The 115,343-nt window shown below is 60.3% G+C and carries 94 protein-coding genes, 1 tRNA gene and 2 pseudogenes (1 of these 97 cut by a window edge); 49 read left to right on the top strand and 48 right to left on the bottom strand.

Features of this window, described 5'->3' with window-relative positions; genetic code table 11:
• The 4 genes in view from M1E04_RS20370 to M1E04_RS20355 are tightly spaced (at most 28 nt apart) and all read left to right on the top strand, a layout consistent with a single transcriptional unit that may run on beyond the window.
• On the top strand, positions 1-318 hold the 3' end of the coding sequence (locus M1E04_RS20370) for an ABC transporter permease (RefSeq protein WP_065990221.1). Its footprint begins 396 nt before the window's first position; 318 of the gene's 714 nt are visible here — the last part of the coding sequence; its start codon lies off the left edge, out of view; the stop codon is at positions 316-318.
• A 28-nt stretch (positions 319-346) separates the two neighbouring features.
• Complete coding sequence (locus M1E04_RS20365; protein WP_456291936.1) at positions 347-1,315, top strand: glycine betaine ABC transporter substrate-binding protein; 969 nt, start codon at positions 347-349, stop codon at positions 1,313-1,315.
• Positions 1,312-1,965 carry an ABC transporter permease gene (locus M1E04_RS20360; protein WP_065990219.1) on the top strand — a complete coding sequence of 218 codons (654 nt, stop codon included), beginning with the start codon at positions 1,312-1,314 and terminating at the stop codon, positions 1,963-1,965. The genes M1E04_RS20365 and M1E04_RS20360 overlap by 4 nt, the downstream gene beginning before the upstream one ends.
• Positions 1,966-1,976: 11 nt before the next feature.
• Positions 1,977-3,146, top strand: a complete 1,170-nt coding sequence (locus tag M1E04_RS20355) for an osmoprotectant ABC transporter ATP-binding protein OsmV (protein WP_065990273.1) — start codon at positions 1,977-1,979, stop codon at positions 3,144-3,146.
• A 61-nt stretch (positions 3,147-3,207) separates the two neighbouring features.
• Here M1E04_RS20355 and M1E04_RS20350 read toward each other — a convergent pair whose 3' ends face one another.
• From M1E04_RS20350 to M1E04_RS20335, 4 genes are all read right to left on the bottom strand, one after another.
• Positions 3,208-4,125, bottom strand: coding sequence for a hypothetical protein (locus M1E04_RS20350; protein ID WP_296310091.1), 918 nt, complete (start codon positions 4,123-4,125; stop codon positions 3,208-3,210).
• Between the two features lie 83 nt (positions 4,126-4,208).
• Positions 4,209-5,543, bottom strand: a complete 1,335-nt coding sequence (locus M1E04_RS20345) for an N-acetylmuramoyl-L-alanine amidase (protein WP_296310089.1) — start codon at positions 5,541-5,543, stop codon at positions 4,209-4,211.
• 3 nt (positions 5,544-5,546) lie between these two features.
• Positions 5,547-6,035, bottom strand: a complete 489-nt coding sequence (locus M1E04_RS20340) for a PAAR domain-containing protein (protein WP_296310087.1) — start codon at positions 6,033-6,035, stop codon at positions 5,547-5,549.
• A 222-nt stretch (positions 6,036-6,257) separates the two neighbouring features.
• On the bottom strand, positions 6,258-7,466 hold the full coding sequence (locus tag M1E04_RS20335; RefSeq protein ID WP_456291935.1) for a DUF3472 domain-containing protein: 1,209 nt from the start codon (positions 7,464-7,466) through the stop codon (positions 6,258-6,260).
• A gap of 483 nt (positions 7,467-7,949) precedes the next feature.
• Between M1E04_RS20335 and M1E04_RS20330 the strand changes: the two genes are divergently transcribed.
• Positions 7,950-9,113 (top strand): type III PLP-dependent enzyme, encoded by a 1,164-nt coding sequence (locus M1E04_RS20330; protein ID WP_065990209.1) that lies wholly within the window; start codon positions 7,950-7,952, stop codon positions 9,111-9,113.
• Positions 9,114-9,161: 48 nt separating this feature from the next.
• On the opposite strand, the gene M1E04_RS20325 is transcribed toward M1E04_RS20330, so the two are convergent.
• From M1E04_RS20325 to M1E04_RS20305, 5 genes are all read right to left on the bottom strand, one after another.
• On the bottom strand, positions 9,162-9,989 hold the full coding sequence (locus M1E04_RS20325; protein WP_456291934.1) for a hypothetical protein: 828 nt from the start codon (positions 9,987-9,989) through the stop codon (positions 9,162-9,164).
• Positions 9,990-10,056: 67 nt separating this feature from the next.
• Positions 10,057-11,052, bottom strand: a complete 996-nt coding sequence (locus M1E04_RS20320; protein WP_456291933.1) for an alpha-xenorhabdolysin family binary toxin subunit B — start codon at positions 11,050-11,052, stop codon at positions 10,057-10,059.
• A 23-nt stretch (positions 11,053-11,075) separates the two neighbouring features.
• Positions 11,076-12,314, bottom strand: coding sequence for an alpha-xenorhabdolysin family binary toxin subunit A (locus tag M1E04_RS20315; protein ID WP_456291932.1), 1,239 nt, complete (start codon positions 12,312-12,314; stop codon positions 11,076-11,078).
• Positions 12,315-12,537: 223 nt separating this feature from the next.
• Positions 12,538-13,344, bottom strand: coding sequence for a tetratricopeptide repeat protein (locus tag M1E04_RS20310; protein ID WP_456291931.1), 807 nt, complete (start codon positions 13,342-13,344; stop codon positions 12,538-12,540).
• 3 nt (positions 13,345-13,347) lie between these two features.
• Positions 13,348-14,028, bottom strand: coding sequence for a Fe2+-dependent dioxygenase (locus M1E04_RS20305; protein ID WP_192132428.1), 681 nt, complete (start codon positions 14,026-14,028; stop codon positions 13,348-13,350).
• Positions 14,029-14,223: 195 nt separating this feature from the next.
• Between M1E04_RS20305 and M1E04_RS20300 the strand changes: the two genes are divergently transcribed.
• Both M1E04_RS20300 and M1E04_RS20295 read left to right on the top strand, forming a co-directional pair.
• Entirely contained in the window at positions 14,224-16,473 is a 2,250-nt protein-coding gene (locus M1E04_RS20300) for a TonB-dependent receptor (protein ID WP_456291930.1), read from the top strand.
• A gap of 259 nt (positions 16,474-16,732) precedes the next feature.
• Positions 16,733-19,285: a PepSY domain-containing protein gene (locus tag M1E04_RS20295; protein ID WP_456293219.1), complete on the top strand. Its 2,553-nt coding sequence runs from the start codon at positions 16,733-16,735 to the stop codon at positions 19,283-19,285.
• A gap of 838 nt (positions 19,286-20,123) precedes the next feature.
• On the opposite strand, the gene M1E04_RS20290 is transcribed toward M1E04_RS20295, so the two are convergent.
• The 11 genes from M1E04_RS20290 to M1E04_RS20240 all read right to left on the bottom strand — a co-directional run bounded on the left by M1E04_RS20290 (position 20,124) and on the right by M1E04_RS20240 (position 36,027).
• Positions 20,124-21,098 carry a peptide ABC transporter ATP-binding protein gene (locus M1E04_RS20290; protein WP_456291929.1) on the bottom strand — a complete coding sequence of 325 codons (975 nt, stop codon included), beginning with the start codon at positions 21,096-21,098 and terminating at the stop codon, positions 20,124-20,126.
• Positions 21,098-22,066, bottom strand: a complete 969-nt coding sequence (locus M1E04_RS20285) for an ABC transporter ATP-binding protein (protein ID WP_065990186.1) — start codon at positions 22,064-22,066, stop codon at positions 21,098-21,100. The genes M1E04_RS20290 and M1E04_RS20285 overlap by 1 nt, the downstream gene beginning before the upstream one ends.
• A 10-nt stretch (positions 22,067-22,076) precedes the next feature.
• Complete coding sequence (locus M1E04_RS20280; RefSeq protein ID WP_065990185.1) at positions 22,077-22,988, bottom strand: ABC transporter permease subunit; 912 nt, start codon at positions 22,986-22,988, stop codon at positions 22,077-22,079.
• A gap of 11 nt (positions 22,989-22,999) precedes the next feature.
• Entirely contained in the window at positions 23,000-24,010 is a 1,011-nt protein-coding gene (locus tag M1E04_RS20275) for an ABC transporter permease subunit (protein WP_065990182.1), read from the bottom strand.
• Between the two features lie 64 nt (positions 24,011-24,074).
• Entirely contained in the window at positions 24,075-25,682 is a 1,608-nt protein-coding gene (locus M1E04_RS20270) for an ABC transporter substrate-binding protein (RefSeq protein WP_192132420.1), read from the bottom strand.
• Between the two features lie 95 nt (positions 25,683-25,777).
• Positions 25,778-27,157 (bottom strand): OprD family porin, encoded by a 1,380-nt coding sequence (locus M1E04_RS20265; RefSeq protein WP_065990179.1) that lies wholly within the window; start codon positions 27,155-27,157, stop codon positions 25,778-25,780.
• A 158-nt stretch (positions 27,158-27,315) separates the two neighbouring features.
• Complete coding sequence (locus M1E04_RS20260; RefSeq protein ID WP_065990177.1) at positions 27,316-28,917, bottom strand: ABC transporter substrate-binding protein; 1,602 nt, start codon at positions 28,915-28,917, stop codon at positions 27,316-27,318.
• Positions 28,918-29,268: 351 nt separating this feature from the next.
• Complete coding sequence (locus tag M1E04_RS20255) at positions 29,269-30,897, bottom strand: ABC transporter substrate-binding protein (protein WP_065990175.1); 1,629 nt, start codon at positions 30,895-30,897, stop codon at positions 29,269-29,271.
• Positions 30,898-31,180: 283 nt separating this feature from the next.
• Positions 31,181-32,779, bottom strand: a complete 1,599-nt coding sequence (locus M1E04_RS20250; protein WP_456291928.1) for an ABC transporter substrate-binding protein — start codon at positions 32,777-32,779, stop codon at positions 31,181-31,183.
• Between the two features lie 112 nt (positions 32,780-32,891).
• Complete coding sequence (locus tag M1E04_RS20245; RefSeq protein WP_456291927.1) at positions 32,892-35,060, bottom strand: HET-C-related protein; 2,169 nt, start codon at positions 35,058-35,060, stop codon at positions 32,892-32,894.
• A gap of 250 nt (positions 35,061-35,310) precedes the next feature.
• A complete protein-coding gene (locus M1E04_RS20240) occupies positions 35,311-36,027 on the bottom strand; it encodes an SIMPL domain-containing protein (protein ID WP_192132412.1) in 717 nt (238 codons plus the stop codon).
• A 207-nt stretch (positions 36,028-36,234) separates the two neighbouring features.
• Between M1E04_RS20240 and M1E04_RS20235 the strand changes: the two genes are divergently transcribed.
• From M1E04_RS20235 to M1E04_RS20220, 4 genes are all read left to right on the top strand, one after another.
• Entirely contained in the window at positions 36,235-37,491 is a 1,257-nt protein-coding gene (locus M1E04_RS20235) for an ATP-binding protein (protein WP_346625629.1), read from the top strand.
• On the top strand, positions 37,488-38,048 hold the full coding sequence (locus tag M1E04_RS20230) for a response regulator transcription factor (RefSeq protein ID WP_065990162.1): 561 nt from the start codon (positions 37,488-37,490) through the stop codon (positions 38,046-38,048). The genes M1E04_RS20235 and M1E04_RS20230 overlap by 4 nt, the downstream gene beginning before the upstream one ends.
• Positions 38,049-38,148: 100 nt before the next feature.
• Positions 38,149-39,885, top strand: coding sequence for an ABC transporter ATP-binding protein/permease (locus M1E04_RS20225; protein WP_369318834.1), 1,737 nt, complete (start codon positions 38,149-38,151; stop codon positions 39,883-39,885).
• A gap of 120 nt (positions 39,886-40,005) precedes the next feature.
• Positions 40,006-40,755, top strand: coding sequence for a FadR/GntR family transcriptional regulator (locus M1E04_RS20220; protein ID WP_456293218.1), 750 nt, complete (start codon positions 40,006-40,008; stop codon positions 40,753-40,755).
• 361 nt (positions 40,756-41,116) lie between these two features.
• Here M1E04_RS20220 and M1E04_RS20215 read toward each other — a convergent pair.
• A pseudogene (locus M1E04_RS20215) lies at positions 41,117-41,647 on the bottom strand (DUF2778 domain-containing protein).
• Between the two features lie 26 nt (positions 41,648-41,673).
• The gene (locus tag M1E04_RS20210) at positions 41,674-42,174 is read right to left on the bottom strand and encodes an Hcp family type VI secretion system effector (protein WP_456291926.1); all 501 of its coding nucleotides are present in this window, start codon (positions 42,172-42,174) and stop codon (positions 41,674-41,676) included.
• A gap of 540 nt (positions 42,175-42,714) precedes the next feature.
• On the opposite strand from M1E04_RS20210, the gene kdgD reads away from it, so the two are divergent.
• The 3 genes from kdgD (at position 42,715) to garD (ending at position 46,739) form a co-directional block, all read left to right on the top strand.
• A complete protein-coding gene (gene kdgD / locus M1E04_RS20205) occupies positions 42,715-43,626 on the top strand; it encodes a 5-dehydro-4-deoxyglucarate dehydratase (RefSeq protein ID WP_192132402.1) in 912 nt (303 codons plus the stop codon).
• Positions 43,627-43,802: 176 nt separating this feature from the next.
• Complete coding sequence (locus M1E04_RS20200; protein ID WP_192132400.1) at positions 43,803-45,173, top strand: MFS transporter; 1,371 nt, start codon at positions 43,803-43,805, stop codon at positions 45,171-45,173.
• A gap of 12 nt (positions 45,174-45,185) precedes the next feature.
• On the top strand, positions 45,186-46,739 hold the full coding sequence (garD, locus tag M1E04_RS20195) for a galactarate dehydratase (protein ID WP_192132398.1): 1,554 nt from the start codon (positions 45,186-45,188) through the stop codon (positions 46,737-46,739).
• Positions 46,740-46,812: 73 nt separating this feature from the next.
• Here garD and M1E04_RS20190 read toward each other — a convergent pair whose 3' ends face one another.
• From M1E04_RS20190 to cra, 3 genes are all read right to left on the bottom strand, one after another.
• On the bottom strand, positions 46,813-47,262 hold the full coding sequence (locus tag M1E04_RS20190; protein WP_192132396.1) for a low affinity iron permease family protein: 450 nt from the start codon (positions 47,260-47,262) through the stop codon (positions 46,813-46,815).
• Between the two features lie 93 nt (positions 47,263-47,355).
• Positions 47,356-48,135, bottom strand: coding sequence for a TatD family hydrolase (locus tag M1E04_RS20185; protein ID WP_456291925.1), 780 nt, complete (start codon positions 48,133-48,135; stop codon positions 47,356-47,358).
• A 5-nt stretch (positions 48,136-48,140) separates the two neighbouring features.
• The gene (gene cra, locus M1E04_RS20180) at positions 48,141-49,136 is read right to left on the bottom strand and encodes a catabolite repressor/activator (RefSeq protein ID WP_456291924.1); all 996 of its coding nucleotides are present in this window, start codon (positions 49,134-49,136) and stop codon (positions 48,141-48,143) included.
• A 352-nt stretch (positions 49,137-49,488) separates the two neighbouring features.
• Between cra and ptsP the strand changes: the two genes are divergently transcribed.
• The 5 genes from ptsP to M1E04_RS20155 all read left to right on the top strand — a co-directional run bounded on the left by ptsP (position 49,489) and on the right by M1E04_RS20155 (position 58,182).
• Positions 49,489-52,350 carry a phosphoenolpyruvate--protein phosphotransferase gene (ptsP, locus tag M1E04_RS20175; protein ID WP_456291923.1) on the top strand — a complete coding sequence of 954 codons (2,862 nt, stop codon included), beginning with the start codon at positions 49,489-49,491 and terminating at the stop codon, positions 52,348-52,350.
• The gene (pfkB, locus tag M1E04_RS20170) at positions 52,350-53,288 is read left to right on the top strand and encodes a 1-phosphofructokinase (RefSeq protein WP_065990129.1); all 939 of its coding nucleotides are present in this window, start codon (positions 52,350-52,352) and stop codon (positions 53,286-53,288) included. The genes ptsP and pfkB overlap by 1 nt, the downstream gene beginning before the upstream one ends.
• A 16-nt stretch (positions 53,289-53,304) precedes the next feature.
• The gene (locus M1E04_RS20165) at positions 53,305-55,035 is read left to right on the top strand and encodes a PTS fructose-like transporter subunit IIB (protein WP_065990127.1); all 1,731 of its coding nucleotides are present in this window, start codon (positions 53,305-53,307) and stop codon (positions 55,033-55,035) included.
• 517 nt (positions 55,036-55,552) lie between these two features.
• Positions 55,553-57,115: an alkaline phosphatase D family protein gene (locus M1E04_RS20160; RefSeq protein WP_456291922.1), complete on the top strand. Its 1,563-nt coding sequence runs from the start codon at positions 55,553-55,555 to the stop codon at positions 57,113-57,115.
• A 125-nt stretch (positions 57,116-57,240) separates the two neighbouring features.
• Positions 57,241-58,182 carry an AEC family transporter gene (locus tag M1E04_RS20155; RefSeq protein WP_133776254.1) on the top strand — a complete coding sequence of 314 codons (942 nt, stop codon included), beginning with the start codon at positions 57,241-57,243 and terminating at the stop codon, positions 58,180-58,182.
• Between the two features lie 21 nt (positions 58,183-58,203).
• Here M1E04_RS20155 and M1E04_RS20150 read toward each other — a convergent pair whose 3' ends face one another.
• The 5 genes from M1E04_RS20150 to gatC form a co-directional block, all read right to left on the bottom strand.
• On the bottom strand, positions 58,204-59,256 hold the full coding sequence (locus M1E04_RS20150; RefSeq protein WP_065990122.1) for a calcium/sodium antiporter: 1,053 nt from the start codon (positions 59,254-59,256) through the stop codon (positions 58,204-58,206).
• A gap of 45 nt (positions 59,257-59,301) precedes the next feature.
• Positions 59,302-59,676, bottom strand: a complete 375-nt coding sequence (locus tag M1E04_RS20145) for a septal ring lytic transglycosylase RlpA family protein (protein WP_065990120.1) — start codon at positions 59,674-59,676, stop codon at positions 59,302-59,304.
• Between the two features lie 73 nt (positions 59,677-59,749).
• Entirely contained in the window at positions 59,750-61,195 is a 1,446-nt protein-coding gene (gatB, locus tag M1E04_RS20140) for an Asp-tRNA(Asn)/Glu-tRNA(Gln) amidotransferase subunit GatB (RefSeq protein ID WP_065990118.1), read from the bottom strand.
• A gap of 11 nt (positions 61,196-61,206) precedes the next feature.
• On the bottom strand, positions 61,207-62,658 hold the full coding sequence (gatA, locus tag M1E04_RS20135) for an Asp-tRNA(Asn)/Glu-tRNA(Gln) amidotransferase subunit GatA (RefSeq protein WP_296306815.1): 1,452 nt from the start codon (positions 62,656-62,658) through the stop codon (positions 61,207-61,209).
• Positions 62,659-62,673: 15 nt separating this feature from the next.
• The gene (gene gatC, locus M1E04_RS20130; RefSeq protein WP_065990114.1) at positions 62,674-62,961 is read right to left on the bottom strand and encodes an Asp-tRNA(Asn)/Glu-tRNA(Gln) amidotransferase subunit GatC; all 288 of its coding nucleotides are present in this window, start codon (positions 62,959-62,961) and stop codon (positions 62,674-62,676) included.
• Positions 62,962-63,168: 207 nt separating this feature from the next.
• On the opposite strand from gatC, the gene mreB reads away from it, so the two are divergent.
• The 8 genes from mreB (at position 63,169) to tldD (ending at position 75,347) form a co-directional block, all read left to right on the top strand.
• Positions 63,169-64,206: a rod shape-determining protein MreB gene (gene mreB / locus M1E04_RS20125; RefSeq protein WP_020292894.1), complete on the top strand. Its 1,038-nt coding sequence runs from the start codon at positions 63,169-63,171 to the stop codon at positions 64,204-64,206.
• Positions 64,207-64,440: 234 nt separating this feature from the next.
• On the top strand, positions 64,441-65,583 hold the full coding sequence (gene mreC / locus M1E04_RS20120) for a rod shape-determining protein MreC (RefSeq protein ID WP_197985961.1): 1,143 nt from the start codon (positions 64,441-64,443) through the stop codon (positions 65,581-65,583).
• On the top strand, positions 65,583-66,074 hold the full coding sequence (gene mreD / locus M1E04_RS20115; RefSeq protein WP_065990112.1) for a rod shape-determining protein MreD: 492 nt from the start codon (positions 65,583-65,585) through the stop codon (positions 66,072-66,074). Before mreC ends, mreD begins: the two co-directional genes overlap by 1 nt.
• A 436-nt stretch (positions 66,075-66,510) precedes the next feature.
• Positions 66,511-67,122 carry a Maf family protein gene (locus M1E04_RS20110; protein ID WP_456291921.1) on the top strand — a complete coding sequence of 204 codons (612 nt, stop codon included), beginning with the start codon at positions 66,511-66,513 and terminating at the stop codon, positions 67,120-67,122.
• Positions 67,119-68,576: a ribonuclease G gene (rng, locus tag M1E04_RS20105; RefSeq protein WP_037012596.1), complete on the top strand. Its 1,458-nt coding sequence runs from the start codon at positions 67,119-67,121 to the stop codon at positions 68,574-68,576. The genes M1E04_RS20110 and rng overlap by 4 nt, the downstream gene beginning before the upstream one ends.
• Positions 68,577-68,766: 190 nt before the next feature.
• Positions 68,767-72,582, top strand: a complete 3,816-nt coding sequence (locus M1E04_RS20100; protein WP_456291920.1) for a YhdP family protein — start codon at positions 68,767-68,769, stop codon at positions 72,580-72,582.
• Between the two features lie 468 nt (positions 72,583-73,050).
• Positions 73,051-73,902, top strand: a complete 852-nt coding sequence (locus M1E04_RS20095) for a carbon-nitrogen hydrolase family protein (RefSeq protein ID WP_456291919.1) — start codon at positions 73,051-73,053, stop codon at positions 73,900-73,902.
• A gap of 2 nt (positions 73,903-73,904) precedes the next feature.
• A complete protein-coding gene (tldD, locus tag M1E04_RS20090; protein WP_456291918.1) occupies positions 73,905-75,347 on the top strand; it encodes a metalloprotease TldD in 1,443 nt (480 codons plus the stop codon).
• A 49-nt stretch (positions 75,348-75,396) separates the two neighbouring features.
• On the opposite strand, the gene yjgA is transcribed toward tldD, so the two are convergent.
• A complete protein-coding gene (gene yjgA / locus M1E04_RS20085; RefSeq protein ID WP_456291917.1) occupies positions 75,397-75,918 on the bottom strand; it encodes a ribosome biogenesis factor YjgA in 522 nt (173 codons plus the stop codon).
• A 93-nt stretch (positions 75,919-76,011) separates the two neighbouring features.
• On the opposite strand from yjgA, the gene pmbA reads away from it, so the two are divergent.
• From pmbA to M1E04_RS20060, 5 genes and pseudogenes are all read left to right on the top strand, one after another.
• Entirely contained in the window at positions 76,012-77,358 is a 1,347-nt protein-coding gene (pmbA, locus tag M1E04_RS20080; protein ID WP_192132376.1) for a metalloprotease PmbA, read from the top strand.
• A 166-nt stretch (positions 77,359-77,524) separates the two neighbouring features.
• Entirely contained in the window at positions 77,525-77,956 is a 432-nt protein-coding gene (locus M1E04_RS20075) for a FagA protein (protein WP_244160381.1), read from the top strand.
• An 11-nt stretch (positions 77,957-77,967) separates the two neighbouring features.
• A pseudogene (locus M1E04_RS20070) lies at positions 77,968-78,429 on the top strand (hypothetical protein).
• A 1-nt stretch (position 78,430) separates the two neighbouring features.
• Complete coding sequence (locus M1E04_RS20065) at positions 78,431-79,042, top strand: superoxide dismutase (protein ID WP_456291916.1); 612 nt, start codon at positions 78,431-78,433, stop codon at positions 79,040-79,042.
• A gap of 28 nt (positions 79,043-79,070) precedes the next feature.
• Positions 79,071-79,958, top strand: coding sequence for a ZIP family metal transporter (locus M1E04_RS20060; RefSeq protein WP_456291915.1), 888 nt, complete (start codon positions 79,071-79,073; stop codon positions 79,956-79,958).
• 12 nt (positions 79,959-79,970) lie between these two features.
• Here the strand turns inward: M1E04_RS20060 and M1E04_RS20055 are convergent, their stop codons facing one another.
• Complete coding sequence (locus tag M1E04_RS20055; RefSeq protein ID WP_369318848.1) at positions 79,971-80,405, bottom strand: DUF1810 domain-containing protein; 435 nt, start codon at positions 80,403-80,405, stop codon at positions 79,971-79,973.
• Between the two features lie 153 nt (positions 80,406-80,558).
• On the opposite strand from M1E04_RS20055, the gene M1E04_RS20050 reads away from it, so the two are divergent.
• Positions 80,559-80,900, top strand: a complete 342-nt coding sequence (locus tag M1E04_RS20050; RefSeq protein WP_065990097.1) for a zinc ribbon domain-containing protein YjdM — start codon at positions 80,559-80,561, stop codon at positions 80,898-80,900.
• A 210-nt stretch (positions 80,901-81,110) separates the two neighbouring features.
• Here M1E04_RS20050 and M1E04_RS20045 read toward each other — a convergent pair whose 3' ends face one another.
• Genes M1E04_RS20045 through M1E04_RS20030 form a run of 4 tightly spaced genes read right to left on the bottom strand, consistent with a single transcriptional unit; the run spans position 81,111 to position 87,497 of the window.
• Positions 81,111-82,475 carry a heavy metal sensor histidine kinase gene (locus M1E04_RS20045; protein WP_456291914.1) on the bottom strand — a complete coding sequence of 455 codons (1,365 nt, stop codon included), beginning with the start codon at positions 82,473-82,475 and terminating at the stop codon, positions 81,111-81,113.
• The gene (locus tag M1E04_RS20040) at positions 82,465-83,142 is read right to left on the bottom strand and encodes a heavy metal response regulator transcription factor (protein WP_065990091.1); all 678 of its coding nucleotides are present in this window, start codon (positions 83,140-83,142) and stop codon (positions 82,465-82,467) included. Before M1E04_RS20040 ends, M1E04_RS20045 begins: the two co-directional genes overlap by 11 nt.
• 54 nt (positions 83,143-83,196) lie before the next feature.
• A complete protein-coding gene (locus M1E04_RS20035) occupies positions 83,197-86,340 on the bottom strand; it encodes a multidrug efflux RND transporter permease subunit (RefSeq protein ID WP_456291913.1) in 3,144 nt (1,047 codons plus the stop codon).
• Positions 86,337-87,497 carry an efflux RND transporter periplasmic adaptor subunit gene (locus M1E04_RS20030; protein WP_456291912.1) on the bottom strand — a complete coding sequence of 387 codons (1,161 nt, stop codon included), beginning with the start codon at positions 87,495-87,497 and terminating at the stop codon, positions 86,337-86,339. The genes M1E04_RS20035 and M1E04_RS20030 overlap by 4 nt, the downstream gene beginning before the upstream one ends.
• Before the next feature lie 301 nt (positions 87,498-87,798).
• On the opposite strand from M1E04_RS20030, the gene M1E04_RS20025 reads away from it, so the two are divergent.
• The 7 genes from M1E04_RS20025 (at position 87,799) to M1E04_RS19995 (ending at position 94,697) form a co-directional block, all read left to right on the top strand.
• The gene (locus M1E04_RS20025) at positions 87,799-88,128 is read left to right on the top strand and encodes a hypothetical protein (protein WP_456291911.1); all 330 of its coding nucleotides are present in this window, start codon (positions 87,799-87,801) and stop codon (positions 88,126-88,128) included.
• 338 nt (positions 88,129-88,466) lie between these two features.
• Complete coding sequence (locus M1E04_RS20020; protein ID WP_456291910.1) at positions 88,467-89,051, top strand: fimbrial protein; 585 nt, start codon at positions 88,467-88,469, stop codon at positions 89,049-89,051.
• A gap of 72 nt (positions 89,052-89,123) precedes the next feature.
• Entirely contained in the window at positions 89,124-89,867 is a 744-nt protein-coding gene (locus M1E04_RS20015; protein WP_192132361.1) for a fimbrial biogenesis chaperone, read from the top strand.
• Positions 89,868-90,067: 200 nt separating this feature from the next.
• On the top strand, positions 90,068-92,581 hold the full coding sequence (locus tag M1E04_RS20010; RefSeq protein WP_456293217.1) for a fimbria/pilus outer membrane usher protein: 2,514 nt from the start codon (positions 90,068-90,070) through the stop codon (positions 92,579-92,581).
• Positions 92,572-93,351 carry a fimbrial biogenesis chaperone gene (locus M1E04_RS20005; protein WP_456291909.1) on the top strand — a complete coding sequence of 260 codons (780 nt, stop codon included), beginning with the start codon at positions 92,572-92,574 and terminating at the stop codon, positions 93,349-93,351. The genes M1E04_RS20010 and M1E04_RS20005 overlap by 10 nt, the downstream gene beginning before the upstream one ends.
• Position 93,352: 1 nt before the next feature.
• The gene (locus M1E04_RS20000) at positions 93,353-94,345 is read left to right on the top strand and encodes a fimbrial protein (RefSeq protein WP_192132357.1); all 993 of its coding nucleotides are present in this window, start codon (positions 93,353-93,355) and stop codon (positions 94,343-94,345) included.
• A gap of 109 nt (positions 94,346-94,454) precedes the next feature.
• Positions 94,455-94,697: a hypothetical protein gene (locus M1E04_RS19995; protein ID WP_192132355.1), complete on the top strand. Its 243-nt coding sequence runs from the start codon at positions 94,455-94,457 to the stop codon at positions 94,695-94,697.
• A gap of 86 nt (positions 94,698-94,783) precedes the next feature.
• On the opposite strand, the gene M1E04_RS19990 is transcribed toward M1E04_RS19995, so the two are convergent.
• From M1E04_RS19990 to M1E04_RS19980, 3 genes are read right to left on the bottom strand one after another with little or no spacing between them, the layout of a single operon-like run.
• Positions 94,784-95,110: a hypothetical protein gene (locus M1E04_RS19990; protein WP_192132353.1), complete on the bottom strand. Its 327-nt coding sequence runs from the start codon at positions 95,108-95,110 to the stop codon at positions 94,784-94,786.
• Positions 95,111-95,158: 48 nt separating this feature from the next.
• Positions 95,159-95,620, bottom strand: a complete 462-nt coding sequence (locus tag M1E04_RS19985; RefSeq protein ID WP_192132351.1) for a GNAT family N-acetyltransferase — start codon at positions 95,618-95,620, stop codon at positions 95,159-95,161.
• A 41-nt stretch (positions 95,621-95,661) separates the two neighbouring features.
• Positions 95,662-96,558 (bottom strand): chemotaxis protein, encoded by an 897-nt coding sequence (locus M1E04_RS19980; protein ID WP_065990071.1) that lies wholly within the window; start codon positions 96,556-96,558, stop codon positions 95,662-95,664.
• A 287-nt stretch (positions 96,559-96,845) separates the two neighbouring features.
• Between M1E04_RS19980 and hmpA the strand changes: the two genes are divergently transcribed.
• From hmpA to cyoE, 7 genes are all read left to right on the top strand, one after another.
• Positions 96,846-98,027, top strand: a complete 1,182-nt coding sequence (hmpA, locus tag M1E04_RS19975) for an NO-inducible flavohemoprotein (protein WP_192132349.1) — start codon at positions 96,846-96,848, stop codon at positions 98,025-98,027.
• Positions 98,028-98,360: 333 nt separating this feature from the next.
• Positions 98,361-98,870, top strand: a complete 510-nt coding sequence (locus M1E04_RS19970) for a disulfide bond formation protein B (protein WP_065990066.1) — start codon at positions 98,361-98,363, stop codon at positions 98,868-98,870.
• 470 nt (positions 98,871-99,340) lie between these two features.
• Positions 99,341-100,276 (top strand): ubiquinol oxidase subunit II, encoded by a 936-nt coding sequence (gene cyoA, locus M1E04_RS19965; protein WP_074886395.1) that lies wholly within the window; start codon positions 99,341-99,343, stop codon positions 100,274-100,276.
• Between the two features lie 3 nt (positions 100,277-100,279).
• Positions 100,280-102,298, top strand: a complete 2,019-nt coding sequence (cyoB, locus tag M1E04_RS19960; RefSeq protein WP_065990059.1) for a cytochrome o ubiquinol oxidase subunit I — start codon at positions 100,280-100,282, stop codon at positions 102,296-102,298.
• A gap of 3 nt (positions 102,299-102,301) precedes the next feature.
• Positions 102,302-102,934, top strand: a complete 633-nt coding sequence (locus M1E04_RS19955) for a cytochrome o ubiquinol oxidase subunit III (protein WP_192132347.1) — start codon at positions 102,302-102,304, stop codon at positions 102,932-102,934.
• Complete coding sequence (gene cyoD / locus M1E04_RS19950) at positions 102,935-103,282, top strand: cytochrome o ubiquinol oxidase subunit IV (protein WP_065990055.1); 348 nt, start codon at positions 102,935-102,937, stop codon at positions 103,280-103,282.
• A 10-nt stretch (positions 103,283-103,292) separates the two neighbouring features.
• Complete coding sequence (gene cyoE / locus M1E04_RS19945) at positions 103,293-104,183, top strand: heme o synthase (RefSeq protein WP_192132344.1); 891 nt, start codon at positions 103,293-103,295, stop codon at positions 104,181-104,183.
• A 77-nt stretch (positions 104,184-104,260) separates the two neighbouring features.
• On the opposite strand, the gene M1E04_RS19940 is transcribed toward cyoE, so the two are convergent.
• The 9 genes from M1E04_RS19940 to M1E04_RS19900 form a co-directional block, all read right to left on the bottom strand.
• Positions 104,261-105,247 carry an ATPase gene (locus M1E04_RS19940; protein WP_456291908.1) on the bottom strand — a complete coding sequence of 329 codons (987 nt, stop codon included), beginning with the start codon at positions 105,245-105,247 and terminating at the stop codon, positions 104,261-104,263.
• 46 nt (positions 105,248-105,293) lie between these two features.
• A complete protein-coding gene (locus M1E04_RS19935; protein WP_456291907.1) occupies positions 105,294-106,079 on the bottom strand; it encodes a transporter substrate-binding domain-containing protein in 786 nt (261 codons plus the stop codon).
• Positions 106,080-106,146: 67 nt separating this feature from the next.
• The gene (locus tag M1E04_RS19930; protein WP_065990051.1) at positions 106,147-106,770 is read right to left on the bottom strand and encodes a DedA family protein; all 624 of its coding nucleotides are present in this window, start codon (positions 106,768-106,770) and stop codon (positions 106,147-106,149) included.
• A gap of 376 nt (positions 106,771-107,146) precedes the next feature.
• Complete coding sequence (locus M1E04_RS19925; protein WP_369318888.1) at positions 107,147-107,449, bottom strand: chorismate mutase; 303 nt, start codon at positions 107,447-107,449, stop codon at positions 107,147-107,149.
• 2 nt (positions 107,450-107,451) lie between these two features.
• The gene (locus M1E04_RS19920) at positions 107,452-108,291 is read right to left on the bottom strand and encodes a hypothetical protein (protein WP_369318858.1); all 840 of its coding nucleotides are present in this window, start codon (positions 108,289-108,291) and stop codon (positions 107,452-107,454) included.
• A 371-nt stretch (positions 108,292-108,662) separates the two neighbouring features.
• The gene (locus M1E04_RS19915; protein ID WP_410927843.1) at positions 108,663-109,499 is read right to left on the bottom strand and encodes a hypothetical protein; all 837 of its coding nucleotides are present in this window, start codon (positions 109,497-109,499) and stop codon (positions 108,663-108,665) included.
• A gap of 1 nt (position 109,500) precedes the next feature.
• Complete coding sequence (locus tag M1E04_RS19910; protein ID WP_296308323.1) at positions 109,501-111,123, bottom strand: hypothetical protein; 1,623 nt, start codon at positions 111,121-111,123, stop codon at positions 109,501-109,503.
• 24 nt (positions 111,124-111,147) lie between these two features.
• Complete coding sequence (locus tag M1E04_RS19905; RefSeq protein ID WP_369318861.1) at positions 111,148-112,596, bottom strand: OmpA family protein; 1,449 nt, start codon at positions 112,594-112,596, stop codon at positions 111,148-111,150.
• 340 nt (positions 112,597-112,936) lie between these two features.
• Positions 112,937-113,021, bottom strand: a tRNA-Leu gene (locus M1E04_RS19900).
• A 108-nt stretch (positions 113,022-113,129) separates the two neighbouring features.
• Between M1E04_RS19900 and queA the strand changes: the two genes are divergently transcribed.
• Positions 113,130-114,209 (top strand): tRNA preQ1(34) S-adenosylmethionine ribosyltransferase-isomerase QueA, encoded by a 1,080-nt coding sequence (gene queA, locus M1E04_RS19895; protein WP_065990039.1) that lies wholly within the window; start codon positions 113,130-113,132, stop codon positions 114,207-114,209.
• A gap of 14 nt (positions 114,210-114,223) precedes the next feature.
• Complete coding sequence (gene tgt / locus M1E04_RS19890; RefSeq protein WP_167355804.1) at positions 114,224-115,339, top strand: tRNA guanosine(34) transglycosylase Tgt; 1,116 nt, start codon at positions 114,224-114,226, stop codon at positions 115,337-115,339.
• The last annotated feature ends 4 nt before the right edge of the window (positions 115,340-115,343 follow it).

Genomic DNA, 115,343 nt, shown 5'->3' with positions numbered 1-115,343 from the left:
CAGGGTTCTCTCAAAGAAGCCGCCCGCGGCATCGGCATGACACCGCGCCAGGTGCTGTGGCGTGTCGAGTTGCCCAATGCCGTGCCGATCATCATCGGCGGTGTGCGCGTGGCCCTGGCGATCAACGTCGGGACGGCGCCACTGGCGTTCCTCATTGGCGCGAACAGCCTGGGCAGCCTCATTTTCCCCGGCATCGCCCTGAACAATCAGCCACAACTGGTGCTGGGCGCCGCGTGTACCGCGTTGCTCGCATTGTTGCTCGATGGCGCCGTGACCCTGGCAAGCCGTCTCTGGCTGGAACGCGGCCTGGCTCGATAAGTCGAGCCCCGCTGAGAAAGGAATTGGTATGAAGAAGTTATGCACATTAATCATGGGCGTCGGGATGTTGCTGTCCGGTTTCGTCCAGGCCGCGGATGCACCGGCCGAAATACCCGTGCTGCGCATCGGCGCGCGGGTGTTCACCGAGCAGACCATGCTGGCCGAACTGACCGCGCAGTACCTGCGCGACAAGGGCTATCAGGTGCAGATCACCGGCGGCCTTGGCAGTAACCTGGCGCGCAGTGCCCAGGAAAGCGGCCAGCTGGATCTGCTGTGGGAATACACCGGCGTGTCGCTGGTTGCCTACAACCATGTTGATGAGAAGCTCGACAGCGGGCAGACCTATCAGCGCGTCAAGGAGCTGGACGCCAAGAAGGGGCTGGTCTGGCTGTCCCCCTCCAAGTTCAACAACACCTACGCGCTGGCGCTGCCGGACAAAATTGCGCAGCAGTATCCGCAGGTCAACAACATGTCCGACCTGACCACGGTGCTCAAGGCTGAGGCCGATAAAGGCCACATCGTTGCGCTGGACACCGAGTTCGCCAACCGTTCCGACGGTCTGGTGGGCATGGTCAAGCATTACGGCATGAACCTGGGCCGTGAAAACACCCGTCAGATGGACGCCGGCCTGGTCTACACCGCGCTGCGCAACGGGCAGGTTTTTGCGGGCCTCGTCTACACCACCGACGGCCGTTTGAACGCGTTCAAGCTCAAGGTGCTGGCGGACGACAAGCACTACTTCCCGGACTACACCGCGGCGCCGGTCATCCGCAAAGAGTACCTGGACAAGCACCCGCAGCTGGCCGACTTGCTCAAGCCGCTGGCCGCGCTGCTGGATAACCAGACCATGCGCACGCTGAACGCGCGCATCGACGTCGACCATGAAAGTCCTACCGTGGTGGCGGCTGAATTCCTGCGCGAGCATCCGATCAATCCTTCCGCCGACAGCGTGCCTGTCCCTCCGGCGCCGGCGGCAAAACAGGAGGAGAAACCATGAGTTTCCTCAGCGCTTTCTCCCATCTGGACTGGAATCAGGTCATGCACCTGACCCTGCAACACATCACCCTCGTCGGCATCGCGGTGACGCTGGCGATCGTCGTCGGTGTGCCGCTGGGCGTGTTGATGACGCGCTTCCCGACCCTCGCCGGGCCGTTGCAGGCCAGCGCCACCGTGCTGCTGACCATCCCGTCGATTGCCCTGTTCGGCTTGCTCTTGCCGTTCTATTCGAAGTTCGGTCAGGGCCTTGGCCCGATGCCGGCGATCACCGCCGTGTTTCTCTACTCGCTGCTTCCGATCATGCGCAACACCTACCTGGCGCTGACCGGCGTCGAGCCCGGCATTCGTGAAGCCGCCAAGGGCATCGGCATGACTTTCGGCCAGCGCCTGCGCATGGTTGAACTGCCGATCGCCGTGCCGGTGATTCTCGCTGGCGTACGCACTGCCGTGGTCATGAACATCGGCGTCATGACCATCGCCGCCACCATTGGCGCCGGCGGCTTGGGTGTACTTATTCTTGCTTCTATCAGCCGCAGCGATATGTCGATGCTGATCGTCGGCGCCGTACTGGTCAGCATTCTGGCCATCTTCGCCGACCTGCTTCTGCAATGGCTGCAACGCTCGCTGACTCCAAAAGGACTCCTGAAATGATCGCCAAACAAATGATTGAACTGCAGAACCTCACCAAGACTTTCCAGAGCAACGGCAAGGAAGTGAAGGCCGTCGATTCAGTGAGCCTGACCGTCAATGAAGGCGAGATCTGCGTGTTCCTGGGCCCGTCGGGTTGCGGCAAAAGTACGACGCTGAAAATGATCAACCGGCTGATCATGCCGACCTCCGGCAAGGTGCTGATCAATGGCGAGGACACCACCGGTCTGGACGAAGTCACCCTGCGCCGCAACATCGGCTACGTGATTCAGCAGATCGGCCTGTTCCCCAACATGACCATCGAAGAAAACATCGTGGTCGTGCCCAAGCTCCTGGGTTGGGACAAGCAGAAATGCCACGACCGCGCCCGCGAACTGATGAGCATGATCAAGCTGGAACCCAAGCAGTACCTGCATCGCTACCCCCGCGAGTTGTCGGGTGGTCAGCAACAGCGGATCGGCGTGATTCGTGCGCTGGCTGCAGACGCGCCCCTGCTGCTGATGGACGAGCCGTTCGGTGCGGTCGACCCGATCAACCGCGAGATGATCCAGAACGAGTTTTTCGAGATGCAGCGCGCGCTGAACAAGACCGTGATCATGGTCAGCCACGACATCGACGAAGCCATCAAGCTGGGCGACAAGATCGCTATCTTCCGCGCCGGCAAGCTGCTGCAGATCGACCATCCGGACACGCTGCTGGCGCACCCGGCGGATGATTTCGTCAGCAACTTCGTCGGCCAGGACAGCACGCTCAAGCGCCTGCTGCTGGTCAAAGCCGAGGACGCGGCGGACAACGCGCCGTCCGTGAGCCCGGAAACCCCGGTCGCCGATGCGCTGGAAATCATGGACGAAAACGACCGCCGCTACGTGGTCGTCACCGATGCCGAAAACAAGGCCATGGGTTACGTCCGCCGCCGCGACCTGCACCGCCAGGCCGGCACGTGCGAGCAATACCTGCGCCCGTTCAACGCCACCGCTGCCTACGACGAACACCTGCGCATCCTGCTGTCGCGCATGTACGAGTTCAATCGCTCGTGGCTGCCGGTGCTGGATGCCGAAAACGTGTTCCTGGGTGAAGTGACGCAGGAATCCATCGCGGCTTACCTGAGTTCCGGCCAGTCCCGCGGGATGAAGACCAGCATCGTTTCGCCGGCCGAGTTGGCGGAGCAGGCTGCGTTGAGTTGAGGTGAATGGCCTGGGTGCTTTTGGTGCCCGGGCCTTTTTTGACGGTGGTGCCGCTGACTCGTCACCGCTGACATGTCAGGTTGCTCTTGGTCTGCACGAACGACATGAGGACCACGCCCAGGGCGTTCCCTAAAATCGTGATGACCATGAGAGAGTCAACGGACTGTTGGAAAAACGCTAGCTGTGCGATCAGTGTGTAAAGGGCGGTTCCAGCAAAACCCACCGTCAGGATAGGCCGGCTGATTGTTCTTATAGACAGCACAAGTGCTGATTGCATCAAGATCAGGAAGAGCACTGTCAGCGCCGCCAACTGAGGCGCCTCAGAAACGATGGTCGCGAGGGCGCCATCCAGCAATCCGATCGTTGTGCACACTAGAAACGCGAACAGTGATCGACGGACCTGTATCTTGTGAAAAGATTGGCCGAGATCGTTGAGTCGCTTACTTAGGAGTGCGATGAAGTAAAGCGAAATACCGCACGCTATTGAAAAAGTCGCGCCTATTTCCAGCTCGTAATCATCATGTAGGCCTGCGCCTTGTATGACTGAGCTATATGAAGTTGACAGCACCCAAACTGTGCCCAATGCAAGCATAGAGCCGACTATGCCCAGCCTCCCCAGCTTTTGTACGTCCGTCAACGCCATGATGAGCGCGCTGACGGCTAGGGCGATGGCGGCAAACGCGGCTGGGTTTAGATTTAACAAGGCGGTATAGCCGCTGGTCCAGCAGGTAAACGTAAACAGGGTGATCCAGAGGTAAGGCTTGATCAGTCTTTTTGAAGATACAGCAGTGAGTGGCGGAGAGCGGGTAAACAGGAGCAGGGGTAACGCTATGATGATAGATGCCAGCGATGCGACGCTGGCAAGGACGACGGGTTCCAGGTCCACGTTTTGCTTGTAAGTGATGTAGTTCATCATCATGGCATTGCTGAATACAAATAGGATTAGCGTGGTAAGGCCTAGTGGTTTGGGTTGGGTCATAAGCGAGTCAATGTGCCGTAAATGTGAGGTTCGGTTGTATGTGTTTTTTGGTTTTGAGTGAGCTCTGATAGAAGGCGATATTTTTATTCTCGTAGTGGTCTGTGTAGGCCGGTGGTGGCGCGTACCACGTTAACGAAACCCATCCCAATGTTTCCTGGGCAGATTTTTGCTTCTTTGGTGTCTTGGCGAGGAAACTCCCTATGGCCGCCAAAGAAATTGATCGAGAATACGCTTTTTAGTGCGGTGATCAGGTTTATAGTTGCGCTCTTTTGAGGGGTGGGGAGTTCGTTGGCAGTGCTGAGCCCCATATGATTCAACGTGATTCGGGCCTTTGCAATGAAATCAGTCCCTTCCTCCTCGGTCGTCAAGTTGTTCAACAAGACTATGCCGATGGCATTCGAGTTATAGAGAATTAGATGCTCGCCTTTGAAGCGAATGTCCCTTCCTTCATAAATGATGCCCGCGCAATCAATTGCAAAGTGGTAACTGAAGTCGTCAAATATCTTGCCTTGTTGCTTCGCCTGAGTGTCCAGCATTTGCTCACTCCCCACACCACACGAATAACTCCTCCCTGCATGATGAAGCGCAATCATTGTGTAATCCCAGTCGCGAACCAAAGGTTTTTTAGGCGGCTTCGCGTGCCACTCCGACCGCTCAACAAACCCGTGGCCCAACTCCCGCACTTTCCTAATAATCGCCTCTCGCGTCGCGGCCCGATCATTCACGGTGACCACCATGGGCTTGGGCGTTTCCCCGTGGATCAACGTCTCGACACGCGTCGTACTGGTCACCACCCGGGTGTTCATCCCTGCAAGCTCCTTCAACTCGCGTACGGGCGAGCGGAACATGACGTGGAGGGAAACGACGGAGTCTGCTGAAGAACCCTCAATGCGGGCCAGTCCATAGTTGTCGGTGGTACCTGACTTTTGCTGACCATCCACCGCCGCCGTGAATGTCCGGTTCGCGAGCGGCTGCCCCGTTTCGCTGTCGCGGATGACGAACGTACGGGCGAAGATGTTCCCCGGCGCCGTAGTGGTGTGTGGATAAACAGAAGACGAGGTGTTCGACATGGGCATAGCAGGATGTGGCGCCGCAGCGGCGTCCGCTGCCGCTCGACTGGCTCCCGCACGCCCTGACCGCGGAGCAATCAATCGATTCGCGCCCGGCGGACACGCGCACAACACGAGCGCGTCATGCCCGGCGGTCGGTATGCCATCCCACGTGAAGCTGTCTTCCCCTTCGACAATTTCGCCCACTTGCCCACACACGCCGCAAGGGCTGGTCTTGTCGCCGAGCCGCAATGCCATGCGGCCATCTTCCAGCGAAGTTTGAACAAGGCTGGCGTGGCAGATGGCGCCGGTGGTGGTTAGGTCGCCGTCGAGGCCTTGCTCCCGGCCGTTGATATCGAAGATTGTCATGCTTCAATTCTCCACGTCGGGCAGAAAGTCATCCGGCCAGGCGACATCCTTGCGCTGGAGCAGAAGAAGAGAACCCTGCGGCGTGTTGATGATCTCGTCGCCGTTGCTCAAGCGGCTGCCCACCAGCGCCATTTGGCTGTTCGCCTTTCCTGCACCAGTGACGACCTGTGCCTCAGTGCCGTCGGGGTAAACGGCGCAGTCACCGACGCGAGCACCCGCAACCTCACGGCCGTCCGCCAGTCTGAACTCCACCCCAAGGGTGCCTCTCACGATCACACCACCATTGCGGGTGTGGCCGCCTTCCGCCGCCACCCGGAAAATGCCGGTGCAGGGGTGGGCTTGCTTGTAGGCCTCACTCTCTCTCACCTGAGCCAGCGCCGCCGGACTGAACGTGGCGAGAGCCTCTTCCGAAACAGGGGGTCGATCCAGACCACGCAGGTACTCGTAAGTGACGTCATTGTTGTACAGCGGGGAATAGGCAGTCTTTTGCATGACTTTGATCCTTGGTCGGGTTGATTCATCGCCTCGCACAGTTCGTGCGAGGCGAATGGACGCCAACCCTAGTGATCGGGATCAGTGGGATACGTGTGGGAAAGAGATTGGCAGGGTAGGGCATTTCGGGTGACTGAGTAGCCGACGTCTGACGGACACGTGGCTTTCGTGGCGAATCCCTGACAGGGCGCTGCGGGTGGCAACGTCCTGTCATGCAGCGGACTACCGCGTGTTCATAAAACGACGCGCACATTTGCGCACCCATGCTTGCACTCTGCGCCACAGGCTGCGGGAACGCCTCACCGGTGCTGAGACCCGGAATGTGGTTTCGGCCGGAAGAGAGCTCTGGTTGAAGATGTCGGTGACAGTGAGTGTCACCTCGTAATCTCCGGCAGCGAACACCGCCGTGCTAAAAATGGACGATCGTTTTTGAGGAAGCGCTTCGGCATCGAACGCCACGAGCACATCTCCCGGGAGAGAGCGGATTTCTATTGAGTAGCTCAACTGCGGTGGCGTCGACTCGTCATTCTTCCAGGCCACGATCACTGCTTCGGTACCCACTTGCGGTACGACGGATACGGATAAGATGGCTGCCGTCAACATCGCCGGTTTCGGCTTAGGATCAAACTGGTTGGGCTCCAACTGGATCGTGCTGTGGGTATTGCCATAGCTGCCACCGGCAATAAGCATGATGTTGGCGTCGCCAACGTTATCGCCGTCACCCACCAGCATGGCATTCCAGGTGTCAGGGTCGCCTCCGGCAGTTGCCACGTAATGAGACGGTTTTTGCCACGAACCGTCTTTGCTCATCCGGAAGTGCTGGCCGTAATAACCGTGGTAGCCCAGCGCGTCGCCGTTGAAACGTTCCAGAAATCCCGTGCAGGTAGTCCCTGAAATGGGGATATCAGGGCCGGGAACGGAAGCGGACATATAGTGCGTCCATTTCGCATCGGCGTAGGCGTACATGAACATGCCCATGCGCGTCACCGACTCGCCGGGAATGAACCAACGTCTGATCACGATGGCGTACCACTGATCCAGGCGCCATGGCATCGGGTGAGAGGTGTGCAGGCCAGTCCCCTCGCCGCCGAAATGCCCTGAATACAGGCCTTCAATCCCATAATCCAGGCGGACCTCGGCTTCAGCCGGATCGGAGGCGAGGTCCCAGATCGAACAGATATTGTTGTAAGTAAAAATCTGGCCCCCCACCAGGTTATCGTTTTGGTGCTGGATGCCTGCGTATCCCCCGCGCTCACCAAAATAGAAATTACAGCCTGACCAGTAAATATGGATGTTGTCCCCGGCTGTGGGCACGTACTGCTCTACGTATAGCAGTTCGGCCTCATTTTTCGAGAACCAGGAGGTTATCGACGGACCGGAAGTCGGTACATCGGCTCGTTCAGTCGGGTGGTTGATCGGCGGTGTTTTCATGGGGCGCATCCTCTCGTCATGAGGCACCAGTGTTGAGCATTTGCGGTCGTTTGAAACCTGTCAGAAATGACAGTGGACGACAGATGGCAGGGAGGGGCGTCGAGCGGTCGGGAGCACCCAGGCACCGTGTTTTTTTCGGAAAGGTGAACATCACCCTGTCACATCGGTCGGTTACTACGGGTTGATTGAACGCGCGTGGATTCCCGTCTGGCAAAAACGGGCAGAAACGCGACATTTTTAGTTGATCTCCGGCCCCTCAGGTCCTACAGTTCGCGCCGAACGTCCATGCTGGAAACGATCCATCCGGCTCAAGTACTGACGACGAGACAGCAAGGCCAACCGTGGTGTATCACCGGATGGCCTTTTTGCTTTCGGCCGAGCAGCCTTGGGAAGTAGGCGAACCAAAGTGGGGATACGGAGGACGTTCACGAGCCGCGCGCTCACACCCATTGTTTTTTACCGTTTGCCAACAGGAGTCCCCGCATGTCGATCCAGGTCGAAGACTATTTCGAGAAAAGCACCTTCGAGAAAATGAAGGCGTTTGCCGACAAGCAAGAAACCCCGTTCGTGGTCATCGACACCGCGATGATCAGCAAGGCCTACGACGACCTGCGTGCAGGCTTCGAATTTGCGACAGTTTATTACGCGGTCAAAGCCAACCCTGCGGTCGAGATCATCGACCTGCTGAAGGAAAAAGGCTCGAGTTTCGACATCGCCTCGATCTACGAGCTGGATAAAGTGATGGATCGCGGCGTTGGCCCGGATCGCATCAGCTACGGCAACACCATCAAGAAATCCAAAGACATTCGCTACTTCTACGAGAAGGGCGTGCGTCTGTTCTCCACCGACTCCGAAGCCGACCTGCGCAACATCGCCAAGGCTGCGCCGGGCTCGAAAGTCTACGTGCGTATTCTCACCGAAGGCTCGACCACGGCTGACTGGCCTCTTTCACGCAAGTTCGGTTGCCAGACCGACATGGCGATGGACCTTTTGATCCTCGCCCGTGAACTCGGCCTGGTGCCTTACGGCATCTCGTTCCACGTCGGTTCGCAGCAGCGTGACATCAGCGTCTGGGACGCTGCGATCGCCAAAGTGAAAGTGATCTTCGAGCGTCTGAAAGAAGAAGACGGCATCGTGCTCAAGCTGATCAACATGGGCGGCGGCTTCCCGGCCAACTACATCACCCGCACCAACAGCCTGGAAACCTACGCTGAAGAAATCATTCGCTACCTGAAAGAAGACTTCGGTGATGACCTGCCGGAAATCATCCTGGAGCCGGGCCGTTCGTTGATCGCCAACGCCGGTATTCTGGTCAGCGAAGTGGTGCTGGTGTCGCGTAAATCCCGCACTGCCGTCGAGCGTTGGGTGTACACGGATGTGGGCAAGTTCTCCGGCCTGATCGAAACCATGGACGAAGCCATCAAGTTCCCGATCTGGACCGAAAAGAAAGGCGAAGTGGAAGAAGTGGTTATCGCTGGCCCAACCTGCGACAGCGCCGACATCATGTACGAGAACTACAAGTACGGGTTGCCGCTGAACCTGGCCATCGGTGACCGCCTGTACTGGCTGTCCACCGGTGCCTACACCACCAGCTACAGCGCTGTAGAGTTCAACGGCTTTCCGCCGCTGAAGTCTTACTACGTGTAAGCGCTGCCGTTCATAAAGAAACCCGCGAGCGATCGCGGGTTTTTTGTTTCACTGCCTTGTGTGGCTGATCAGTTTTTCAGCCAACTCAAGACGAGGCATCGCTGATTCAATCATCTCCCCAAACCGCTCAATCGAAATCGACGTGAACAGGTCTTTGAAGTCACTCAACGAGCCGGACAGAAAACTCGCCAGATTTGCATACCCCTCACCCAGGTCCCTCGTGGCGTCGGCAATTTGCGCATGCAGATTCTTCGTGTCATTGATCATCGCCCTGACCCCGACAATTCTGCCGTCGGAACCCATGGGGTCGAGCTTCCGATTTTTAGCGTATGCGTTGATGGCTCCCTGCATAAAGTCCACCAGTCGCGGCAAAACAAGCGATGAACGCGAATACAGATCTTTGGCCGTAAAAGCAGCGCGATCGTATTTGATCCACAGATCAAAAACCTGCTGCTTCACTTGCATGGCGAAAGGGTAGCCTGCTGTCGGACTCAGTATTTTCAGGCGTCCGTTCAACTCGAAGGGCGGTTGAGATAGATCCAGTGTCGAGAGCAATTTTTCGCGTTCAGAGCGGGTTAGCGCATCAACGACACGGAAATAGTCCGAACTGAAGCGCTCAAGATCGGCCACCAGATCCGACTGTTCGTAAAAGATCCTGTAGGGCCACTCCAGTATCTCGGGCCAGTATCGAAGCTGTGCCTGTACTTGAATGTGCAGGTGTTCAAGTGCTGGCTGGTGAAGGCGGATGAACGCCTGATCCGACGCCAGGCCAAGATCTGCCTTGATTCGTTCAGTGGTCTCGAATGCCTGATGCAAGGTAATGCGGTAGCGATTGAGCGCATCGAAATGGGCCCACTTAAACAGAGGTGCTGACATATCGACATCCTTGTCCTGTGCAGGCCGTGACGGCGTCCTTGCCGTCACGGCTGTGAATAGTAAGCTTTCAGCGGATGGTTTTCAGGTAATCAATCAGCGATGGCGCGATGGAGACGAAACGGTCCTCATAACCTGCCTGGTCACCCAGTTTAAGATGGTCGAAGAATGCAGTAATCCCCTGATTGAACTTTGCGTATTCAGCTCGGGCATTGAAAAAGCTCTGATACAGGGCATGAACGCTGTCGATCAACGTGATTTTAGCGGCGGTCATCTTCAGGTCGGCCGCTCGCTGATCGTGGCCGGGTTTAAGCGCTTCGATTTGCTTGATCAGGCGTTCGCGCTGATCGTACATGGTGAGATAGTTGAGCGCTTTGCTGATGTCTTCCAGGGTCTTTTTCATGTGCTCGACAGCGAGCCTGATGAGCTCTGCTTCGGGAGCCGCCATGCCGACTGCGGAGATGTTTTCCACACTGAGCACGGTGTCCTTGGCGATGTCTGCAAAGTTGCGTTTCTCAAGCACCGCCATTGCATCGCTCAAGACCTTTCGTGAAACCTCCAGCGCCTCGATTTTTTCTTCGGAGGCGATCTGCGCCAGATTCAATTGCGCCAGCTCGGCGTCCAGCTCGCTTTTATATTTGCCGGTGAGTGCCGGGTTGAATGCCACATCTGAAAGCGATTTGAAGCGTTGCTGTGCGTCCTTCTCGGCAGCGTTTATCCCTCGCTTGAGGATACTGATCGCATGCGCTCGGAAGTAGGCGTTATCTTCCAGGTCATCGTCAGAGGCTGTTTCCGTGATCGCGCCGCGCAGGGCATTGAGCTTCTTGAGTCCTTGAGAGGCGCTCACTTCCATCTTGAGTGCCGCCTCATCCAGTGCTCGCCGGGCTTGAGTGAGCGAGCCATACAGTCCTGCCGCTTTTACATGAATCGACGGCAGATAGCGTGTTTGATCGAACGAAAAATTGGCGACGGCAGTGAGGTCGAGCATTTGCTGAATGCAGACGTTGACCACGCCCATGTCAGGCGATACGGCGTTTACATCGGTATTGAAACGAAGGATATTCATTGGAAAAACCTTAAGAGTATTGATTAACGATTTTTTTTGATTTCTGCATCGGCTTCGGCGAAGACGGCATACAGTTCGTCCGCCTCGTCTTTAATCAGCGCCCATGGCTCGATGACCTGTTCGAAGTGGTAGGCCAGGAAGCGAACTTTCAATGCGTCGTTAATGCGTTTTGACTCTTCTTGAGAAGTTTTGATGTACAGATAAAGTTTGTTCCAGACGGTGACGAGGTTTTGGGTTGCCACATCAGCCTGAAGCGTCAGCAATTCGAGGTCCTGCATATCGCCTTTAACGTCGTTAAGGCGCCGAAGGACTGTGCTTTTGGTGCCCATCTCGGTGTTTTTAACATGGCGCTCTTTTTTAAGAGCGTTTCTTTCCTGTCGGACGTTTTCTGCCTCTACACCAAAGTAGATGGCCATGCCCAAACCAATCACATTCAGTTTGGACGCAGCGCTTAGCGAATCATTGACCATCTGTTTGTAGCTGGCGCTCTTCTCGTCGATTTGTTTATCGAGGTCTTCAATTTCTTTTTGAAGCCGGACCACATCACCTTTGAAGTTGTTATTGTCGATGGCGACCAGGCGAAGCGAGATTTCGGGCCGAACCGTGTTGGACAGTTCCCGAGAAAATGCGTCCAGATCCGCTTTCAAGCGATTGCTGCGCTTCTCCTCAGTATTGACGCGCATCAGTACCCGCTCCAGGATGTAGCTGACGCTTTTAACCGCTTCTTTGTCATCGTCGTCCAGTGTGATGTCCGGAAGCGCGGGGCCCATCTCCTGTTCGACCCGCTTGAGGTCTTCGAGCGTGATAATTCCCAGATCTTTCAGTACTTTCGACGCAGAGACAGTGTCCAGCTCCCGAACCACGCGTGCCCCCGTCGAGGTCATGAAGTTCGCGAAGAGTTTGAGCTCGCTGCTGATCAGTTTGATTCGCTGGCGCAGACCGTCCCATTTACTGGCATGGACCTTGATAATGTTGAACGTTTTGGTGAAGTCGCTGACTGCCAGCCCACGGCCTGGAGGGTTTTGCTGATGATAGCCAAGATAAACACTGACGGCTTCTGCGGTAGTCGGTAAGTGCAGGCCTTTTTGTTCATAGCGATACAGATCAATGATCTGCTCTTTGGTCAGGATAAGACCCGTGGTGCGCACACTGTCGTCGCCTTGTCCAAGGGAGGCGTCAATAAGCGCCCTTGGTGCCAGCGCTGCTTCTTCGGCGGCCTTGTTAGTTGAGGTGTTGAAGGCATTGTTCAATGCATGATTCATGAAAGAGTCCTTTCTTTAATAGTGGCGCCATCCTGGTGCCGGTTACGGAGTTTCTATCACTGCCTTTATGACAGTGGCCTGAGACTAGTGGGCGCTTGAGTCTTATGTCAAAGCATCCATGCCTTCAGCTGTTGTAGGAGAACTTACAGGCAGAACTCACCACGGCTTGCGCCCCGCTAATTCGGGGGAATGCCGTTAAATTCAAACCTGTGTCAGAACGTGTTTATGCAGCCGTTTTGGCGTTTTTGAGAAAGTGAGACAGGGCTGCTTTATCTTCAGCATTGCCAATGGCCGATGCTTTGGTGAAGTAGTCGATGGCCAGGCTTTTAATCTCTGGATGGGGTGACGACAACAGCGTCTGGCGACTGACCCGCAGAAAGTTGAGGTTGCCATTGCGCAAAGCCGTTCCAAACCAGTACAGCGATTGTTGAATGTCTCCTTGATCAGCCAGAACGGCCGCATGACTGAACTGACCGCGAAAATCGCCGGCCTCTGCCGAGCGTCGGTACCAGTGGTGCGCGGCGGGCAGATCCTGCTCGCAGCTCACGCCTTCTTCCAGATAGCGGCCGAGCATGTTCATTGATTTGGCATGACCCATGTGTGCGCCCTTGCGGTAGCAGGCCAGTGCGCGTGCCTGATCCTTGTTGACGCCCCGACCAGTGGCCAGCAGATTGCCGTAGTTATAGAAGCCCCAGTCGAGGTCGGCCTGCGCTGCCAGTCGATAGCACTCGGCGGCCTTCGCCGCATCTGGCTCGCAACCCCAGCCATGTTCGTGGCAGCGACCGAGCATGTTATGGGCCATCGCATGGCCGTTGCGTGCGGCGATCTGGAACCACGTCATCGCCAGCGATGGGTCCTGCTCGATGCCGGCGCCGTCGAGCAGGATCTGCCCGAGCAGCGCCTGGGCGTCGACGATGTTGGCCTGCGCGGCGCTGAGAATCGCCCGTGCGGCACTCGCCGGACTTTCTTCCAGCATGGCGCGCAGCTGGTCGCCATCGAGCACCTCTTTACGTCGCAGATTCCAGCTCATCACTCAGACCTCGACCCACTGCCGCAGCAGGTTGTGATAGGTGCCGGTGAGCTGAAGCAGCGAGGGGTGATCAGGCACGTCGCGGCTGAGTTGCTGGATGGCCGCGTCCATGTCGAACAGCAGCGTGCGGTGGCCATCGTCCCGCACCAGGCTCTGGGTCCAGAAGAACGAGGCGTAACGCGCGCCCCGTGTGACGGCGTTGACCTTGTGCAGACTGCTGGCCGGATAAAGCAGCAGATCACCCGCCGGCAGCTTGACCTGACGGGTGCCGAAGGTGTCCTGAATCACCAGTTCGCCGCCGTCGTAATCGTCGGGATCGCTGAAAAACAGCGTCGATGACAAATCCGTGCGCACGCGTTCGGCGCTGCCCTTGGCCTGACGCACGGCGTTGTCGATGTGCAAATCGAAACTGCCGCCGCCGGTGTAGCAATTCACCAATGGCGGGAAGACCTTGTGGGGCAGGGCAGCGGACATGAACAGTGGGTTCTGCCACAAGCGCTCAAGCATCGCCGCGCCAATCTCTACGGCAAGTGGATGACCTTCCGGCAGTTGCAGGTTGTGCTTGGCTTTCGCCGATTGGTGCCCGGCGGTGATCTTGCCGTCGGCCCATTCGGTGTCTTCCAGCGCCTGTCGGATGCGAAGCACCTCCTCGGGTGAAAACAGACCGGGGATATGTAGGAGCATGAATCGCGACCTGCGTGAAGAATAAGGCGGCGGATGATAGTGATTCTTATTGGTCGTGTAAAACGTCGCCCGCGCGCGTGAATGGGTCGATGTGAAAATTGGGTAATGGGAAAGTGTAAAGAATGTAAGTTTTCTGCGAATGCGAAGCAGTCTCAACTATATTCCGCCGCCTTATTGTTTCCTTGGGGAAGGAAAATGTCGCGCCAAGCACAACCGGTTACCGCCCACTCGCAGCGCTCCATCGTCGGCGCCGTCAGCGTCGCCCTTGCTGCGATGTCCGCCGCCCATGTGGCGCAGGCTGCGGAGCCTTCATCGGATGCCCTGAATCTCGGGGCCACCAACATTGACGGCGAGCGGGCCGACACGGCTTACAAGACCGAAGAATCGGCCTCGAAAAAGTACACCGCGCCCCTGCGCGAGACGCCAAAGAGCGTCACGGTGATCCCGCAGCAAGTCATCCGCGACACCGCGGCCACGAGCCTGACTGACGCCTTGCGCACCACCCCCGGCATCACCTTTGGTGCGGGCGAGGGCGGTAACCCGAATGCGGATCGCCCGATCATTCGTGGCTTCAACGCGGAGAGTGACGTGTTCGTCGACGGCATGCGCGATGTCGCGGCGCAAAGCCGGGAGATTTTCAACGTCGAATCGGTCGAGGTCAGCAAGGGCCCGGGCTCGGCGTTCACCGGCGCAGGCTCCACGGGTGGCAGCCTGAACCTCGTCACCAAAGGCGCTCATCTGGGCGATGCCTTCAACGGCGGCTACACCTTCGGCTCGGACCAGACCCAGCGCTACACCCTCGACGTCAACAAGCAAATGACCGACACGTCCGCCTTCCGCCTGAACCTCATGAAGCATGATTCCAACGTCGCCGGCCGCAACGATGTCGACAACAGCCGCTGGGGCGTTGCGCCTTCGTTCGCGTTCGGTCTGGGCACGGACACGCGGGTCAAGGTCGATTACTACCACCTGTCCACCGACGACATGCCCGACTACGGCATTCCGCTGACCAACACCCCCGGCCGCAGCAAGTACGTGGTCGACAAGCCGTCCCACGTCAACGAAAACAACTTTTACGGCCTGACCGACCGCGACTACCGCAAGAGCGTCAACGACAGCGGCACGATCCGCCTCGAACATGACCTCAACGACAACCTGACGATCTCCAACAGCTTCCGCATGTCGCGCTCGACCCTGGACTACATCGTCACCAACCCGGACGACAGCCGCGGCAACGTCGCCAGGGGACTGGTCTCGCGCTCGGCGAAGAGCCGCAACTCCACCTCCAGCGGCTTCGTCAACCAGACCGACCTGCAAGCGAAATTCGACACCGGCTTCATTCAGCACAGTCTGGTGACCGGTCTCGAATTTTCCTATCAGGACACCCACAACCGCGGCTACAACGTGCTCAGTGCCAGCGGCGGGACCATCGGCTCGACCTGTAACGCTGCGCTGCTGGCGTCGGGCGACTGCACCAGCCTGTCCAACTCGTCGCCGAAAGACGACTGGAACGGCACCATCACCGACAGCCGCGCGTTCACCGATACCGACACCAAAACCAGTGCCGCCTATGTCTTCGACACGTTGAAATTCAACGAACAGTGGTCGTTGAACCTGGGCCTGCGCTATGACGATTACGACGTGCGCTCCAGCGGTTACAGCACTGGCGGCCGCGGCTCGGTGGCGGGCAGCTTCAAGCGCGAGAACACCAGCCAGCTGTGGAATTACCAGGTCGGCGTGACCTACAAGCCGCTGCCGAACGGCAGCATCTACGCGGCGTGGTCGACGTCCAGCAATCCGTCGGGTGAGACCAGCGGCAATGGCGGCCTGGAAATCGCGGCGAACAACGCCAACCTCGATCCGGAAAAGAACCGCAACTACGAGCTGGGCACCAAGTGGGATTTCTTCGACGACAATTTGTCGCTGACGGCTGCGCTGTTCCGCACCGAGAAGACCAACGCGCGGGTGACCGATCCTGACAACGCGACGTTTCAGGTGCTGGACGGCGAGCAGCGTGTCGACGGTCTGGAGCTGACCTACAGCGGCAACATTACCGGCAAATGGAAAGTCTACGGCGGTTACACCTACATGGAGAGCGAGATCGTCAGCGCAACCAGCAAGGCGGACGAGGGCAATCACATGCCGAGCACGCCGCGCAACAGCTTCAATTTCTGGTCGACCTACGAACTGATGCCGAAGCTGACCGTGGGCGGCGGCGCGACCTTCGTCGATTCGCGTTTCGGCAACGAAGCCAACTCGGTGGAAGTGCCGTCCTACTGGCGCTACGACGCCATGGCCACGTACGCGCTGACCAAGAACGTTGACTTGCAGCTGAACGTGCAGAACCTGACCGACAAGCGTTATTACGATCAGGTCTTCACCACCCACTACGCCCACATGGCCGCCGGACGTACCGCGCTGATGAGTGCCAGCTTCCACTTCTGATCCGGATTCGGACACGTCACTTGTGGGAGCGAGCTTGCTCGCGAATGCTTACTTTCAGTCTTCAGAGAAAGTGGCTGAATGTACCGGCCTCTTCGTGAGCAAGCTCACTCCCACAAGTTTTGCGCTGGCCAGGCGAGCGCGGGGTGTCAGGGCAAGACCGCTCCCACTGGTTCTGCATCAAGAATCAGCCACAGATGAGAATGTATGCCGTTTGTGCGCATAATGCGCGCCGTAGCGGGTGAGTGAGGGGTCGAGGGTGTTGAAGAAAGTCCTGTTTCAAGTGCACTGGTTCTTCGGGATCACGGCCGGTCTTGTGCTTGCCCTGATGGGGATCACGGGCGCGCTGTACTCCTTCGAAGACGAAATCGTCGACGCGCTCAACCCTGACGTGTTGTTCGTGCAGCCCCAGGGTCGCCAACTGTCACTGGCGGAAATGGTCAGCAAGGTTGAAGCCCAGGGCAAAGACAAGGTAGCGATGTTCCGCATCGATGTCGGCGGCGACAGGATCGCCCAGGTCTGGTTCACACCGCCGCCCGGCCAGCGCCGCGGCGAGATGCACAACTTCAATCCCTACACCGGCGCGTTCACCGAGGATGCCGTCGGTCAGGACTTCTTCGGGTTCATCCTCAACCTGCACCGATTCCTGGCTGCAGGGGAATACGGCAAGCAAGTCACCGCAGCCTGCACGTTGATCCTCATTTTCTTCTGCCTCTCCGGGCTCTATCTGCGCTGGCCGCGCAAGCCGCTGAACTGGCGCGTCTGGCTGACCATGGACTGGGCGAAGAAGGGACGCAGTTTCAACTGGGACCTGCATTCGGTGTTCGGCACCTGGTGCCTGGTCATCTATCTGCTGCTGGCGATCACCGGGCTGATGTGGTCCTACGACTGGTTCAGCAACGGCATGACCAAGCTGATTGGCGATCCTCCCGTGGCGGGCGAGCAGCGCCGCGGCACAGGGGCGCGTCCAGTCCCTGCTGCGAAAGAGGCGCCCAAGGAAATCGCGGCCTCGGCGCCGGACTATGACGCCATCTGGCAGACCATCCAGAGCGCCGCCGGCCCGGATCTCAAGGCCTACAACCTGCGCATGCCCCAGGCACCGGGCCAGATGGCCACGGTGTTTTACCTCCTTAAAACCGCGCCGCACGCCCGTGCCTTGAACCAGATCAGCCTCGATCCGGCCGATGGCACGCTCAAGGCGGTGTCGCGCTATTCCGAGAAAGGCCTCGGTTCTCAGTTGTTGATCAGCAACTATGCGCTGCACACCGGCAGCTACTTCGGCCTGATCGGACGCATCGTTGTGACCGTTGCCGCGTTGTTGATGCCGCTGTTCTTCATCACCGGCTGGTTGCTCTACCTGGACCGCCGACGCAAGAAGCGCGACATTCGCAACGCTCGCGGTGAAGTGTCGACGACGACGGGCGAGCAGGGCGCGGCCTGGTTGATCGGCTTTGCCAGCCAGAGCGGGTTCGCCGAGCAACTCGCCTGGCAGACGGCCGGCCAGCTGCAAACCGCAGGTGTGCCGGTGAAGGTGCAGCGTCTGGGCGACATCACCGAGCAGGACCTCTATCAGAGCCGCAATGCGCTGTTCGTCGTGAGTACCTTCGGCGACGGCGAGGCGCCCGACAGCGCCCGCGGATTTGAGCGCAAGGTGCTGGGTCGGCCGCTGGCGCTGGACAATCTCAACTACGCGGTGCTTGGGCTGGGCGATCGTCAGTATCAGCAGTTCTGCGGGTTCGCTCAGCGGCTGCATGGCTGGCTGGCGGAGCGCGGCGGACGCACGCTGTTCGCACCGGTGGAAGTGGACAGCGGCGACGGTGCGGCGCTGCAACACTGGCAACAGCAACTGGGCCAGTTGACCGGCTCGACGCCGACGACCGTCTGGCAAGCGGCGGAGTATCACAACTGGAGGCTGGTGGCCCGGGAATGGCTGAACCCCGGAAGCGTGGGTTCGAAAGTGTTCTTGCTCGGCCTGACAGCCGATTCGACAACCCTCTGGGAGGCCGGCGATCTGGTGGAGGTATTACCGCGCAACCCGGCCTCTGCGGTCGAGCAGTTCCTGTCCGGTCTGGGCATTCCTGCTGATACGCAGGTCACTGTCGATGGCTTGAGCGAGACCCTCGGCCAAGCCTTGTGCTCGCGGCAATTACCGGTGAATCGCAGCCATCTGGTGGGCTTGCACGCGCAGGCGTTGATCGACGCGCTGATTCCGCTGGCGATGCGCGAGTATTCAATCGCGTCGATTCCCGAGGACGGTGTATTGCAGCTGATCGTGCGTCAGGAACTGCACCCCGATGGCCGCCTCGGGCTGTGTTCGGGCTGGCTGACCGAGCATGCTGCGGTGGGCGGCGCGATCAGTCTGCGGGTGCGTCGGAACAGTGGTTTCCACCTGCCGGCCGAATCGGCACCGATGATCTTGATCGGTAACGGCACCGGACTGGCGGGCCTGCGCAGCTTGCTCAAGGCGCGCGTCGCGTCGGGTGAGCAGCGCAACTGGCTGCTGTTTGGCGAGCGCCACGCTGCCCATGATTTCCACTGCGCGGATGAGCTAAAGGGCTGGCTGGCGAGTGGGGAACTGGCGCGTCTGGACCTAGCGTTTTCCCGGGATCAGGCTGAGAAGATATACGTGCAGGATCGCTTGCGGGAGGCCGCTGATGAGCTGCGTCGCTGGCTGAATGAAGGCGCTGTGATTTACATCTGCGGCAGCCTGGAAGGCATGGCTGCTGGCGTGGATGCGACGCTGAATGCGTTGCTGGGTGAGGACGCGGTGCGGGATTTGATCGAGCAGGGTCGTTATCGGCGGGATGTTTACTAACTCGACTACACAGGCAGTATCGCGTTCTAAGGGTGCTCAATCGGAATGGTTTGGGCGCCGGTAAGAGAGAGTTGAGTTATAGCGATTGGCAATAACCTCTACTTCCATTCGATATGCCTGGAACAGATGCAAAGAGCAATTGAAATATTTATGTCAATATTTTCTGTTCAGTCCGTGAGGGAAGTAAGAACGCAAAGCGATGCATGTCCCCGCGAAAGCGCATGCACGATTAATCGATGTTAAAGATATGTAGTTACGGTGGTATCGTCTTCTGAGGTTTTAGTTATCGCGATTGGCGATAAGTAGTATCTTTAAACTTCCTATCGATATGATTCTTTAATTGCCCCGTTGTGGTGCGGCTGCTTTACTCTTAATAAGAGCCTGCAGGGCTCCGCTCGAAATTAATGATTGATAGGGAGATAGTCATGATTAGGTTAACCAGTTTCATTAAACCAATGGCGGCGGTGGGGATTGCTTTCTCAATTGTTTCATCGGTCAGTGCAGCGCATGACCAGGAGTGCAGTTGGGCGTGGGATGCCAGCAGCGCTCGTCACAGTTGTTCGACCACCCAATGGATTCAAAAGTCCGGTACCGGTTGCTGGATTGTGGCTCAGTGCGGGGGCGGAAATACGTATAACGATGCAGGAGAGGTGAATGGGCCTGGCGGGACCTCATTCATGGGATCTCATGAGCAGGTTAGAGCTTTGAATAACTGTCGTGGTACGCTAAAAGTCGGCAGCTGCTGAAGCCAGTTGGCAAAATACTCGGCAAGTAAGAATGAAACAGCAGCAAAAAGGCCGCTGCGCTCACACGCAACGGCCTTGTTCTTACTCAACCATCACGCCACAAACTGTTCCGCGTAATGGCAGGCAACCTGCCGGTTGTCGACCCAGCGCAGTTCCGGCGCTTCGGCGGCGCAGCGCTCTGTCGCGTACGGGCAGCGCTTGTGAAACGCGCAGCCGGACGGCGGGTTCAGCGGGTTAGGCAATTCGCCGACGATTTTGATCTTCGGCTTCGACGGGTCCGGGTGGATCGTCGGGGTCGCCGACAGCAGCGCCTGGGTGTACGGGTGCAGAGGGCGGTTGTAGATCTCATCCTTGGGACCCATCTCGGCCGGGCGACCGAGGTACATCACCAGCACGGTGTCGGCGACGTGACGCACCACCGCCAGGTTGTGGGAGATGAACACGTAGCCGGTGTTGAACTCTTGTTGCAGGTCCATGAACAGGTTCAGCACCTGAGCCTGAATCGACACGTCGAGCGCGGAAGTCGGTTCGTCCGCCACCAGCACTTTAGGCTGCAGCATCATCGCCCGCGCCAGTGCGATACGTTGACGCTGACCGCCGGAGAACATGTGCGGGTAGCGCTGATAGTGCTCGGGACGCAGACCGACCTGAGCCATCATCGCCTGCACTTTCTCGCGACGTTCGGCGGCGGAAAGGCGGGTGTTGATCAGCAGGGGCTCGCCCAGTTGATCGCCGACCTTCTGCCGCGGATTGAGCGACGCATACGGGCTCTGAAACACCATCTGTACGTCTTTGCGCAGCTGTTTGCGTTGTGCCTTGGTCGCGCCGGTGACTTCCTGACCGGCGATTTTCAGCGATCCCGAAGAAGGCTCTTCGATCAGCGTCAGCGCGCGGGCCAGCGTCGACTTGCCGCAGCCGGACTCACCGACCACCGCCAGGGTCTTGCCAGCTTCGAGTTCGAACGACACGCCATTGAGCGCGCGCACGGTTGCATGGGGCTTGAACAGCCCACGGGACACATCGTAGTGACGAGTAAGGTCACGAGCGGTCAGTACGATTTCGCTCATCACGCCACCTCCTGATTCAGCGGAAAGAAGCAACGCGCCAGGCTATGGGCTTTCGGGTCGAGGCCCGGGCGTTGCTGGCGGCATTTGTCCTGGACGTAAGGGCAGCGCGGCGACAGCAGGCAACCACTTGGGCGGTCGTAGCGACCCGGAACGATGCCCGGCAGCGTCGACAGGCGCGCGGCGCCCATGCTGTGCTCGGGAATCGCCGCCAGCAGTGCTTCGCTGTACGGGTGCGCCGGGACGTCAAACAGCCCCGGCACCTGACCCACTTCCACGGCTTGGCCGGCATACATCACGCAGACCCGCTGAGCGGTTTCAGCCACCACGGCAAGGTCGTGGGTGATGAGCACCAGCGCCATGTCCTGCTCTTTTTGCAGGGCCAGCAGCAGGTCCATGATCTGCGCCTGAATGGTCACGTCCAATGCCGTGGTCGGCTCGTCGGCGATCAGCAGCTTCGGCTCGCCGGCGATGGCCATGGCGATCGCAACACGCTGGCTCATGCCGCCCGAGAGTTGATGCGGGTAGGCGTCCAGACGCTGTGCGGCGCCCGGAATCTCTACTTTCTGCAACAGCTCAAGCGCGCGCTGGTGGGCCGCGCGTCCGGACAGACCCAAGTGCTGCTTGAGCACTTCCTTGATCTGGAAGCCCACGGTGTAGCTCGGGTTCAGCGCGGTCATCGGGTCCTGAAAGACCATCGACATGTCTTTGCCGACGATCTTGCGACGCTGGCGCGCATTGAGCGTGAGCATGTCCTTGCCGTCGAAGACCAGGGCGTCGGCGGTGACGATGCCGGGGTGCTCGATCAGGCCCATGAGCGCCATCATGGTCACGGATTTACCCGAACCCGATTCGCCCACGATCGCCAGCACTTCGCCCTTGTCGACGGCCAGATCCAGGCCGTCGACGACCGGGGTGGCCGTGGCGTCGCCGAAGCGCACGTTGAGGTTCTTGATGTTTAAAAGAGACATTCGGACGTCCTCAGGCGGCGTTCTTGAGTTTCGGGTCCAGCGCATCGCGCAGACCGTCGCCCATCAGGTTGATTGCCAGCACGCTGAGCAAAATGGTCAGACCCGGGAGGCTCACCACCCACCAGGCGCGTTCGATGTAGTCGCGGGCCGAAGCGAGCATGGTGCCCCACTCAGGCGTCGGCGGTTGTACACCCAGACCCAGGAAGCCCAGCGCCGCAGCGTCGAGGATCGCCGAGGAGAAACTCAAGGTGGCCTGAACGATCAGCGGCGCCATGCAGTTGGGCAGCACGGTGATGAACATCAGGCGCGGTAGCGTTGCGCCGGCCAGACGCGCGGCGGTCACGTAGTCACGGTTCAGTTCGCCCATAACGGCTGCACGGGTCAGACGCACGTAGGACGGCAGGGAAACGATGGCGATGGCGATGACGGTGTTGATCAGGCCAGGGCCGAGGATCGCGACGATGGCCACCGCCAGCAGCAGCGACGGCAGCGCCAGCATGATATCCATCAGACGCATGATGGTCGGGCCGAGGATTTTCGGGAAGAAACCGGCCAGCAGGCCCATGAGGATGCCCGGAATCAGCGACATCACCACCGACGACAAACCGATCAGCAGCGACAGGCGCGAACCCTGAATCAGACGCGACAGCAGGTCGCGGCCCAGTTCATCGGTGCCCAGCAGAAACTGCCATTGGCCGCCTTCAAGCCAGACCGGCGGGGTCAGCAGGAAATCGCGGTATTGCTCGCTCGGGTCATGGGGGGCAACCCACGGCGCGAACAGGGCGCAGAACACGATCACCAGCATGAACGCCAGGCCCGCGACGGCGCCTTTGTTCTTGGAGAAGTGCTGCCAGAACTCTTTGTAGACGGACGGGTAGAGCAGGCTTTGATCGACTGCTGCTACGGGAGTAGGTGTGCTCATAAAAAGGGATCTCAGCGCTGATGACGAATGCGTGGGTTGGCAAAGCCGTAGAGGATGTCCACCACGAAGTTGACCAGAATCACCAGGCAGGCGATTAGCAGGATGCCGTTTTGCACGACAGGGTAGTCACGGGCGCCAATGGCCTCGATCAGCCACTTGCCGATACCCGGCCAGGAGAAGATCGTTTCGGTCAGAACCGCACCGGCCAGCAGCGTGCCCACCTGCAGACCAAACACCGTCAGCACCGGGATCAGCGCGTTGCGCAGGCCGTGAACGAACACCACGCGAGCCGGCGACAGGCCCTTGGCGCGGGCGGTGCGCACGTAGTCTTCACGCAGGACTTCGAGCATCGAGGAGCGCGTCATCCGGGCGATGACCGCCAACGGGATGGTACCCAGCACGATGGCCGGCAGAATCAGGTGACGCAGGGCGTCCATGAACGAACCTTCTTCATCGCTGAGCAGAGTGTCGATCAGCATGAAGCCGGTTTTGGGGGGAATGTCGTAGAGCAGGTCGATACGTCCCGATACCGGGGTCCAGCCCAGGGATACCGAGAAAAACATGATGAGGATCAGGCCCCACCAGAAGATCGGCATCGAGTACCCCGCCAGGGAGATGCCCATGACCCCATGGTCGAACAGGGATCCTCGCTTCAATGCCGCAATCACACCGGCCAGCAGCCCGAGAATGCCTGCGAAGATCAGCGCCGCAATCGACAGTTCCAGGGTTGCCGGGAACAGCGAAGTGAATTCGGACCACACGCTTGTGCGCGTACGCAGCGATTCGCCCAGGTCGCCATGGGCGAGCTTACCGACGTAATCGATGTATTGCGCATAAAGGGGTTTGTTCAGGCCAAGACGTTCCATGGCTTGGGCGTGCATTTCCGGATCGACCCGGCGTTCACCCATCATGACTTCGACAGGGTCGCCCGGAATCAGGCGAATCAGGGCGAAGGTCAGCAAGGTGATGCCGAAGAAGGTGGGTATGAGCAACCCCACTCGGCGAGCGATAAAACTAAACATCTTCTCGTGTACCTCATCAGGTACCGGCGGGTCTCTGGGTAGCAGAGCCCGCCGGATTCTTCTTCTACTTCACTTGGGTGGTAGCGAAGTTATTAGTGGTGAGAGGGCTGATGTGGTAACCCTCCACGTTGTTGCGCATTGCAGTGAACACCTTGGTGTGGGCCATGCTGATCCACGGCAGGTCCTGATTGAAGATCACTTGAGCCTGCTCGTAGAGCGAAGCGCGTTCGGCCGGGTCGGTCTTTTCCCGAGCCTGATCGATCAAGGTCTGGAACTTCTGATTACACCAGCGCGAGTAGTTTTCGCCGTTCTTGGCGGCCTCGCAACTGAGCAGTGGAGTCAGGAAGTTATCAGGGTCGCCATTGTCACCTGACCAGCCGGCCGACACCATGTCGTGTTCGCCGTTTTTGGCACGTTTGAGCATTTCGCCCCATTCCATGACGCGTATATCTAACTTAATGCCGACTTTGGCCAGGTCGGACTGCATCATTTGTGCGCCCATGGCCGGATTAGGGTTGGTCGGACCGCCGCCGTTGCGCGTGAACAGGGTCAGCACGGTGCCTTCCGGAACGCCGGCTTCCTTGAGCAGGGCGCGCGCCTTGTCCAGATCGTGGGCAGGGTTTTTCAAGTCTTTGTTGTAACCCAGCAGCGTGTCCGGATACGGGTTCACGGCGACGGTGGCATTGTCCTTGCCAAACAAAGCTTTGACGTAGGCCTCTTTATCAAACGCAAGCTCGATGGCTTTACGCACGCGCACGTCGCTCATGTACTTGTGCGTGGTGTTCATGGCGATGTACGCGGTGGTCATCGAGTTCAGCTCATCGACCTTGAGGTTCGGATCTTTCTTGATGTTCGGAATGTCGTCCGGCTTCGGGTACAACGCAACCTGACACTCGTTGGCCCTGAGCTTCTGCAGGCGCACGTTGTTGTCGGTAGCGATGGCGAAGATCAGGGTGTCAGCCGGCGGCTTGCCACGGAAATACTCCGGGTTGGCCTTGAAGCGGACCTGAGCGTCCTTGGCATAACGCTGGAAAATAAACGGACCGGTGCCGATGGGCTGGCTGTTGAGGTTGCCGGTCTTGTTGGCCTTGAGTAACTGATCGGCGTATTCCGCCGAGTACACCGAGGCAAAGGCCATGGCGACGTCAGCCAGGAACGGTGATTCGCGGCGTGTCAGGGTGAACTTGACGGTGCTGTCGTCGACTTTCTCGACGCTCTTCAGCAGCTCTTTGAAACCCATGCTCTCGAAGTACGGGTAACCGACCTCCGACTGTTTGTGCCAAGGGTGGTTGGGGTCCAGTTGACGCTGGAAGCTCCAGACCACGTCATCGGCGTTCATGTCGCGGGTCGGTTTGAAGTATTCGGTGGTGTGAAACTTGACGCCCTTGCGCAGGTGGAACGTGTAGGTCAGGCCGTCATCGCTGATCTCCCACGTGTCGGCCAATGCCGGAACGATTTCCGTGGTGCCTGGCTTGAAATCCACCAGACGGTTGTAAATGGTTTCCGCCGAAGCATCGGCGGTCACGGCGGTGGTGTAGAGCGCCGTGTCGAAACCTTCCGGGCTGGCTTCGGTGCAGACCACCAGAGGCTTGGCCGATACGCCGACCGCAACGCTGAATACCGCCAGTGCGATCGCGCTGCGCAATGTTGCGAGTTTGAATGTCGATTTCAAGTAACGCACTCCGCAAGTGATGAAGCCATTAGTGAGTCGGTATCGGGCCACGAAGTTCGGTAAACCGCACCTTGAGGCCCGATCGATCGTGCTGATTACATAATGTTGAATGGAATGGTGGTCACCAGACGGAATTCGTTGATGTTGCCGTCGGCCTGGTTGGCGCTCGCGCGGTGAGTGGTGTAGGTCGCACGCATCGTGGAGGCCTTCAGCGGGCCGGACTGCAGGGTGTACGACGAGCCGACACCGTATTCGTAGTGATTTTCGCCGTCCATGCCGCGGACATCGTAAGCGGTGCCTTTGTAATGGGTGCCGTCGATGTCGAAACCGCGCGCTTGATAGATGTTGAATTTCAGACCCGGCACGCCGTAGTCAGCCATGTTCAGCAGGTAGCTCAGCTGCACCGACTTCTCGTTCGGGCCGTTGAAGTCCGACAGCAGGGAGTTGGCCAGGAAGATCGCGTTGGTGTCGTGGACGTAGTCGAAGTAGGTGTCGCCTTCGACTTCCTGGTACGCGACGCTGAAACTGTGCGCCTTGTGAGTGGCGGTCAACGACAGGCTGTACGTGTCGTTGTCGATCTCGCCCATCTTCTTCTGACCGGAATCCTTGGTCTTGTAGTAGTTCAGGTTGGTGCTCAGGCCCAGTACATCGGGGTCACCCAGTTCGTGGGTGAAGGCGAAGTAGTACTGATGCCAGAAGTCTTCGACGTTGGACGCGTAGAAGCTGGTGGTCAGGCTTTTGAAGGGTTTGTAATCAACGCCCGCCATGTCAACGCGATCGGCGGTGGCGGTGTTGTTGGTGTACTCGGAACGGAACTTGGTCAGGCTCTGCTCGGTGCGTGGCGATACGCGGTCGAAGCTGCCGGCCTGGATCGAGATGTTGTTGAACTCTTCACTCAGCACGCTCACCCCTTCGAAGCTCGAAGGCAGCGCACGGTTGCCGATGTAAGCCAGCACCGGGGTGTTCATCGACTGACGGCCGGCGGTCAGGGTCGTGTTGGAGACGCGCGCCTTGATATTGCCCAGGCCCAACTTGCTCCACTGCCCAACAGGGTCACCATTGTTTTCGGTCAGCGTACGGTTGGCGCCGCCCATCAGGTCGTCTTTGTCACGGTCCAGCGCGACGGCGTTGTAGACCGCCATTTGCGTGGCGAAGCCGACAGTGCCCTGGGTGAAGCCCGAGCTGTAATCAACGATGGTGCCCTGAACCCAGTTGATCCGGCGCGGGTCACTGTCGACCACAACGCCGTTCTCGCTGCGGCGGAACTCGCCGCCACGGCGCAGCAGTTCGTTGGCGTACCAGTTCTTGGTCGAACCGGTCAGTTTCGAGTCTTCCAGAAAGCCCTTTGCTTCGCCCTGGAGGTTGGTGGTGGCCAGTGTGGTCGGAACGAATTCCTGACTGGTCGGCTCTGCCTGGGCCGCGACGCTGATGGCGAGGACGGATAAGGCGAATACAGCGGTGCTGGCTTTTTTCACGTTCTGAAGCTCCCGATTGCTGCTTTTTTAGAGGCGGGCTTTTTATGGTGTAGCCCGCTCGGTGGTGCGGCCCCATGGGCCATTTTCTTGCCTATCCGGCGAAACGCGGATAAAGCAATGCCAAAGGGCGTGGTTGCGCCCCCAGGCATGTTTTTGAATCAGTCGGCGATGCTGACGCCCGAGAAGTTGTTGCGGTTGAACGGGCTCACCAGGAAACCTTGCACTTCCTTGCGCATCGGCTGAATCACCGTCGAGTGGGCAATCGGCGTAATGGGCACCTGTTCTTTCAGGTAATGCTGAGCTTGTTTGTACAGCGCGATCCGCTGGTCTTTGTTGGTGTTCGAGACGGCGGCCTTGACCAGGGCGTCGTATTTCTCGTCGCACCACATCGAGTAATTATTGCCGCCGATGGACGCGCAGCTGTAGAGCGTGCCCATCCAGTTGTCCGGATCGCCGTTGTCGCCGGTCCAGCCGATCAGCGAAATGTCATGCTCGCCGTTCTTGCTGCGCTTGAGGTATTCGCCCCACTCGTAACTGACGATGGTCGCCTTGATGCCCACCTTGGCCCAGTCGGCCTGGAGCATCTGTGCCATCAGCTTGGCGTTGGGGTTGTAAGGGCGCTGGACCGGCATCGCCCAGAGGGTCAGTTCGGTGCCTTCCTTGACGCCGGCGGCGCGCAGCAACTCGCGGGCTTTTTCCGGGTTGTAGGGCGCGTCCTTGACCGTGTCGTCGTAGGACCACTGGGTCGGTGGCATGGCGTTCTGGGCCAGTTGCCCGGCGCCCTGGTACACCGCCTCGATGATCGCTTTCTTATCCACCGCCATGTCCAGCGCCTGGCGAACCTGCAAGTTGTCCAGCGGGGCATGGCGGACGTTGTAGGTAATGTATCCGAGGTTGAACCCAGGCTTTTCGATGACCCTCAGGTTCTTGTCCTCTTTGATCGATTCAACGTCCGCCGGGCGTGGATTCAAAGTGACCTGACACTCGTTCTTTTTGAGTTTTTGAACCCGCACCGACGCATCTGTATTGATCGCAAAGATCAACTGATCAATCTTGACCCGACTCGGGTCCCAAAACTGTTTGTTTTTCACGTAGCGAATTTGCGAATCTTTTTGATAGCGCTGAAACACAAACGGGCCGGTGCCAATGGGCGCCTGGTTAATGTCGCGCACATCACCCGAAGCCATCAGTTTGTCAGCGTATTCAGCAGACAGAATGGACGCAAAGTTCATCGAAACATTCTGGATGAATGCCGCATCAACGTTGTTGAGCGTGAACACCACGGTCATCGGGTCGGTCTTTTCCACCGACTTGATGTTTTTGTCCAGGCCCATGCTGGTGAAGAACGGGAACTCCGTCGGATAGGCCACGCGGAATGGATGGTCCTTGTGCAGCATGCGATTGAAGGTGAACAGCACGTCGTCGGCATTGAAATCGCGCGTGGGCGTGAAGAGTTTGTTGCTGTGGAACTTGACCCCTTCGCGCAGATGGAACGTGTAGGTCAGGTTGTCAGGGGAGATGTCCCAGCTCGTTGCGAGAGCAGGTACCACGGTGGTCTCACCGCGTGCGAACTCGGCTAACCGGTTGTAGATCGGCTCAGCGGCATCATTGTCAGTGCCCGAGGTGTACTGACCGATATCAAACCCGGCCGGGCTGCCTTCCGAACAGAAGACCAGGCTTTTGCTGGCGGCCTGAACAACGGGCGTCATAGCCAGGAGGCCAGCGGCAATAAGTGACGGCATAACGATAGTTGGACGCATGATATTCCTTATCGTGAGAGGCGCATTAAATGGCAATGCCTGCGCAATCCATGGCAATCGTTTGCGCAAATGGAGAGTCAACACCTGATACATCTCACTGTTCAAGATAGACAACGGACTGTATTTGCGGCTTGTCAGAAGGTATGTCTCTGGCGCCCCACAGTCCATAGTTACGCGTGCTTCAAAGTTTGTAGGAAAAGTGCTTATCGTAAGTAGGCAGGGGCTGTCGGATAGGCGCTAACCGCCAATCGCTACGCATCTAACGATAGTCAATTTCATTTAACGATCGAGCACATAACAACGCGATCGCGTCGCCCTGGGGCAACGCGACCGAGTGGTCATCTGGACGTATTACTTGCCGCTGACGCTGACGCCGTAGAACGAGTTCAGACCGAACGGGCTGATCTTGAAGTCCTGAACTTCCTTGCGCATCGGCTGATAAACAGTCGAGTGGGCAATGGGGGTCATAGGCACGGCATCTTTGAGCAGATGTTGAGCCTGCTTGTACAGCTCGGTGCGTTTGGCCTGATCGGTGGTTTCCTTGGCCTGATGGATCAAGGTATCGAACGGCTTGTCACACCATTTGGCGAAGTTGTTGCCGTTGAGGGCGTCACAGCCAAACAGAGTACCCAGCCAGTTGTCCGGGTCACCGTTGTCGCCGCTCCAGCCAATCAGCATGGCGCCGTTTTCGCCGGCCTTGGCGCGCTTGATGTACTCGCCCCACTCGTAGGACACGATCTTGGCGTTGATGCCGATCTTCTTCCAGTCGTTCTGGAGCATCTCGGCCATCAGCTTGGCGTTCGGGTTGTAAGGACGCTGAACCGGCATCGCCCAGAGGGTGATTTCGGTGCCTTCCTTCACGCCCGCCTGCTTGAGCAGGTCCTTGGCCTTGGCGACATCAAACGGTGCATCTTTGATCGTGGTGTCGTAGGACCATTGGGTCGGCGGCATGGCGTTGGTGGCCAGTTGGCCTGCGCCCTGATACACCGCGTCAATGATCGCTTTCTTGTCGACGGCCATGTCCAGCGCCTGACGTACTTTCAGGTCAGCCAGCGGGTTCGGCTTGTCTTCGCCCTTGATCTTCGGCATCACGTTGTAGGCGATGTAGCCCAGGTTGAAGCCGGCCTGATCAGGCATCTTCAGCGCGGGGTCAGCCTTCAGCGGAGCGAGGTCAGCCGGACGTGGGTAGGCGGTGATCTGGCATTCGCCTTTCTTCAGCTTCTGCGCACGAACCGAGGCGTCAGTGGTGATGGCGAAAATCAGGTTGTCGACTTTGACGTCTTCAGGCTTCCAGTAGTCCTTGTTCCCGGTGAAGCGGATGTTGGAGTCTTTCTGGTAGCTCTTGAACACGAACGGGCCAGTGCCGATCGGCTTCTGGTTGATGTCTTCCGGTTTGCCTTGTTTGAGCAACTGCGCGGCGTATTCAGCGGACTGAATGGAGGCGAAGCTCATCGCCAGGTTCTGGATGAACGCAGCGTCGACGGTGCCGAGGGTCATTTTGACGGTGTGATCGTCGACCTTCTCGATCTTGGTGATGTTGGTGTCCATCGCCATGTCGGTGAAGTACGGGAATTCGGTCGGGTACGCCTTACGGAACGGGTCGTCCTTGTTGATCATGCGGTTGAACGTGAACAGCACGTCATCGGCATTGAAGGTACGCGTCGGTTTGAAGTACGGCGTGGTGTGGAATTTCACACCTTCACGCAGGTGGAAGGTGTAGGTCAGGCCATCCGGGGCAACGTCCCAGCTGGTGGCGAGGCCTGGAATGACAGCGGTGCCGCCACGTTCGAACTGGCTCAAACGGTTGAAAACGGTCTCGGCCGAAGCATCGAAGTCGGTACCGGTGGTGTATTGACCTGGATCGAAACCAGCAGGGCTGCCTTCGGAGCAGAACACCAGACTCGATGCTGCATGGGCGAAGGGAGCGCTGGCGATCAAACCTGCGCCGAGAAGAAACGGAATGACCGCTTTTTTGAGCATGGTGGCCTCAGTTGTTGTCATTTTTTGATTGAGGGTACGGCCTTTTGAGCCTGTCCCACGGATACTTATGCAGGCGCCATACCCAAAGCAAGATGTTGGCGCCAGCGAGGTGACAAACAGTGGCACGAACGTACACGAATGTCGCATAAGTGTAATTTCTGACGCTCTTGAACGTTTGCGTGTCGCATATCGATATCTTTGCAGCACCAAAAGGGTGCATCGCAACGTGGCGATTGCACCCGCTTCGGTCATCAAGTGTCACTTCGCTGTTGGTTTGTCCTGATTATTTGGTCAGGCTGACGCCGTAGAAGGGGGTCAGGCCAAACGGGCTGAGTTTGAAATCCTGAACCTCGTTGCGCATCGGCTGAAACACTTTGGAATTGGCGATCGGGGTGATCGGCACGTCCTTTTTCAGGATGTTCTGCGCCTGCTGGTACAGCTTGATGCGCTCATCGCGGTTGCTGGTCAGCTTGGCCTGGGTCACCAGTTTGTCGTAGCTGGGGTTGCACCATTTGGCGTAGTTGCTGCCCTTCACCGCGCCACAGCTGTACAGCACGCCGAGCCAGTTGTCGGGATCGCCATTGTCACCGGTCCAGCCGTAGATCATCACGTCATGCTCGCCCGCCTTGGCGCGCTTGATGTACTCGCCCCATTCATAGCTGACGATGTTGGTCTTGATGCCGATCTTCGCCCAGTCCGACTGAATCATCTGCGCCGACATGCGCGCGTTCGGGTTGGACGCGCGCTGCACGGTCATCGCCCACAGGTTGATCTGCGTGCCCGGTGCAACGCCCGCCTCCTTGAGCAGCTGCTTCGCTTTTGTCGGATCGTGGGGCGCGTCCTTGATGTTCGGATCAAAGCTCCACTGCGCCGGTGGCAGAGCGTTCTGTGCCAACTGCCCGGCGCCCTGGTACACCGCCTTGATGATGGCCCGCTTGTCGATGGCCATGTCCAGCGCCTGACGCACCTTCAGCTGATCGAGCGGGGGATGGGTCACGTTGTACGCCAGAAAGCCCAGGTTGAAACCGGCCTGGCTCAGCACCTTGAGGTTCGGGTCCTTCTGCGCCTCTTCGATGTCCTGCGGGCGCGGATACCCGCTGATCTGGCATTCGCCGGTCTTGAGTTTCTGCAGGCGGGTGGCGGCGTCGGTATTGATCGAGAAGATCAGGTTGTCGAGCTTCACGTCCTCCGGCTTCCAGTATTCCGTGTTGCCGACGTAACGGATCTGCGCGTCTTTCTGATAGCGCTTGAACACGAACGGCCCTGTACCGATCGGCTTCAGGTTGATGTCGCCAGCCTTGCCCTGCTTGATCAGTTGTGCCGCATATTCAGCCGATTGAATCGAGGCGAAGCTCATTGCCAGATTCTGGATGAACGCGGCATCGATGTTGTTCAGCTTGAAGCGGACGGTCTGATCGTCGACCTTTTCGACCTGCTTGATGGTGGTGTTCATGCCCATGTCAGTGAAGTACGGCGACTCGGACGGGTACGCCTTGCGGAACGGGTCATCCGGGTTCAGCAGGCGGTTGAAGGTGAACAGCACGTCATCGGCGTTGAAGTCGCGGGTCGGTTTGAAATAGTCCGTGGTGTGGAATTTCACGCCAGGCCGCAAGTGAAAGGTGTAGGTCAAGCCGTCGTCGGACACGTCCCATTGGGTTGCCAGGCCAGGCTCGACGTCTGTGCCGCCGCGCTTGAACTGGGTCAGGCGATTGAAGACGGTCTCTGCTGACGCATCGAACTCGGTGCCGCTGGTGTACTGGCTGGGATCGAAACCGGCAGGGCTGGCTTCCGAGCAATACACGAGGGTGCTGGCCGCCTGGACCGAAGGAACGCAAAGTGCCATGGCCGCTGCCAGGAGCAGGGGTTTGAAGGATGTGTCCATGTGAACCTCATTAAGTGCGGCACTCATGCCTGAATTCATCGACAGGATGATAGACAGCCAAGAATGCCGCACGGCTCACTCGGGCAACAAGCCTCGGAAATTCATAAGCTTATTACTTGATGATTTGTTGCAGGTCTTTCCACCACGTGGTTTCGGACGCCAGCTTCATGAACCCTTCCTCCAGATACCGCTGAAGGCGTGACGGCGCTGGCAGCTTGGTGTTTAGCACCTCATTCAGGTAGTTCTGACTGTCCTTGATGGGCGTGTTCTGAATGGCGCGGAGCTCGTCGATCGCCAACTGCTGGGTTCTGTCCAGCTCACTCTTTGATTCACTGCGCGCCACTTCCGCCGGATTGCTGGCCGCCCATGCGTTGACGATCGGGTATTGCCACTCGCTGTCGGCCGGGTGGCAAAAGAAGGCCGATGCCACAGCGACCGGGTCTGCGCCAGGTTTGCCCTCCCAGTAATCGACCATGGACCGGGCGACCCTGCGCACGGCTTCGGTGGCAAGCAGCGCCGCCAGATCGTGAAGCGGGTGTTCAGCGTGATCCTTGGAGAGTTGTGAGTGGGTGGGCTCGATGTCTGGATCTTCGTTTGGATCGCTGCCCAGCAGCGTTTGTGCATCGTCGACGCTGTTGCCGATCCAGGTCAGAACGCCTTGCGCCGCGCTGTTGTAAGCGTTGATCAAAATGGCTGCCGGGGTGTTGAGCAGCCAGCGGTAGAGCCTGAGCGTATCCACACCGACCGCCTGAGCGAGCGTCACCATGCCGTCCCTGGCCGTGAGCAGCGCGTTGAATGCAGTGAAGTAAGCCTGTTCGGGATGTTCGCTCAGCAGTATCAGCATCACTTTGTCCCGGTCCGAGCGATAACCCGGCTGGGAGATTTCAAACTGCAGCTCTTCGGTGGAGAAGAGGATCTTGCCCAGGGGGCCTGCCAGACTGGCGACCACGTCGGTGGCCCCGAACGTGCCTGTGACCAGGGGCAGATTCCATTTGACGTGAACAGGCGTTGTCCACGGCAGAACCCTGACATGCCCGGCCTTGATCAGGCTCAGCTCCACGAAGTTCGAATGGGCGAACAAGTCTTCGACCACATGCAGTGCGGCGCCGAAACTGCGCAGGCCGTCGAGGGAACGGCCGTGTTTCATGGCCAGCCGCAGCTCCTGTTCCATGTAGCCGACCGCATTACCGATGTAGCGCTTCATCGACGTGGCGAGCTCGGCACCCAGGGATGGGTCGCCGGGCAGCACCCAGGCTTCAAAGTCCGGATCACGCACTTTCGGGTCCGGGAACGGCGGATCGATGACCAACGGATTGTCGATGTGCTCCGTCGGCCGATAGACACCCAGCTTCTCCGGCGTGACCTTCATTTCGTTCGGGTAGCGCATCCGCAGGTCGATGAATTTTTTCGCCGCCAGCACGTCGACCAGACGGGTCCAGGCGTCGCGCGACAGCGTCGCCGGGAATTCGCCCGGGATGTCCGCCGCGCGGGTGATCTTGGGATCAACAACCTGAGAGTAATCCCGTAACCAGTTGCCGAAATAAACGGCGTCGATTTCCATTCGGCTGAGCTTGAAGTCCTGCAGCACCCATTCGATCGTCTGGTGAGTGCTGCCTTTGGTGTCAGTGCCCGCTTCGAACGCCTCACGATCAGAATGGGCGTGCGATGGCTCGAAGCGCAGATCGGTCGAGGCCAGATAGTCGCGAATGGCTTCGCAGGCTTGCTTCCAGGAAATCGCGTATTGACGCTCGGTGGAGGCCTCTTCGGCATACGTGGCGAAGGTCATGTCGTCTCGCGACGGGGAGGCTGTTTCGGTCAACCACAAAGTAAATAGATGACCCTCTTCGAACGGCGCATCGGTTGCCACTGGCGCGTGCTCATCGGTCAGTTCCCGGCGCAGGACGTTGTCGATGTGGTGACCGAATTCGTGGAGCAGTGCCGTCAACAACCACCAGTAGTGCTGCGGGTTGGCGGTCGTGCGAGCGAAGAAAGCCCAATCGACGCGGATGACCCGCTCGCGGTTGTCGTAGTCCGCTTCGAAGCCCAGATCCCGGGAGAGGAGGACCCCAGGGTGGTGTATTTCACCCGCCAGCAGCTTGTCCTGCAGATTCGTGTAGCGGTGAGGCGGGATGTCGTTGCCGAAGACGTTGCTCATCTCCAGGGCGAAAGAATCTGGCGCGAGTTTTTCGGCCACTTGGGTCAGCAGGTCCAGCGCGAACGTGCTGCGTAACGTGCAGGTGGTCATGTCGACCGGAATGACGGGTTGAGCTTGAAAAGGCATGATCGGATTCTTCCTTGAATCATTAGCTGTGCACGGCCGTGCCCTGTGGATCAGGCGGCCTTAGGTGCGTGTTGAGGGTGAGTGTTGCCGGGGACAATTCTATGTATTCCGGCCAGCGTGGAAATCGGTCGAATCGCCCTGAGGCGTAGGAGACAGGGGGCGCGCTGATGGGGAAGGGGCCACGGAGTGGCCGGAAAAAGTGGGAGCGGGCGAGGGAAAGAGCGGCAGCCACCGGCTGCCGCCGCGTGCATCAAGGGATAGCGACTTCGATGACACCGTCTGCTGCGACGCTGACCTGGCTGGTGCCGGCTTCGACATCCGGCGTTGGCGCGGCGTCGGCACGCGCGGCCTTCATCATCATGACCGGCGCGCGCAGGTACGGCTGCGGGAAACCGGAGGTGTTGAGGTTCAGGTTGACCAGCTTGTAGCCGGTGCCGCCCAGTGCGTCGGTCACCAGTTTTGCGCGGGCGCGGAAGGCGGTGACGGCGTCCTTGAGCAGCGCGTCCTCGCTGGTCTTGCGCGCGGGGTTGGAAATCGAGAAGTCCATGCCGCCCATCTTCATGTCGCCGCCCAGCAAGTCGCCGGTCAACTTCGACAGGGCGGCAAAGTCGGCGCTTTCCAGGCGAATTTCCGCATGCTCACGCCAGCCGGTGATCTTCTGGCCTTTGTCGTCGTAGACCGGGTAGCTGTTGCGGCTGCCCTGACGAATGTTGATGTCCTTGACCTGACGCGCTTCGCCCAGGGCCTTGTTCAGGGTTTCAGTAACGCCGGCCGCCAGTTTGGCGGGATCGGTGTTCTGCGCTTCGGTGTACAGCGTGACGGTCATCAGGTCGCGCTGCACTTCCTGGCTGACCTCGGCACGGACCGAAACCTGGTTGTAGTGAACGTCGTCGGCGAGGGCAGGGGTGCTGGCCAGCGCGAGTGCGCCGAGGGTGAACAATGTGGCAGTGGGGCGAAGGCTGAACATAAAAACTCCTTGTTTGGCGAACCGTCCCGAGGCGTGTGGCAAGCCCTTGGCGGACGGATGCCCATGAGACTGTGAACCCGTAGGCTTGTTCCTGCGCCGTCTGATAGGCGTCAAATGAATGTGGCGCTTTGACGCACTTTGACGGCAACTGTTGTCGCATTGGTTATACTCGCTCCGATTCGCCTGGAGCGCTCATCAGGAGAGCTCATGCTCGCCCCCTTGCAACTGCTTTCCGCTACCCGTCAGAACCTCTGGCGCCTGACCTTCATCCGTATTCTGGTGCTGGGTGCGCAGGCCGGCTCGGTGGGGTTCGCCTACCTGTTCGATCTGCTGCCGCTGCCCTGGCTGCAGCTGGACATCACCCTGGGTTTTTCGGCGATCGTCTGCCTGCTGACGGCCATCCGCCTGCGCACCTCGTGGCCGGTGACCGAGCTCGAATACGCGGTGCAATTGGCGTTTGACCTGTTTATCCACAGCGCGCTGCTGTACTTCTCCGGCGGCTCGACCAACCCCTTCGTTTCTTATTATCTGGTGCCGCTGACCATCGCCGCGGTGACGTTGCCGTGGCGTTACTCGCTGATCCTGTCGGGTATCGCACTCGCGCTGTACACCCTGATGCTGGCCAAGTTTTTCCCGCTGGATGCCTTCGTGGCCCGCGAGAACATGCAGATCTACGGCATGTGGCTGAGCTTTGCGCTGGCGGCCGGGGTGATCACCTTCTTCGCCGCGCGCATGGCCGAAGAGCTGCGCCGTCAGGAACACATGCGTGCCTTGCGCCGGGAAGAAGGCGCGCGCGACCAGCAACTGCTGGCGGTGGCGACCGAAGCCGCTGGCGCCGCCCATGAGCTGGGCACACCGCTGGCGACCATGAGCGTGCTGCTCAAGGAAATGCAGCAGGACCACAAGGACCCCGCGCTGCAGGAAGACCTCTCGGTGCTGCAGGATCAGGTCAAACTGTGCAAAGAGACGTTGCAGCAACTGGTTCGCGCCGCCGAAGCGAATCGTCGGCTTTCGGTCCAAGAACAGACCGTCACGCACTGGCTCGATCAGGCGCTGAACCGCTGGCACCTCATGCGCCCGGAAGCCACCTACCGCTTTCAACGCCTGGGGCAGGGCGACGTGCCGATGCTGGCGCCGCCGCCGGATCTGACCCAGGCGCTGCTGAACCTGCTCAACAATGCCGCCGATGCTTGCGCCGAAGGGCTCGAGGTGAATCTGGACTGGACCGCCACCGAGATTCGCATCAGCATCCGCGATCATGGCGCCGGTGTACCGCTGGCCATCGCCGAGCAGATCGGCAAACCCTTTTTTACCACCAAGGGCAAAGGCTTCGGCCTTGGCCTGTTCTTGAGTAAGGCCAGCGTGACCCGCGCGGGCGGCTCGGTGAAACTCTATCCTCACGAGGAAGGCGGCACGCTGACCGAGCTGCGCCTGCCCCGTGACGCACGAGGAGATGAAGCATGACTGACGAAATCCAGGTTGAAGGCGAAGAACTGCCGCACCTGCTGCTGGTGGACGACGATGCCACCTTCACCCGCGTGATGGCGCGGGCCATGGCGCGCCGTGGCTTCCGCGTGAGCACCGCCGGTTCCGCTGACGAGGGCCTGGCCCTCGCGCAGCAGGACATTCCGGACTACGCCGCCGTCGACCTGAAAATGGAAGGCGACTCGGGGCTGGTGCTGTTGCCCAAGCTGCTGGAACTGGACCCGGAAATGCGCGTGCTGATCCTGACCGGTTATTCGAGCATCGCCACGGCAGTCGAAGCGATCAAGCGCGGCGCCTGCAACTACCTGTGCAAACCCGCCGATGCCGATGACGTGCTGGCAGCGCTGCTCTCCGAACACGCCGATCTGGACACCCTGGTGCCGGAAAATCCGATGTCGGTGGACCGCTTGCAGTGGGAGCACATTCAGCGCGTGTTGACCGAGCACGAAGGCAATATCTCCGCCACCGCCCGTGCGCTGGGCATGCACCGACGCACCTTGCAGCGCAAGTTGCAGAAGCGCCCGGTCCGTCGTTAAGCACGGACAGTTTCTTAAACATTTATTCATGGAAGATCGTCTGTGGCGTCTGGCACATTGGCGCCAACGCCTATAACTGCCCGCTGCCGAGCTTTTTGCCATGAATTTTGATGTAGACGAATCCAGGGTCAATGACGCTGTAAACGGGAGTTTCTTTTCCCGGGTCTGGAAGCTGGTCACGCCTTACTGGCGCAGTGAAGAAAAAGGCATGGCCTGGGTGCTGCTCATCGCAGTGATCGTGCTGTCGCTGTTCAGTGTCTTCATTTCAGTGCTGGTCAACAGCTGGTACCGCGACTTCTACAACGCGCTGCAGAACAAGGATCTGGGGGCCTTCACGCACCTGATTCTGTATTTCTGCGGCATTGCGGCCATCGCCATCCTCGGTGCCGTGTATCGCTTGTATTTGACCCAGATGCTCACCATCCGCTGGCGTCGCTGGCTGACCGAACAGCATTTCGCCAAGTGGCTCGCGCACAAGAATTACTACCGGCTGGAGCAGGGCGGTTACACCGATAACCCTGACCAGCGTCTGTCCGAAGACCTCAACAACTTTACCTCCGACACCCTCAGCCTGAGCCTGGGCCTGCTGCGCACCGTCGTCAGTCTGGTGTCGTTCTCGGTGATTCTGTGGGGCGTGTCCGGCAGCATCGAGCTGTTCGGCATCACCATTCCCGGCTACATGTTCTGGGCCGCACTTATTTATGCAGCGGTGGGCAGCTTGTTGACTCACCTGATCGGCAAACGCCTGATCGTGCTGAGCAACCAGCAACAGCGATACGAAGCCGACATGCGTTTTTCGCTGGTGCGCGTTCGCGAGAACGCCGAAAGCATCGCCCTGTCCGATGGCGAGGCCAACGAGAACCAGCGCCTGAGCGCGCGTTTCGGCATGGTCTGGAGCAACTTCTGGACGATTATGAAGGTGCAGAAGCGCCTGACGTTCTTCACCGCCGGTTACTCGCAGATCGCCATCGTTTTCGCCTTTGTCGTGGCCGCGCCGCGTTACTTCGCCGGCAAGATCGAACTGGGCGAGCTGATGCAGATCAACTCGGCGTTCGGCAATGTGCAGGAGAACTTCAGCTGGTTCATCGACGCGTACACCCAACTGGCGTCGTGGCGCGCCACCTGCGATCGTCTGCTCAGTTTCCGTCAGGCCATGGACGAAAACGAAGCGCGCGTGCCGGCCATCAAGGTCAGTCACGAGGGCGATGCCTTGCAGCTCGAAGGCCTCGCGCTGTCCCTCGCCGGCGGTCGCCAGTTGCTGAACAACGCAAACATCAGCATTGCCGCAGGCGAGAAGGTCATGCTCAGCGGCCGCTCCGGGAGCGGTAAAAGCACACTGCTGCGGGCGATGGGCGGGTTGTGGAAAGAAGGCCACGGTGCCGTGAAATTGCCGGCAAAACGTGCGTTCTTCCTGCCGCAAAAACCGTATCTGCCGATTGGCACGCTGCGGGAGGCGCTGAGTTATCCCCAGGCGCCCGAAGTCTATCCCGCCGAGCGCTTTGCTGAAGTGCTGGAAACGTGCCGCCTCGGTCATCTGATCTCTCGACTGGACGAGACCGAGCACTGGCAGCGCATGCTGTCGCCGGGCGAGCAACAACGCGTCGCGTTCGCCCGCGCCCTTTTGTTCGCGCCGGACTGGTTGTACCTGGACGAAGCCACCTCAGCGATGGACGAGGAGGATGAAGCTGCGTTGTATCAGGCGTTGCTGGACGAGTTGCCGGGCGTGACCTTGCTCAGCATCGGCCATCGCAGCAGCCTCAAGCGCTTCCATCGTCGGCACGTGCGCATCGACGGCGGTCAGTTGCATGAGCAGCCGCTCACCGAAACGGCATTTTGAGCGTAGAGTGCTGAAGCGATAAAGTGTCGTAAACAAGGCGCCTCGCCGGGGTTGTTGTGTGATCACACAACCCGGTGAGCTATCATCAGCGTTCAGCGTATTTAGAGATGCATGTTGGATATGGAAAATCAGAGCGCTCCGCCTCGCGCCCGCCGAAAGCACCGCAGTCTCGCGCAGGAGTTGGTTACCGAACTCTCCGAGCGCATCCGTAGTGGCGGACTCAAGCGCGGCGATAAGTTGCCCACCGAGTCCGCCATCATGGAAGAGCAGGGCGTCAGCCGTACCGTCGTACGCGAAGCCATCTCGCGGCTGCAGGCGTCCGGGCTGGTGGAAACCCGGCACGGCATCGGCACCTTTGTCCTCGACACGCCTAGCCCGAGTGGTTTCCGTATCGATCCGGCGACTATCGTGACCTTGCGCGATGTCCTGGCGATTCTTGAGCTGCGCATCAGCCTTGAAGTCGAGTCGGCCGGCCTTGCCGCTCAACGCCGCTCCGCCGAACAACTGGCCGACATGCGCGCCGCCCTCGACGCACTCAGCGAAAGCGCGGCCCATGCCAGCGATGCGGTCGGCGCCGATTTCCAGTTCCACATGGCAATCGCCCTGTCGACCGGCAACCGCTACTTCACCGACATCATGAATCACCTGGGCACGAGCATCATCCCCCGCACCCGCCTGAACTCCGCGCGCCTCGCCCACGACGACAACCAGCACTACATGAGCCGCCTGAGCCGCGAGCACGAGGAAATCTACGACGCCATTGCGCGCCAGGACTCCGACGCCGCCCGCGCCGCCATGCGACTGCACCTGACCAACAGCCGCGAACGCCTGCGCCATGCTCATGAAGAGGCTGAGTCGCAGCGGGCGTGAGGTGGACTGATTGATAGGGGATCGCGTTGCTGCGGTGCCCTTGATCGAACAAGGTTATGGCTGGGTTATTCGACGTTTTGATCGATCGGTGCGCGTCTCCGTTTTCGCAAGGCTTTGGTGAGGGCTAAGCATGTCAGCGTTGAAACCATGAGCGTCAAGCTGAGCGTCAAGAGAATGAGCATGTCTTCCCCGTCTTCCAGACCCTCCAAATTGAAGAGCGTTAGTAGCCATACATAAGCATTCATCCCGGTTTCAGTGTGAAGTATCCATTACATCGGTCCGCCAATCATCACCCAGCGTTCGAGTAATATTGAAAGCGTAAGTATGAAGACGATTTGCAGGAATATCGCCAGCACTCTAATCATTTGGCCCCCTGAGAGTTTTCCAGCACATCCAACACTCCGAAGTATTTGATTCCAGTGCTAGGCAAGATTTCCCCTGGCATATTTCTCAAGGATCGACGTAGCTCATCGAATGCCAGCTTCGATGTCATTGTCACGCAGCCCTGGCTAATTCCCTGTGGTCCAACCGGATGAATCCGGAACGCACTTCGCTGAATGTTGTTGATAGTCGTCTGGTCGTCCACTTGGCCGTCGTCTCGGTAAAGGCTGATCCACTCGCTCCTGTCAGTTCCTGCAAATACGTCTTTAACTGGTTGTCTGATCCAGCCCAGCATGCCACCAGATTCTCGGTCTAATATGTATTACCTACCGAGGGGCAAAGGCCCCTCCTTAACCACATCCTGATAGCGTGCATTATTAACGTACGTCGCAACATCTCCGGAAAACGCTTCGTAACTTCTACCCTCACACGTCAACTCGCTCAGCGGCTCGCCGTTAAGCACATAGGTGCAGTAAGCAATATTCGGGTTCCGCTCATTTTTACCAGCCATGCCAGTCATCCTCCTGCGAGTTTGCCTTACGCGTATACCTTGTTCGCAACACCATCCCAGCCCCCGACTATCTGGCCGCCGCCTGATCCATCGGAGCGCTTCTGCTGTATGTAGGTCATCTTGATCCGTGCGTAATTCAGGCGGACTGTTTCGGTGGGGAAACCGGTTTCTTTGCTGCCGTTGCCACTCAGCGAAACTGAAGAAACAATCACTTCCTCAAGCTTTATTTCCAGGTATTTGATCTTGTCGTTGCCCGCCCGATTTAACGCGATCGTCACTTCTTTGAAGTGCCTGCCACTGCAGCAGGCTTCGTGCAGCTTAGGTGTTGCTTTATCGACAGCTTTTCGGAAGTACAAATCACTCATTTTCGCGCGGCCACTGCTGGCCCCACCCGAGCTCGTCGTGGTTGCGGAGGCTGACTGGCTGGCGCCGACATCAAAGTCTTCCATCTCAATCCAGTCTTTGAACTGGGCATCCAGTGACTCACCCGGGATGTCAGCCATTTTTAAAAATGCATCAATTGCCATTTCGTTCCTTGCGGTTCGCGGTGATTAAGAATTTGAATTTGAACCGCAATGACTTTAGCGACGTGCCGCGCCCCGCAGAAGGTTTTCCAGGCAGGTGCGCGAGCAGTTTCAGAGAAGGACTACAACGTTTGGATCACTGGACTACGGAATAATCCGAGAGGGCGGTGAAAGCGCTTGATTCTGGCCGGAGGCCGTAGGAGTGAGCTTGCTCGCGATCGGCTGCGCAGCAGTCGTAAAGCTGAAGCTGCAGTTCGTTCCGACATGCCGCCTTCAAAAGGATGCTGCCGCTTCGCGCCAGGTCGCGAGCAAGCTCACTCCTACAAATAGCGCCATTTAGCGCAGCCCTTGGGGCGGCTGCGGCATCTGATAATCAGGTACCGTTACCACTTGCGAGAGCAGCCACGCACCACTCATCCTCACCCGGCATAAATATTTCAAAACGCTATTGAGTGATCACCCTCCCAGTTGTACGATGACTTACGACATCAGCGCAGGACTGGTGCTTCATCCACAAAAATAGCTCCCCAGGGTGTTCGAATAATGAATCCACAAGAACTGAAGTCCATCCTCTCTCACGGTCTGCTTTCCTTCCCGGTTACCGATTTCAATGCCCAAGGCGACTTCCACCGCGCTGGCTACATCAAGCGTCTGGAATGGCTCGCTCCTTACGGCGCCTCCGCGCTTTTCGCAGCGGGCGGTACAGGTGAGTTCTTCTCCCTGACCGGCGACGAATATTCCGAAATCATCAAGACTGCCGTCGACACCTGCGAAACCACAGTGCCGATTCTGGCTGGCGTCGGTGGTCCGACCCGCCAGGCGATTCAGATGGCTCAAGAAGCCGAGCGTCTGGGTGCCAAAGGCCTGCTGCTGTTGCCTCACTACCTGACCGAAGCCAGCCAGGACGGCGTTGCCCTCCACGTTGAAGCGGTCTGCAAATCGGTCAAGATCGGCGTTGTCGTCTACAACCGTAACGTCTGCCGCCTGACGCCTGCACTGCTGGAACAGCTGGCCGAGCGCTGCCCTAACCTGATCGGCTACAAAGACGGCCTGGGTGATATCGAGCTGATGGTTTCGATCCGCCGTCGTCTGGGCGACCGCTTCTCGTACCTGGGTGGTCTGCCCACCGCAGAAGTCTATGCCGCCGCCTACAAGGCGCTGGGCGTGCCGGTTTACTCGTCGGCGGTGTTCAACTTCCTGCCGAAAATGGCCATGGACTTCTACCGCGCCATCGCCAAAGACGATCACGAGACCGTCGGCAAGCTGATCGACGATTTCTTCCTGCCCTACCTGGACATCCGCAACCGCAAACACGGCTATGCCGTAAGCATCGTCAAAGCGGGCGCCAGGCTTGCCGGTTACGACGCAGGTCCGGTCCGTGCGCCGCTGACTGACCTGACTTCCGAGGAAGTGGACTTGCTGGCTGCTCTGATGGACAAGCAGGGCAAGCAGTAACCGCCCGGATGCCGCAAAACCGCTGAGCGATCAGCGGTTTTTTGCCCTCGGGGCTTCGCTAACGGATACCTGGCAGTACCGCTTCAGATCGCATCTGTTTTAGGGGCAGGGGCGAGCAGCACACGCACATAAGATCGTTTACCCGCACAAAAAAATAATTAGTGGGAGTTTCGAACATGCTGAAAACCAAGCCGACGCACGTCCGCTATTTGATCTTGCTCATGCTGTTCCTGGTGACCACGATCAACTATGCCGACCGTGCAACCATCGCCATCGCGGGCTCCAGCCTGCAAAAAAGCCTCGGCATCGACGCCGTCACCCTCGGTTTCATCTTCTCCGCATTTGGTTGGGCCTACGTCGGTGGCCAGATCCCGGGCGGCTGGCTTCTGGACCGTTACGGCTCCAAGAAAGTCTACGCAATGAGCATCTTCACCTGGTCGCTGTTCACCGTGCTGCAAGGCTACGTGGGTGAATTCGGTCTCTCGACCGCCATCTTCCTGCTGTTCGCCCTGCGCTTCATGGTGGGCCTCGCCGAAGCACCGTCGTTCCCCGGCAACGCCCGTATCGTGGCGGCCTGGTTCCCGACGTCTGAACGCGGCACGGCCTCGGCCATCTTCAACTCGGCGCAATACTTCGCCACCGTGCTGTTCGCCCCGATCATGGGCTGGATCGTCTATACCTTCGGCTGGCAGCATGTGTTCATCGTGATGGGCAGTATCGGCATCCTGTTCTCGCTGATCTGGCTGAAAGTTATCCACAGCCCGCGCAACCACCCGAAAATCAACAAGGAAGAGTTCGATCACATCGCCAACAACGGCGGCATGGTCGACATGGATCAGGACAAGGGTAAAGGCTCCGCCAGCGGTCCCAAATGGGACTACGTGCGTCAGTTGCTGACCAACCGCATGATGCTGGGCATTTACCTGGCTCAATATTGCATCAACGGCATCACCTACTTCTTCCTGACCTGGTTCCCGGTGTACCTGGTTCAAGAACGGGGCATGACCATTCTCAAGGCGGGCTTCATTGCATCGCTGCCGGCCATCTGCGGCTTCATCGGCGGCGTACTGGGCGGGATCATCTCCGACTACCTGCTGCGCAAAGGCCATTCGCTGACCTTCGCACGCAAGGCGCCGATCATCGGTGGCCTGCTGCTGTCGACCTCGATCGTGACCTGCAACTACGTCGATGTCGAATGGGTCGTCGTGGGCTTCATGGCACTGGCCTTCTTCGGCAAGGGCGTGGGCGCACTGGGCTGGGCGGTCATGTCCGACGCGTCGCCGAAACAAATCGCCGGTTTGAGCGGCGGTCTGTTCAACATGTTCGGTAACATCGCCTCCATCACCACCCCGATCGTCATCGGCTACATCATCAGCACCACCGGTTCGTTCAAATGGGCCCTGGTGTTCGTCGGCGCCAACGCGCTGGTGGCAGTGATCAGCTACATCTTCATCGTCGGTGAAATCAAACGTGTAGAACTCAAGGAAACCCCAAAGAAGGGTGCCTTGCCGGCCAGTGAAGCCGAGCTTTCTCAAGCGAAACTCTGAGGAAAAACCGTGATGAACTTGATCCAACATGCCGACTCGCCGCGTTACATTCGCCTGCATGCGCTTGATAACGTCGTCGTCGTGGTCAATGACCAGGGCGTCCCGGCGGGGACTGAATTCGATAACGGTCTGGTGACCGTCGACAATGTGCCGCAGAGCCACAAGGTGAACACCGTGGACATCGCCGAAGGGGAGCCGATCATTCGTTACGGCCACACCATCGGCTATGCGCTGCAGCCGATCCCGAAGGGCAGTTGGGTCAGGGAAGATCAGCTGCGCATGCCGTCGGCGCCAGCGCTGGACAGCCTGCCGATGTCCGATGCCGTGCCGGTCCGCGGTGAGCCGCTGGAAGGCTTCACCTTCGAGGGCTATCGCAACGCCGACGGCACCGTCGGCACGCGCAATATCCTGGGCATTACCACTACGGTGCAGTGCGTCACCGGCGTTCTGGATTTCGCCGTCAAGCGCATCCGCGAAGAACTGCTGCCCAAATACCCGAACGTCGATGACGTGGTGGCGCTGACCCACAGCTACGGCTGCGGCGTCGCCATCACCGCCAAGGACGCGTACATCCCGATCCGCACCGTGCGCAACCTGGCGCGTAACCCGAACCTGGGTGGCGAGGCGCTGGTGATCAGCCTGGGCTGCGAGAAGTTGCAGGCCGATCAGGTCATGCACAGTGACGACGCCTCGGTCGATCTGAGCGAGCCGTGGCTGTATCGCTTGCAGGATTCCAAACACGGCTTCAACGAAATGATCGAGCAGATCATGGAATTGGCCGAGACCCGCTTGAAGAAGCTCGACCAGCGTCGTCGCGAAACCGTGCCGGCGTCGGAATTGATTCTGGGCATGCAGTGCGGCGGCAGCGATGCGTTTTCCGGCATCACCGCCAACCCGGCACTGGGTTATGCCTCGGACCTGCTGCTGCGCGCAGGTGCGACCGTAATGTTCTCGGAAGTGACCGAGGTGCGTGACGCGATCTACCTGCTGACCTCCCGTGCGGAAAACATGGAAGTCGCTGAAGGCCTGGTTCGTGAAATGGATTGGTACGACCGTTATCTGGCCAAGGGCGAAGCGGACCGCAGCGCCAACACCACGCCGGGGAACAAGAAGGGCGGGTTGTCGAACATCGTCGAGAAGTCGCTGGGGTCCATCGTCAAATCCGGCAGCAGCGCGATCAACGGGGTGCTTGGCCCTGGCGAACGGGTGACGCGCAAAGGCCTGATCTTCTGCGCAACGCCGGCGAGCGATTTTGTCTGTGGGACGTTGCAACTGGCGGCCGGGATGAACCTGCACGTGTTCACCACCGGGCGCGGCACGCCGTACGGTCTGGCGATGTCACCGGTGGTGAAAGTGTCGACCCGTACCGAGCTGGCCCAGCGCTGGCCGGACCTGATCGACATCGATGCCGGGCGCATTGCGACCGGGCGTGCAAGCATCGAGGATCTGGGTTGGGAGCTGTTTCACTTCTATCTGGACGTGGCCAGTGGCAAGAAGACGACCTGGACCGAGAAGTATCGTCTGCACAACGACATCACCCTGTTCAACCCGGCGCCGATTACCTGAGCCGGAATTCAGCCCTTTACCAGCCGGGCATCTGAGCCCGGCTGGATCACGGTTCATGTGGGAGTGAGCGTGCTCACGAAGAAGTCACTGCAGCCGCTGAAGATTTAGCGGGTGTACCGGCCTCCTCACCCGGCTCAGGCTCAGGCTCCGGAAACGCCTCGGCGTGATCAAACTCAATGCCTTTGCCCATCGCCTTGTACTTCTTGCGCAGCGCGTGCAGTTCCTTCTGGTTGAGATTATCCAGGCTCAGCACGGCGTTCTGTGCATCTTTGGTCACGCGCAGCAGTTCGTCGATTTTGATATGCAACTCATCGGTATCGCGGTTCTGGGTGTTCTGGATCAGGAAAACCATCAGGAAGGTGATGATCGTCGTGGACGTGTTGATGATCAGTTGCCAGGTGTCGTTGTAGTGGAAGAGCGGCCCGGTCGCGGCCCACACGCAAATCAGCGCGATCGCCACCAGGAAGGTTCGTGGGCTGCCGGACCATCGCGACAAGGCCTGCGCGAACTTCGAGAATTTCATTAACGGGTTTCCTTTGTGAGCCTAGAGAGGTACCCAAGGGACCACGCTGCGTCTTTGAAATTTCTTCTTACAACATGAAATCGGCGACAGACTTCAGACCCAGCCGAACACTTCGCACGCGTTGGCGGTGCTCGCTGCGGCCAGCGTGTCGGCAGGGATTTTCATCAGTTCGGCGATGGCGGCGCAAATGTCGGGGAGATGCTCGGGGCTGTTGCGCATGCCTGGAAACATGGCCGGGGCCATGTCCGGCGAGTCGGTTTCCAGCACGACGCTGTCCAGCGGCAACTCGGCGATCACCCGATGCATGCGCAAGGCCTGCGGCCACGTCGCCGCACCGCCCAGCCCCAGCTTGTAACCCAGCTTGATGTATTCCCGCGCTTCTTCGCGGCTGCCGGCGAAGGCGTGAACGATACCGCAGCGCTTGAGCCTGAAACGCTTGAGCGCGGCGAGGGTGTCGGCATGGCTGCGGCGCACGTGGAGCAGGGCGGGGAGGTTGAAGTCCGTTGCCATCTGCAATTGCTGGTCGAGCAAGGTCTGTTGTGGCGGGCGGTCCAGGGATTCGATGTAGTAATCCAGACCGATCTCGCCCACGGCGCACAGTTTGGGATGCCCGGCCAGACGCGTCAGCCAGTCGCGCAGTTGCTGCACATGCTCGGGCTGATGCTCTTCAAGGAACACCGGGTGCAAGCCCAGCGCGGCGTACACCGACGGCTCACTGAGCGCCAGATCCCACACTCGCTGCAGATTGCGCTGATACACGCCCAACACCACGAGGCGCTCCACACCCAGCTGCCGGCTGTTGGCGAGTACGTCGTTGCGGTCGGCATCGAAATCGTCGAAATCCAGGTGTGTATGGGTGTCGATCAGTCGCACGTTGCTTACGCCTCGTGAATCCGCTGCTTGAACGTCCGCACAATGGCATGCACGCCCGGTTCGTACTGGTCCTGCTCAATGGCCGACAGGGCCAGGGCCAGGGCTTTTTCGGCGATCAAGTGGTGCTGTTGGGCCATGGCATTGACCGGTAACGGCAGGAAATCCAGCAGTTGCGTGTCACCGAACGTGCCCAGGTGAAGTTGGTCCGGGTTCAGGCGCCGCTGGTGCAGCAGGTCGAACACCCCTTGCAGCAGGACGTAGGACGTCGTGATCAGCGCGTCCGGGAAATAACCCAGCCGATCGAACATATCGCTGGCCAGTTGCAGGCCGCAGTCACGGCTGAACGCGTCGCCGTGCTCGCTGATGACCGAGCCTTCGAAACCCTCCAGCGCGTCTTCGAAGCCCTTGTCCCGCGCCTTACTGACGCTCAGCTCGGGCTGCGCGCCAAGCAAGGCGATGTGTCGGGGTTTTATCTCCAGCAGGCTGCGGGTCAGTTGCTGGCTGGCGTCGTGGTCGTCGCTGACCACCGAGCAGAAGTGTGCCGGGTCCATCTCCCGGTCGATGGCGATGACTGGCGTTCCTTGCTGCTGCAGCGCGCGATAGCTGTCATCGCTGGCCGGCAGGCAACTGGCGACGAACAGCGCATCGCAGCGTCTCGCACGAAACAGCTGCAACAACTGCAACTCGCTGATGGGATCGTCGTCTGAACTGGCGATCAGCAATTGGTAGCCGCGCGCGCGAGCGCCCTGTTCCAGTTGCTTGGCGATGCGCGCGTAGCTGGGGTTTTCCAGGTCCGGCAGGATGAAGCCCAGTGTGCGGGTATGCCGGCTGCGCAGCCCGGCCGCCTGCGGGTTGGGCCTGAAGCCATGGGCGTCGACCACCGCGCGCACGCGCTCGACCGTTGCACTGCTGATGCGTTGCTGTTCGGCCTTTCCGTTGATCACGTAGCTGGCCGTGGTCACAGAAACACCGGCCAGACGCGCAATATCACTGAGTTTCAAGCCGGGCATCCTTTCGTGATGAGAAGCAAAAGTGGGAGCTGAACTACCGTGGCAGGGATTTTCACCGATTAACAGCCATCATGACAGCAGACCGTCGCCTTGTAGGAAGCTTGTGACCTGCACGGGATGTTTCCTACACGATTCGACCGGATGAGCTTCAAACCGCCGGAATTATCAAGTAACGTGCGCGGCACTTCAGATTAAACGATTCAGCAGGCCTGTTTATGGCACTTTTTGCCCAATCGGACCTCTGAATGCCGCATTCAATATTCGCAAACCGTCAGTCATCGGTGTGTACGACCGGTCCTACAACAAGAATCTGGCGCGACCCCGCGCAGCACAGGAGAACGCAATGCTCGAGCTGACCATAGAGCAAATTTCCATGGACCAGTCGGCGGTGGACAAGCCCGCCGCGTTGCAACTGCTGGCTGACTTGCTCGTCGCTGACGGCCTGGTAGCTGCCGGCTACCTTGCAGGCTTGCAGGCGCGCGAGCAACAAGGCTCGACCTTTTTGGGGCAGGGCATTGCCATTCCCCACGGCACGCCAGAGACCCGCGACCAGGTGTTCGCCACCGGCGTGCGCCTTATGCAATTCCCCGAAGGGGTGGACTGGGGCGACGGGCAAATGGTCTACCTGGCCATCGGCATCGCCGCCAAGTCCGACGAGCATCTGCGCTTGCTCCAGTTGCTGACCCGCGCACTCGGTGAAAACGACCTGGGCGAAGCGTTGCGTCAGGCGAAGGACCCCGAGTCGCTGCTCAAACTGCTGCAGGGTGCGCCACAAGAACTGGCCCTCGATGCGCAGATGATCAGCCTGGGCGTCATGGTCGATGATTTCGAAGAACTGGTCTGGCGCGGCGCGCGTCTGCTGCGCAAGGCCGAGTGTGTGAACAACGGCTTCGCGGCGGTGCTGCAGCAGGTCGAGCCACTGCCGTTGGGCGAAGGCCTCTGGTGGCTGCACAGCGAACAGATGGTCAACAAGCCCGGCCTGGCGTTCGTCACCCCGGACAAACCCATGCGTCATCTGGGCCAGTCGCTGACCGGCCTGTTCTGCCTCGCGAGCCTGGGTGAGTCCCACCAGGCGTTGCTCGAACGTCTATGCGCGTTGCTGATCGAAGGTCGCGGCCACGTACTGGGCGAGGCGACCAGCAGCCGCGCCGTGCTTCAGGCATTGGGCGGCGAAGTGCCGCCGGACTGGCCGAGCGAGCGCGTGACCCTGGCCAATGCCCACGGTCTGCACGCGCGTCCGGCGAAAATCCTTGCGCAGTTGGCCAAGGGTTTTGAGGGCGACATCCGCGTGCGCATCGTCGATGGCACCGAGAATCCGGTGTCGGCCAAGAGCTTGAGCAAGCTGCTGAGCCTCGGCGTGCAGCGCGGTCAGTCCCTTGAGTTCATTGCCGAGCCGACCATTGCCGCCGATGCCTTGCCTGCGTTGATCGCCGCAGTGCTCGAAGGTCTGGGCGAAGAAATCGAACCGTTGCCGGCCCACAGTGAGCCCGCACCCGCCCCGACGATTGTTGAGAAAACCCTCAGCGCGCCGGCTGCGGGCACTCACATCCAGGCCGTTCCTGCGGCGCCCGGCATCGCCGTCGGCCCGGCCCACGTGCATGTTCTGCCAGTGTTCGATTACCCGGCCCAGGGCGAATCGCAAAGCGTTGAGCACGAACGTCTGCACAGCGCGCTGGCGCAGGTGCGCCTCGACATCGAGCAATTGATTCAACGCAGCACGGCGAAGGCCATTCGCGAGATTTTCGTCACTCACCAGGAAATGCTCGCCGACCCCGAACTGGTCAACGAAGTGGCGCAGCGCTTGAAACAAGGCGAAAGCGCCGCTGCGGCATGGATGAACGTGATCGAGGCCGCCGCCCGTCAGCAGGAACAGCTCAAAGATGCGCTGCTGGCGGAACGTGCCGCTGACCTGCGGGATGTCGGTCGCCGCGTATTGGCGCAGATCTGTGGCGTCGAGGACCTGGTTGAGCCGGAAGAACCGTACATTTTGGTGATGGATGAAGTCGGCCCGTCCGACGTCGCACGTCTTGACCCTGCCCGTGTCGCCGGCATTCTCACCGCGCGCGGCGGCGCTACGGCCCACAGCGCCATCGTTGCCCGGGCGTTGGGCATCCCCGCGCTGGTCGGTGCGGGCGATGCGGTATTGCTGATCAAGTCCGGCACGCAACTGTTGATCGACGGCCAGCGCGGGCGTCTCGACGTCGCGCCGGACGACGCGACCCTGAAGCGCGCCTTGCAGGACCGTGACACCCGCGAGCAACGCCTCAAGGCTGCCGCTGCCCTGCGCATGGAGCCTGCGATCACCCAGGACGGCCACGCCGTTGAGGTCTTCGCCAACATCGGTGACAGCGCCGGTACGCCGGCAGCGGTGGAGCAGGGCGCCGAAGGGATTGGCCTGCTGCGCACCGAGTTGCTGTTCATGGCCCACAGCTCCGCGCCGGACGAAGCGACCCAGGAAGCGGAATACCGTCGCGTGCTCAAAGACCTCGACGGTCGCCCGCTGGTGGTTCGCACCCTGGACGTCGGCGGCGACAAACCGCTGCCGTACTGGCCCATCGATAAAGAAGAAAACCCGTTTCTCGGCGTGCGCGGCATTCGCCTGACCTTGCAGCGCCCGGACATCATGGAAATTCAGCTGCGCGCATTGCTGCGTGCGGCAGACAATCGCCCGCTGCGCATCATGTTTCCGATGGTGGGCACCGTCGAAGAGTGGCGTCAGGCCCGCGACATGACCGAGCGTCTGCGTCTGGAGATCCCGGTGGCCGACCTGCAACTGGGCATCATGATTGAAGTGCCATCGGCGGCGTTGCTGGCGCCGGTGCTGGCGAAGGAAGTGGACTTCTTCAGCGTCGGCACCAACGACCTGACCCAGTACACAATGGCCATCGACCGCGGTCACCCGACCCTGTCTGCCCAGGCCGATGGCCTGCACCCGGCGGTGTTGCAACTGATCGACATCACCGTGCGCGCGGCCCATGCCAATGGCAAATGGGTGGGTGTCTGCGGCGAATTGGCCGCCGACCCGCTGGCCGTGCCGGTGCTGGTCGGTCTGGGTGTGGATGAATTGAGCGTCTCGGCGCGGAGCATCGGCGAAGTCAAAGCCTGCGTCCGTGAATTGAATCTGATCGAAGCCCGAAAACTTGCGCAGGCGGCCCTGGCCGTTGGCAGCGCGGCGGACGTGCGTGCCCTCGTGGAGGGGCTGTAATGGCGAAAATACTGACATTGACCATGAACCCGGCGCTGGACCTGACCGTGCAGTTGGGCCCCTTGCAGATCGGCCAGGTCAACCGCAGCGACGCCATGCTCAGCCACGCGGCGGGCAAGGGGATCAACGTCGCCCAGGTGCTGGCTGATCTGGGCCACGAGCTGACCGTTGCCGGTTTCCTCGGCGTGGACAACCAGCAACCGTTCGAAACCCTGTTCGCCAAGCGCGGCTTCGTCGACGAATTCGTGCGGGTGCCGGGCGAGACGCGCAGCAACATCAAGCTGGCGGAAAGCAGCGGGCGCATTACCGACCTCAACGGCCCGGGCCCGGAAGTCAGCGCGCAGGCGCAACAGGCGCTGGCCGCTCGGGTCGAGCAGATCGCGTCGGGTTTTGATGCGGTGGTCGTGGCCGGCAGTCTGCCCCGTGGCGTCAGCCCCCAGTGGTTGAAAACGTTGTTGCTGCGCCTCAACGAGATGGGCCTGAAAGTGGCGCTGGACACCAGCGGCGAAGCGTTGCGCGCTGGACTGGAAGCGTCGCCGTGGATGATTAAACCCAACACCGAAGAACTGGCTGACGCCCTTGATGCGCCGATCATTTCCATCGCCGCGCAAGCAGAGGCCGCAGCCGACCTGCGCCAGCGCGGCATCGAGCACGTGGTGATTTCCCAGGGCTCGGAAGGCGTTCATTGGTTCAGTTCCAACGTGGCCTTGCAGGCATTGCCGCCCAAAGTCACCGTCGCCAGCACCGTCGGCGCGGGTGATTCGCTGCTGGCCGGGATGGTTCACGGCTTGCTGTCTGGGCACAAACCCGAGCAAACCTTGCGGACTGCCACGGCCATTGCGGCCATGGCCGTCACTCAGATCGGCTTCGGCATCAATGATCCGGCGCAATTGAAACGTCTGGAAAGCGGCGTCAACGTCCGCGTCCTGACGGCATAACAAGAGAGGAAGTGTGATGAAGTTAGCCATCGTTACGGCCTGTCCGAACGGCAAAATCAGCAGCGTCCTCAGTGCCCGTCTGCTGGATGCGGCGGCCCAACGCCAGGGTTGGAGCACCAGCGTCGAGATCCACGATCCGCGTCATCCGGAAAAGCAACTGTCGCCGGGCGACATCGAAGCGGCGGACTGGGTGTTGGTGGTCAACACCGGCGCGCTTGACCTGACGCGTTTTTCCGGCAAGCGCCTGTATCAGGCCACGCCCGCACAGGCGTTGCAGGATGCCGACGGCTTTCTGCGTTCAGCGTCGGCGCTGGCGACCGAGCACACCGCGACTTCCGCCCCGTCTGCTACGTCCAGCGCGCAGCCGCGTCTGGTGGCGGTGACGGCGTGCCCGACCGGCGTTGCCCACACATTCATGGCCGCCGAGGCGATTCAGCAGGCGGCGAAAAAGCTTGGCTATGACCTGCAGGTGGAGACGCAGGGCTCGGTCGGTGCACGCAATCCGCTCAGCGCCCAGGCCATTGCCGACGCCGACGTGGTGCTGCTGGCGTGTGATATCGAAGTCGCTACCGAGCGTTTCGCCGGCAAGCGCATCTATCGCTGCGGCACCGGTATTGCGCTCAAGCAGGCCGACGCGACGCTGAAAAAAGCGCTGGCGGAGGCGGAGGTTGAGTCCACGGCTTCAACGTCCAAGGCGTCCTCCAAAAAAGAGAAGACCGGTGTCTACAAACACCTGCTCACCGGCGTGTCTTTCATGCTGCCGATGGTGGTGGCGGGCGGTTTGCTGATTGCTCTTTCGTTCGTGTTCGGCATTCACGCGGCCGAGGAACCGGGGACATTGGCGGCTGCGCTGAAACAGATCGGCGCGGGCGCGGCGTTCCAGTTGATGGTGCCGTTGCTGGCCGGGTACATCGCGTATTCCATTGCCGACCGTCCGGGCCTTGCGCCAGGGATGATCGGCGGGCTGCTGGCGAGCACCCTGGGCGCCGGCTTCATTGGCGGGATCATCGCGGGCTTCCTCGCGGGCTATAGCGCCTGGGCGGTGAATCGCTACGCGAAGCTGCCGGCCAGTGTCGAAGCCTTGAAGCCGATTCTGATCATTCCGCTGCTGGCGAGCCTGTTCACCGGGCTGGTAATGATTTACGTGGTGGGCAAGCCGGTCGCCGGCATGCTCGAAGGGTTGACCCACTTCCTCGACACCATGGGCACGGCCAACGCGGTGCTGCTCGGCGTGCTGCTGGGCGCGATGATGTGCGTGGATCTGGGTGGGCCGATCAATAAGGCGTCGTACGCGTTTTCGGTGGGCTTGCTGGCCTCGAGCAGCGGCGCGCCGATGGCGGCCACGATGGCGGCCGGCATGGTGCCGCCAATTGGTATGGGCATCGCGGCATTGATCGCCCGGCGCAAGTTTGCCCAGAGCGAGCGTGAAGCGGGGAAAGCGGCCTTCGTGCTGGGGCTGTGCTTCATCTCCGAAGGCGCGATTCCGTTTGCCGCGAAAGACCCGCTTCGGGTGATTCCGGCGAGCATCGCGGGCGGCGCGCTAACCGGTGCGCTGTCGATGTTCTTCGGCTGCAAACTGATGGCGCCCCACGGCGGATTGTTCGTGCTGCTCATTCCGAACGCAATCAACCATGCGCTGCTGTACCTGCTGGCGATCGTGGCGGGCAGCGTCGTGACCGGCGTGCTGTATGCGCTGCTGAAACGACCTGAACCGGCAGAACTGGACGCGGTGCCCGCCAACGCCTAACCGCTGGCGCTTCCCGGCTATAACCGGTTCCACGGGATGCGCGCGATGCTTTTAGTGGGACCGGCTTCAGCCGGGAAGAGGCCGGTGTGCCCGCCATCAGAACTTTGGTGTGACTACCGACGCCTTCCCGGCTAAAGCCAGTCCTACAAGTGTGCGGTCCGGCTTCCGGAGATGTGTCGGATGTTCGGGCCTCTTCGCGAGCAAGCTCGCTCCTACAGAAGGCTGAGTGCGCCCCGGATTTCCGCGGCGGAACACGATCAATTGTAGGAGTGAGCTTGCTCGCGAAAGCGATATCCCAGGCGCTGAATGTGTGTCGGATGTTCGGGCCTCTTCGCGAGCAAGCTCACTCCCACAGGGACCGGGCTTGGCACTGGATCTTGTGCCAGAACAGACAACACTCGGCACTGGATCTTGTGCCAGACACAGACAACACTCGGCCTGTTCACTTCCCTGTCATCTCCTGCAAACAATCCGCTGCTAGCTTCCTCCTTTTGGCATTCCCTTGAGGAGGATAAACATGTCCCGGTTCGACCTGACTCGCCGCCGTATCATCCAGGCCGCTGGCGCCGGATTGTTGTTGCCGGGGCTCGCGCCTGCGGTCATTGCGTCGGTCAAGGATCGCCCGAAAATGACCGACGGCGTCCAGTCCGGCGACGTGCTCGGCGACCGCGCGATGGTGTGGAGTCGCAGCGACCGGCCTGCGCGGATGGTGGTCGAATGGGACACCCGCAGCATGTTCAGCAACCCCCGCCGCACGGTCTCGCTGCTCGCCGACCCACGCACTGACTTCACCGCGCGCGTCGAACTGACCGGCCTGCCGGCGGATCAAGCCATCTTCTACCGCGTGTTCTTCGAGGACGCGCAAACCGGCGTCGCCAGCGAACCCTGGTTCGGCCATCTGCGCAGCGTGCCGGTCAATCGCCGCAACATCCGCTTCGTCTGGAGCGGCGACACCGTCGGCCAGGGCTTCGGCATCAACCCCGAGATCGGTGGCATGCGCATCTACGAAGCCATGCGTCTGCGCCTGCCGGATTTCTTCATCCACAGCGGCGACACCATTTACGCCGACGGCCCGGTGCCTGCCGAGGTGGTCACCGAGGGTGGGCGTGTCTGGCGCAACATCACCACGGAAGAGAAGAGCAAGGTCGCCGAAACCCTCGACGAATACCGCGGCGCTTACCGCTACAACCTGATGGACGAAAACCTGCGGCGCTTCAACGCCGAGGTCCCGCAGATCTGGCAGTGGGACGACCACGAAGTGACCAACAACTGGTCACCGAGCAAGCAGCTCGACGACCGCTACAAGGTCAAGGACATCCAGCTGTTGGCGGCGCGCGGGCGACAGGCGTTCCTCGAATATGCGCCGATGCGCCTGCAGAGCGCCGACAACGGCGGGCGGGTCTATCGCAAGATCGCTTACGGCCCGATGCTGGACGTGTTCGTGCTCGACATGCGCAGCTATCGCGACGGCAACGACGCCAATCTGGCCGACAAGCCCGGGCCGACCACTGCCTTTCTGGGCCGCGAGCAACTGGATTGGCTCAAGCGCGAACTTCAAGCCTCTGGGGCTCAGTGGAAAGTCATTGCCGCTGATATGCCCATCGGCCTGGGCGTGCCCGACGGCGAGATCAGCCCCGGCGTGATGCGTTGGGAGGCCATCGCCAACGGCGACGACGGCGCGCCGAAAGGCCGCGAACAAGAAGTCGCCGAACTGCTGGGCTTCCTGCGCCAGCAGAAGGTCCGCGACACCGTCTGGTTGACGGCTGATGTGCATTACTGCGCGGCGCACCACTACCACCCCGATCAGGCGGTGTTTCAGGATTTCGACCCGTTCTGGGAGTTTGTGGCCGGGCCTTTGAATGCGGGCAGTTACGGGCCTAATACCCTGGACAAGACCTTCGGGCCCGAGTTGGTATTCCAGAAGGCTCCGCCAGCGCAGAACACTTCACCCTTCGCCGGCTTCCAGTTTTTTGGTGAGGTGAACATTGACGGCCAAAGCGGGGAAATGACCGTGACACTGCGGGATCTGGACGGGGTTTCGGTGTTTGAGAAGAGGCTGCAACCTGCCAGCCAGGCCTGACGCCCCGACAGGCAACGCGGTCCGGCTTATTGATCAGTCGTACGATAACCAGGTAATTGCCGGTAACACTTCCCGCGCCGCTGGCCTATCATTAGGCACCTAACGACGGCTCAGGGTTGGCGTGCATGCTGGCAATCTTTCTGGAAACCCTGAACATCACCGCGCCGGTCTTCGCGATGCTGTTTCTCGGCGTGTTGCTCAAGCGCGTGGGCTGGATCAACGACAGCTTTATTCACACTGCCTCGTCGCTGGTGTTCAACTGCACCATGCCGGCGCTGCTGTTTCTGGGGATCATTCACGCTGACCTCCACGCGGCGTTTCAGCCGGGCGTGCTGATCTACTTCATCGTCGCCACGCTGGCGGGTTTCGCGTTGTCGTGGGGGTGGGCCATTTATCGCGTGCCGTTCGCCGAGCGTGGGACTTACACCCAAGGGGCGTTTCGCGGCAACAACGGCGTGATCGGCCTCGCGCTGGCCGCGAGCATGTACGGCGACTACGGCATTTCCCTCGGTGCGATCCTCGCGGCGCTGGTCATTCTTTTCTACAACACCTTGTCCACCGTCGTGCTGGCGGTCTACAGCCCGGTGATCAAGTCCGACCCGTGGAGCATCACCAAAAGCGTCATGGCCAATCCGCTGATCATCAGCATTGTCGTCGCGGCGCCGTTCGCCTACTTCCAGATCCCGCTCCCCAAATGGCTCGACACCTCCGGCAGCTACCTGGCGCAGATGACCCTGCCGCTGGCGCTGATGTGCATCGGTGGCACGCTGTCATTGAAGTCGTTGCGAGAGAGCGGCACCTTGGCGATCAGCGCGAGCCTGATGAAGATGGTCTGGCTGCCGCTGATCTGCACGCTGGGCGCGTGGCTGCTGGGCTTTCGACATGCGGAACTGGGGATTCTGTTTCTGTACTTCGGCGCCCCGACGGCATCCGCCAGTTTCGTCATGGTCCGCGCGGCCAACGGCAACCACGAGCTGGCCGCGTCGATCATCGTCATGACCACCCTGGCAGCAGCGGTCACGACCAACGTCGGGATATTCATTCTGCAGTGGGGCGGGTGGATTTAGTCTTAGTAGGCCTGTTGCCCATCAATGCTGACGCCGCCACGCCCGCACCGTTCCCACGACGATACACAGCGCAATCACCGGCAGCGCGTAGTGAATCATCAAACGCTCCAGCCGCTCGGCCAGGGGCATGCCCGTGGTAAACGACACGATGTGCAGCCCGTACACCGCGTAAAGCCCGAGCAACAACAGCCCCTCCAGCCGGGTGATCCGATACCCCGAATAGAACAGCGGGACGCACAGCGCCGCGACGCCCAGCATCACCGGCAAATCAAAATCCAGCGCATTGGGCGAGATCGACAACGGCCCGGTGGAGATCAACGCCGTGATGCCGAGCACGCCCAGCAGGTTGAACAGGTTGCTGCCGATGATGTTGCCCACCGCGATATCCCGCTCGCCGCGCAATGCCGCGACCAGCGAGGTCATCAACGCCGGCAGCGAGGTCGCAACCGCAATCACGGTCAGGCCGATGACCCGCTCCGACAGGCCCAGATCCAGGGCTACCGAAACCGCCGCGCCGACGAGAAGGTGACTGCCGAACGTCAGCAGCGCCAGGCCGCAGGCCATCAGCGCCAGCCGGCCCAGCATCGGCCAAATGCGTCGGCGCGGTTCAAGGTCCGTTCTCGCCACATGCCGCGCGCCGTGGGCGAACTGACGGACCACGACGAACAGATACGCCGCCATGCCCATCAACAGCACGACGCCATCCAGCGCGCTCAGCTCGCCATTCCACGCCAGCGCTGCGACCAGGGCGGTGGCCGCAATCATCAATGGCAAATCGACGCGCACCAGTTGCCGGGCCACGCGCAGCGGGATGATCAGTGCGGACAGCCCGAGCGTGACCAGCACGTTGAAAATATTGCTGCCAATGACGCTGCCGACCGCAATGTCGGTGCTGTCAGTGAACGCCGCTTGCAGCCCGACCGCGAGTTGCGGGGCACTGCTGCCCAGCGCCACGACGGTCAGGCCGAGGAACAGCGGGCGGGTTTTGAGCAGGGCGGCCAGAGCCACAGCGGCGCGCACCGACAGTTGTGCGCCGATGATCATCAACAGCAGGCCGCAGGCCAGCTCGATCAGCGTGGGCAGGGGCAGATTCGTTAGGGCAAGAATTCAGGGCACCAGTCAGTCGTCGAGGGCTTGTACCCGCACTTGGGCGGTTCCGCTGCGCAGCATACCCAATTGCGCGGCGGCTGCACGTGACACATCGATCAGCCGCCCCCGGGTGTGCGGGCCGCGGTCGTTGATGCGGACGATGACCCTGCGGTCGTTGTCCAGATTGGTGACTTGCACGCGCGTGCCGAACGGCAATTGCCGGTGCGCGGCGGTCAGTGAATTGGCGTCGAAGCGTTCACCGCTGGCGGTGCGCTGACCTTGATGTTGCGAGCCGTAATACGAGGCGCCGCCGGTGGCGTTGTAGCCGTGCGGGTCGATGATGCCGTCACTGGCGCAGCCGGCCAGCAGAGAGAGCAGGGCGCAAGCGCCGAGGATTCGCCGCATGGGGCAGGGTCTCTACAGAAAGTGTTGATCGTTCCCGCGCCAGGCGCGGGAACAACCGCTAGCGTGAACGCACTCAGCCTTCCAGCTTGCGCTTCAGCAGTTCGTTGACCTGGCCCGGGTTGGCCTTGCCTTTGGATGCCTTCATCGCTTGCCCGACGAAGAAGCCGAACATCTTGCCGCGTTTGGCCTCATCGGCCGCGCGGTATTGCTCGACCTGTTCGGCGTTGGCAGCCAGGACGTCGTCCAGCATCGACTCGATGGCGCCGCTGTCGGTGACTTGCTTCAGACCGCGCTGATCGATGATCTCGTCGGCGCTGCCTTCGCCATTAGCCATGCCTTCAAACACCATTTTGGCGATCTTGCCGGAAATGGTGTTGTCCTTGATGCGCAGCAGCATGCCGCCCAACTGTTCAGCGCTGACCGGCGACTCGTCGATCTCGACGCCTTGCTTGTTCAGCAACGAACCCAACTCGACCATCACCCAGTTGGCCGCAAGCTTCGCGTCACCGGAAATGCTCACCACCTTCTCGAAGAAGTCTGCCTGTTCGCGGCTCGAAGCCAACACGCTGGCGTCGTACAGCGACAAGCCGAACTGCGACTGGAAACGCTCGCGTTTCTGCGGCGGCAGTTCCGGCAGGGTCGCGCGGGTCTGCTCCAGGAACGCGTCTTCGATGATCACCGGCAACAGGTCGGGATCGGGGAAGTAACGGTAGTCGTTGGCTTCCTCTTTGCTGCGCATGGCGCGGGTTTCGTTGGTGTTCGGGTCGTACAGGCGGGTCTGCTGAATGACCTTGCCGCCGTCTTCGATCAGGTCGATCTGGCGCTGGATCTCGCTGTTGATCGCCTTCTCGATGAAGCGGAACGAGTTGACGTTCTTGATCTCGCAGCGCGTCCCGTACTCAACCTGGCCTTTCGGGCGAATCGACACGTTGCAGTCGCAGCGTAGCGAGCCTTCGGCCATGTTGCCGTCGCAGATGCCAAGGTAGCGAACCAGCGCGTGCATCGCCTTGACGTAGGCAACCGCTTCTTTGGCCGAACGCATGTCCGGCTCGGAAACGATCTCCAGCAACGGCGTACCGGCGCGGTTCAGGTCGATGCCGGTCATGCCGCTGTAGTCTTCGTGCAGGCTCTTGCCGGCGTCTTCTTCAAGGTGGGCGCGGGTCACGCCGATGCGCTTGATGGTGCCGTCTTCCAGGGTGATATCCAGATGGCCTTTGCCAACGATCGGCAATTCCATCTGGCTGATCTGATAGCCCTTCGGCAGGTCCGGGTAGAAGTAGTTCTTGCGGGCGAACACGTTGTGCTGACCGATCTCGGCGTCGATGGCCAGGCCGAACTTGACCGCCATCTGCACGGCTTCCTTGTTCAGCACCGGCAACGTGCCGGGCATGCCCAGATCGACGAGGCTGGCCTGAGTGTTCGGCTCGGAGCCGAACGTGGTGGCGCTACCGGAGAAAATCTTCGATTGGGTGGTGAGCTGGGTGTGAATCTCCAGCCCGATGACGACTTCCCATTGCATGTGTTTTCTCCTTAGAAGCCAGCCGGCGAGCGGGTGTGCCAATCGGTTACTTGCTGATATTGATGGGCAACGTTCAGCAAGCGGCCTTCCTGGAAATACGGCGCCAGCAATTGCACGCCCACCGGCAGGCCGTCGGCGAAACCGGCAGGCATCGACAGGCCGGGCAGGCCCGCGAGGTTGGCGGTGATGGTGTAGAAGTCTTCTAGGTACTCAGCGATCGGGTCGGCATTCTTGGCGCCGATTTTCCATGCCGGGTTCGGCGTGGTCGGGCCGAGGATCACGTCGACTTCGGCAAACGCGTTCATGAAGTCATTCTTGATCAGGCGGCGAATCTTCTGCGCCTGCAGGTAGTAAGCGTCGTAGTAACCGGCCGACAGCGCGTAGGCACCGACCATGATCCGGCGCTGCACTTCAGGGCCGAAGCCTTCGCCACGGGAGCGCTTGTACAGATCGGTGAGGTCTTTCGGGTCTTCGCAGCGATAGCCAAAGCGCACGCCGTCGAAACGCGACAGGTTGGAAGAGGCCTCGGCCGGCGCGATTACGTAGTAAGCCGGAATCGCGTGTTGCAGGTTCGGCAGGCTGATTTCCTTGACTACGGCGCCGAGCTTTTTCAGCGCTTCGACGCTGGCCATGACCAGATCGGCGATGCGCGGGTCGAGACCTGCGCTGAAGTATTCCTTCGGCACGCCAATGCGCAGGCCCTGCAGCGAGGCGTTCAGGCCGGCGCTGTAATCCGGGACGGGCTCGTCGATGCTGGTGGAGTCGTTGACGTCGAAGCCGGCCATGCCTTGCAGCAGCAGCGCGCAGTCTTCAGCGGTGCGCGCCATCGGGCCGGCCTGATCGAGACTGGAAGCGTAGGCGATCATGCCCCAGCGCGACACGCGACCGTAAGTCGGCTTCAGGCCGGTCAGGTTGGTCAGTGCAGCAGGCTGGCGAATGGAGCCGCCGGTGTCGGTGCCGGTGGCGCCCGGCAGCAGACGTGCGGCAACTGCTGCTGCCGAACCGCCAGAGGAGCCGCCCGGGACGTGATCCAGATTCCACGGGTTTTTCACCGCGCCGTAGTGGCTGGATTCGTTGGCCGACCCCATGGCGAATTCGTCCATGTTGGTCTTGCCCAAGGTCACGGTGCCGGCGGCGGCGAGCCTGGCAACCACGGTGGCGTCGTAGGGCGCCTTGAAGTTGTCGAGCATCTTCGACGCGCAGCTGGTGCGAATGCCCTTGGTGCAGAAGAGGTCCTTGTGCGCCAGGGGAGCCCCCAGCAGCGCGCCGGTTTCACCTGCCGCGCGACGGGCATCGGCAGCCTGGGCCTGGGTGATCGCCAGGTCTTCGGTGACGGTAATGAAGCTATTGAGCTGCGGATCCAGCTGGGCGATGCGCGCCAGCAGAGTGCGGGTCAATTCTTCGGAAGAAAACTTTTTATCGGCGAGTCCGCGAGCGATCTCTGCCAGAGTCATTTGATGCATTGCAGGCACATTCCCTTAGTCGAGGACTTTCGGAACCAGATAAAGGCCGTCTTGGACCGCTGGTGCGATGGCTTGATAGGTATCGCGATGATTGATCTCGGTAACGGCGTCTACACGCAGACGTTGCGAGGCTTCAAGGGGGTGCGCGAGGGGCTCGATGCCGGTGGTATCGACCGCCTGCATCTGATCAATCAGCCCGAGAATGCTGTTAAGTGCTTCAGTAGTACGCGGGATATCGGCGTCATTGAGGCCCAGTCGGGCCAGATGAGCGATTTTTTCCACGTCGGAGCGATCAAGCGCCATGGGGTTCTCCAGTGGAATGCGCACGGGGTGAGCCGTACGTCAGATTGCGGAACACTACGCCCTTTAAACGGTCATAAGGCCGCGATCTTCCAGGGTAGTGCTCGGAAAAACAGCCAATTTAACATATTGGCTCCTTGCCCAAAATCCCTGTCGTTGTTAGAGTTTGCCGCACTTTTTTACCCACGCGTTGCCTAGGGTCCTTTCCCCATGTTCAAGAAACTGCGTGGCATGTTTTCCAGCGATCTTTCCATCGACCTGGGCACTGCCAACACCCTTATTTACGTGCGTGAGCGCGGCATTGTGCTGAATGAACCATCAGTTGTGGCCATTCGGACCCACGGAAATCAGAAGAGCGTTGTTGCTGTCGGGATGGAAGCCAAGCGGATGCTGGGCCGTACCCCGGGCAACATTGCCGCCATTCGCCCGATGAAAGACGGCGTCATCGCCGACTTCAGCGTCTGCGAAAAAATGCTTCAGTACTTCATCAACAAGGTTCACGAGAACAGCTTCCTGCAGCCAAGCCCTCGTGTGCTGATCTGCGTTCCTTGCAAATCCACCCAGGTCGAGCGTCGCGCCATCCGCGAATCCGCTCTGGGCGCCGGTGCACGTGAAGTATTCCTGATCGAAGAGCCGATGGCGGCGGCCATCGGTGCCGGCCTGCCAGTCGAAGAGGCCCGCGGCTCGATGGTTGTCGACATCGGTGGTGGTACCACCGAAATCGCGCTGATCTCCCTGAACGGCGTGGTGTATGCCGAGTCTGTCCGTGTGGGTGGCGACCGTTTCGACGAAGCGATCATCACTTACGTGCGTCGCAACTACGGCAGCCTGATCGGCGAATCCACCGCCGAGCGCATCAAGCAGGAAATCGGCACGGCCTACCCGGGCGGCGAAGTGCGTGAAGTTGACGTACGCGGTCGCAACCTGGCTGAAGGCGTACCACGTGCCTTCACCCTGAACTCCAACGAAGTGCTGGAAGCGTTGCAGGAATCCCTGGCAACCATCGTTCAGGCCGTGAAGAGCGCTCTGGAACAGTCTCCGCCAGAGCTGGCTTCGGACATCGCCGAGCGCGGTCTGGTGCTGACCGGTGGTGGCGCGTTGCTGCGTGACCTCGACAAGCTGCTGGCCCAGGAAACCGGTCTGCCGGTGATCGTGGCCGAAGACCCGCTGACCTGCGTTGCGCGTGGCGGTGGTCGTGCGCTGGAAATGATGGACAAGCACACCATGGACCTGCTCTCCAGCGAATAAGTCGCCGGTACGCAGCATGTTGCGCTTAACGGGCAGCACCTCACCGTGCTGCCTGTTCGTGTCCGACCTGTTGACGTCGCGCAGCGATGTTGCAAGTCTGACGCCCTGCATTTCCATCAACCCGCATCAGGCCGGTTTCATGTCGCATGAATAAGCACAGCCACACTCACGCACCTCTGCGCGCATCTCTGGAAGGAGCGGCCCATTAAACCGCTTTTTTCCAAGGGTCCGTCTCTGGGCGTCCGTCTACTGGTGCTGGTCGTGCTGTCTGTGGCCATCATGGTCGTGGACGCGCGTTTCACCCTGCTCAAACCTGTCCGCAGTCAGATGTCACTGGTGCTGATGCAGTCTTACTGGATTGCCGATCTGCCCGAGCGTCTGTACCAGGGCGTTGCCAGCCAGTTTGGCAGCCGCACCGAGCTCGCCGCCGAAAACGAAAAACTCAAGACCGAGAACCTGCTGCTCCAAGGCCGCCTGCAAAAGCTGGCGGCGCTGACCGAGCAGAACGTGCGCCTGCGCGAGTTGCTGAACTCGTCGGCGCTGGTCAACGAGAAAGTCGAAGTCGCCGAGCTGATCGGCATGGACCCCAACCCGTTCACCCACCGGATCATCATCAACAAGGGTGAGCGCGACGGCGTAGTCCTCGGCCAGCCAGTGCTCGATGCGCGCGGCCTGATGGGGCAGGTGGTCGAGTTGATGCCCTACACGTCCCGTGTACTGCTGCTGACCGACACCACCCACAGCATCCCGGTGCAGGTGAACCGTAACGGCCTGCGCGCGATTGCCAGCGGCACCGGCAATCCTGAACGTCTTGAGCTGCGCCACGTGGCGGACACCGCCGACATCAAGGAGGGCGACCTGCTGGTGAGTTCCGGCCTCGGTCAGCGCTTCCCGGCGGGTTATCCGGTGGCGACGGTCAAAGAGGTGATCCACGACTCCGGCCAGCCTTTCGCCATCGTCCGGGCGGTGCCCACCGCCGCACTGAATCGCAGCCGTTATCTGTTGCTGGTGTTCTCGGACGGCCGTTCCCCTGAAGAGCGCGCTGCTGACGCCGCGCAGCAGCAGGAATCCCTTGATCGTCAGACGGCCGACCCGGCGGCGGTGCCCTCGGCCACTGTGCCGGGTGCCGCCCCTGCTGCCACGCCGAACAAGGCGGTCGTTCCGGCCACCGTGCCCAAGCCTGCCGGACACAGTGCTTCGTCGACGCCGGCCAACGCCAACAGCGCGTCTGCTCCGGCGACCACTGCACCGGCGGCGACCACGCCTGCCAAGCCCGCGACCAGCAAGCCGCCCGCCAAACCTGCGGCGAAACCTGCCGCCACCCGACCGGCGACGCCTGCTGCGACCCCGGCCGCTCCACGCGAGAGGGAAGAATAATGGCGCGTCACGCTCCCGCACGAAACGGCTGGGTGGTCTGGCTGACCTTCGCCATCGGCCTGCTGCTCAGCGTTTCGCCGCTGCCGCAGTTCATGGAAATATTTCGCCCGCTGTGGCTGGCCTTGCTGCTGGCCTTCTGGGCATTGGCGTTGCCGCACAAGATCGGCATGGTCACGGCGTGGATGCTGGGGCTGGCGGAAGATGTGCTGTACGGCACGTTATTGGGGCAGAACGCGTTGATCCTCACGTTGATTACCTTTCTCGTGCTGTCACTGCAGCAGCGCTTGCGCATGTTCCCGATGTGGCAGCAGTGCCTGGTGATCCTGGTGATTTTCGGCCTCGCGCAGCTGGTGCAGCTGTGGCTCAGCGCCCTGACCGGCAACCGTCAGCCGACCCTGGCGCTGGTGTTGCCGGCGTTGGTCAGCGCATTGCTCTGGCCATGGGTCAGCTACGGACTGCGGGGGTTACGCCTGCGTTTGAAGATCAACTAAGTAATTGGGAACGGCATCTGCCAGTTTTTGTAGGACCGGCTTCAGCCGGGAAGAGGCCAGTGTGAGCACCCCAATTCTGCGGCGTGACACCCGACGCTTTCCCGGCTAAAGCCGGTCCTACAGTTTGAACGCGGTGTATCAGTAGGACCGGCTTCGGCCGGGAAGAGGCCAGTGTGAGCACCCCAATCCTGCGGCGTGACACCCGACGCTTTCCCGGCTGAAGCCGGTCCTACAGGATGAAAACGGAAAGAGGACTGATTTATTTACAGCGCTTCAACGTAAATTAATCTGTCCCCGGCAGATGAATGTTGCGGCGTTACACCCGGCGCTTTCCCGGCTGAAGCCGGTCCTACAAGGGAAGAGGCCGGCGCGAGCACCCTCCCTTCAGCGGTGTGCACCAAGGCTACGCTTGTGATCAACGACACGGAGACGTCCCATGCCCCACCTTCTTCTTGCCTCCGGCTCCCCGCGCCGTCGTGAGCTGCTCACCCAGATCGGCGTGCCGTTCACGACCCTCAGCGCCGACATCGACGAAACCCCTCTGGCCAACGAAACCCCTGCCGCGTACGTCCTGCGGCTGGCCCGTGGCAAGGCGGACGCCGGGCTGCTGCAGCTCGCCAACGATCCCGCCTACCCGACCGCCTGCGTACTGGGCGCCGACACCGCCGTGGTGCTCGACGGCCGCATCCTGGGCAAACCGGCGGACGAAGCCGAGGCGCTGGCGATGCTGGCCGCATTGTCGAACCGGGAACACGAAGTCCTGACCGCCATCGCTGTGGTGCACGAAGAACGCTGCGAAACCCGAACCGTTACCAGCCGTGTCCGCTTCCGCGCAATCCCGGAAGACGAGGCCCGCCGCTATTGGGCCAGCGGCGAGCCCTGCGACAAAGCCGGTGGCTACGGTATCCAGGGTCTGGCCGCGGTGTTCGTGGAAAACCTCAGTGGCAGTTATTCCGCCGTGGTCGGCTTGCCCTTGTGCGAAACCGCAGAAATCCTCCAGCGTTTCGGCATACCCTGTTGGCAACGCCCGGAAGGTGACAAGTCATGAGTGAAGAGATTCTGATCAACATCACGCCGATGGAATCGCGCGTGGCCGTCGTTGAGAACGGGGTGTTGCAAGAGGTGCACGTCGAACGCACCCAGCGTCGCGGGATCGTGGGCAATATCTACAAGGGCAAAGTCGTGCGCGTGCTGCCTGGCATGCAGGCGGCGTTCATCGACATCGGGCTGGACCGCGCGGCGTTCATTCACGCATCTGAAATCTCCATGCGCGAAGGCCCGGCCGTGGAGACCATCAGTTCGCTGGTCCACGACGGGCAGAGCCTGGTGGTTCAGGTCACCAAGGACCCGATCGGCAGCAAAGGCGCGCGGTTGACGACTCAACTGTCGATCCCGTCGCGCTACCTCGTGTACATGCCGCGCACCGCCCACGTCGGCATTTCCCTGAAAATCGAGGACGAAGCCGAGCGCGAGCGCCTGAAACAAGTGGTCAGCGATTGCGTCGCCAAGGAAGGAATCAAGGAGAAGGGCGGTTTCATCCTGCGCACGGCGGCCGAAGGTGCGGGCGCCGACGAGATCATGATGGACATCCGCTACCTGCGCAGGCTGTGGGACCAGATTGGCGAGCAGATCAAAACCATCAGCCCGGCCAGCGTGATCTACGAAGACCTGGGCCTGGCGCTGCGCACGTTGCGCGACCTGGTCAGCCCGCGCACCGAGAAGATTCGCATCGACTCCCGCGAGACCTTCCAGAAGACCACCCAATTCGTCGCCGAGCTGATGCCGGAAATCGCCGACCGCCTTGAGCATTACCCCGGCGAGCGGCCGATCTTCGACCTGTACGGCGTCGAGGATGAAATTCAGCGGGCGCTGGACCGCAAGGTGCCGCTCAAGTCCGGCGGTTATCTGGTCATCGACCCTGCCGAAGCCATGACCACCATCGACGTGAACACCGGTGCGTTTGTCGGTCATCGCAACCTCGAAGAGACCATCTTCAAGACCAATCTTGAAGCGGCGACCGCCATTGCCCGACAGCTGCGGCTGCGCAACATCGGCGGCATCATCATCATTGATTTCATCGACATGGAAGACGCCGAGCATCAGCGCCAGGTGCTGCGGACCCTGGAAAAACAGCTCGAGCGCGATCACGCCAAAACCAACATCATCGGCATCACCGAGCTGGGCCTGGTGCAGATGACGCGCAAGCGCACCCGGGAAAGTCTGGAGCAAGTGCTGTGCGAGCCGTGCAGCAGTTGCCAGGGCCGTGGCAAGCTGAAGACCCCGGAAACCATCTGCTACGAGATATTCCGCGAGATTTTGCGCGAAGCCCGGGCTTATCAGGCGGTGGGCTACCGCGTGCTGGCCAATCAGAAAGTGGTCGACCGGCTGCTCGACGAAGAATCCGGCAACGTGGCCGAGCTGGAAGTGTTCATTGGCAGGACCATTCGCTTTCAGGTCGAGACCATGTACTCCCAGGAACAATATGACGTCGTGCTGCTCTGAGAGTGCGTGATGCGCCGTGCTGCCCAGTGGCGGCGCAGTTGAAAACAGAAAACAGTGCCCTTGAGGCAGACGGAACGGATGCCGTCCAAAGAGAACAACGCGTGGCGATTGAGCACAACCTGGACGTACCCGCACCTGCACCATTGGGCCTGATGCCATGTGCAGGCGGTTTTTGCGGAGGCGCAGCGACATGGAACGTCTGACGCGGTTTCTGGCTGTGCTGACCCGTTGGGGGCTGAGTCTGTGCGCCCTTTTCGTGGTGCTGGTCGCGCTGTACGTGAGCGTCGGCCGTCAGTTGGTGCCGATGGTGGCCGAATACCGCGCCGACGTGGAAGCCAGGGCGCAGACGGCGCTGGGCATGCCGGTGAGCATCGGTCGGCTGGAAGGCAGCTGGAGCGGCTTCGCCCCCATCTTTGTTGCGCGTGATGTGATGATCGGCGAGGGCGGCAACGCCGTTCGGCTCGATCACGTGCGCGCCATGCCCGACCTGCTCGCCAGCCTGCGTACCCGCGAAGTGCGTCTCGAACGCCTTGAGCTGGACGGCCTGCAGATTGGTCTGAAAGAAGACCAGAACGGCCACTGGGCACTGCAGGGCCTGCCCGTACAGCCCGATCAGGTGACCGATCCCGAGCAAATCCTCAATCAGATGCAGATGGTCTCGCACCTGTCGCTATTCGACAGCCAGATCACCTTGCAGCCCTATGATCATTCGCCCCTGACGCTGACCTATGTGAGCCTGACGCTGAAGACCGGCAGTCTGCATCAGCGCCTCGACGCGCGCCTGAACCTGCCCGACGGCCAGCCATTGTCGTTGAACGTGCGCTCCACGGTGCGCGCCCATGAATGGCGCGACGGCGAGGCAAAGGCCTACCTGAGCTTGCCGCAAAGCGAGTGGTCGCAGTGGTTGCCGAAGAGCCTGACCCGCGACTGGAAAATTCAGAAGCTCAAGGCCGGCGGCGAGTTGTGGCTGAACTGGGGCAAGGGCAATCTGCAAGGCGCCGTCGCCCGTTTGAATGCGCCGCAGTTCAAAGGCGCGTACGCCGACCGCAAGCCTGCACGCATTGACAATCTGGCCCTTAACGCTTGGTTTGCGCGCGACGAAAAAGGCTTCAGCGCCACGCTCGATTCGTTGGCGATGGACCTGAACAGCAAGCGCTGGGAAAGCCGCGTTGATCTGCAGCAGACCGCTGCGACGGCCGATGCCGAAGAGCTGTGGCACGTGCAGGCCGACCGGCTTGATCTGACGCCGATCACGCCGCTGCTCGACTCACTGGCGCCGTTGCCTGACAAGGTGATGGTGGCGGTCGACCGCCTGAAAGTCACCGGCGGGCTGCGCAACGTGCTGGTTGATTACCGACCGCAGGCCGAGCCGCCAAAACGAGTGAGCTTCGCTGCCAATCTGGACAAGGTCGGTTTCGACGCCTACCACGGCGCGCCGGCGGCGGGGAACGTCAGCGGCGCGATCAGTGGCGATCTGGGTCAGGGCGAACTGCGCCTCGACACCGATGATTTCATGCTGCACCTGGACCCGATCTTCCGTAACGAATGGAAGTACCGTCACGCCAATGCAAAGCTGACCTGGTCGCTGGACGATCAGGGCTTCACGCTGATTGCGCCGTACATCAAGGTTCAGGGGGAGGAGGGCAATATTGCCAGCGACTTCCTGATTCGCCTGCACTTCGATCACAGCCAGGAAGACTACATGGACCTGCGCGTCGGGCTGGTCGACGGCGACGGGCGCTACACCTCCAAATACCTGCCTGCGGTGCTCAGCCCGTCCCTTGATCAGTGGCTGCGCACCGCAATTCTGGGTGGCAACGTCGATCAGGGTTTCTTCCAGTATCAGGGCTCGATCAGCAAAGATGCGCCTGACGTGGCGCGGGTTATCAGCCTGTTTTTCAAGGTGCGCAACGCGAGCCTGGCGTTCCAGCCGGGATGGCCGCAGCTGAACAATGTTGACGGTGACGTCTTCGTCGAAAACAGTGGCGTGCGCATTCGGGCCAACAAGGGGCAGTTGCTGAACACCCAGGTCAGCAATGTCGCGGTGGACATTCCGCATGTTCCGGCGGGCCAGTCCAGCCATCTGCTGGTGGACGGGGATCTGAAAGGCAGCCTCCAGGACGGCATGAAGATTCTCCAGGAAGCGCCAATCGGCACCGGGCAGACCTTTGCGGGCTGGCAGGCAGAAGGGCCGCTGCAGGGGCATATCAACCTGGATATACCGCTGGTGAAGGGCCAGGAGCCCAAAGTCGTCGTCGATTTCAGTACCGACAATTCGCGTCTCAAGCTCGCCGATCCGGTGCTGGAGCTGACGCAACTGCGCGGCGATTTCCGTTTCGACTACACCAAGGGCCTGAGCGGCAAGAACATCAAGGCCGTCGCCTTCGACAAGCCGGTGAACGCCGAGATTTTCGCCGAAGGCAAACCGGGAGCACCGGTGACCCGTATTACCGCCAGCAGCCAGATCGCCAGCAAGCGCCTGACCGATTGGCTGGGCGTGACGCAGCCGTTGCCGATCTCAGGCGATCTGCCCTATCAGTTGCAACTGACATTGAGCGGCAACGCCAGTCAGCTGCAGATCAACTCGAATCTGAAAGGGTTGGCGGTCGATTTGCCGCCGCCCTTCGGCAAAACCGCAGATGATGCGCGCGACACCGATTTGCGCATGAACCTGCAAGGCCCGGAGCGGCGCATCGACGTCGGCTACGGCAATATCGCCAATCTCGCGTTTGCGTCGCCGCCGGGCAAATTCGGCGACGGCCGTGGCGAACTCTTCCTCGGCGAAGGCGGGGCGATCGTGCCGGACGCCAAGGGATTGCGCGTTCGCGGTTCGTTGTCGGAACTGGACATCGCGCCCTGGCAAGCCATGGCTGAGCGGTATGCCGGCAATGACCCGGGGGGTAGCGCCAAGCAATTACTCAACAGCGTCGATTTGCAGATCGGCAAGCTGACCGCGATGGGCACGACGCTGGAGCAAGTGGGCGTTCAGCTCCAGCGCAACAGTGCCGCATGGGCGCTGTCGCTGGACAGCTCGAAGGTAAAAGGCACTGCGACGTTGCCGGACAGCAAAGCCGCGCCGATCGACATCAGTCTGCTGTATGTACGCTTGCCTGCACCGGACCCCAACGCGGCAGTCGTTGAAAACGCGCCTGACCCGTTGGCGGACGTGGACCCGCGCAATATTCCCGCGCTGAACATCAAGATCACTCAGCTGTTTCAGGGCGATCAATTGATGGGGGCGTGGTCGCTCAAGATCCGCCCGACGCCGAACGGTATCCAGATGTCCGACATGAATCTGGGCCTCAAAGGCATTGCGCTGCTGGGTAATGGCGGTTGGGAAGGTACACCGGGGACGACCAGCAGTTGGTTCAAGGGCCAGGTGAGCGGCAAGAATCTCGCAGATGTGCTCAAGGCCTGGGGTTTCGCGCCTACGGTCACCAGTCAGGAGTTCGAGCTGAACGCTGACGGTCGCTGGCCGGGCTCGCCCGCCTGGGTGGGTTTGAAGCGCTATTCCGGCAGCCTGGATGCGACGCTCAAGAACGGCCAGTTCGTTGAGGTCGAGGGCGGTGCGCAGGCGTTGCGGGTGTTCGGCCTGCTCAACTTCAATTCCATTGGCCGGCGTCTGCGTCTGGACTTCTCCGACCTGCTGGGCAAGGGCCTGAGTTACGACAAGGTCAAAGGGCTCCTGGTGGCGAGCGATGGCGTATACGTCACCCGCGACCCGATCACCATGACCGGCCCGTCCACCAATCTGGAACTCGACGGCACGCTGGACATGGTCCGCGACCGCGTCAACGCCAAGCTGCTGGTGACCCTGCCGGTGACCAATAACTTGCCGATTGCCGCGTTGATCGTGGGCGCACCGGCGATTGGCGGCGCGTTATTCCTCGTCGACAAGCTGCTGGGCGATCGCGTATCGCGCTTCGCCAGCGTGCAGTACAAGGTCGAAGGTCCCTGGAAAGAACCGAAGATCACCTTCGACAAGCCGTTTGAGAAACCGCAGTGATCACTGCCTCGGCACGATGCAGACGCTGTGCAGCGTGACGCCCGACGCCTTCCCGGCTAAAGCCGGTCCCACTGGGTAAATGCGGTGTCAGACCGAGGGGAGAGGGGACTGATTTATTTACAGCGCTTCACCGTAAATTAATCTGTCTCCGTTGGCCAAACTCTGCGGTGTAACACCCGACGCCTTCCCGGCTAAAGCCGGTCCCACTGGGTAAATGCGGTGTCAGTGAGGACCGCGTGCTTTTGTAGGACTGGCTTCAGCCGGGAACAGGGGAGAGGGGACTGATTTATTTACAGCGCTTCACCGTAAATTAATCTGTCTCCGTTGGCCAAACTCTGCGGTGTAACACCTGACGCCTTCCCGGCTAAAGCCGGTCCCACTAAGGTTGGCTGTCGAATTGGGGCTTTCGAACGAGCCCAATCGTCGGCGCCTGGAGTAGAGTGCAGTTCTATCGATCGGGGAGCGTGTATGTCCTTCGCAGTCATTCAGATGGTCAGCCAGAGCGATGTGCTCGGCAATCTGGCTCAGGCGCGCCGGCTGCTGGAACAGGCCGCTGCATCGGGCGCCAAACTGGCGGTGCTTCCGGAAAACTTCGCTGCCATGGGCCGTCGTGATATCGCTGCCATCGGCCGCGCCGAGGCCCTTGGCGAAGGTCCGATCCTGCCATGGTTGAAACTTGCCGCCCGCGACCTCACCTTATGGATAGTGGCCGGGACATTGCCGCTGCCGCCGGAAGGTCAGCCGGATGGCAAGGTCACGGCGTGTTCGTTGCTGATTGACGATCAGGGCCGGCAAGTCGCGCGTTACGACAAGCTGCACTTGTTCGATGTCGACGTTGCCGATGCGCGAGGGCGTTACCGGGAATCCGACGATTACGCCCATGGCAACAACGTGGTGGTGGCCGACACCCCGGTCGGGCGGCTGGGGCTTTCGGTGTGTTACGACCTGCGCTTTCCCGAGCTGTACACCGCGCTGCGGGAAGCCGGGGCTGAATTGATCACCGCGCCATCGGCCTTTACCGCCGTAACCGGCGCGGCGCACTGGGACATTCTGCTGCGCGCCCGGGCCATCGAAACCCAGTGCTATGTGCTGGCGGCGGCCCAAGGCGGAATTCATCCGGGGCCGAGAGAAACATTTGGGCACGCGGCGATCATAGATCCATGGGGCCGCGTGCTGGCCGAGCAGGCACAGGGTGAAGCCGTGCTGCTGGCCGAACGAGACAGCGTCGAACAAGCGTCCATACGGGCGCGCATGCCGGTAGCGAATCACCGGCGATTTTTTTTGCAGGCCGCCGTGCGACCTGCCAATACCCCGGAGTGAATATGAGCCACTTGTCCTCTGTCAGCGAACACCTTCTGGCACCAGGCGGCCTGAGCTTAGACAACCTGCAATCGGTGCTCGGCGAGCTGGCCGGTCCAGGCATCGACGCCGCCGACCTGTATTTTCAAGGGCAGATTTCCGAGTCCTGGGCACTGGAAGACGGCATCGTCAAAGAAGGCAGCTTCAACCTGGACCAGGGCGTCGGCGTACGCGCGCAGTCAGGCGAGAAAACCGGCTTCGCCTACAGCAACGCCATTACTCATGAAGCCCTGCTCCAGGCGGCCCGGGCCGCTCGCTCGATTTCCCGCGCGGGCCAGAACGGCCGGGTTCAGGCGTTCACCACCCAGGACGTCGCCCAGCTGTACGCGCCGGACAACCCGCTGGAAGTCATGACCCGCGCCGAGAAGGTCGAACTGCTCAAGCGCGTCGACGCCGCCACCCGTGCGCTGGACCCGCGTATTCAGCAAGTCACCGTGAGCATGGCCGGTGTCTGGGAACGTATTCTTGTGGCGTCCACTGACGGCGGTCTTGCCGCCGACGTACGTCCGCTGGTGCGTTTCAACGTCAGCGTGATCGTCGAGCAGAACGGCCGTCGTGAGCGCGGCGGACACGGCGGCGGCGGACGCACCGATTACCGTTATTTCCTCAGCGACGACCGTGCGATGGGCTATGCCCGTGAAGCGTTGCGTCAGGCGCTGGTCAATCTGGAAGCCATTCCGGCGCCGGCTGGCACCTTGCCGGTCGTATTGGGCTCGGGCTGGTCCGGCGTATTGCTGCACGAAGCCGTCGGCCACGGCCTTGAGGGCGACTTCAACCGCAAGGGCAGCTCGGCCTACAGCGGCCGCATGGGCGAAATGGTTGCGTCGAAACTCTGCACCATCGTCGATGACGGCACCCTGGCCGATCGCCGCGGCTCCCTGACCGTCGATGACGAGGGCACCCCGACCGAGTGCACCACGCTGATCGAAAATGGCGTGCTCAAGGGCTACATGCAGGACAAGCTCAACGCACGGTTGATGGGCGTCGCGCGCACCGGCAACGGCCGTCGCGAGTCCTACGCACACCTGCCGATGCCGCGCATGACCAACACCTACATGCTCGGCGGCCAGAGCGATCCGGCGGAAATCATCGCCTCGGTCAAGCGCGGCATCTACTGCGCCAACCTCGGCGGCGGGCAGGTGGATATCACCAGCGGCAAGTTCGTGTTCTCCACCAGCGAGGCCTATCTGATCGAAGACGGCAAAATCACCGCGCCGGTCAAAGGCGCGACGCTGATTGGCAACGGCCCGGAATGCATGAGCCGTGTGTCGATGGTCGGCAACGATCTGTCCCTGGACAGCGGCGTCGGCACCTGCGGCAAGGACGGTCAATCGGTTCCGGTAGGCGTCGGTCAGCCAACGCTGAAGATCGATGCGATCACCGTTGGCGGCACAGGCGGGGCTTGATAATCGAGGGGCTTGCGCCGGTTGAGTGATTCAAACGGCGCAGCCATTTTTAGCGCAGTCCGCGTTTGCTTTCGTCTAGCTCGCGGATGTATTTGAAAATTTTGCGGGTCGCGGTAGGGGCCTTGTTCTGCGCAGCTTCATGCTGAGCCTGACGGATCAGCGAGCGCAGTTGCTGACGGTCGGCGTCCGGGTACTCACTGACGAACTGCTCAAGCACGTCGTCGGTACCGGTCACCAGGCGATCACGCCAGCGTTCCAGATTGTGAAAGCGCTCGTTGTACTGGCGCGTAGAGGCGTCAAGCTGATCGAGCAGCACCAGGATTTCATCCAGATCCTGATCGCGCATCAGCTTGCCGATGAATTGAATGTGGCGTTTGCGCGCAATGTGCGCGGTGTGCTTGGGGGCATCGGCCAGTGCCCGACGCAGAGGGTCGGTCAGAGGCAGCTTGGCCAGCACATCGGGCTTGAATGTCGTCAAGCGTTCGCCCAGCTCCACCAGAGCGTGAAGCTCTCGTTTGACCTGGGTTTTGCTTTTCTCTCCGTCGAAGGAGTCGTTGTAAGAATCAACCATGGGGGCCGTCCGCAAATAAACGCCGCCATGATAACCAGTCAGGGCCCGGTTGTCCGGCCCGGCTGCTGAAATCAGAATTTGATGGAGAACGTCATGAGTGCATCAGAAAGCGTCGGCCCGCAGGCTTTGCCGGCATTGCAACAGCAGGTCGAGCAGATCGTCGCTGAAGCCAAACGTCAGGGCGCGACCGCGTGCGAAGTCGCCGTGTCGCTGGAGCAGGGCCTGTCCACCACGGTTCGCCAGCGCGAAGTCGAGACAGTCGAATTCAACCGCGATCAAGGTTTCGGCATCACCTTGTACGTAGGCCACCGCAAGGGTTCAGCCAGCACTTCCGCGAGCGGCCCCGACGCCATTCGCGAGACCGTTGCCGCCGCGCTGGCCATCGCCAAGCACACGTCGGAAGACGAGGCCTCGGGGCTCGCCGACGCTGCGTTGATGGCCAAAGACCAGCCGAATTTCGACCTTTATCACCCGTGGGACATCACCCCCGAGCAGGCCATCGAACGCGCGCTGGTCTGTGAAGCGGCCGCCTTCGACGCCGACAGCCGGATCAAGAACGCCGACGGCACCACGCTGAACGTGCATCAGGGCTGCCGCGTTTATGGCAACAGCCACGGTTTCATCGGCGGCTACGCGTCGACCCGCCACAGCCTGAGCTGCGTGATGATCGCCGAAGGCGAAGGGCAGATGCAGCGCGACTACTGGTATGACGTCAATCGCCGTGGCGAGCTGTTGATGGACGCCCGGCTGATCGGCCAGAAAGCCGCCGAGCGTGCCGCAAGCCGGCTGGGCGCGCGGCCGGTGCCGACCTGCGAAGTGCCTGTGCTGTTCTCCGCCGAGCTGGCGGGCGGTCTGTTCGGCAGTTTGCTGGGCGCGATCTCTGGCGGCAACCTGTACCGCAAGTCTTCATTCCTCGAAGGCGCGATCGGTCAGCGCCTGTTCCCCGAGTGGATGACCATCGACGAGCGTCCGCATCTGGTTGGCGCCATGGGCAGTTCCGCGTTCGACGGCGACGGCCTGGCGACATACGCCAAGCCGTTCGTCGAAAATGGCGATCTGGTTTCCTACATCCTCAGCACCTATTCGGGCCGCAAACTGGGCCTGCCGAGCACCGCGAACGCGGGTGGCGTGCATAACCTGTTCGTCAGCCACGGCACTGAAGACCAGGCGGCGCTGATCCGCCGCATGGGGCGCGGGCTGCTGGTCACCGAGTTGATGGGCAGCGGCCTGAACATGGTCACCGGCGATTATTCCCGTGGTGCTGCGGGTTTCTGGGTCGAGAATGGCGAGATCCAGTTCCCGGTTCAGGAAGTGACCATCGCCGGCAACATGCGCGACATGTTCAAGCAAATCGTTGCCGTGGGCAGTGATCTGGAGCTGCGCAGCAACATCCGCACCGGTTCTGTGCTGATCGAGAAGATGATGGTGGCGGGTAGCTGATTCCGCTCTGCGTTAGCGCGTCACCCCCAAGGCCTGCCCCGATTTCGGTGCGGGCCTTTTTTATGGGCGCTTTCAGACACTGCAGCAGACTCAATACATCGCCGGGGTTGTGTTGATTCTTAAACTCATTTAATAATGAATCTCATTCGTTAAGTGGGCCTCGGTCATGGGCACTGTTCTGCACGAGTCGCCGTACCTGGAACACTGGCGCGCATTGAGTCTGCGGATTCGCTGCGCGCTGGATCCGGACGAGCCGCGGCTCATCGAACACTACCTTGCGGAAGGCCGCTATCTGGCGCGCTTCACCGCCACGCCCAAATCCCTCATCTGTGAAAGCACCTTTCGCCTGCTGGTCGACACCGCCAGCGACACCGCGCTGCCCTGGCATTGGCGTTGTCTGTGCCTGGACCAGGCATGGCGTCCGCTGCGTGACATGCAGGCGCTCGCCAAATCCGCTGCGCAACAGCAACGGGTTCAGGCCTTCGCTCAGCGTCTGGCGACCTGCGCACTGCTGCCGTCGATTCCTCTGACCGACCCCGCGCCATCGAATCCGCAAAACGCCCTGCCGACGGCTTTTGATCGCCGGCGCCACTCGTGAGGACCTGCGCCATGGAGCAATGGAAACGTACCATCCTGAGCGGTAACAGTTGCTTTAACCGAGGCGACTTGATCGATGCGCGCGAGCTGTACCTGCAAGCCCTCGCGCTGGCGCAGGTGCTCTTCGACCGTTAGAGCGTCGCCGATGAGGCCGTTGCGGCGTTCGTGATTTCTCATCACAACCTGGCGGATCTGCACCTGAGTCTGGGTCAGCCCGAGGAGAGCGCCGAATACCTCTGCGCCGTGCATCAGCGGATGCTGAATGTGATTCAGGACCCGCAAATGACGCCCGCCCTGCGACAGGCAGCGCTGCGCCACAGTAATAAAACCTACAGCGAACTCTTGGGTTTCGTCGGCCAATACGGCGAGTACCCACGCACCCAACGCCTGCTCAACAGCCGCGGCGAACATTCCCGCTCGGCGCTTCAGCACCACGCCGCTCGCGCCGGCACCCTCTCGTATGGAGTCCACTGACATGCCCTTTACCTTGCCTGCCTTGCCCTACGCCTACGATGCGCTCGAACCCCACATCGACGCGCAGACCATGGAAATTCACTACAGCAAGCACCACCAGACCTACATCAACAACCTCAACGCAGCCGTCGAGGGCACTGAATACGCGGAGTGGCCGATCGAGAAGCTGGTTGCCAGCGTGGCCGAGCTTCCGGAAAAACTGCGCCCGGCGGTGATCAATCAGGGCGGCGGGCATGCCAACCATTCGCTGTTCTGGGAGGTGATGAGCCCCCAGGGTGGCGGCGTGCCAGGCGGTGCGCTGGCGAAGGCGATTGACGAGCAAGTGGGCGGATTCGACGCGTTCAAGGACGCTTTCACCAAAGCAGCGTTGACGCGCTTCGGCAGCGGCTGGGCCTGGCTGAGCGTCACGCCGGACAAAAAACTCATCGTGGAAAGCAGCGGCAATCAGGACAGCCCGCTCATGAACGGCAACACGCCGATCCTCGGGCTGGACGTCTGGGAGCACGCTTATTACCTGCGCTACCAGAACCGTCGTCCGGAATACATCGCTGCGTTCTACAACGTCGTCAACTGGGATGAAGTTGCCCGGCGCTACGCAGCGGCGCTTGGCTGATCCCTACCAGACCCCGATAAGGCGATTTATGCGTTCGGACATACTGGCTCTCGGCAGCGTGCGGTTATTGCGGCTGGCATTGGGCTCGATTCTGGTACTCGTCGGCAGCGGTTTGCTGGTGGCCCAGGGACTCTCATGGGTGGCACTCGAACCCAGAATGTTGCGAGCGCTGGAAGGCGGCGCCATCTGCGCGTTGGGCACTGCCCTGGGCGCCGTGCCGGTGCTGGTGATCCGCGGCATGCCGGTGGCAGTGTCCGATGGCCTGCTGGGTTTCGGCGCCGGCATCATGCTGGCGGCGACAGCGTTTTCGTTGATTGTGCCGGGCCTGGGCGCGGCCCATGATCTGGGCTTTACCCCGTGGGGCGCGGGAGCGTTGATCAGCTTCGGGATACTGCTCGGCGCGGCCGGTTTGTTTCTGGTCGACACGCTGGTTTCCAGAGGGTCACCGTTATCGGAGGTGGCCGGGAAACCGACGATCCCCTCGAACATCTGGCTGTTTGTCATCGCCATCATTGCCCACAACATTCCCGAAGGGATGGCGGTGGGCGTGTCGGCGGGTGGTGGTCTGGCCCACGCCGACAGCCTGGCAATGGGTATTGCCATTCAGGACGTGCCGGAAGGGCTGGTCATCGCGCTGGTGCTGGCGTCTGCCGGCATGTCGCGGCTCAAGGCGTTTTTGATCGGCGCGGCGTCTGGGTTGGTCGAGCCGGTGTTCGCCGTGCTCTGCGCCTGGCTGGTGGAGGTGGCTGCGTTACTGTTGCCGGTAGGACTGGCGTTGGCGGCGGGGGCGATGCTGTTGGTGGTGACCCACGAAGTCATCCCCGAATCCCGCCGCAACGGTCACGACAAAATCGCCAGCTTCGGATTGCTGGTCGGATTCTGCTTGATGATGGTGATGGACACGGCGCTGGCCTGAGGGGGCGGGCGGCTACAGCCTGCCTCCGCCCAGCTTCGACAGCGTGACGGCATCCGGCTTGCCGTCGAAAAACGCCTCAAGCACCTGCTGGAAAACCGGCGTATCCGGCGCCACCGCTGCGAACAGCGTCATGCTTGATCGCAGCTTCATGTCATCCGGCGAGCCCATGATCTGCATGGCGCTGCGGTTTTTCCATTCAAGCAACGCCTCGCAGCACCGCGCCAACCGTTCGCCCAATACCGGATGCTGCAAATAGGCAATCGCCTCGTCACGCCCACTGATCGCGTACCGCCGAGCCATGTCGCTGTGGCCCAGACCGGCCAGTTGCGGGAACACGAACCACATCCAGTGCGACTGCTTGCGCCCGGACTTCAGTTCCGCCAGTGCGCGTTCGTGCATCGACGCTTGCGCTTCGACAAATCGTTGCAGGTCAAATGGATCGTTCATTACTGACGCCTCGCCCTGATCGCGGCACCTCGCCGCGCTTGCGATTGAGACTACAGCAGCGAGTGATGTTTCCAGCACTTTCAGGCGCCTGCTCCTCAACCGCGTAAAAACCCTTATAATCCTGCGCCTATTCCCTCTGATGCGAGATCCGCCGTGAGCTTACCGCCGTGCCCAAAATGCAGTTCCGAGTACACCTACGAAGATGGCAGCCAGCTCGTGTGCCCGGAATGCGCCCACGAGTGGTCGGCTGACGGCGCCAGCGCCGAAGCGGGCGATGACACCAAGGTGATCAAGGACGCTGTGGGCAACACCCTGCAGGACGGCGACACCGTCACAGTCATCAAAGACCTGAAGGTCAAAGGCTCGTCGCTGGTAGTCAAGGTCGGCACCAAAGTCAAAAACATCCGCCTGGTGGACGGCGATCACGACATCGACTGCAAAATCGACGGCATCGGCGCGATGAAGCTGAAATCGGAGTTTGTGAAGAAGGGTTGATGATCGCTTGGCCTGATAGTGTGGGAGTGAATGGGATGAACTCGGTAGCTCGGTGACGCTGCTGGACCTGTGGGAGTGAGCTTGCTCGCGAAGACGGCATTTCAACCGCTAGATGATTCGCGGATGCACCCACCGCTTCGTGAGCAAGCTCACTCCCACAATGGATTGTGTGCGGCATGGTTTTTCCGCACGCTAACCCAGATGCCCGCCTCAACTCGGCAAATTAATCCCGAACGTATTCACTCCATCCTCGCTGCGCACGAACACGGTGCCGCCGTGCATCAGGGCGATGGCTTTGACGATCGCCAGGCCAAGCCCGTGGTTGGCGCCGCTGTTGCTGCGCGAGGCATCGACGCGATAGAAGCGCTCGAACAGTTTGGGCAGATGTTCCCCGGCGATCGGCGCGCCGGGATTGGTCACGCCGATGCTGACGTGATCGCCTTCATCACGAATGTCCACCTGAATCAACTGCCCCGGCGAGGTGTGCTGCACCGCGTTGTGCAGCAGGTTGATCAGCGCCCGGCGCAAGTGCGCGGTTTCGATGGGCGCGTTGGCATCCCCGCGCACCTCAACCTGCACCTGCGCGTCTTCCAGAATGAAATCCAGATAGTCCAAGGTCTTTGCCACCTCCACGGCGAGCGAGGCCTGGGTCAGTTGAGTGGCTTTGCTGCCTTGATCGGCGCTGGCCAGAAACAGCATGTCATTGATGATCGAGCGCAGCCGTTCGAGCTCTTCGAGGTTGGATTGCAGCACCTCGAAGTAATGCTCGGCCGAGCGCCCGCGGGTCAGCGCCACCTGGGTCTGACCGATGAGGTTGGTCAGGGGAGAGCGCAGTTCATGGGCAACGTCGGCGTTGAATGACTCCAGCCGTGAATAGGCCTGCTCGACCCTATCCAGCGTCGAGTTGAACGAGGTCACGAACTGATCCAGTTCAGGCGGCAGATGCGACAATTTCAGGCGCCCGCTCAGTCGTGGCGGCGTCAGTTTGCGCGCCTCCAGAGACAACTCCGTCAGCGGCTTCAAGCCGATGCGCGCCACCCAGTAACCCAGAGCAGACGCGAGCAGGATGCCGACGGCGGCCAGACTGATCAGCGCGATGAGCAGGGAATGTTGGGTCTGCCAGAAGGTTTCGGTGTCCACCGCTGTCAGAAAACGCAGCGGCGGACGTTGATCTTTCGCCGGGAACTGACTGACCAGCACTTTGAACGGGTAATCATGGCCGCTCAGGTTCAAGTCGCGCATGCCCAGCGGGCCTTTGGCGAAAGCGCGGATCTCGGTGTCCGGGTTGCCGAATTCATAGGTCGGGTTGTCGCTGACCACCCAAAAGCGCAGGCGTTTGTCTTCCTCACTGAGCAGCCTGAGCTTGGCGTTGATCTTTGCCCAGTGCTCGGGCGTTCCATAACGCTGGACGGCCGATTCGAGCACGCTGTAACGGGCGTCGACTTCGGCTTCCGGCAACAGCCCGAGGCCCTTGTCCACTTGCAGGTAAAGCGCCCAGCCGATCAACAGAAACACCAGCAGTGCCACGAGGGCGAACATGCCGCTCAGGCGCAGGGCGATGGAATTAGTCGACACGACGGCTCTCCAGCACGTAACCCATGCCGCGAATGGTGTGCAGCAGTTTTTGCTCGAACGGCCCGTCGAGCTTGGCACGCAGGCGTTTGATCGCGACTTCGACGACGTTGGCATCGCTGTCGAAATTCACGTCCCAGACCATCTCGGCAATCGACGTCTTCGACAGGATTTCCCCCTGACGCCGAGCCAGTACGCTCAGCAGCGAAAACTCCTTCGCCGTGAGATCCAGACGTGCGCCGGCCCGCGTGGCCTTGCGGCTGATCAGGTCGATCCACAAATCAGCGACGCTGATCTGCACCGGCTCGTGGCCGCCACTGCGCCGGGTCAAAGCCTGCAGGCGAGCCACCAACTCCAGAAACGAAAACGGCTTGCCCAAATAGTCGTCAGCCCCTTCGCGCAGGCCGCGAATGCGATCGTCGACGTTCTCGCGGGCGGTGAGCATTATCACCGGCGTCTGCTTGCGCGCACGCAGGGCTCGCAGCACGCCATAGCCATCCAGGCCGGGCAGCATGACGTCGAGAATGATCACCGCGTAGTCGCTTTCCAGCGCCATGTGCAGGCCTTCGATGCCTTCGCGCGCGACGTCGGTGGTGTAACCCTGCTCGGTCAGGCCCCGGTGCAGGTAATCGGCGGTTTTCTCTTCGTCTTCGATAATCAGGACACGCATCGGTCCACGCTCACTTTTTCACTGCTTGCTTATTAGGTACTTGGCTTCAACGGCTTACTTTTCAGTGGCCAGTTCCGCAACCGCCGGCTTACCGGATGCTGTCGCGCCCGGCGCTGTCGAAGCAGGCGTCTGACGCGGGCGGTGGAACAGTCGCTCCAGTTGCAGGTAGATCACGGGCGTGGTGAACAGCGTCAGCGCCTGGCTCACCAGCAACCCTCCGACAACGGCAATGCCCAAGGGCTGACGCAGCTCCGCACCGACACCATAACCGAGCATCAACGGCAGCGCGCCGAGCAATGCCGCCAGCGTGGTCATGATGATGGGCCGAAAGCGCGTCAGACAGGCTTCATAAATGGCGTCACGCGGGGACATGCCTCGATTGCGCTGGGCGTCCAGCGCGAAGTCCACCAGCAGGATGCCGTTCTTCTTGACGATGCCGATCAGCAGCACGATCCCGATCAGGCCCATGATCGAAAAGTCCTGACCCATCAGCCACAGCAGCAACAGCGCACCGATACCGGCGGAGGGCAGGGTGGAAATGATCGTCAGCGGATGGACGAAGCTTTCATACAGCACGCCCAGAATGATGTACACCGCCACCAGCGCCGCGAGAATCAGCCACGGCTGGTTGGCCAGCGAACTCTGGAACGCCTGGGCCGCGCCCTGGAAGTTGCCGATGATCGAGGCGGGCATGCCGATCTCGTTCTTCGCCTGATCGAGCAGCACCACTGCATCACCCAAGGCAACGCCCGCCGACAGGTTGAACGACAGGTTCGCGGCCGGGAACATGCCGTCATGGCTGATCGACAACGGTCCCATCTTCGGCGCGCCGACCTTGGCAAGCGCCGACAGCGGCACCATTTCATTGGTCAGCGGCGAGCGCAGGTAGAAGTAATTGAGGCTTTCGGCCTTGCCGCGCTGCTGCGGCTCCAGCTCCAGGATGACTTTGTACTGGTTGATGTCGGTCTGGTATTCGTTGATCTGGCGCTGACCAAAGGCGTCGTACAGCGCCTGATCGACGTCCGCCGTGGTGAGGCCGAAACGCGCGGCGGCGCTGCGGTCGATGTCGAGGTGCGTGACGCTGCCGCCCAGTTGCAGGTCGTTGGAGAGGTCGCGGAAGGCCGGCAGGGTCTTCAGTTTATCGGTCAGCTTTTGCGTCCAGACATTCAGCAGCGCGCCGTCGTTGCCCTTGAGCACGTATTGGTACTGCGCGCGGCTCGGCCCGGAACTCAGGTTGATGTCCTGCCCCGCGCGCAGGTACAGGACGATGCCGGGGATCTGCGCCAGTTTCGGCCGGATCCGGTCGATGAACTGGCTGGCGGAAACGTCACGGTCTGCACGGTCCTTGAGAGCGATCCACACCCGGCCGTTGGCGATCGTCTGGTTACTGCCGCTGACACCGACCGAATGGGAAAACGCCTTGACCGCCGGATCCGCGGCGATGATTTTCGCCAGCTGTTTGTGTTTCTCGATCATGTCCGGGAAGGAAATATCCGCCGCCGCTTCACTGGTGCCCAGCACCATACCGGTGTCCTGAACCGGGAAAAATCCCTTGGGGATCAGCACATAGCCGACCACCGCAAGCGCCAACGTCAGGCCGAAAATACCCAGCATCAATCGCTGGTGCGCAAGGGCAAAGCGCACGCCGCGGGCATACCGCGCGAGCAGTCGCTCGCCGAAGCCGGGCTTGGCGTGGGGATCGTGTTTCGGTGCGCGCATGAACAGTGCCGCGAGGGTAGGCGCCAGGGTCAGCGAGACCACCACCGAAATCAGAATGGTCGATGTCGCGGTCAGCGCGAACTCCTTGAACAGCCTGCCGACCACGCCGCCCATGAACAGCAGCGGAATGAATGCCGCGACCAGCGAAAAGCTGATCGACACCACGGTGAAGCCGATTTCGCTGGACCCTTTGATCGCCGCGTCGCGCTTGCTTTCGCCGGCTTCCAGGTGTCGGTGGATGTTCTCCACCACGACAATCGCATCGTCGACGACAAACCCCACCGCCACCACGATGGCCACCAGCGTCAGGTTGTTCAGGCTGAAGCCGAGCACGTACATCAGCGCGAAACTGGCAACGAGGGACACGCCCAGCACGGCGGTCACGATCAGCGTCGCAGAGAGCTGGCGCAGGAACAGCGCCATGACCGCGATCACCAGCGCGATGGCAATCAGCAGCGTCATCTCCACTTCATGCAACGATGCACGAATGGTTTTGGTGCGGTCGCTGAGCACCGAGACGTCCACCGACGCCGGGAGCATTTCCTGCAATTTGGGCAACTGGCCAAGCACCCGGTCGACCGTCTCGACGATGTTCGCGCCGGGCTGGCGGAACACCACGATGTTCACGCCCTGCTGATCCCCGGACCAGGCCCGCACGTAGGCGTTTTCAGAACCGTTGATGACTTTCGCCACGTCACGCAGATGAACCGGGGCGCCGTCTTTGTAGGAAACGATCAGTTGTTCGTAGTCCTTTGCCTGAAACAGTTGGTCGTTGGAGGCGAGGGTGGAAATGCTGTCTTTGCCGTACAGCGCGCCCTTGGCCAGGTTCAGGCTGGTCTGCTGCAGGGATTCCCGCAGATCGGCGAGGGTCAGCCCGATGGACGCAAGTTTTTCAGGCGCCGCCTGCACGCGAATTGCCGGACGTTGCTGACCGGTGATGTTGACCTGTCCGACGCCATCGATCTGACTCAACTGGCGCGCCAGCAGGGATTCGGTGACGTCGCTGAGTTCGGTGGCGGGCATCAGGTTCGAGCTGACGCTGAGGATCAGCACCGGGCTGTCCGCCGGGTTGACCTTGCGCCAGGTCGGCAGGGTCGGCAGGTCTGCGGGCAAACGGCCGGCCGCGGTGTTGATGGCCGCCTGCACTTCCTGCGCGGCGGTGTCGATGCTTTTGTTGAGGGTGAACTGCAGCGTCAGGTTGGTGGAGCCCAGCGCGCTGCTCGACGTCATCTGGGTCATGCCGGGGATGGCGCTGAACTGCACTTCGAGCGGCGTCGCCACCGACGATGCCATGGTTTCCGGGCTGGCGCCGGGCAACTGCGCAGCCACTTGAATCGTCGGAAACTCGGCCTCCGGCAGCGGCGCCACCGGCAGGCGAGGGAAGGCGATGCAGCCCAGCAGCACCAGCGCGAAGGTCAGCAGAACCGTGGCGATCGGGTGGTTGACGCACCACGCGGAAATGGACCCGCGGCTGTTCATTTCGCCGCCCCGGTGGAGTCGGCCAGGGTGTCCACAGGATCACCCTTGACCACCTCGATGTGCGAACCGTTTTTCAGACGCGACTGACCGTCGCTGACCAGCACGTCATTGGCCTCCACCCCGCTGATCAGCATCAGGTCGCTGTCCTGATACAGCACCTTGACCGGCACCACCTCGGCCGTGTCGCCCTTGATCCGATAAACATAATGCTGGTCGATGCCGCGCTGCACCACCTGTGGCGGAACCTTCAAGGCATTGCGATCGATGGCGGTCTGAATGCGCACGGTCACCAACTGCCCTGGCCACAGCTTCTCGTCCGCATTGTCGAATATCGCCTTGGCGCGGATGGTGCCCGTGCTGGCCGCCACCTGATTGTCGATCAACAGCAACTTGCCCTGACCCAGCAGCGTGCCAGTCGCGCCTTCGCCGAGGTAGGCATTGACCGGTGCGGGCGTGTTGGAGGCAATCAGATCATGCAGCGTGGGGAGCATCTGCTGCGGCAGGGAAAACTCCACCGACACCGGGTCGATCTGCGTCACTGAGAAGAGCCCGGTCGCATCGCTGACGCGCAGGAAGTTGCCTTCATCGACGTTGCGGATGCCGACCCGACCTGTCACCGGCGAGCGTATTTGCGTGTAGGACAGCTGCACTTGCGAGGCATTGATCGACGCCTGATTGCCCAGCGCCGTGGCCTTGAGTTGGTCGACCAGCGCTTGCTGCTGATCGTACTGCTGTTTCGAGATGCTGTTGTCGACGGTCAGCAGCTTGTAGCGCTTGAGGTCGACATTGGCCACATTCAGCTGCGCCTGGCTCTGGGTCAACAGCGCTTTGGCCTGATCGAGTGCGGCGCGGATCGAGCGATCATCGATGGTCGCCAGCAGATCACCCGCCTTGACCTGCTGCCCTTCCTTCACCAGCACCTTGGTCAAAATCCCGTCCACCTGAGGACGAATCACCACGCTTTGCAGCGACAGCACCGAGCCGATGCCGGTGACGTAACGCGGCACGTCTTCCTGCATGACGTTGATCACGCGCACCGGCACGGCAACCGGGGCGCTGACCTTCTTTGCCGCGGGACGTGTCACTGCCCAGACGCCTATCACCACGAGCACGACCAACAGGGTCGCGAGCATCACAACGTTGTTCTTCTTCTGCATACAGGGACAGGGCCAACCAGTGAATGAGGGGCGGGTAACCGAGAGCGTTCTTTATAACCCTTTGACCCGGTCAGCAAAATGACTGCTGCCTGTCAATATTGTCAGGTGAATAAGGGCAGACGATGAACGTGGGTAAAGAAACAACGCCGCAGGGCGATACCCAAATAGAAGCCACGAGTTTCGATGAACGAGTTCTACTGTGACGGGGAAAATTCCTACATAAACTTCGTGAGTTCTGAATGCTGGTTCACCAGGGGCTGGACTGATTTCGCTCAGCAGGTCCCTACTCCGGAGTAGTGCGATGAAAAGCCAAAAGGCTGTTTCGCTGTTTTTCTCGATCGCGGTCATCGGTGCGTGTGCCATGACGGCGCCGGCCGCCTGGGCTGCCCAAGGCGCGCTAATGTTTCACGGTAGCGTGGTCAATGCGACGTGCGACGCGCAGGTTTATAGCGCTCCGTCTTCAACCGGCTCCTTTAATACCTTGCCAGCCGACACTTATCTCACCTTGGGCGCAAGCCGTGGTGATGACGCGTGCGCTCAGCGAGTCGGGCCCGTGCAGGTGACTTACAACGCGCTGTCCGCAGCTGGGTCGGATGCTCACGCGGGCATCGTCACGCTGACTTATCCATAAGCGCTTTCGCGCTCACCCGAAGTTATCTGCTGACGAACCCGGCTCAATCGAGCCGGGTTTTTTGTGGGTGAACGCTTTAAAGGGGCTCGTCTGCGGCCAGGCCTTTCGGGGCACCGTGCAAACGTTCGCCTCAGGTTTTCTGAGGACGTAATGCCGCAAGCCGCGGCCTGCTTGGGGTCTGACACAGAAGCGTCACCTCCTACTGAAAGGTCCCACACGCGCAACTGTGTTTTCAATCCAAAAGAGGTAGATCGCCTGACAGCCGACCTTGAAGACGCTGCTTATAGTTCGTGTCGTCCTTTTGGGCACACACGAATCGACACAAGGAACGTCGTTATATGAAAAAGCTTTCTCTTACCCTGGCTATCGTGGCCGCAATGGGGCTTGGCATTTCCGGGATCGCGAATGCTGCGAACAACGGCAAACTTGTTTTCACCGGTACCCTGACCAATATCACGTGTGACATCGGCGCCGGAACGGGCGCCACCCCTGGCAACAACCCCGGCGAGATCAACGTAGACCTGGGCAACGTCTCGTTTTCCGACATCGGTCTCTTCGCCGACAACAAACTTGAAACCGCATCGCCCATCCAGCTGTTGGTCAATTGCACCGGCGGCGCCTCTCAATACAACACTGTGAACATGCGCTTCGTTGCTCGCCAGGGCAGCGGTCTGGATAACCTCGATCAGAAACTGCTGCGGGCCACCGGCGCGGCGGACGGTGTGGGCATCGGTCTGCTCAATGCATCCAATCAGTTGATGGACCTGAGCGGCAACGAAACCATCGACACGCCGCTGGTCAAGGACGGTGCCGATGGCGCGACCGCCGAGATCAACTTCGGCGCGGTGTACGTCCTCAACGGCGCGGCCACCAACCCGGGTAATGCCGACGGCTTCCTGCCGTTCGTGATGGATTACCAGTGATGTAGCGGGCGAGCGGGCGTTGCTCGCTCGCCTTCCTGGCGTGTCCACCCCACAGCCCAAGACGGTCTCACCATGTTTCCTGATTTCATTCGCGGCTCGGCCCTATGGCTGGGCCTGCTCCTGGCTGCCCCGGCGCAGGCGGGTATCGTGCTCAACACCACGCGTGTCATCTACCAGGCTACGGACAAGGAAGTCAGTTTCGTTGTGAACAACAGCGGGACGGCTGACATCCTCGCCCAGTCATGGCTCGAAGCGCAGAACGACACCGAGAATCTGCCTTTTGTCGTCACTCCGCCGCTGGCGCGAATGGCGGGCAGTGCCCGGCAAATGATTCGGGTGATCTACGCCGGCGAAGGTTTGCCTCAGGATCGCGAGTCGGTGTTCTGGCTCAACGTCCAGGAGATCCCGCAATCGGCGAAGGATAATCAGCTGCAGATCGCGATTCGTCAGCGCATCAAACTCTTCTACCGGCCCGCCGGTTTGAGTGACGATCCGCTCGACGCTGCCAAAAACCTCAAATGGCGCATGCATGACGGCCAGCTGGAAGTCAGCAATCCGACGTCGTATCACGTTTCGATGATTCAGATCGACGCCCGCCAGCAGGGCAAGACGCTGTTCAAGGCGGACAGCAGGATGCTGGCGCCAAAGCAGACCGTTCAATTGCCGCTCACTCAATCGGCCAGTGGTCACGCGGTGGACCTGCGGTTCATCAGCATCAACGATTTCGGCGCGCAGGAGCCGTACACCGCAAAGGTGTCCGGTGGCCAGACGACTCAAGCCATCAAGGCCGCCAACGTCATCACCCGGGCCGAGTAGCCACTCAGTCGCGGGCCGGATTTTACCCAGGTCTTTCTTCGGTCGCAGTCATGCGGCTCCAGCGCCTTGCGCCTGCCAAACATGATTTGCCAGCGCGTCGGAATCGAGAACACGAGTGAAACCAGCCAATGGAACCCCGAGATCACACCCAGGGAGATGCACGGATCGCAGCATGCTCGTCCCGCATCGACCGCAGACATCTGGCACACCTGCCTGTCCGGATCAGCCCCCTGGCGAGGATTATTCTTGCCTCGGCAGGCATGGCACTGGCCTCATCCGCGACTGCAATGACTGATCAAAGCAGCGCCGCGACCGATGTGAAATTCAACACCTCGTTCATCCAGGGCACCGATCAGCCTGCTGATCTCGCGACCTTTTTGCACGGTAACAGCGTGGTCCCCGGGACCTATCGGGTGGATGTCTACGTCAATCGTGTGCTGAGCGGGCGGCGTGACATCAGCTTCATCGCCAACCCTGCAAAAGGCACCGTCGAGGCCTGCCTCACCCTGGACATGCTTCGCCAGTTCGGCATGAATCCGGAGGCTGTGCACGCCGGCGATGCCTCGTCGACGGAATGTTTCGATCTCCCGGCGCGGGTCGAATTCGCCCGCGTCGACTACCAGCCGGCGAGCCTGCGTCTGAACATCAGCATTCCCCAGGCCATGATGTTGCGCAGCGCTCGCGGCTACGTGCCGCCGGAGTTATGGGACGAGGGCGAGACGGTCGGTTTCGTCAATTACAACTTCAGCGGCGCGCGCCGTACCCGCAGTGGCCAGGGTCGCTCTCACGCCCAGGATCAGTATTACCTGAGCCTGCGCAACGGCGTGAACCTCGGTGCCTGGCGACTGCGCAACGAGTCCTCGTTGACCTATGGCAATGATCAGCCGTACCGCTTTCGCAGCAACCGGACGTTCGTGCAGCACGACCTCACGGCAATGAAAGGCCAGCTTACCCTGGGCGAAACCTTTACCGATTCGCAAGTCTTCGACAGCGTTCGATTCCTTGGCGCCATGGTGATGTCCGACGAGGGCATGCTGCCCGACAGCGAGCGGATTTTCGCGCCGGTCATTCGTGGCATCGCCGACACCAACGCGTTGGTGGAAGTGCGTCAGAACGGTTTCATGCTGTACAGCGGCAACGTCTCGCCGGGCCCGTTCGAAATCACCGACATCTATCCCAGCGGGTCGAACGGCGATCTGGAAGTGACGGTGGTCGAAGCCGACGGCAGCAAGCGCGTGTTCGTCCAGGCCTACGCATCGCTGCCCATCATGGTGCCCAAAGGCGCGTTGCGTTACAGCCTCGCCGCCGGCCAATACGACAGCAACACCGAGGACGGTCTCTCTCCCGGCTTCACCTCCGGCACCGTGGTATACGGCCTGACCGAGCGGGTAACGGCAGCGGGCGGCGTGCAAATCGCCGAGGATTACCAGGCCGGCAACATCGGGGCGGGTGTTAACACCGGGCTCGGCGCGGTGTCGCTGGACGTGACCCAGTCCCTCAGCCGCCAGCGTGAGCAACGCTACAGCGGGCAGAGCCTGCGGGTGCGCTACGCCAACACGCTGGACCTGACCCAAACCACCCTCGCCGTGGCCGGCTATCGCTATTCAACGAATCAATACCTGACGTTCGACGACCATGTGGATGCGTTGCAGGCGCGTGACGGATCCGCCAGCGCGCGGGCCAAGGATCGCCTCGAAATCAGCCTGACCCAATCGCTGCCGGCGCAGGGCGCGTCGCTAAGCTTTACCGGATCCGAACAACGTTACTGGGACCGGGGCAGCAAGACGCGCCAGTTTTTTCTGTCGTGGAACTCGGCGTGGCGCAGCCTCAGTTACAGCCTGTCGGTCGAGCGTAACCAGACCTTCGAGCGCAGCGGAGACAATCGATCGGACAACCGTGTCGCGCTGACATTGAGCCTGCCGCTGGGGAGCGAATCCGGTTCGTCGCGGGTGTTCGGGAATGCCGTTCGCGACAGCTCTGGCGCGTCCAGCGTGCAGTCGGGCCTCAACGGGCAACTCTTCGACGACCGCAACAGCTTCTACTCGGTACAGGCGGGTCACGACAGTGAGTCGGGGTCGTCAGGGTTTGGCAAGCTCAGCACCACCACGGCCTACGGGCGTTTCGATGCGGGCTACGGACAGGGCAGGGACTATCAGGCGTTGAGCCTGGGCGCTTCGGGTTCGGTGGTTGCTCACGGCGGCGGGGTCAATTTCGGCCAGCCCCTGGGCGAGACCTTCGCGCTGGTGCAGGTAAAAGACGTCAGCGGTGCGCGGCTGAGCAATTTCAGCAACGTCGAAACCGCCGATAACGGCTATGCGATCCTGCCTTACGCCCAGCCCTATCGAACCAATTGGGTCAACCTCGATACTCGCCAGTTGGGCGCCGATGTTGAGCTGGAAAATGCCGTGGACCAAGTCGTGCCCCGACGCGGCGCGGCTCCCCTGATCAGCTTTCGCACGGCAATCGGCCGGCGTGTGCAATTCGAACTGGTGCGGGCCGATGGCAGCCGCTTGCCCATGGGCGCAGCGGTGGAAGACGAGCAGGGCAAGCCGCTGGCAACCGTCGACCCCAGCGGGCGTGCGCTGGTGCTGAGCGAGCGGGACAGCGGCGAACTCACTGTCAAATGGACCGATCAGCAGTGCCGTGCATCGTTCGTGCTGCCGCCCAAGGAAGCCCATCGCAGCTACGATCGCCTGAAGGTGCAATGCCTATGAAACGCGCCTGTCTGTCAGGGTTATTTCTGGCCGTGATCAGCGGCATGGCCCAAGGCGCGGTCTCGCTGTCAGGTACCCGATTGATCTTCGACGGTCGCGATAACGAGGCGACGATCGAGGTCAGCAATCGCAGTGATGCCGAGGCCTTGATTCAGGCCTGGCTCGATGCGCCCCGCAGCGACGATCAGCCAGGCGATGGGCGTGCGGCCGACCTGCCGTTCGCGTTGACCCCGCATCTGGTGCGCCTGCCAGCCAAGGGCAAGCAGACCCTGCGCCTGCTGTATGAAGGCATCGGCATGCCCCAGGACCGGGAATCGATGCTGCACCTGTTCGTGCTGGAAATCCCTCGGCGCAGCCCGGCGGTTCAGCAGTTGAGCATTGCCATCCGCCAGCGCATCAACGTGTTCTATCGGCCAGCGGGGCTGACCGGCGACCCGGCGGATGCGGCACAAACGCTCCTCTGGCAACGCGCGCCATCGGTGAGCGAAACACTTTCGGTGCGCAACCCGACGCCGTATCACGTTTCGCTGCTGGACCTGCGCCTCAATGGAATCGAGGTCGCAGACCACCGGTTGCTGGCGCCTTTTTCGGACGCATCGCTGCCCCTCCCTGTCCTCGGCACAAAAGTCCCGGTGCCCTTCATCCTGAGTTTCAAGGCCATGACTGATTACGGCGGACAGCGCGATTACTGTGCGCCGCTTCAGGGAGGGCAGCCGTTTACGGTGCCGCTGCGCACGCCGGATTCACACTCACCCATAGGGAAATGCTGACATGAAAAGAACCATCATCCGAGGGTGGTTGACGTTGCTGACGACGCCGCTGCTGATGCTGTTGATGCCCGGCTGCGCACTGGCGCTGACCTGCAAGACCCAGGGCGCCGGCGAGACGGTGGTGCGCGCGGACCTCGGCAGCACCGTCGCCATCCCGGCGAATCTGCCCGATGGCAGCGCGGTCTGGCGTTCGGAGCGACTGAACCTTGCCGTCGAATGTGCGAGGGACGAACCGGGTGGTCCCGAGGATGTGTTGATTTATCTGAACCCTGACAACCTGCAGATCGGACAAGGCATTCGCGCCGGACTCACGTTGAGCGGCGTCGACTTCGTGCAAACCAGCGGGCGTATTCCCACGCGTCAGCAAGCCCCGGCCTGCACGGAGGCACGCTCGGCCTGCCCGAGCGTCGCGTTCAACCTGGCGTTTTCGGTGTTCATCCAGAAGTACGGTCCGACCCCGCCCTCCGGCGTTGCCAGTGATCTGCACGACTATCGATTGTTCCAGCTCGACGCTGGCAAAGGGCAGAGTCCGGGGGGAGACCGCACGCTCAGCTACGTCATCAACAACCTTGAAGGGCTGCGCTTCGTCGCCTGCGATGCTGAGTTGCGGGTCATGCCCGAGACCGTGGATTTCGGCGACGTGGCCATCCGCAACGTGCGGGTGGGAGAAGTCGCCACCTTTCAGCGCTTCGCCCTGGCGACCAGCCGCACCTGCGAATCGCCGTTCAGCCTCAATGCGCGCATCACGCCGGTGTCTGGAACACTCAAGGGCGACGTGCTGGTGCCCATCAACAACGACAGCATCGGCGTTCGCATCACCCATGCCCGGGACAGCTCGCCCGTGCCGTTCCTCGAACCCTTCCACCTGACCGATCTGCTGGAGGGCAATTACTCGGAGACCGCTGACTTCAACGCCGAGCTGCTCTGGCAAACCAGTAAGCCGACCGCAGGCCCGTTTTCGGCGGAAGTGATGGTGGATCTGTTCTACAAATAGGCGCGCCCAGCCGGTCTGTTGGCAGAAGCGATCCGCTGGCGATTAAGGTATGCTGCGCGGCCCTCGGGCGCCGCCCGTATTCTCGAACGTCTGCCATTCCGGAGCTTTCATGACCACCCCCGAACACACGCCCGCTCCTGATGCTCGTGATTCGCACGCTTCGGTCGACGCCAACGCTGCGGCGGCGGACGCAAAACCTGCGATCCCGGCCTTCAGCTTCCCGTTCAAACCGGGCGAGCTGTTGCAGGCCAAGAAGGACCAGCAGCACTACAAAGGCTCGGGCAAATCGAACCACGACAAGCGTCCGGGCGTCGCACCATCAGGCACCCGTCGGTCGATGGGCAAGCGCTGATCACACCTTCGCTGGCGCGCACGGCAGGGTCATCCGACCCCCGCCGTGGTCATGCTTCGTTACGAAAACTGTCCTGATACTGAGCCTTACTTCTCCGGCAACGTGGTGACGTTATCCCATTCGGTGATCACCGCTTTCTTGTTCTTGCGGTCGTAGAGGCACAGCTCGGTGCCCGTCTTGTTCTTCATGAACGCCTGTTTGTACTGGCCTTTGATCAACAGCGCGTTGAAGCCGACGCTGTCATCGAAGGCCGCATCGGCGCCGGCAGGTTTGGCATTCTTCAGGGAGCTGGCGCTGACACAACTGTCGACCAGGGTTTTGTTGAAGCCGGCCCAGGCGTCCGGGCTGGAGGCATTGGCCTGGCCGGCGGCGCAGGCGGTGAGAACGAGTAACAGCGCGACGTGCATCTTCATGGGTAGGGCTCTCCATGGCATGAGGGGGGAACGCGTCTCGGCGCAGATTCAGCGCGGTTCGAGTTCGTGGCGCTGAATATATTGCATACCGGCGCGCTCATACAGTCGGCGTGCGCCCAGGTTGCTTTCCATCACCTTGAGATCGACGTGGCCTTCGCCCCGCTGGCGGAAGGCCGAGAACGCCTGATTCAGCAACGCCAGACCCAGGCCTTGACGGTGCGCGCGCGGGTGAACCACCAGATTGCGGATGAACGCGCTGGTCCAGCATTGCGCCACGGCCACCACGCCTTGAGCATCCTCCACAACTAAACACAGCGCCTGGTCAAACTCGGGATCCGTCTCGAAGGCGTCCAGCCAGGTGGCATAGTCGGGCACCCGGCCGCCGCCGTATTCGCGTCCCAGCATCAGCAATTGATGAACCGCCGGGGCGTTCTGCGCACTGAGCTCAACGGGCCGCACACCAGCGGGCCAGACCGCATCATCATTGGCCGGGGCAAGGTGGCGGCGCATCAGCCAGTAGTGCGCGGTGGAGGCATCGCCTGCGGCCGGACTCAGATTCCCTGAGCTTCGACCGTGCGGGCGGCTTCGATCAAGCATCGTGTCAGCTCGGGCGAGGAGAACTTGGTCAGAACAGCGTTGGCGCCGGCGGCATTGGCCTTCTCGGCGTTCATCGCGCTGTCCAGTGAAGTGTGCAGCAGGACGTACAGCTCCTGGAAGTCCGGGGTCTCCCGAAGCGTGCGGGTGAGCGCGTAGCCGTCCATCTCCGACATCTCGATGTCGGACACCAGGACGTTGATCTGCTTCGCCGTGCCTTGCAGTTCAAGTAACTGATCAATGGCTTCCCGCGCGCTGCGGGCGGTGTGGCATTCGATGCCCAGGTTGCGCAGGGTGATCACCGATTGTTGCAGCGCCACCTGACTGTCATCGACCACCAGAATGCGCGCCTTGGCCAGCACGGCAGCGTCTTCGGTACTCAGCTCGGCACGTTCGGCGACGATCCGCGCCGGCGCGATGCCGTGAATGACCTTCTCGATGTCCAGCACCTGAACCAGCGTCCCGTCCACCTGCGTCACGCCGGTGATGAACGACTTGTTGCCGGAGCCGAAGGGTGGCGGGCGAATGTCAGTGGTCAGGCAGTGAACGATCTTGCTGACGGCCTGTACATGCAACCCCTGCTTGGAGCGGCTGACATCGGTGACGATCAGGCAGCCGCCATCCGGGTCCACCAACGGACGCTCGCCAATCGCGCGACTCAGGTCAATCACCGACAGCGGGTTGCCGCGCAGGGTCGCGACGCCTTTGACGTGCGGGTGGGATTCGGGCAAGCGCGTGAGGGGAGGGCAGGGGATGATTTCACTGACCTTGAGCAGGTTGATCGCCATCAGCTTTCCGCTGCGTAACGTGAACAGCAGAAGCGAGAGTGAATCTGCGCGGACGTTCTTGGACATATAAACCTTCTGTGATGCGTTGCCTGGCCGCGTGGAATCGGCCAAAAGCTTTCGATGACGGTTTATCGACCTGCGCAAGTCAGGCTTTAACCCTTTCGACCTGAAGGCTCATTTCGGTGCACATCCTGCACAGTCAAATTGACCTCGTCAGGGTCATTTTGACACGCAATGCGAGGAGTCAAATTGATTCAATCTCTACGCCGAGGCCGGTTTCAGGGGGTCGAACAGCTGGCACGGTTCATGAACTGCCGAGGTATTGCCAGCTCATTCTATCTCAGGAGTTTTCTATGTTGTCTGCATCGGATCGTGCCATCGTCAAGTCGACAGTGCCACTGCTGGAAAGCGGGGGCGAAGCGCTGATCACCCATTTCTACAAAATGCTGCTCGATCGATACCCGCAGGTGCGTCCACTGTTCAATCAGGCCCACCAAGTGAGCGGCGATCAGCCACGCGCGCTGGCGAACGGCGTATTGATGTATGCGCGGCACATCGATCAGCTTGATCAGCTGGGCGATCTGGTCGCCAAGATCATCAACAAGCACGTGGCACTGCAGATCCTTCCCGAGCACTACCCTCTCGTCGGGGAATGTCTGCTTGAGTCCATTCGCGACGTGTTGGGTGCCGAGATCGCCACTGACGAGGTGATTACGGCGTGGGGCAACGCCTACGGCCAGCTCGCCGACATTTTGATCGGTGCAGAAAAAGCCATCTACGACGAGAAGGCCCAGGCAGTGGGCGGCTGGCGCGGCGCACGGGAATTCAAGGTCGTCGCCAAGACACCGGAGAGCGCAGAAATTACCTCGTTCTACTTCGCCCCCGCAGACGGCCAGCCGATTCTGCAATTCACTGCCGGCCAGTACATCGGCCTGCAACTGCAGGTGGGGGGCGACGAAATCCGCCGGAACTACTCGCTGTCAGCGCTTGCGGGGAACAATCAGTACCGCATCAGCGTCAAGCGCGAGCCTGGCGGCGTTGCCTCCAATTACCTTCACGATCACCTGCAGCTGGGGGACAGCATCAATCTGTTTCCGCCGTCAGGGGAATTCATCCTGACCCACAGCGACAAACCGCTGGTGTTGATCAGCGGCGGCGTCGGCATCACGCCGACCCTGGCGATGCTGGAAGCCGCGCTGCATACCCAGCGTCCGATCTACTTCATCCACTGCGCTCGCAATGGTTCGGTGCACGCGTTTCGCGACTGGATCGAAAACCTCGCCACCCGGCATCCCCAACTCAAGCGTTTCTACTGCTACGCGCAAGATGATGGCGTAAGCCACGCGCCCCATGGGACAGGGCTTCTCGATCAGACGCGGCTGGAACAGTGGCTTCCGGAGAACCGGGATGTTGACGCCTACTTTCTGGGGCCCAAAGGCTTCATGTCTGCGATCAAGCGTGAATTGAAAACGGCGGGCGTACCCGATGCGCAGACGCATTACGAATTCTTCGGTCCTGCCTCGGCGCTGGAATGATCGCTGCGACAATTAGACGCATCCTACATATATATAGAAGGAGTTCGCGCGGCGATGCGCGTCTGCGACAAAAAGCCGCACTCTTCTACATATAAGCAAGGTGTCAGGCCGGGTGGGGGCTGTGTATGGGGATGTTAACGCTCAGGTAATGCGCAAGTGTCCACCATTGCGCCGGTTGCGGTGCCGGGCGTTGGCCTGCTGCTGTTGTGCGGCGGCGGGCGTTCTGTGAACGGACGGGCACGACGGTGGTAGAATCGCCGGCTTTCCGGGGCGTCCGGGCCGCAACACAACGCATCCGTCGATCCGGATGACTCCAATTCAAAGGATATGTGAATGACTGACGAGATGGTGTACCTGCGGCGTGAAAAGCAGCTTCTGGTGGTGCTCGGGATCATCTGCCTGGCCCTGATCGGCGGCGCCCTTTACATGCAGGTGGTGCTGGGCGAAGCGCCTTGCCCGCTGTGCATTCTGCAACGGTATGCGCTGTTGTTCATCGCGGTGTTTGCGTTCATCGGCGCAGCGATGCCCGGGCGTCTGAGCCTGACGATCTGTGAAGCGCTGGTCACCTTGAGCGCAGTGGGCGGCCTCGTTGCAGCGGGGCGTCATGTGTATATCCAGACCCATCCGACAGAGAGCTGCGGCATCGACGTGCTTCAGCCGATCGTCGACGGTCTGCCTCTGGCGTCGCTATTTCCGCTAGGCTTTCAGGTAGGTGGTTTCTGCGAGACGCCATATCCGCCAGTTCTCGGTTTGTCTCTGGCGCAGTGGGCATTGGTAGCGTTTGTTCTGACTGTCGTGCTGGTTCCGGCGGGAATCATTCGTAACAGGATGAAAGCACGCTGATTACAAAGTGTTGCGTAACAAAGCCCCTGTGATCCTCCACGGGAACCGAGGCTTTCCGCCTTTTCAGGGTGCGACATAACACCGCATTTTTACCGATTCCGAAATTAACTGTTGCGCAGAAACTTATAGTCAATAAAACTTTACGTATCTACAATCGCCCCCAATTCACGCCCCCCCTCATTTGCGGGACGGTGTAAATCGAGGTTATTGAGCGTCTTTTCGCTCTAGTAGACGCGGTTCGAATGGCCTCCTGAGTCACGTTCTGAATGTCTGCGCCAAAGGATCTGGTCCGCATTAGCGGGTGCCACCATTCGAATAAGAAACCAAAGCTCAACCCGGATTTGTTGTGAGGCCCACATGCTTCCTGACAGGCCCCTTTTCAATCCAAGCATTTGCCAGCACCTGGCAGGGTGAAGTGTTGGCGGTCGAAACCCAACTGCGATGCGAAAGCTGCTTTTAGAGGTCGTGAGATGAGTAAAAAAAGGTACCCCAGGTTTTTTGGCTTCTTGGCCCTTTTCAGCATGCTCCTGCTCAGCGGGTGCGATTACACCCTGCTGGATCCCAAAGGGCATGTCGGCGTTCAAGAGCGTGACCTGATCATCACTGCTACCTTGCTGATGCTTTTGGTAGTGGTGCCGGTCATTTTCATGACCATCATCTTCGCCTGGAAGTATCGCGCTACGAACAAGAGCGCGACGTACACGCCTGACTGGGCGCATTCGACCCGCATTGAACTGGTGGTCTGGCTGGTTCCATTGGCCATCATCATCGTGCTCGGCTACGTGACCTACAAGTCGACCCACGCGCTGGATCCTTACCGCCCGCTCGAGTCGGACGTCAAGCCGCTGACCATTGAAGTGGTCGCGCTGGACTGGAAGTGGCTGTTCATCTATCCGGAACAGGGCATCGCCACCGTCAACAAGATCGTGTTCCCGGCCAACACGCCGATCAATTTCCGCATCACGTCCGATTCGGTCATGAACTCGTTCTTCATCCCTGCACTGGGCGGCCAGATCTACGCGATGGCCGGCATGCAGACCAAGCTGCACTTGATCGCCAATGAAAACGGCGAGTTCGATGGCATCTCCGCCAACTACAGTGGCGCAGGTTTCACCGGCATGAAGTTCAAGGCGACAGCCACCTCACAGGCTGATTTCGACACCTGGGTTGCCGACGTCAAGAATTCACCTAAAACACTGGCAACGGCCGAATACGCCGCGCTGGCCAAGCCTAGCGAACGTAACCCCGTTGAACTCTACTCCTCGGTCACTCCGAACCTGTTCCAGATCATCATCGACAAGTATGAAGGTATGAAGCCGGGCAAGATTGTCCATGAGAAGAAAGAAGTAGCAGGTACGGAAGGGATGGACATGGGTAAGCAGTCAGCTGCGCAGGCAGAGGAGTAAGCAATGTTTGGTAAATTAAGTCTGGACGCGATTCCGTTCCACGAGCCGATAGTCATGATCACGGTCGCCATGATCGCGATCGGTGGCGCGGCGTTGTTGGGCCTGATCACGTACTTCAAGAAATGGACTTACCTCTACACCGAGTGGCTGACGTCCGTCGACCACAAGAAAATCGGTGTCATGTACATCATCATTGCAATGGTCATGCTGCTGCGCGGCTTTGCCGACGCCGTACTGATGCGTTCGCAATTGGCCATGGCCACTGAAGGCTCGCCCGGCTACCTGCCGCCTGAGCACTATGACCAGATCTTCACCGCTCACGGTGTGATCATGATCATCTTCATGGCGATGCCTTTCTTCACCGGCCTGATGAACATCGTCGTGCCTCTGCAGATCGGCGCTCGCGACGTTGCCTTCCCGTTCCTGAACTCCTTGAGCCTCTATCTGCTGATCTCCGGCGTGATTCTGGTGAACGTGTCTCTGGGCGTCGGCGAGTTCGCACGTACTGGCTGGGTTGCCTATCCACCGCTTTCCGAACTCGGCTATAGCCCGGGCGTGGGTGTGGATTACTACATCTGGGCACTGCAGCTCTCAGGACTGGGGACGACGTTAACCGGGGTTAACTTCCTGGTCACCGTTCTGAAGATGCGTACCCCTGGCATGAAACTGATGGACATGCCGATCTTCACCTGGACCTGCACCTGGGCCAACGTCCTGATCGTGGCTTCGTTCCCGATCCTGACCGGCACCCTGGCGTTCCTGACCCTCGACCGTTACCTGGACTTCCACATCTTCACGAACGAGTTGGGTGGTAACCCGATGATGTACGTGAACCTGTTCTGGGCGTGGGGTCACCCTGAGGTCTACATCCTGATTCTGCCGGCGTTCGGGGTCTTCTCCGAAGTCATCTCGACCTTCACCGGCAAGCGTCTGTTCGGCCACCACTCGATGATCTACGCCTCCGGTGCGATCTCGATTCTGGGCTTCATGGTCTGGCTGCACCACTTCTTCACCATGGGTTCGGGTGCAAGCGTCAACGCCTTCTTCGGTCTGGCGACGATGCTGATTTCCATCCCGACGGGTGTGAAGCTGTTCAACTGGCTGTTTACGATTTACCAGGGCCGTCTGCGCTTCACCGCGCCAGTCATGTGGACCCTGGGCTTCATGGTGACCTTCTCCATCGGTGGTATGACCGGCGTACTGCTGGCTATCCCGGGTGCCGACTTCGTTCTGCACAACAGCCTGTTCGTGATCGCGCACTTCCATAACGTGATCATCGGTGGTGCTGTGTTCGGTTACATCGCCGGCTTCGCGTTCTGGTTCCCTAAAGCGTTCGGCTTCAAGCTGAACGAGAAGTGGGGCAAGGCAGCGTTCTGGTTCTGGATCTCTGGTTTCTACGTCGCCTTCATGCCGCTGTACGCACTGGGCTTCATGGGCATGACCCGTCGTCTGAACACCACTGACAACCCGGACTGGACGCCGTACCTGCACGTCGCGTTCGTGGGTGCTGCACTGATTGCCGTCGGTATCGCCTGCCAGCTGATCCAGATCTACGTGTCTATCCGTGATCGCGAGCAGAACCGCGACCTGACCGGTGACCCATGGAATGGCCACACCCTGGAATGGTCCACTTCGTCGCCACCGCCTTTCTACAACTTTGCAGAAATGCCGAAAGCCAACGAGATCGATCCGTTCTACGCCGCCAAGCGTGATGGCGAGGCGTACAAGGTTCCGGCCAAGTACTCCGACATCCACATGCCGAACAACACGGCGACGGGCATGGTGATGGGCCTCCTGCTGACCGTCTTCGGTTTCGCGATGATCTGGCACATCTTCTGGCTGGCTGCCGTCAGCTTGATCGGTACCATCGTGTACTTCGTGATTCACGCTGCACGTGACGATCAGGGCTACATGGTTCCTGCATCCGAAGTGGCACGCATCGAAGGCGAACAGCATGCGATCCTGGCTCGGGTCCGCAACGGTCAGACAAACACTCCTGTCAACAAGCTGGAGCAGGCATAAACAATGTCGAACTTAGTATTAGATGGTGCGAAGGGTCACGACCACGGTCATGACCACGAGCACGACCATGGTCACCATGACGCCGGCGAGATGAAGATCTACGGTTTCTGGATCTACCTGATGACCGACTGCATTCTGTTTGCGTCGATCTTCGCCATTTACGCGGTACTGGTTAACAACGTAGCGGGTGGCCCTGCGGGCCACGATATCTTCGAGCTGCCATACGTGCTCGGCGAAACCGCCTGCCTGTTGCTCAGCTCGATCACCTACGGCTTCGCCATGCTGGCGATGCACAAGGGCAACAAGTCGGGCGTTCTGGGCTGGTTGTTCGTGACCTTCCTGTTCGGCCTGGGCTTCATCGGCATGGAGATCAACGAGTTCCACCTGCTGATCTCCGAAGGCTACGGTCCTAACCGCAGCGGTTTCCTGTCGGCGTTCTTCACGCTGGTCGGCACCCACGGTCTGCACGTGACCAGCGGCCTGATCTGGATGGCGATCATGATGTACCAGGTCTCCAAGCACGGTCTGACCGGGACCAACCAGACTCGCCTGAGCATGCTCAGCCTGTTCTGGCACTTCCTGGACGTGGTCTGGATCTGCGTGTTCACCGTTGTCTATCTGATGGGGACCATTTAAATGGCGAATTCACATCACTCCAATGACGCTGCCAGCCATGAACCTGCCGCCCACGGCAGCTTCAAGTCGTACATGGTCGGTTTCGTACTGTCGATCATCCTGACCGCGATTCCTTTCGGTCTGGTGATGTTCCCGACGATTTCGAAAGTGGCCACGCTGTGGGTCGTTCTGATCTTCGCAGTCGTGCAGGTTATCGTTCACCTGGTGTACTTCCTGCACCTTGACCGCTCCGCAGCACAGCGCAACAACGTCATCGCGTTTGCCTTCGCTGGCCTTGTGATCGTGCTGCTCGTTGGCTTGAGCACCTGGATCATGTTCAGCATTCACACCGCCATGATGGCGAAGTGAGGAAAACCTGATGTCACTGAAGCACTTTATCCAAATCACCAAACCGGGGATCATTTTCGGTAACGTGCTTTCGGTGGCAGGTGGCTTTTTTCTGGCGTCCAAGGGACATGTCGACATCGGCTTGTTCCTGGCAGCGGTGATCGGGACTTCACTGGTGGTGGCTTCTGGCTGCGTTTTCAACAACTGCATCGATCGCGATATCGATGTGAAGATGGAGCGCACCAAGAATCGGGTGCTGGTGCAAGGGTTGGTGTCAGTGCAACTGGCGCTGATCTACGCCACCGTACTCGGCGTCGTCGGCGTCGGCCTGCTGTACACCAAGGCCAACGCACTGGCGGCGCTGTTTGCCGTGATCGGCTTCGTGATCTACGTCGGCTTCTACAGCCTGTACCTGAAGCGCAGGTCGGTTCATGGCACGTTGGTAGGTAGCCTGTCGGGTGCGATGCCGCCGGTGATCGGTTACGTCGCGGTCAGCAACACCTTCGACCTCGCGGCGTTGACCTTGCTGGTGATGTTCAGCTTGTGGCAGATGCCTCACTCGTACGCCATCGCGATTTTCCGCTTCAATGACTATCGGGCTGCCTCGATTCCGGTCTTGCCGGTCAAGCGTGGTATCCGGGTCGCCAAGCGGCACATCCTGATCTACATCCTGGCTTTCCTGCTGGCGACTTTGATGCTGACCTTCGGCGGTTACGCCGGGCTCAATTATCTGGCCGTTGCAGCGGCGATGGGCATGTACTGGTTGTACATGGCCTGGACCGGCTACAAAGCCAAAGACGACACCGTTTGGGCACGCAAGCTGTTCGTGTTCTCCATCTTCACGATCACAGCCTTGAGCGTGGCCATGTCGCTGGATTTTCAGGTAACTAAGGAACTGTTGGTCACATACGCAGCGCCTTAGTTGCTTGAATGAAACAAAAAAACCCGGTTTCTCGTGAGAGTGACCGGGTTTTTTCTGGGCTGAAGAAACTCAGGGTCTTAGCTGGCCGGGCCTTTTACAGGTGCTTCATCAGCGTCCTTTGCCGGCCCAAGCACGATGGCCAGATGGCGCAAGTCTTCGATCTCCACACTGACGCTTTTCCCGGAAGGGCTGGCGACCAGTGTGCCCAAGGCAAAGACCGTGAAGAAGCGCACCTCATCGGCGTGGCTCAGCAGCTCGCTGAGGTAGCGGCTTGAGCGGTAGGCCTGCATCTGCGCGGGTGACACGTACAAGGTCACCAACTTGCCTTGCAGGCGATCGAAGAACTTGAATTTGAAGCCTGTCCCGTAGCGCTCGACCAGCCCGCCGCCATACAGCACCCGACGCTCATCATTAAGCTGAGCGAACTTGATATGGCGGAAATAAGCGCGCAATGACACTTCACCCTGACCCGGAATGCGCAGGGTCAGCAGTGCAAGCTCTTCCTTGGTCAACGAGGCTTGGGCCTGACGAAAGCTGTCGACCAAACGCTCCAGATTGCTGGTGCGGTTCTGCTTGTCCTGTCTGGCCTTGAGCGCGTCGGCGGGAGGCGTGGCGTCTTCGGGCCTCTCGAGCGGATCGGCGTCAGGCTTATCTGTCGGCGGTGTGGGTTTTGCGCGTTCCTTCGGGGTCGGATCGAAGACATCTATGTAGTCATCCAGCTTGCGCTTGACCTTGCGCAGCTCGCTTTCGGCCTCAGTTTCGGCTTCCTGCACGACCGGCGTTTCGACGGCTTCATCCACCCATTCGCAATCGGCATGATGTTCGTAGTTCGGGTTGGCCCGGTAGTGCGCGGCGACGAAGGTCGGGTGCTCCTGGGGCTTCACGTCATAGCGAACCCCGGTGATTTTGACACCCAGGGCACGGCACGGCTCGGACGAGCACAAAAAGCTGAAGCGCGCCCGAGGCGGCTCTTGAGAAAAGTACTCACGTCGCGCCGCTATGATGGACAGCTCTTGCTGCAGCTCGACGCAAAACGCGCGGGTAATGGTTCTGTTGGTTTTCATGGATACGGCGGGGTCCTGTGCCGAAGTCTTTCTGGCATGCGCACGGTCACTCGTTGGGCATCGCCAGCCATTCGCCGACCACTTTCTTGTAAGCGCCGGTGGCTTTTGAAAGATGCAGCCATTGATCGACATAGGCCTTCCAGGCCACATCATCCCGGGGCAGCAGGTAGGCCTTTTCGCCGTATTGCATGTAGTGCGACGGATTGACCGTGCACAAGCCAGGCATGCGTTTCTGTTGGTACAGCGCTTCGGACGCGTCGGTGATCATCACGTCGGCCTGCTTGTCGAGCAACTGCTGGAAAATGGTTTTGTTGTCGTGGAAGGCCAGACTGGCGTTGGGCAGGTAGGCGTGGGCAAACGCTTCGTTGGTGCCGCCCTGAGGTTCGATCAAGCGAACGCCGGGCTGATTGATCTGCTCGAGGGTCTGGTACTTCGACTCGTCTTCGCAGCGCACCAGCGGGACCTTGCCGTCGATGTCCAGCGTGCTGCTGAACGCCGCCTTCTTCTGTCGCTCCAGGGTGACCGAGATGCCACCGACGGCGATGTCGCATTTGCCGGCCGTGAAGTCGGGCATCAGGGTTTTCCAAGTGGTCGGGACCCACTCGATCTTGACGCCCAGGCTCTGCGCCAGCGACTGAGCCAGCTCGATGTCGATGCCTTCGTACTGGCCGTCAGGCTTGAGAAAGGTGTACGGCTTGTAATCCCCAGTCGTGCAAACGGCCAGTTGACCCTTCTGCATGACGGTGTCCAGGTGCGACGGCGTCTCAGCGGCCTGAGCCTGTGCGATGCTGACCATGCTCAACAGCAAACCGGCGGTGATGCGTGTGTTCATCGAGTCGATCCCTCTGCGTCTAATGCCTGTCTGCCGTTATAGAGGCGGTCGCCGCAGATGGGAAGCGTTATCCAGCGGAGGAGGGCGGGACGTCTTTCGCCTGCTTGGCTGCTTGGCGTGCAGGCCGGGTTTTCGCGCGACGATGGCGATACAGCGCTACGGCCGCGCCCACCACGACCACGCCCAGGAAGATCGGCATTTTATAAGGTTTCAGGTTGCCGAGCATGTTCTCCAGGAAGCCGCCCGCCCAGTAACCCGCAGCCAGGAACAGACTCGCCCAGACCGCCGCGCCGATCAGGTTGATGATCGCGAAGCGGATGGGCGACAAGCGACTCGCGCCGATCACCAGAGGCCCGATCAGGCGCATGCCGTAGAGAAAACGGACCGAGAAAATGGACGCCGTGGGGTAGCGCTTGATCAGGTCCGACACGCGATCGATGGTCGCCTGCTGACGGTGCAAGCGAGGCAGCAGGCGTGGCCCGAAGTAGCGCCCGGTCCAGAACAGTATCTGATCGCCGAGCATCCCGCCCAATGTGGCGTAGATGAGCACTTGCTGCCATTGCAGGACATGCTGGTGTGCCGCCAGCCCGCCGAGGATCAGGATGGTTTCCCCCTCCAGCAGGCAGCCGATGAACACGGCCCAGTACCCGTAGTTTGAAAGCAGATAGTTGAAGTCGATGTGTTCGAACATGGAAGGCCGGTGGTTTTCGGTGAATGAGTGCCTGCTGAAACGTCCAGCAGCGTGCACGCCTCGGGGGCGCATCGCACGGCGTTCGACCGAAGCGGGTCGTCATCGGTTCGGTCGTTGTATGTCGAATCCTCCGTCGCCGCGCCGTCAGGGGAAGGTCTGCGGGTATCCCAGACACTGGATCAGATGATCGTAGACAATTCTCACCCTGCTCGGCACCGGTCCTGACTGCGTTCGGTACACGGAAAGGTACATGGGCGGCGGCGCGGAATGCGGCACCCTACGCGATCGAACAGCCGGGGGATGTGGACATCAACGAGGTCGTACTGGGCTGACTTCGCAGGACTTTTGATGGGGGCAGGGATTGCGGCTGGGGTAGTTAGGGCGCAATACCGCTTTTCAATGCAGCATGAGCCGACAACTCTTCTTCGATAAACGCTGCAATCATCGCTCGGTATACCTTCTCCACCACCTCTGCTGAGGCCCCGCATTCCTCAGCGACCGCTCGCACATTCGCAATTACGTCCTCAACCCGTGAGGGCGCCCTGACCTCTGCAGTCGTCTTTTTAAACGCTGCGGCTTGGTTAACCAGATTCCCACGACGGGCGAGCAATGACACAAGGTCGCGGTCAATGTGGTCGATGTGCCGCCGGACTTCTTCAAGCGGTGTGCAGGTCACCATAGTCAATTCTCGTCTTTGATCCGGTATTTTACGAAGGCGATATATTTGGCGAAGCCGAAGTTCAGGATTTTCTTTTTAGGAGATCCCGACAGGTGGCCCACCATGATGAATCGTGCACCTGCGAGATCGTTAAGGCCACTGAGCTTAAATGCCGAAAGCATCTCATCTTCCAGATCCTTATCTCGAATCAGGATACTTGGCTCACTGAGATAGTCGCCGCAGTTGAGCCAGGCTGAACCCTCCTTTCTGTTGACGTTGTTGATCTGTCCCCAGAACAGCCGCACCGAGCCCAGCTCAATACCTGAAAGTTGATATTGGGAGAACAGCAAGCGGCGAATGCTTCCTTCAAGGACTACCCGCCCATTGTCGGCGGTTATCCTGATGTTGGTTTCATCTTCGGGATAGTCAGGATTACGCATCAGCTTCGACAGGATTTGTCTCAGCGACTTATTGACTGGATAGTCGGCCGCGTTTGCGTATTGCTTTTGGATGCTGCCCCAAGGTGATCCCACGGGGGGTGTCGCGGGTGGGGCCGGTGTCAGAATGGTTTGGGGTTTTCGCTTGTCGAGATCCACAACGATGTGCGCAGTGTCTTCACCATCGACAATGCCTGGCTCTTCGCCATCGACGACGAGCACCACCGTTTTGATTTGGCAGCCTTCTTTGTGATGCGCTGCGAAACATGCAGCTCTCTCTCGCAGCCCACCAGTTGATCCGCTGACAAACCAAGCGCCTGCCTCGCACTCGACACATCTGATATTGCCCGCGTATTTTTCTACATCCTGCTGGAACTCGGCCAGCGAGCATGGGCTCAGGTCCACGCGGTAAATGACTGATTGCATCTCTTATCCTTAAGCGCAGCCGAGGGTTGAAAACTGGCTCAGTGCCGTCCTTGTTCGATCATACTCACTGTGCGGGGTGATGCTAGTAGAGAGGGTTCTGAGTCGTTTGTCGGATGTTGCCTACAGAGAAAACGGCTAAGTGCGGAAGCGGTTACGGGTAGCACTGAAAAGAGGTGGTATGAACTCCACCAGATATGCGGCATGGCACATGGCGCCTTCCCGGCTAAAGCCAGTCCTGCGAAGGCGCGCGTTGTGTCAGTGGGACCGGCTTCAGTCGGGAAGCGACCGGTGGTGACGCCGCCAGATTTGCGGCGTCGTATCTGGCGGTTTTCCGGCCAAATCCCGTCTTGGTAGACGCGAAAGCCTGCGCCCTACTGCAAATCAACTGTCAGCGACGGCGCCCCGAAGCTCACCAGTCGAGCATTGGACTGGCTCAAATATCCGCTCCAGAAGGTCTCCAGCTTCTGCACCGTATTGCCCGATCGATAGCCATTCTTGGCGGTCCCAGGTACCAGACCTGCGCCCAGTACATAGACTTTGGCGCCGCCCAGGTCTGCAAACAGTTTCTTCTGCTCGACTTTTTTCAACTCTGCAGCCGGGTCAATGGCGCGGATTTGGTTGCTGGCGTAAAAGCTGCCGAAGTCGCTGTTTTCCAGCATGTCGGAGACCAGCAACACCACCTTCTCCTGTGCAGGCCGCGGTGCGATGTCTTCGCCTATCTGCTTGAGGCTGAAAAAGATCTCGCTCTTTGCGATGTCCTCGCCCGGCTTCGCGAAACTTTCTACCAGTTTTTGGCCCAATGTTTTGCGAAAGAAATCGACCTGTTTGGCCAAGCAGTTGTCCAGCTGACGCAGGCTGTTCATGCCGATGTCGTCGCGTTTCTTATCATCCAGCTTGTCTTCAAGTTGCCCGGTATACATCAGCTTCATGTAATTACCCGGCAAGTAAGCGGAAAACTGGTACAGCCGGACGCTGTCGCCCGGTTTGACGTACCGCAGCGCGTGACTGTAAGTCGACTCCTTCAGGTCCTTTGGCAACTGAACCGTCTGGTCGACGATGATAATCAGCTCGCGCCCGGAGGAGGCAGGTCGGTATTCGGACAGCTTTGCGAAGTCATAGCAACTGGGCAGGTCATTACGCTCAGCCGCTTGCAGTGACGGCGTGCCCAGTAACAGGAGAGTGCTTGCCAGCAAGGCGCGCCGTTTCATATCACTGCTCCTGACGTGTTTGAGTGGCTTTTGCAGCCATGCGTTGCAGCTTCTGGACTTTCTTCAACTGTTCGACAGTGACTTCGTACTTGCCGGCAAGAAATGCCAGTTCGTCATCGTCGAAGTCATTCAGGTCGTCGAAATTGTCCGGGTCGAGTGCGACTGTAGGCTTGAGCGCAATCGGGGTCGCTTCTGGAGCGGCAGCAGGCGTAGCCATTGCCAACTCGGCCGCCGCCGGTTGAGTGACAGCCGATTTTGCCCTCGCACGCTCGTGAGCCTGGTCTGCACTCCGTTGCTCCCGGCTGAGACGGTCTTGCTCCAGGCGGCTGTCATCGCTCTTGCGGAAACCCTCGTGGCGCTTGGTGACATACGTATCGAAGTTACGGTGACCAAACCCTTTGAGCAAATGCTCTCGCTCATGGCCTGAGGTGGTAATGCGGTTGGCCAGTCGACTTTGTAAGGCTGTCAGTTTGGCCTGCGCATCACGGGCGACATGTTCGCGAAGATTCTGATAGTGAGCAGCAAACTCTTCGGCGTTATTGAACCCACGCGTGTATTGCCACGCTTGCCCCGATTGTTTCCCCGCGAAGGAGAACCGATTGGACAGCACGATGCCCACGCCCTGAATGCCCAGGAATATGACCGAAAGGATAATGTAAGTCGTCAGCGACGCAGCGCGGATGGCCTCCATTTTGTCGTGTGCCGAGGTCTGATCGGCAGTCTGGTTTTCCTGCGCGCTTTCAGCCGGCAACTCGAATGGCGAATCCGGCAGTTTGGTGTTGCCCGACTGAGTCTGGCTGAAGGCATCCGGGTTGCTGACCAAATCAACTTCCATCGATTTGAGGCTGTAGTTACGGATGACAAAGGCACCAATCGCAATCGCCAGCACATAAATCAGGCAGACCGTGGTCCACGTGTATTTGGGCGTGACCCGTGCGTTGTGGTCAGTGCGGTTAAGCACTTTAAGGTAATTGGGTTCGTCGTCGTCGCGGTAGGTATTGTCGATATCGACTTTGGTGTCCGCCTCCAGATCCCTCGGCGTGCGCGACTGCTCATACCAAGTGCGAATCTTGGTAATCAGGCTGCTGTGGTGCATCTCGCGGCCTGCCATCTCGGTGAAGAATACCGCGGCGACAGAGAGCAGAAAGGCAGTGAACCACGCCAGCATGCCAGCGACATTGGCGGATATGTTTTGCACCATGAACGGCGCAAGGACGTAGGCAAAACCAACGGCTTCGAAGAAGATCAGGCCGATGATCAGCATCCACATGAAGAAGCCTTTCTCCCGTCGACCGGTCTCGTGAACCTTGTTCAGGTAATCACGGCACTTGTCATAATAGTCCGGGCTTTTGTTGAAACCTCGGTAGTACGAGTAATAGTCGGCACACAGGCGTGATTCGCTGTCCATCCAACCATCTGCTTCAGTGATAGGCGGCTTTCTGCTCAAGCTGCTGATTCGACCCACGAGCGGCAGGGCGTACGCCACGTTCATATAGAAGTAGCTGACTTTCGACCACCAGATCCTGATGGCGACCAGAAGCACCAGCGTGCTCAGGATCAAACCCACTGCCACGCGGTGCATTACAAGAAAAGCGGTCAGGGCGTCCATTGAAAACTGTTCCATGTTATTCCTCGAGCGTTACGGACTTCAGGTGCGGATAGGGACGAATTTAGCGACGTAGCTCTCGCCGGTTTTGTCATAGAACAACTTGCCGTCCACTGCCTTGCCGCCGTTCTTGTCCAGAACAATGTCCATGCAGTTCACCGGCGCCTGAGCGTCGTCGATGAACACGCGATAGAGCACGGTGTCCTGGCCTTCGAAAGTGTTGGCAACAGCAGCGAGGGTGGTCGCTTTGCCTTTCTTGTTCTGTTCGTAGCCTTTAACCAGTTGGATACGAGGCTGCTTGGCAATCTCTGCGTTGTTGCGCAGCACGGCGATTGGCGTGATGGTCACCAGATTGCCGTTGACGTTGTTGGCCCAGACTCTGCCGTTGTAACCCGGCAGGTAATCGGTGGTCTCGTGCTCGGCCAGTTCTTGTCCGCTCGCAAGGTTCTTCACCGCGCCGGCAACCCGTGGGCGATCGGCTTCACAGCTCGCGACCGGCACGCTTGCGTTGGCTTTGCTGATCAGCGTGAAGCCCGTGGACTCCATGGGTTTGACCAGGCGGGCCAGTTGATTGACATCCGAGCTGGCGGGGCTTCCGCCGAAATCGATGAAGTTTGGGGCCAGCGCGGCAACCGGCTGCTCGGTAGATTTTTTCGGCGCCTCAGCTTGAGGTGCAGACGCAGCGACTTTGGCTTTCGGCGTGGGCTGGTTGCGCGTCCCATGGGCCAGATAGCGCGGGTTGCTGCGCTCCTGTTTAACGCGTTGTTCCAGCAGCGCCGTGGACTCCAGCTGGACGATTTCCACACGGCGATTCTGGGCGCGCCCTTCGGTGGTGGTGTTATCGGCCAGGGGACGGGCTGCGCCTACACCCTGGAAGTACAGACTCTGAGCGGAAATACCGGCCTCCGCCAGGACTTTGCCGACACTGCGCGCACGACGCTCGGACAGTTGCTGATTGAAGTCTGCGGAGCCGGTCGCGTCGGTATGTCCCACCACCAAAACCGCTTGCCGCTGAGCGTTGGACTGGCCTTGCGCCGGCTTGAACGCGTTGGCGAGCTTGCGCACCTGACGCAGGCCATCGGCTGTCAGTTGGTCGCTGCCCGTGGGAAACATGCCCTGATCTTCGACCTGGGCAACAATGCCCGCGTCCGCCATCACGGCAGGTTTGCCATTCTGCGCGGGGGCCTGTGCCTGCAGCGTGTCGATCTGCATTTTCAGGTGTTCTTCCTGCGCAATGCGCTGCAGTTCCTGCTGACGGTTCTGCCAGACATGGCCCACTGCGCAACCCGCTGCACCGCCGACCACACCGCCTGCGACGGCTTTGCCAGCATTACCCGTGGCGGCGTAGATCAAACCCGCGCCGAGCAATGCCCCACCTGCGCACCCTATCGCCGTGCCGTAATCACGGCCGGCCTGATCGAACGTGGCGCAACTGCTCAGCGTCACTGCCAGTGCCAGCACCGTCAGCTTGCCGGGATGAAAAGACTTCAATGCGTACGCTCCTTGTGAGACTGCGAAAGGCGCACGGACGTGATGACCGGGCGCAATCGCCTGTCTTCGTCCGTGATGAAAAGCCTTCAATGGATCCGATTTCTCAGGCGGGGGATTTCACCACAGCGGGGCAGGGGATTCAATGTCAAAGGGCCATTCCCGTTTGGTTTTGGAAATTTTTGCTGAGGGGATCAGCCTAGGCTGGCGATGTGCTGAGGACGGGGGGGATTGATGCTGATGCTTAACCGTTTAGTAAATGCCGCCCACAAAAAAAACCGGCTCAAATCTGGCCGGTTTTTCTGTGCTCCAAGTCACGTAACCACTTGAAGGTGTTGCTGTTTGGTGCCCCGAGGGAGAATCGAACTCCCACTTCTTTCGAAAACGGATTTTGAATCCGCCGCGTCTACCAATTCCGCCATCAGGGCTCAATGGCGGCGAAGTATAGAGACGAGCCTACCGTTGGTCAATCATGTTTCATGGTCAATTTTCACTTATTCCGCTAAACTTCCCGGCCCTGCTAGACGAACCCCATCATGCGTGTCGCTGACTTTACCTTCGAGCTCCCGGATTCATTGATCGCTCGCCATCCTCTGGCGGAGCGACGCAGCAGCCGTTTGCTGACCCTCGACGGGCCAAGCGGCGCGCTGGCACACCGCCAATTCACTGATTTGCTGGAGCATTTGCGCCCTGGCGATCTGATGGTCTTCAACAATACCCGGGTGATTCCGGCGCGGCTGTTCGGGCAAAAAGCCTCGGGCGGTAAGCTGGAAATCCTCGTTGAGCGCGTTCTCGATCAGCACCGTGTGCTGGCCCATGTGCGCTCCAGCAAGTCGCCCAAGCCGGGTTCGACGATTCTCATCGATGGCGGTGGCGAGGCCGAGATGGTCGCGCGCCATGATGCGTTGTTCGAGCTGCGCTTCGCCGAGCCGGTGCTGCCGCTGCTCGAGCGCGTCGGGCACATGCCGTTGCCTCCTTATATAGACCGCCCGGACGACGATGCCGACCGCGAGCGCTATCAGACCGTGTACGCCCAGCGCGCCGGTGCTGTGGCGGCGCCGACGGCAGGTCTGCATTTCGATCAGACCATGATGGCGGCGATTGCCGAGAAGGGCGTCGAGACCGCATTCGTGACGCTGCACGTCGGCGCCGGGACATTCCAGCCGGTGCGCGTTGAGCGCATTGAAGATCACCACATGCACAACGAGTGGCTTGAAGTCACTCAGGACGTGGTCGACGCCGTGGCCGCTTGCCGCGCACGCGGTGGTCGGGTGATCGCCGTGGGCACGACCAGCGTGCGTTCGCTGGAAAGTGCCGCGCGCGATGGCGTGCTCAAGCCCTTCAGCGGCGACACCGATATCTTTATCTACCCGGGCCGACCGTTCCATGTGGTCGATGCACTGGTCACCAATTTCCATTTGCCGGAATCGACGCTGTTGATGCTGGTCTCGGCATTCGCCGGTTATCCCGAAACCATGGCGGCCTACGCGGCTGCGGTGGAGCACGGTTACCGCTTCTTCAGTTACGGGGATGCCATGTTCATCACCCGCAATCCCGCGCCGACCGCTCCCGGGGAATCAACCCCGACGGACTCGGCCCCAGAGGATCACGCATGAGTCGCACCTGTCGTATGTCTTTCGAGCTGCTGGCCACCGATGGCAAAGCGCGTCGCGGTCGCCTGACCTTTCCTCGCGGCGTTGTCGAAACGCCTGCGTTCATGCCGGTCGGCACCTACGGCACGGTCAAGGGGATGCTGCCTCGGGACATCGAGGCCACCGGCGCTCAGATGATCCTCGGCAACACCTTCCACCTGTGGCTGCGTCCGGGTACTGAAGTCATCAAAGGCCACGGCGACCTTCACGATTTCATGCAGTGGAAAGGGCCGATTCTGACCGACTCCGGCGGTTTTCAGGTGTTCAGCCTGGGCGCGATGCGTAAGATCAAGGAGGAGGGCGTGACCTTCGCCTCTCCGGTTGACGGCGCAAAGGTGTTCATGGGGCCTGAAGAATCGATGCAGGTTCAGCGCGACCTCGGTTCCGACGTCGTGATGATCTTTGACGAATGCACGCCGTATCCTGCGGACGAAGAAGTTGCGCGCACCTCCATGGAGCTGTCGCTGCGCTGGGCCAAGCGGTCCAAGATCGCCCACGGCGAAAACACCGCGGCGCTGTTCGGCATCGTTCAGGGCGGCATGCACGAGAACCTGCGCATGCGCTCGCTCGAAGGCTTGAGTGAGCTCGACTTTGACGGCCTGGCGATTGGCGGCCTGTCGGTCGGCGAGCCCAAGGACGAGATGATCAAGGTCCTGGACTACCTGCCGGGCCGCATGCCGGCTGACAAACCTCGTTACCTTATGGGTGTAGGCAAGCCCGAGGACCTGGTTGAAGGTGTCCGCCGCGGCGTCGACATGTTCGACTGCGTGATGCCTACGCGCAATGCGCGCAACGGTCATCTGTTCATCGATACCGGTGTTCTGAAAATCCGTAATGCGTTTCATCGTTACGATGAGTCGCCGCTGGATCCGACCTGCGATTGCTACACCTGCAAAAACTTCTCCCGCGCCTATCTGCACCACTTGGACAAGTGCGGCGAAATGCTGGGTAGCATGCTCAATACGATCCATAATTTGCGCCATTACCAGCTGCTTATGGCTGGTTTGCGCGAGGCTATTCAACAAGGTACATTGGCCGCCTTTGTCGACACGTTCTATGCCAAACGCGGGCTTGTGACGCCGTTACTGGACTGAGCGA

The organism is Pseudomonas sp. AK106 (assembly GCF_053903055.1).
This window is presented reverse-complemented; position numbering and strand designations above follow the sequence as displayed.

Bases quoted from the DNA above. Each gene is read 5' to 3' on its own strand.
- M1E04_RS20165 (WP_065990127.1), top strand. From the start codon at position 53,305: ATGAAGTTAGCCATCGTTACGGCCTGTCCGAACGGCAAAATCAGCAGC.
- M1E04_RS20245 (WP_456291927.1), bottom strand. From the start codon at position 35,060: ATGCCTTTTCAAGCTCAACCCGTCATTCCGGTCGACATGACCACCTGC.
- M1E04_RS20230 (WP_065990162.1), top strand. From the start codon at position 37,488: ATGACTGACGAAATCCAGGTTGAAGGCGAAGAACTGCCGCACCTGCTG.
- M1E04_RS20310 (WP_456291931.1), bottom strand. From the start codon at position 13,344: ATGAGCTGGAATCTGCGACGTAAAGAGGTGCTCGATGGCGACCAGCTG.
- M1E04_RS20015 (WP_192132361.1), top strand. From the start codon at position 89,124: ATGTTTCCTGATTTCATTCGCGGCTCGGCCCTATGGCTGGGCCTGCTC.
- M1E04_RS19935 (WP_456291907.1), bottom strand. From the start codon at position 106,079: ATGAACACACGCATCACCGCCGGTTTGCTGTTGAGCATGGTCAGCATC.
- M1E04_RS20220 (WP_456293218.1), top strand. From the start codon at position 40,006: ATGGAAAATCAGAGCGCTCCGCCTCGCGCCCGCCGAAAGCACCGCAGT.
- M1E04_RS20350 (WP_296310091.1), bottom strand. From the start codon at position 4,125: ATGACCCAACCCAAACCACTAGGCCTTACCACGCTAATCCTATTTGTA.
- M1E04_RS20035 (WP_456291913.1), bottom strand. From the start codon at position 86,340: ATGAACAGCCGCGGGTCCATTTCCGCGTGGTGCGTCAACCACCCGATC.
- M1E04_RS20305 (WP_192132428.1), bottom strand. From the start codon at position 14,028: ATGCTCCTACATATCCCCGGTCTGTTTTCACCCGAGGAGGTGCTTCGC.
- M1E04_RS20155 (WP_133776254.1), top strand. From the start codon at position 57,241: ATGCTGGCAATCTTTCTGGAAACCCTGAACATCACCGCGCCGGTCTTC.
- M1E04_RS20075 (WP_244160381.1), top strand. From the start codon at position 77,525: ATGGGCACTGTTCTGCACGAGTCGCCGTACCTGGAACACTGGCGCGCA.
- gatB (WP_065990118.1), bottom strand. From the start codon at position 61,195: ATGCAATGGGAAGTCGTCATCGGGCTGGAGATTCACACCCAGCTCACC.
- cyoD (WP_065990055.1), top strand. From the start codon at position 102,935: ATGGCGAATTCACATCACTCCAATGACGCTGCCAGCCATGAACCTGCC.
- M1E04_RS20335 (WP_456291935.1), bottom strand. From the start codon at position 7,466: ATGAAAACACCGCCGATCAACCACCCGACTGAACGAGCCGATGTACCG.
- M1E04_RS20275 (WP_065990182.1), bottom strand. From the start codon at position 24,010: ATGTTTAGTTTTATCGCTCGCCGAGTGGGGTTGCTCATACCCACCTTC.
- M1E04_RS20040 (WP_065990091.1), bottom strand. From the start codon at position 83,142: ATGCGTGTCCTGATTATCGAAGACGAAGAGAAAACCGCCGATTACCTG.
- gatA (WP_296306815.1), bottom strand. From the start codon at position 62,658: ATGCATCAAATGACTCTGGCAGAGATCGCTCGCGGACTCGCCGATAAA.
- M1E04_RS19940 (WP_456291908.1), bottom strand. From the start codon at position 105,247: ATGAAAACCAACAGAACCATTACCCGCGCGTTTTGCGTCGAGCTGCAG.
- yjgA (WP_456291917.1), bottom strand. From the start codon at position 75,918: ATGGTTGATTCTTACAACGACTCCTTCGACGGAGAGAAAAGCAAAACC.
- pfkB (WP_065990129.1), top strand. From the start codon at position 52,350: ATGGCGAAAATACTGACATTGACCATGAACCCGGCGCTGGACCTGACC.
- M1E04_RS19970 (WP_065990066.1), top strand. From the start codon at position 98,361: ATGACTGACGAGATGGTGTACCTGCGGCGTGAAAAGCAGCTTCTGGTG.
- M1E04_RS20025 (WP_456291911.1), top strand. From the start codon at position 87,799: ATGAAAAGCCAAAAGGCTGTTTCGCTGTTTTTCTCGATCGCGGTCATC.
- ptsP (WP_456291923.1), top strand. From the start codon at position 49,489: ATGCTCGAGCTGACCATAGAGCAAATTTCCATGGACCAGTCGGCGGTG.
- M1E04_RS19920 (WP_369318858.1), bottom strand. From the start codon at position 108,291: ATGCAATCAGTCATTTACCGCGTGGACCTGAGCCCATGCTCGCTGGCC.
- M1E04_RS20145 (WP_065990120.1), bottom strand. From the start codon at position 59,676: ATGCGGCGAATCCTCGGCGCTTGCGCCCTGCTCTCTCTGCTGGCCGGC.
- M1E04_RS19925 (WP_369318888.1), bottom strand. From the start codon at position 107,449: ATGGTGACCTGCACACCGCTTGAAGAAGTCCGGCGGCACATCGACCAC.
- cyoE (WP_192132344.1), top strand. From the start codon at position 103,293: ATGTCACTGAAGCACTTTATCCAAATCACCAAACCGGGGATCATTTTC.
- gatC (WP_065990114.1), bottom strand. From the start codon at position 62,961: ATGGCGCTTGATCGCTCCGACGTGGAAAAAATCGCTCATCTGGCCCGA.
- M1E04_RS20325 (WP_456291934.1), bottom strand. From the start codon at position 9,989: ATGTCAGCACCTCTGTTTAAGTGGGCCCATTTCGATGCGCTCAATCGC.
- M1E04_RS20290 (WP_456291929.1), bottom strand. From the start codon at position 21,098: ATGAGCGAAATCGTACTGACCGCTCGTGACCTTACTCGTCACTACGAT.
- M1E04_RS20250 (WP_456291928.1), bottom strand. From the start codon at position 32,779: ATGGACACATCCTTCAAACCCCTGCTCCTGGCAGCGGCCATGGCACTT.
- M1E04_RS20030 (WP_456291912.1), bottom strand. From the start codon at position 87,497: ATGCAGAAGAAGAACAACGTTGTGATGCTCGCGACCCTGTTGGTCGTG.
- M1E04_RS20110 (WP_456291921.1), top strand. From the start codon at position 66,511: ATGCCCCACCTTCTTCTTGCCTCCGGCTCCCCGCGCCGTCGTGAGCTG.
- tldD (WP_456291918.1), top strand. From the start codon at position 73,905: ATGAGCCACTTGTCCTCTGTCAGCGAACACCTTCTGGCACCAGGCGGC.
- M1E04_RS20240 (WP_192132412.1), bottom strand. From the start codon at position 36,027: ATGTTCAGCCTTCGCCCCACTGCCACATTGTTCACCCTCGGCGCACTC.
- cyoB (WP_065990059.1), top strand. From the start codon at position 100,280: ATGTTTGGTAAATTAAGTCTGGACGCGATTCCGTTCCACGAGCCGATA.
- M1E04_RS19980 (WP_065990071.1), bottom strand. From the start codon at position 96,558: ATGTCCAAGAACGTCCGCGCAGATTCACTCTCGCTTCTGCTGTTCACG.
- M1E04_RS19955 (WP_192132347.1), top strand. From the start codon at position 102,302: ATGTCGAACTTAGTATTAGATGGTGCGAAGGGTCACGACCACGGTCAT.
- M1E04_RS20235 (WP_346625629.1), top strand. From the start codon at position 36,235: ATGCTCGCCCCCTTGCAACTGCTTTCCGCTACCCGTCAGAACCTCTGG.
- M1E04_RS19985 (WP_192132351.1), bottom strand. From the start codon at position 95,620: ATGCGCCGCCACCTTGCCCCGGCCAATGATGATGCGGTCTGGCCCGCT.
- M1E04_RS20260 (WP_065990177.1), bottom strand. From the start codon at position 28,917: ATGCGTCCAACTATCGTTATGCCGTCACTTATTGCCGCTGGCCTCCTG.
- M1E04_RS20320 (WP_456291933.1), bottom strand. From the start codon at position 11,052: ATGAATATCCTTCGTTTCAATACCGATGTAAACGCCGTATCGCCTGAC.
- M1E04_RS20060 (WP_456291915.1), top strand. From the start codon at position 79,071: ATGCGTTCGGACATACTGGCTCTCGGCAGCGTGCGGTTATTGCGGCTG.
- M1E04_RS20345 (WP_296310089.1), bottom strand. From the start codon at position 5,543: ATGACAATCTTCGATATCAACGGCCGGGAGCAAGGCCTCGACGGCGAC.
- cyoA (WP_074886395.1), top strand. From the start codon at position 99,341: ATGAGTAAAAAAAGGTACCCCAGGTTTTTTGGCTTCTTGGCCCTTTTC.
- M1E04_RS20210 (WP_456291926.1), bottom strand. From the start codon at position 42,174: ATGGCAATTGATGCATTTTTAAAAATGGCTGACATCCCGGGTGAGTCA.
- M1E04_RS20280 (WP_065990185.1), bottom strand. From the start codon at position 22,988: ATGAGCACACCTACTCCCGTAGCAGCAGTCGATCAAAGCCTGCTCTAC.
- queA (WP_065990039.1), top strand. From the start codon at position 113,130: ATGCGTGTCGCTGACTTTACCTTCGAGCTCCCGGATTCATTGATCGCT.
- M1E04_RS20225 (WP_369318834.1), top strand. From the start codon at position 38,149: ATGAATTTTGATGTAGACGAATCCAGGGTCAATGACGCTGTAAACGGG.
- M1E04_RS20190 (WP_192132396.1), bottom strand. From the start codon at position 47,262: ATGAAATTCTCGAAGTTCGCGCAGGCCTTGTCGCGATGGTCCGGCAGC.
- M1E04_RS20055 (WP_369318848.1), bottom strand. From the start codon at position 80,405: ATGAACGATCCATTTGACCTGCAACGATTTGTCGAAGCGCAAGCGTCG.
- M1E04_RS20100 (WP_456291920.1), top strand. From the start codon at position 68,767: ATGGAACGTCTGACGCGGTTTCTGGCTGTGCTGACCCGTTGGGGGCTG.
- M1E04_RS20315 (WP_456291932.1), bottom strand. From the start codon at position 12,314: ATGAATCATGCATTGAACAATGCCTTCAACACCTCAACTAACAAGGCC.
- M1E04_RS20065 (WP_456291916.1), top strand. From the start codon at position 78,431: ATGCCCTTTACCTTGCCTGCCTTGCCCTACGCCTACGATGCGCTCGAA.
- mreB (WP_020292894.1), top strand. From the start codon at position 63,169: ATGTTCAAGAAACTGCGTGGCATGTTTTCCAGCGATCTTTCCATCGAC.
- M1E04_RS19990 (WP_192132353.1), bottom strand. From the start codon at position 95,110: ATGAAGATGCACGTCGCGCTGTTACTCGTTCTCACCGCCTGCGCCGCC.
- M1E04_RS20285 (WP_065990186.1), bottom strand. From the start codon at position 22,066: ATGTCTCTTTTAAACATCAAGAACCTCAACGTGCGCTTCGGCGACGCC.
- M1E04_RS19915 (WP_410927843.1), bottom strand. From the start codon at position 109,499: ATGAAACGGCGCGCCTTGCTGGCAAGCACTCTCCTGTTACTGGGCACG.
- rng (WP_037012596.1), top strand. From the start codon at position 67,119: ATGAGTGAAGAGATTCTGATCAACATCACGCCGATGGAATCGCGCGTG.
- M1E04_RS20360 (WP_065990219.1), top strand. From the start codon at position 1,312: ATGAGTTTCCTCAGCGCTTTCTCCCATCTGGACTGGAATCAGGTCATG.
- M1E04_RS20300 (WP_456291930.1), top strand. From the start codon at position 14,224: ATGTCGCGCCAAGCACAACCGGTTACCGCCCACTCGCAGCGCTCCATC.
- kdgD (WP_192132402.1), top strand. From the start codon at position 42,715: ATGAATCCACAAGAACTGAAGTCCATCCTCTCTCACGGTCTGCTTTCC.
- M1E04_RS20340 (WP_296310087.1), bottom strand. From the start codon at position 6,035: ATGCAAAAGACTGCCTATTCCCCGCTGTACAACAATGACGTCACTTAC.
- M1E04_RS20020 (WP_456291910.1), top strand. From the start codon at position 88,467: ATGAAAAAGCTTTCTCTTACCCTGGCTATCGTGGCCGCAATGGGGCTT.
- M1E04_RS20160 (WP_456291922.1), top strand. From the start codon at position 55,553: ATGTCCCGGTTCGACCTGACTCGCCGCCGTATCATCCAGGCCGCTGGC.
- M1E04_RS19910 (WP_296308323.1), bottom strand. From the start codon at position 111,123: ATGGAACAGTTTTCAATGGACGCCCTGACCGCTTTTCTTGTAATGCAC.
- M1E04_RS20355 (WP_065990273.1), top strand. From the start codon at position 1,977: ATGATTGAACTGCAGAACCTCACCAAGACTTTCCAGAGCAACGGCAAG.
- M1E04_RS20365 (WP_456291936.1), top strand. From the start codon at position 347: ATGAAGAAGTTATGCACATTAATCATGGGCGTCGGGATGTTGCTGTCC.
- M1E04_RS20095 (WP_456291919.1), top strand. From the start codon at position 73,051: ATGTCCTTCGCAGTCATTCAGATGGTCAGCCAGAGCGATGTGCTCGGC.
- mreD (WP_065990112.1), top strand. From the start codon at position 65,583: ATGGCGCGTCACGCTCCCGCACGAAACGGCTGGGTGGTCTGGCTGACC.
- M1E04_RS20200 (WP_192132400.1), top strand. From the start codon at position 43,803: ATGCTGAAAACCAAGCCGACGCACGTCCGCTATTTGATCTTGCTCATG.
- M1E04_RS19930 (WP_065990051.1), bottom strand. From the start codon at position 106,770: ATGTTCGAACACATCGACTTCAACTATCTGCTTTCAAACTACGGGTAC.
- pmbA (WP_192132376.1), top strand. From the start codon at position 76,012: ATGAGTGCATCAGAAAGCGTCGGCCCGCAGGCTTTGCCGGCATTGCAA.
- M1E04_RS20000 (WP_192132357.1), top strand. From the start codon at position 93,353: ATGAAAAGAACCATCATCCGAGGGTGGTTGACGTTGCTGACGACGCCG.
- M1E04_RS20255 (WP_065990175.1), bottom strand. From the start codon at position 30,897: ATGCTCAAAAAAGCGGTCATTCCGTTTCTTCTCGGCGCAGGTTTGATC.
- M1E04_RS19995 (WP_192132355.1), top strand. From the start codon at position 94,455: ATGACCACCCCCGAACACACGCCCGCTCCTGATGCTCGTGATTCGCAC.
- M1E04_RS20005 (WP_456291909.1), top strand. From the start codon at position 92,572: ATGCCTATGAAACGCGCCTGTCTGTCAGGGTTATTTCTGGCCGTGATC.
- hmpA (WP_192132349.1), top strand. From the start codon at position 96,846: ATGTTGTCTGCATCGGATCGTGCCATCGTCAAGTCGACAGTGCCACTG.
- garD (WP_192132398.1), top strand. From the start codon at position 45,186: ATGAACTTGATCCAACATGCCGACTCGCCGCGTTACATTCGCCTGCAT.
- tgt (WP_167355804.1), top strand. From the start codon at position 114,224: ATGTCTTTCGAGCTGCTGGCCACCGATGGCAAAGCGCGTCGCGGTCGC.
- M1E04_RS20330 (WP_065990209.1), top strand. From the start codon at position 7,950: ATGTCGATCCAGGTCGAAGACTATTTCGAGAAAAGCACCTTCGAGAAA.